Source organism: Vreelandella nigrificans (assembly GCF_002374315.1).
In the GTDB taxonomy this organism is placed as follows: Bacteria; Pseudomonadota; Gammaproteobacteria; order Pseudomonadales; family Halomonadaceae; genus Vreelandella; species Vreelandella nigrificans.
This window is the reverse complement of record NZ_NWUX01000013.1, coordinates 1-115343: the sequence shown is the minus strand read 5'-3', so window position 1 is coordinate 115343 and position 115343 is coordinate 1. Positions and strand designations below refer to the sequence as shown.

Below are 115343 nucleotides of genomic sequence, written 5' to 3'. Positions count from 1 at the left end.
CTCCAACCAGCTCGACTTCGACGATGAAGTCGCTTTCCGCGCTAAGCGCTTTCTTTACGATTATGCCCGCAATGGCGAGCAGCGCCCCTTCTGCCTGACTGTTTCAATGACGCACCCACACGACCCTTACACCATCCCTCAGGAGTACTGGGACCGCTACCAGCACGACGCCATCGATATGCCACGGGTGCCCTATTCGAGAGAGCTGATGGACCCACACTCAAAGCGGCTGCGTCATGTTTACCAGTGCGATGAGGGCACCATCAACGATGAGCAGATCCGTAACGCGCGCCATGCTTATTATGGGGCGCTAAGCTATGTCGACGATCAAATCGGTGACGTGCTTAAAGCGTTGAAAGAGACTGGCCTCGCTGAAAACACCATCATTGTTTTCTCCGGCGATCACGGTGATATGCTCGGCGAGCGCGGCCTGTGGTACAAGATGAGCTGGTTCGAGGGCTCGGCACGCGTGCCGATGATTATCCATGCGCCACAACGCTTTACTCCAGGCAGGGTTCGTGAGTCGGTGTCGACCATGGATCTGCTGCCGACGTTTGCCGAACTAGCCCACGGTGGAAGTGCACCGGAGTATGCCGTGCCGATTGATGGTCGCAGCCTCTTGCCGCACCTGACGGGTAACGGTGGTCACGACGAGGTAATAGGCGAGTATCTTGGCGAAGGGGCTATTGCACCGCTACTAATGATTCGTCGCGGTCGTTACAAATTCGTCCACACTGCACCAGATCCAGATCAGTTGTTCGATCTCGAAGCTGATCCGCTAGAACTCAATAATCTCGCCGAAAGCCCTGCTTATCAGGAATTATGTAAGGAGTTTCGCAATGAGGTCGCCAGTCGCTGGGACTATGAGCGAATGCATAATGAGGTGATTGCCAGTCAACGGCGCCGCAAACTGGTTTCGCGGGCCCTTAAACAAGGCAAAGTTACGCCATGGGATTATCAGCCTACTTTCGATGCTAGTACCCAGTATATGCGTAACAACATCGACTTGGACGACCTAGAGCGTCGAGCACGTTTATCAGCAGCCGCCTCCGTAACAAACAACCGTTGATTCATCATTTAACCACTACCACCCTAAAATAAAGATGATAAGACGGCGGATGCGCCCATTATTAATAATAAGGGAAACTCTATTATGAGCACTAAAAGCGACCCTGAGTCGCCGCCTATGGCTAGTGATATGCAAACCGACTACGTGGTCGGGCAGGATAATATCGAGGGGAGCTTTGGCCCCATCGGATTTGATATCCATAATCGCGTTTTTGCTGTATCCGCCCTTGCTTCGATCGTGTTTATTATCCTTACGCTGCTATTTCCTGAACGCGCAGGGAGCATTTTTCAGTCGATCGTCGCTTTTTCCACGGGAACCCTGGACTGGTATTTCATGATCCTGGTGGATTTCTTTATTCTGTTTTGCTTGGCACTAGTGGTCTTGCCTTATGGATCAGTCAGGCTAGGGGGGCCTGACGCTCGCCCAGATCATAGCTATCTTTCTTGGTTTGCAATGCTGTTCACTGCAGGCATTGGCATCGGCTTACTGTTTTTTGGCGTTCTAGAGCCGGTTTATCACGCCAATGTTTCGCTGCCTTTAGGTATTACGTCTCCCTTCGGAAGTGACGGAACACTGAACCCAGACGCTATTGCTGATGCTAGTGCCATGGGGCTTGCGGGCACTTATCTTCACTGGGGGCTGCATGGCTGGGCAGTGTATGTTGTGATGGCCCTTGCACTGGGCATTTTTACTTATAACAAAGGCCTGCCATTTTCGATACGTTCAGCTTTTTTTCCAATTCTGGGCGAACGCGTCTGGGGCTGGTGGGGTCATGCCATCGATATTCTGGCAGTGTTTGCCACCCTCTTCGGACTGGCCACATCTCTTGGGCTTGGCGCACAACAAGCGAATGCGGGAATGAACTTCGTCTTTGGCATGGAGGTAAACACCACCACCCAGGTGATCGTCATCGTGCTCGTAACGGCAGTCGCGCTAGTGTCAGTATGGCGCGGACTAGAGGGCGGCTTAAAGAAGCTTTCTGAGTTCAATATGATCCTGGCTGTATTGTTTTTCTTCTTTGTATTGTTTGCTGGCCCAACATTGATTGCGCTAAGCGGCTTCATGTCAGGGCTTGCCACCTATGTTACCGACTTTCTACCGTTATCGGCTCCTTTCGGCCGTGATGATGACACCTACCGTCAATCCTGGACTATTTTCTATTGGGCCTGGTGGATCAGTTGGGCACCTTTCGTCGGCATGTTTATCGCACGCGTGTCACGAGGCCGTACAGTGCGAGAGTTCGTGCTCTGTGTACTTCTAGTTCCCAGCCTGTTTATCTTTATTTGGATGGGCGTCTTTGGTGCTACCGCATTGGATCAGCTCTACGCAGACCCTGCCAATAGCCTGGTTAAAGAGTATGTCATCGACAACTACAGACCGGAACTGTCGCTATTTGGCATGCTTAATGAGCTGCCTCTAACAGGCATTATGTCTACCTTAGGCATCGTGTTAGCACTGATATTCTTTGTTACCTCGTCGGACTCAGGGTCTTTGGTTATCGACACTATCACTGCTGGCGGAAAAATTGACGCTCCCCGCCCACAGCGCATGTTTTGGGCAATTGTTGAGGGGCTTATCGCTATCGTACTGCTGATTGGTGGCGGCTTATCAGCGCTTCAGGCAGGCGTGACAGCAACGGCTATTCCATTCTCAATTGTTATGCTGCTGATGTGCTACTCAATTATTAAAGCGCTTAATGGCGAGTTAAAGCATATGCGCCGCTAACGAGGACATTAGGACGATAGTAAAGAGCCTCTGCTAACATCAGCAGAGGCTCTTTACTTATCAGTACGACATGACGCTAACGCTTCAAGCCAAACGCTGTTCAGTCTCGGCATCAAACAGCACGGCGCGGGCCATATCGACGCGTAGCGACAAGCGTTCGCCGGGTGCAATTGCGCACTTGGGCCCTACCCTAGCGGTGATTTCCTGCTCTCCCAGCGGCAGGCGTAGCAGAATATCAGCGCCGGTCGGCTCAACGACGCTTACCTTGGCCTCCATTAATGTCCCTTCCGCCTGCTCGCTCAGCCGAACATCCTCCTCGCTGAAGTGTTCTGGTCGCAGACCTAGAATAATCGGTTTGTCCAATTGCTCCACGAGCCCCGCTACGTTGCGCTCAGAGGGCCATGGCAGCAAGACATCATCTTCGCCAGGGGTGGCAATACGTAGTACATAGCCATCGCCAGCCGCTTCAAGCGTCGCGCGAATAAAGTTCATCGACGGCGAGCCCATAAAGCCTGCCACAAACATATCCACCGGGTTGTTGTAGACCTCATCCGGCGTTCCCAACTGCAGGATATTACCGTCGCGCATCACTGCAATGCAGTCTGCCAGGGTCATGGCTTCCACTTGGTCGTGGGTCACGTAAACAATGGTGGTGCCCAGACGCTGGTGGAGCTTTTTGATCTCGGTGCGCATATCCACGCGCAGCTTGGCATCCAGGTTGGAGAGTGGCTCGTCGAACAGGTATACCTTGGGCTCACGGGCCAACGCCCGGCCCATAGCCACCCGCTGGCGCTGCCCGCCGGAAAGCTGAGCTGGCTTACGCTCCAATAAATGGGTGATTTGCAGCAGATCCGCCACCCGCTCAACCGCTTGCTCGCGCTCAGCTTTAGGCACCTTGCGCATCTCCAGGCCAAAGCTAATGTTTTGGCGCACGGTCATGCTTGGGTAGAGGGCGTAGGACTGGAATACCATGGCAATATCGCGATCCGCCGGAGTTCGCCAAGTGACATCCTCCCCATCGATATAGATATTGCCTGACGTTACCGGCTCAAGCCCGGCAATGGCATTCATCAGCGTGGACTTACCGCAGCCGGATGGCCCCACCAGAATCAAAAACTCGCCGGAATCGATCGAGATGCTGACATTCTTAAGTACCTGCTCACTGCCAAATTCTTTGCGCACGTTGTGGATTTCTAACGCTGCCATAATGAAAATTCCTGTTGTTATTAGCCTTTAACAGAACCAGCGGTTAGCCCGCGTACAAAATATTTACCGGCCAGTACGTAAACCACCAGGGTGGGCAGCGCGGCAATCATTGCCGCCGCCATATCCACGTTGTACTCGCGTACGCCGGTGGAGGTATTGACCAGGTTGTTAAGCGCCACGGTTACCGGCTGGGTGTTGTGGGCCGAAAACGCCACCCCAAACAGGAAGTCGTTCCAGATCTGGGTAAACTGCCAGATCACCGAGACCACGATAATCGGTGCGGAAACCGGCAGCAGGATGCGCCAAAAAATACGAAAGAAACCTGCGCCATCCAACTTTGCTGCCGACACTAACTCATTGGGGATGCCCACATAGAAGTTGCGGAAAAACAGCGTGGTAAAGGCGATACCAAACACCACATGAACCAAGATCAAACCGGCACGAGAGCTGGAAATACCCAACCAGCCAAGGGTTTGCGCCATGGGCAGCAGCACCACCTGGAAAGGAATAAAACAGCCAAACAGCATTAGTGCGAAGACTAACTCTGAGCCTTTAAAGCGCCATTTAGTCAGCGCATAGCCATTGAGCGCGCCGATGGTGGTGGAAATCAGCACAGCAGGAATCACAATCGCAAAGGAGTTCCAGAAATAGCCACCAATGCCATCGCAGCGCATGCCAGTGCAGGCTTCACCCCAGGCTTTTGCCCAAGGTTCCAAGGTCGGGTTTTGCGGCAGAGAAAGTAGCGTACCGGCGCTGATTTCACTCAGTGGTTTTACCGAGGTCATCAACATCACCACTAGCGGTAGGATATAAAACAGCGCAGCGAGTATGAGCACGCCATATAAAAGACCACGGCCCAAGCGCGCAGCGGGCGTTTGACGACGAATCACGTTAGCCATGCTTGCGGCTCCTTAATTCGGAGTAGAGATAGGGGATCAAAATCGCCAGCACGCCGCCCAACATCAGCATGGCACTAGCAGACCCCAAACCAATCTGCGCCCGAGTAAAGGCATGGGCATACATAAAGGTGGCGGGCAAGTCGGTGGCGTAGCCAGGCCCGCCGCCGGTTAATGCGACGACCAAGTCAAAGCTCTTGATAGCAATATGGGCCAAAATCATGACTGCGCTAAACACCACCGGTCGCAAGCACGGCATTACTACACGCCAATAGATCCGTGGCAGACTGGCGCCGTCCAACTGAGCGGCTTTGACAATGCTGTCGTCAATGCCCCGCAGTCCAGCTAAAAATAGTGCCATGACAAAGCCTGAGGCCTGCCACACGGCGGCAATAACCAGGGTGTAAATGGCCATATCTGGATCGACAATCCAGTCAAAGCGAAACGACTCAAAGCCCCAGCTTTGCACCATGGCCTGAATGCCCAGCTGCGGGTTAAGCAGCCACTTCCATACCACACCGGTCACGATAAACGACAGCGCCATGGGATAGAGGTAAATGGTGCGCAGCGCGCCTTCCTGACGAATTTTTTGATCAAGCAGGATCGCCAGAAAAGCGCCAATGACCAGGCAAATGAGTACGAATAGCACGCCAAAAATCATCAGGTTGGTCGAGGCAACCCACCAGCGTTCGTTAGCCATTAAGCGCGCATATTGACCAAAACCGACAAAGTCATAGCTAGGCAGCATGCGCGAACTGGTTAGTGAGAGCACAAAGGTCCACAGCATAAAGCCGTAAACAAAAAACAGCGAAATCGCTACCGACGGCGCCAGCACCAAGCGCGGCAGCCAAGCCTGCAAGCTGCCGGATGGCACCCGCTTAGCGCCAAGCCCTAAGGGTGTTGCAGAGGTATTTTTCATGGGGAGGGTATCTCTCATGAAGGGGTGTCCTTGCCAGGAATCTTTGCCAGGAATCTTTACCAGGAAATATGGGCACCGCCGTTGCGACGGTGCCTGGGAACGTTAGACGTGTAAAACGTTACCCGCGCCGCGTTAGAAAGCAGCAGCTTGCGCTGCCCTTACCATACGTTGCGCCGCTTCTTCCGCTGGCATATTGGCGTCGTTGAAGTAGTTCGTCACTACGTCAAAAATGGCACCCTGGACATCCGCACGTACGGCCATGCCGTGAGCCATGCTGGGCACTAAACCACCCTCTTCTGCGGTGCGTTGGAAATCAGCCAAGGATTGCTGAGCGCAGCTATCAAACTCGCTCATGTCTAAATCAGGCCGCGCCGGAATGGAGCCTTTAGCGAGGTTAAACGCCTCTTGAAAGGTTGGTTCAAGCACTAGACGAGCAAGCACTTGCTGAGCCTCTCGCTCGTTATCACTAGCGACCCGGAACATTGCCAGGCTATCGATATTGAAGGTAAACGCATCTTCAGTGCCCGGCGCCGCTGCACACAGGTAGTCTTCCCCGGCGGTTAATCCTGCAGCGGTAAATTCCCCTTTTGCCCAGTCCCCCATCAACTGCATGCCTGCGGTGCCTTCAATCACCATGGCAGTGGCAATATTCCAGTCGCGACCAGACATACCCTCATCCATTAGCTCCCGCGTGCGCTTGAAATCTTCAAGGGCGGCGACCATCTGTTCGCCACCCAACGCTTCAGGATCCAACTCCACCAACGCCTGCTGATAAAATTCGCTGCCTTGGCCGCCCAGTACAACACTTTCAAACACAGTAGCGTCTTGCCAAGCCTGGCCACCGTGAGCCAGCGGTACGTAACCTGCTTCACGAATAGCCTCGCCTGCGGCGAAAAACTCATCTAGTGTGGTGGGCATTTCAACGCCTGCCGCTTCCAGCACTGCTGGGTTAGCCCATAGCCAATTTACCCGGTGTACGTTAACAGGCACCGCTACGTACTGATCGTCATAGCGCATGATGTCGGCCACTACCTCTGGTAGCAGCTCATCCCAACTTTCTGCATCCGCTACCTCATTCAAGTCGCCCAGCAAACCCAGCTCACCCCACTCCTGAATCTCAGGGCCTTTGATTTGCGCTGCTGAGGGAGGGTTGCCAGACATAGCGCGGGATTTCAGCACTGTCATGGCGGTTTCACCACCGCCACCTGCCACGGCGAAGTCCTGCCAGCCGTAACCTTCCGCTTCCATTAACTCTTTAAGTACGTTGGCAGCCCGGGCTTCACCACCGGAAGTCCACCAGTGGAGCACTTCCACTTCATTAGCGTGAGCAGCAGTGGCGAGGGTAGCACCTGCCAGAGCAAGCGCGAGCGTCGTCTTCTTAAATGTCAACATGGCGTAAACCCTTATATTGTTATTGTCCTTCCGGACCTTTGACTTTTAGAAGACTACTCCAAGGCGAGCACGAAGGTGAGTTACCGAGTCCTGCATAGTGTTGGGGGTTTATTACAAGTCTGTAATAGTTTCCTGGCGAGGTAGCGTGAGGGTGACAAGCAGGCCCTTTTCAGCATGGTTGGCGAGCGTAATATCTCCGCCGTGGGCGCGGGCAATGTGCCGGGCAATCCCCAGCCCCAGGCCACTACCACCGGTATAGCGACTGCGCGAAGGCTCCAGGCGGACAAAAGGTGAAAACACCCGCCCTAACTGCTCTTCAGGAATGCCGGGGCCATGGTCGCGAATACACAGGGTGACCACGGCACCTTGCTCAAGTAACTGGACATCAGCCTGCTGGCCGTAGAACACCGCATTCTCAAGCAGGTTAGTAAGGCAGCGCTTAAGCGCCAGTGGCTTGGCAATAAGCGGGGCAATGGGTTGTCTGGTTTTCTCAATAGTCACCTGTGCGCCCTGCAGACTCAGCTCTTCAGCCAACTCTTCCAGCAAGGATTCCAGTACGACGGGGGTTGGTTCCTCGTGTAGGTCTAGCCCTTTCACCGATGCTAAAGCACCTTTCACCAAACTATCCAGCTCATCCAATGAGGCGCAAAAGCGCTCGCGCTGGTAGTCATCATCAAGCATTTCGGCACGTAGCCGCATACGAGTTAGGGGTGTTTTTAAGTCATGGGAAATCGCCGAAAAGAGCCGCTCGCGCTCTTCAATCTGCTCACGAATACGCCGCTGCATACGATTGAACGCCGCCGCAGTGGCAGCAACTTCTTTCGGGCCGTTCTCTTTTAGTGGCGGCATATCCAGGTCATCGCCTAGCTGATTCGCCGCCCTTGAAAGACGCGCCAGCGGCCGGGTCACACTGGTAATTCCCAACAACGAAAGTGCCAGCACACTCAGCAGCACTAGTAGACCCACCAACAAACGTTCCTCAGACAGCCAGCGATAGCCGCTGAAAATATCCGGCACGCCCAGCAGCGTGGCCACGTAGAGCCATGTGTCTGGAGCAAGCTCTAACTGAACGACTAAAATCGGCGGGGAAAGAGGTTCCATCATCAGGCTGTGCTGCCCCCAGCGCGGCGGCAGGTCATAGAGCAGTACTTCGTTATTCAGCACACGAAGGTTTTCCGGGCGGGAGAATTCAACAATTACATCATCAATATTGAGTTGCTGGGTAAGCACCGTGCGTACATTATTCACCACCACCTCTTTTTCCGGCCCCGAGCCAATATCATCGATGGCGAGCCTGCGCTCATTAACGCTAACAAAAAAGCGTGTACCGCCCATATTGCGCAGCTGATCGAGCACGATATGGCGATATTCAACCGGTAGCGAGCGGAAAAACCTCATGGTGGAGGCAATGCTAAACGCCATGTTGGTCGACAGCTCATCAAGCTGTGCCAAGTGGCTAGAGCGCACTTGAGACGTCCATAGCGCATAGCTGGCACCTTGGGCGACCAATACACCGGCGATCATAATGATCACAAAACGCCCACGCAGCGATGCCGGTAGCCAGCGTGCGATTCGTCTGGATAAGCGTCGCCTAGCATTAGCCCATTTAGCGTATCTCACGTTAATGCATCTACCTGGGCGGTCAACACATAGCCCGCTCCACGCACCGTGCGAATTAGCTGCGAATGCTGAGCATCTTCACCCAAGCGTTGGCGCAAGCGGCAAACATGAACGTCAATAGAGCGATCCAACGGCGGCGCGTCCCGTCCACGGGTTAGCACATAAAGATCATCGCGAGTAATCACTGTGGCGGGGCGCTCTAAAAACACCTGCAGTAGCTGAAAATCTGCTCCCGAAAGCGCGGTGCGCTCGCCCTGTAAATCGATCAATTCGCGGGTCATACGGTCGAGCTGCCAATGGCCAAAACTGACCCAGCGGGCCTGCCCAGGTGGAAGTGCAGGTGGCGCACAACGGGTACGCCGTAATACCGCTTTGATACGCGCCAGCAATTCACGGGGATTAAAGGGCTTGCCGATATAGTCATCTGCCCCCAACTCTAACCCCAATATACGGTCAGTATCATCGGCACTGGCGGTGAGCATAATGATGGGTGTTTCGCTGGTTTTGCGCAACTCACGGCAGACAGTAAAGCCATCATCCCCCGGCATCATCACATCGACAATTAATAGGTCCGGCGTGTGATCAGCCAACAGAAGATATAGCGAGTCGGCACCATCAGCAGTCAGTACCTGGTAACCGTGACGCCCCAAATAGTCGGCCAGCAACTCACGGATTTCCGGGTCATCATCGACGACCATTAAGGTAGCAGGCGTGGTTGTCATGGTAGCAAAGTACCCCTAAGTTATGATCACTCGTTATTATCATTTTAGGGGCTAGATGATGGTGGAGTGGCCACCCTATCGCAAGCGGCCATAGACCAAGGTTGCAACTGCGTTAGTACAAAATAGTTTGCATCACGAAGCGTTTGTTACAGCGCGAAGCGTTTTGCTAGCCACTCAGCAACGGCAGCTTCACCATGGTGGCCGATACGCTCTGCGCCCTTTACACGATCAAATAGAGCGGGATGAGCATTAGCCATCACCTGGGCCTCCCCTGCCAAGTCGAGCATTTCGGTATCGTTAAGATTATCACCGAATGCTAAGCAATCTGCGGGCGTTAAGCTCAACCGTTCCAGTAGCGATGACAGCGCTACGCCTTTATTAACGCCTCCTGCCATGATTTCCAGCGAATCAATCGTTGAGTAAGTAATATGCAGCCCTTCGCCGTGGGCCTCTTGGGCCTGGATTTCCAGCTGTTTCAGTGCATCCGGATCACCCAAATAGAGTACTTTTCCCACCCCACTGGGATCCATCTGCGCCGAGGGCACTACTTCATAACTAAACCCGGTGGAGGCATGCAGGGAGAGTAACTGAGGAGCCTCTGCATCAATATGCCAGCCGCTCTCGCGGTATAGATTAAGCCGCACCTGAGGCGGTCGTGGCAGATCTATCAGCGTCTTTGCATATTCAGGGTCAACGTGAGAAGCGGCCAGCAAGATATCTTTCGGGTCATGAACATAGGCGCCGTTGGTACTGATCAAATGCGCGGGGATATCCAACTGATCGCGAAACACCTTCATATCATGATAGTGGCGACCAGAAGCAAGTGCGACATGATGGCCTTGCTTTACGAGAGCCCGTAGTACCTCAATAGTACTTTCGTGCAGCCGGTGGTCGCTGCCAAGCAGCGTACCGTCAAGATCGGAAACGATAAGGCGTGAGGTCATACTGAACTCCCTTGGTCAGCAGCTGCCCGACAACGACCGGGCAGCTGTTATACATTGCTAGCGTTGCGTTCCTAGCGACTGTGCAACGCTAGCCGCATGGACACCCACAATCAGATGCCAAACATTACCACTCAACGCCTGGATGCCTCTACATCCCAGTTGATCCAGCGCAGCGTTGTCGAGGCGAGCGCCATCGACCAGTTCCACACGCAAGCGTGTTTGCGCCTGGACTTCCAACTGTTGCACGTTGGCATCTCCCCCTAAGGCCACCAGCCAGCGCTGTACAATCTCGGCTGGCAAGGCCGCCATCTGAGATGTTGAAGGAACTGCAGTGTGCTGCGCAGGGGTGGTACTAACATCACCGAGCGCCGCTCCCTCCTGCTTAAGCGCCTGACGAATTTCATCCGCCACACCATCGGCGATTGGCCCCATAATTACCTGGAGGCCGCCGCCCTGAAGACGCATGATCCCCCGAGAGCCCAACGACTTCAGGGCCGACTCATCGACCGCCTCAGGATTTTCCAACACCAAGCGCAACCTTGTGGTGCAGGCACCTACGCTCTGTAGGTTGCTCGCTCCCCCTAGAGCAGTAATAAACGCAGAGCCACGCTCGCCTAGTGGCGCTGGGGCTGCTGCGGGTGCTGTATTTTCCGGCTCGCGTCCTGGGGTAGGTAAATTAAAGCGGACGATGGCCCAGCGGAATACCGTGTAATAGAGAACAAAATAGGCCAAGCCAACCGGCAGCATCAGCCAGCCATTGGTGGAGAGCCCATAAGAGAGCGCGAAGTCAAAGGCCCCTGCGGAGAAGGTGAAGCCAAGCTTCACATCCAACCAGTGCAGCAGTGCCATGGAAACGCCCGTCAATACCGCGTGCATGCCATAGAGCAGCGGCGCCAGAAACATAAATGTGAATTCAATGGGTTCGGTAACGCCGGTGAGGAAAGCCGTCAACGCCAGTGACAGTAACAAGCCTCCTACCTGAGCACGACGCCCCTTGGGGGCAGCGTGGTACATCGCCAATGCAGCCGCTGGCAAACCAAACATCATCACCGGGAAGAAGCCCGCCATAAAACGCCCTGCTGCAGGATCACCGGCAAAGAAACGATTAAGGTCTCCATTGGCCACTACCCCGGAGGCTGTCTCGAAACTGCCGAAAACGAACCACACTAGGCTATTCAGCACGTGATGCAGACCCGTCACAATCAACAAACGATTAATTGTTCCGTACACGAAAAGCCCCAGCTCACCGGCGCCGATCAGCCAGTGACCAAGTGCATCAATTCCATGTTGGATGGGCGGCCAAATCATCCCAAAAACAACCCCCATTGCCACCGCAGCTAGGCCAGTGGCAATAGGCACAAAGCGTCGCCCACCAAAAAAGGCAAGATAGTCAGGGAGTTGAATCGACTTATAGCGATTATAAAGCAGACCTGCCACGCTACCGGCAATAATCCCTGCCAGCACCCCCATATCGATCTCAGGGTTAAGAGCAGTCAGCACCGCATCTAGCACCAGATAGCCAATCACACCGGCTAGGCCGGCAGCGCCGTTACTATCATCCGCGAAGCCTACGGCTAGGCCGATAGCAAAAATCAGTGCTAGGTTGGCGAAAATAGCCTCGCCAGCGCCAGCAATGAAGGCAATATCCAGCAAATCAGGTTGGCCAAGACGCAGTAATAGGCCTGCGATAGGCAATACCGCGATGGGTAGCATCAGAGAGCGGCCAAGCCGCTGAAGTCCGCCCATCAGACGGGAACCGAGGGTCGTGGAAGACATTTCAGCACCTCTCCAGAGTCGTTGTTGTTATGTCGGTATGATTGGTTTGGGCCAACCACGCGCTTAAGTGCTGGCGTACAGCAGCAGCATCGTCTAGGGCCAGTAGCTCGGGAATCTCATCTGCCAGCGCGGTAGCATTCAGGCAACGAAGGGCGGCTTTCACAGCAGGCACACGTGCTGGCTCCACAGAGAGTTCGTCGACACCCAGCGCGACAAGCAGGAGCGCGACCAGCTCATCACCAGCAGCGGCACCGCACACTCCCACGGGGCAGTGCCCCTGCGCACCGTCTACCGTCGCCTGAATCAACCGCAATACCGCGGGATGCAATACATCAGCTCGTGCAGTGAGCGTCGGGTCCTCACGATCCATCGCCAGGGTGTACTGGGTTAGATCGTTGGTACCGATTGAGAGAAAATCCGCCTCAACAGCGAGGCTTCTTGCGCACAGAGCGGCACTAGGCACCTCGATCATGGCACCGAGGCGCGGCCGTGCGTCGAGCCCCATTTCACAAGCCAGCACTTCCAGGCGCCGACGAACTTCGCGTAGCTCGCCAACCTCGCTGACCATGGGCAGCATGATGTGCAATGTTTCCAACGGAGTGACGCCGAGCAACGCCCTAAGCTGGGTCTCCAGCAGTTCAGGGTGGCTGGCCCACAAACGAGCACCGCGTACGCCCAGCGCGGGGTTAGGAACTGAAGGTAACCGCAGGTAAGGCAACTGCTTGTCAGCACCGATATCCAGAGTGCGAATAATCACAGGCTTACCGCCTAGGGCTTCCAGAGCAGCCTGATATTCGTCACATTGAGTGATCTCGCTGGGGGCACTATCACGTTCCAGGAAAAGGAATTCGCTGCGCAGTAAACCCACGCCATCAGCACCTGAATCCGCTGCCAGACGTGCCTCTGCGGCACCACCGATATTGGCGCATACCTCAATCTTTCGCCCATCCAGAGTGATCGCTGGCTCATGCGCTAACGCCTTCGCCCTCTCAGCCTCATGCAGGCGGGTATCAATGCGCTCTGCCACTTCCGCCCGCTGAGTGGGGCTAGGCGTCAGCGCCAAGCGCCCGTTTTCTGCATCTAGAATGACACTCTCGCCTGTGGCGCGATGCGCTGCATCGATCAGGCTTGCTCCCATGGCCACTAAGCAGGGAATACCCCTGGCGCGGGCTAAAATAGCTACATGGGAAGTAGTGCCACCACCAGCGAGACAAAGCCCTGCCGGACGCTGGGAGGCAACAGCTACCAGCTCCGAAGGTGTCAGTTCCTCAGCCACAACGATGGCGTTCTTTGGCAGTTCAGGAAGTGCCTCTTGCTGATCATCGCTTAACTCAGCCATCACACGACGCTGTAAGTCGCGCAGATCAGCAACTCTAGCGGCAAGCAGCATATTTCCACTCGCCGCGAGCCGTACGGCTTCGGCGTCCAATGCTTCTCGCCAAGCGTGACCAGCACTGTGCCCTTCACCTATATGATCCCCTGCCGCTGCTACCAAATCGGGATCTTCTAGCCAGGCACGATGGGCAGCAAAAATTTCCGCCTCGGCGCTCTGCCCCTGACGCGTCGCTTGCACTTCAGCTTGAGCTAGCGCCTCGCCGACGCGTAACAGCGCCTCTTCCAAGCGAGCCATCTCAACAGCTTCGCCCTCACCCACCAGGGGCACAGCGGGTAGCGATAACTGGTATGAGACAAGCGGGCCGATGGCCAAACCAGGGCTAGCCACTAAGCCAGCCAGTTCCCCCTTGTTAAGTACCGCAGCAGTTAACGTAGCTGACGGAGGTGCGCTGTGCTCCTCCACCTCGGGAGTTGTCAACAGCCGCTCGGCAGCATCTAGCGCTGCCTCAGCAGCCTCTCCTTGGGCAGTCAGCCTTAACGTTGCACCTTCGACCAAGCCCAAGTTCATTAATGCACTAAGGCTATCGGCATTAGCACTGTCGATATTGCCGGTTGAACACTCATGTTGCACCGTTAGGCTAACGCTGTGCTCCCGAGCAATAGCACGAAGTCGTGCGGCGGGACGGGCATGCAGGCCCGATGCTAAAGCCAGGGTTACAGGGCGCTCAGCTAACGGCCCATCAGCTCGTCGATTGGATTGTTCAACGGCGGTACGGGTTAACACCAGTAAGGGTTCACCCAGTGAAACACGCTCCCCCTCGCGGTGCTTAGACGGCAGCAATTGCCAGCCAGCCGCCTCGGTAATCACCAATGGGGTAATCAGCGCACTCGCGCCCCGCGCTAATGCGTCGGCATCGAAACGACACAACGGATCTCCTGCGCGCACCTGATCACCTACGGAGACCAAAGGCTCTATACCTTTCCCGTTTAACTCAACCGTATCCAGGCCTAGGTGGAGCAGTAACTCAACACCTGCCTTGGTTTTTAGGGTAAATGCATGATGGGTACGCGCACACTGCACCACTTCACCATCACAGGGAGCATGTAGACACTCGCCCAACGGATCGAGAGCAATACCCTCTCCCAAGGTTAGACTGGCGAAAACAGGGTCAGGCACCGCGATAAGAGGCACCACAACCCCCGAAATCGGGGCCTGCAGTGTTAGGGATTGATTAGAGTCTGACATGGGAGTACTCCCAATATTGTTGTTATGCGTTACAGGGTGCAGGTGACTTTATTGAGGTGCCGAGGGCGATCTGGATCGCTTCCTCGAGCCGCCGCAAGACCAGCCACCATTTGATAAAAACTCTGGATCACCGACAGTGGCTGCAGGTCCTCATGGCCAGCATCTACCAAGGTCAAATTGCGCTGTACTACGCCCTTGTCCGCGGCCAGTATTACTCGAGCACCAACACTTTTGAGCCATTCAGCCAACTCCAACAAACCGCTCTGTTCAGGCCCCGCTGGAGCAAATACCAGCACTGGATAATCAGGGCCAATCAGCGCCATCGGGCCATGGCGAACTTCTGCACCGCTAAAGGGTTCAGCTTGAATGGCACAGGTTTCTTTAAATTTGAGAGCCGCTTCCTGGGCAACAGCAAGACCCGCACCACGGCCAATCACCATCATCTTGTCGGCATGCAACAGCGCCTCGATGGCTGGCGACCAGTCTGTCGCCAGGGCCTCAGTTAAGCGCCCAGGCAATTCATCCAGAGCGGTGAGTAGCAAGCGATCTTCCTGCCAGTGGCCGATGAGTTGTGCCATAGCGGAAAGCGTGGCCAAGTAGCTTTTGGTGGCGGCGACACTCTTCTCCTCCCCAGCATAAAGGGGAACCTCACTATCACTGGCCGCCCCCAGAGGCGATTGCTGGGTATTAACCAACGCCACGGTACGCGCGCCAGCGGCGGCTAGTGCCTGTTGAGTAGCCACTAGATCGGGGCTCTGGCCAGACTGAGAAACCGCCAAGGCCAACTGCCCCGTCAGACGCCAAGGCGCCTTAGCCAGAGTGGTCAGGGAAGGAGGTAGCGAGGCCACCGGAATGCCTTTACGCTTCATGCATTGGTAAGCAAAGTAGCTGGCAGCATGGTCGGAGCTTCCCCGGGCCACGGTAACCGCCGCGACAGGCTCGGCAAGGCGCAAGCGCTCGCCTAGTGCAGCGAGCAGCGACGCATTACGTTGCAGTTGGCCGCGAATACGCTCAGGGGCGTTGCGGGTTTCTTCTAGCATCAGAGACATTGTGAGGCTCCTTGGACATTTCCACAGACATGGTGGCCTTCGACATAGACCGCTTGGAGTTTAAGTTGAGGGTCAAGGACGACTAGATCCGCTAACGCGCCCTCTTGCAGGCGGCCGATATCGTCGATACCTAAAAAGTCGGCGGGAAAACGTGACAGGCGATCCGAGGCATCCGCCAAGGTAAGACCGAGACTAACGAAGTTACGTAACGCTTGATCCATCGTCAGCGTGCTGCCCGCCAGGGTGCCATCAGCCAAACGCACGCCACCCAGGCATTTGGTGACGGTCTGCTCACCTAGTCGGTAATCACCGTCAGGCATGCCTGCTGCAGCGGTGGAGTCGGTCACGGCGTAGAGGTTAGGGATGCAACGTAAGGCAGTACGGATGGCTCCAGGATGCACATGTAGCAAGTCTGGGATCAGTTCGGCGTACTGCGCATGGGCAAGCGCTGCGCCGACCATGCCAGGTTTGCGGTGGTGCAAGCCGGTCATGGCATTGAACAGATGAGTAAACCCGCAGGCGCCATGAGCCATTGCCTCAACGCCTTCTTCATAGCTGCCAAGCGTATGCCCTAGCTGAACCCGCACCCCTCGCTCACTGAGATGACGAATTAACGCATAGTGCCCGGCTAACTCTGGGGCAAGCGTCAGCAAGCGGATGGGGGCCAACGCACAGAGTTCGTCAACCTCCTCAATCACACCATTACGCGCATGGGCGGGTTGAGCGCCCAGCTTGCCGGGGTTGATATAGGGGCCTTCCAAATGAACGCCCAATACCCTGGCTGCATTCGGCTCCTGCGCTTCCATGTAGTTGGAGATATCACATAGCACTTGACGAATCTGCGCGTCTGGCGCCGTCATGGTGGTAGCAAGCAAACGAGTGGTTCCAAAACGCACGTGAGTTCGCGCTAGCGTGGCAAGCGCCCTGCCACCTTCCATGGTGTCGGCACCACCCCCACCATGGACATGCAAATCTATAAAGCCGGGAACAATACGTAGCTGGTCGTTGGTGTCAGGATCTACCGGGTCGCCATCAATACGCTTGATACGCCCCTCTTCCCAATGGATCTCTCCTAGGCGCCAGCCCTCGGAGGTGAGGATATTGCCAAACAGCATAAAACCTCCTAGCGGGTCAGCTCGACCATAAAGTCGTAATAATCAGTTCGGCAGTAGGTAATGGTGAGTTCCGCCGGCGTGCCATCGGAGAGGTAGCCCAGTCGCGTCACTTTGAGTAGCGCCTGGCCTTCTGGCACCTCAGCGAGCAGCGCTAACTCAGCATCTGCATTGATAGCAGTGACATGCTGTAGGGCGCGAGCTATGCCCTTACCGCTGGCCTCCAACACCGCATAAAGCGACGTATTCACCGTTAGCGGATCGGGCAGTACCGAGATGGGTAGGCAGCTTTCCTCTACCGCCATTACCACCTCATCGGCTAAGCGCAGGCGCTTGAGACGTGCAACTTGGACATCAGCCCCCAGACCAAGGCGCATGCTTTCTTCCACACTGGGGTTGGCTAGCTTGCGCTCCAACCAGTGGGAGCTAGGTGTAAAACCGCGCTGGGTCAGTAGCTCGGTGAAGCTGGACAGCCGAGATAGGGACTGGTTGAGGCGGGGAGTGATAAAGGTGCCAGAGCCACGGCTACGACGAATGAGCCCCAGCTCTGCTAGCCGATCCAACGCCTTACGCGCAGTAATTCGCGAAACGGCCAAGCTCTCGGCTAGGTTGCGCTCCGACGGCAGTGCCTCCCCGGCTTGCCACGCACCAGTCTCAATAGCCTGCTCTAGCTGACGAGCCAGCTGCTGATAAAGCGGTGTTGCTCCTTGAGGATCAAGGTGTAGCTGAGTAAAGCGTGAATCCATGAGTATCTTCCAGTAAAGGCCATACCAATTAGATACCACTATAGACCCAATGAGATACCAATCAAATACCAATTAGCTACAACTATGGTTGAATATCGGGGTTGAATAGCGGGGTTGAATAGTGAGGTTGAAATAGCGAGGTTCGTTTGCCCAACAAGGCGATAACTCACACACAAGAGTGAACGCAGATCGTTGATAGTTCAGGGCCGAAGCGAACTTCAGGGCAAGCACGATTGGCGCAGCCTTTGGGAATCCGTATAGTGGCAGGCTACCCTCGCCAACTGATTGAACACATGCTGCAAAACAACTCCCTGCTTGCCCAGCTCAAGCAACAGATTCGTCAAACCACCCCACGCGCTGAAGGGGTGATCAAAGCCACCGAAAAAGGTTTTGGTTTTCTAGAAACCGATAGCGGTGAATCCTACTTTGTGCCGCCACCCGCTATGAAGCAGGTCCTGCATGGTGACCGCGTTGAAGCGGTGATTCATGAAAACGGCGACAAGAAGTCCGTTGAACCCGAAAAGCTAATTGAAGCGGGGCTTGACCGCTTTGTTGCACGGGTGCAAAAGCGCGAAGACCGCCTCGCAGTAGTGCCGGACCACCCCTCCATTCGTAACGTGCTTAAGGCGCGCATTAAGAACAGCCTAGATGAAGCCACCATTGCGGATGGCGACTGGGTTGTTGCACGACTGGTGCGCCACCCGCTCAAAGAGAACGACCGTGGCTTCTTCACTCAGATTGATGAGTTGGTCGCTAAAGCCGATAACCCTGCCGTGCCATGGCGCGTTACCCTAGCCCGCCATGCGCTTGAGCAAGATTGCCCAGAGGCAGGCAACGAATGGCCATTAATCGATGAAGGGCTTCCGCGGGAGGACCTTACAGCACTCCCCTTCTTCACCATTGATGGTGAAAAAACGCGTGATATGGATGACGCTCTGCATATTGCCACTCGCGCCGAAGGTGGCTGGCAGATGAGCGTTGCCATTGCCGACCCTACTGCTTATGTCATGGAGGGCCACGCGGCCGATCTGGAAGCGCGTACCCGCGCCTTTACCGTTTACTTGCCAGGCCAAAACGTCACCATGTTGCCTGAGCAGTTGGCCGATGACCTTTGCTCGCTCTGGGAAGGCCAAGAGCGCCCAGCGTTAGCCTGCACGCTGAATATTAATGCCGACGGCAGCCTAGGCGATTACCGTTTCTTTGCCGCGAACGTAAAATCTCACGCTAAGCTCGTTTATGACAGCGTATCTGATTGGATCGAAGGTCAAGGAGATTGGGCGCCAGCAGATGATATTGCTGAGCAACTTACCGCCCTACGAGATTTGACCGAGGCGCGTACCGCTTGGCGTAATGAACACGCACTGGTGTTCAAAGACCGTCCAGACTACGTCTTCGACTTGGACGATGCGGGTAACGTGCTGGGTATTCGCACAGAAGATCGGCGCATTGCCAACCGTATGATTGAAGAGTCGATGATTGCTGCTAATGCTTGCTGTGCCGACTTCCTCGCCCAGCATATTGGTCACGGCATCTTCAACGTACACCGCGCCTTTGAGCCAGACAAAGCCGAAGCAGCTCAAGAGTTCCTGGCTGGTCAGCAGATTGAAGTCGCGCAGGAAGCATTGACTGAACTGGCCCACTACAAAGAGCTGAAACGCGCCTTAGAGAGCCGCGATGATGCCTGGCTGGATGCACGACTACGCCGCTTCCAGGGCTTCACTAGTATGTCAGCACAGCCCGGCCCACACTTTGGACTAGGGTTACCGGCTTACGCCACTTGGACGTCGCCGATTCGTAAGTATGGCGATATGGTCAACCACCGTTTGATTAAGCGCGTACTGAAGGGTGAGCAGGCTCCAGCGGAAGCTAGCCAGCAACTCACCGAGCAACTTACCGAACGCCGTCGCCTAAACCGCATGGCTGAGCGCGACGTAAAAGACTGGCTCTATGTGCGCTATCTGACTCCCGCGGCTCAAAATCAGGATACCTTTGAGGCAGAAATCATGGCGATTAATCGCGGTGGTATGCGGGTACGCCTGATCGACAATGGCGCAACAGCCTTTGTACCAGCGCCTTTAATGCACAGCGACCGCGACAAAGTGGTCATTGATGACAAAGAGGGCCGCATTCAGATTGAAGGCGAAGAGCGCTACAAACTGGGCGATAGCCTACGCGTAGCACTCACTGAAGCCCGCGAGGAGACCCGCTCGCTGGTGGCTCGCCCCGCTGCCTAGCAGCTAGACGGTCTAACTAACGCGGCGCTTATTCAAGCGCCGCGTTTTTTATGCGCTTCATTTACTTATGCCCAATGAAAAGAGCACCCGAAGGTGCTCTTAAAGGCCGTGCTGGACTGGATGGGTAAGCAAACGCTTACCAGCCAGTTACTTCTTTCAGCGCGTCACCGATTTGTGCCAAAGAGCGCACGGTTTTAACACCGGCGTCTTCAAGGGCTGCAAACTTCTCGTCAGCGGTGCCTTTACCGCCAGAGATGATCGCGCCCGCATGGCCCATACGCTTGCCAGGAGGTGCAGTCACACCAGCAATGTAAGAAACCACCGGCTTAGAAATGTTGGCTTTGATGTACGCTGCTGCTTCTTCTTCAGCGGTACCACCGATCTCGCCAATCATAACGATCGCTTCGGTTTTCGGATCCTTCTCGAACATCTCCAGGATGTCGATGAAGTTAGAGCCTGGGATCGGATCACCACCGATGCCAACACAGGTAGACTGACCGAAACCGTGGTCAGTGGTCTGCTTAACAGCTTCGTAAGTCAGGGTGCCTGAACGAGACACGATACCGACTTTACCCGGCTGGTGAATGTGGCCCGGCATGATGCCGATTTTGCATTCGCCTGGAGTGATAACACCTGGGCAGTTCGGACCAATCAGGCGTACACCCAGCTCGTCGCATTTTACTTTTGCTTCGAGCATGTCCAGTGTTGCGATGCCTTCGGTGATACACACGATCAGCTTGATGCCAGCGTTAGCGGCTTCAAGAATCGAGTCTTTACAGAACGGTGCCGGAACGTAGATCACGCTGGCTTCCGCGCCGGTTTTCTCGACCGCTTCTTTCACGGTGTTGAATACGGGCAGACCCAGGTGCGTTTGGCCGCCTTTGCCCGGTGTAACACCACCGACCATTTGCGTGCCATAGGCAATCGCCTGTTCGGAGTGGAACGTGCCCTGGCCACCAGTGAAACCTTGGCAGATGACCTTGGTGTTCTTATCGATCAGGATGCTCATTACTTGCCCTCCGCCGCTTTAACGACCTGCTGTGCCGCGTCGGTCAGACTGGTAGCAGCGATGATGTTCAGACCGCTAGACGCTAGTTTTTCAGTGCCCAGCTCGGCGTTGTTACCTTCCAGACGTACCACAACTGGTACGTTAACACCGACTTGCTCAACAGCGCCGATGATGCCTTCAGCAATCATGTCGCAGCGAACAATACCGCCGAAGATGTTAACTAGAACGGCTTTGACGTTGTCGTCAGACAGGATGATCTTGAACGCTTCTGCTACGCGCTCTTTAGTCGCGCCGCCGCCTACATCCAGGAAGTTAGCGGGCTTGCCGCCACTCAGGTTGACGATGTCCATGGTGCCCATGGCCAGGCCAGCACCGTTAACCATGCAGCCGATGTTGCCATCTAGCGCTACGTAGTTAAGCTCCCACTTCGCTGCATCAGCTTCGCGAGAATCTTCTTGGGAAGGATCGCGCATTGCTTGCAGGTCTGGGTGACGGTACAGCGCATTGCTGTCTAGACCCAGTTTGGCGTCGAGGCAGTGCAGATTGCCTTCGTCAGTAACAACCAGTGGGTTGATTTCCAGCAGGGCCAAGTCTTTCTCATGGAAAAGCTTGGAGAGGCCCAGGAAGATCTTGGTGAACTGTTTGATCTGGTCGCCTTTTAGGCCCAGAGCAAAAGCCAGCTCACGCGCTTGGTAGGGCTGCGCGCCAACCAGCGGGTCGATCTCTGCTTTAAGAATTTTTTCCGGCGTCTCTTCAGCAACCGTCTCGATTTCTACACCGCCTTCGGTAGAGGCCATAAAGACCACGCGGCGGGTAGTACGGTCTACCACTGCGCCCAAATAGAGCTCGTCAGCGATGTTAGTGCAGGTCTCGACCAAAATCTTGGCAACCGGCTGACCTTTTTCGTCAGTCTGGAAGGTAACCAAGTTCTTGCCTAGCCACTGCTCAGCAAATGCCTTCGCTTCAGCGGGATCTTTAATCAGCTTAACGCCACCCGCTTTACCACGGCCACCCGCGTGAACCTGGGCTTTAACCACCCACATATCACCGCCGATTTTTTTACAAGCTTCTTCCGCTTCTTCGGGAGTGTCCACGGCAAAGCCTTTGGACACTGGCAGACCATAATCAGCAAACAGCTGTTTGCCTTGATACTCGTGAAGATTCATCGATTCATGCCATTGGTTGCATGTGACTCGAACGATGATCAGTTGCTTTAAAAGAACTGTCTTACAACAATGTTCTTAAAAGAGCTGGTCATCCCCGTTCTTTCGATCTTTGTGGATTAAGACAAAGCCGAAAGCGTTGCGCCACCTGACGGTGGCGCTTGGTTGTTGCTTAGCGAATTACTTACGCTTCTTACGGTTAGCCATGTGAATGGCATGGCCTTCTACCGCAAGTGCTGCTTCATGCACAGCTTCCGACATGGTCGGGTGTGCATAGCAGGTTAAGGCCAGGTCTTCGGCGCTAGAGCCAAATTCCATGGCAATCACGCCTTGGGCAATCATTTCGCCCGCGTGCTGACCAACGATATGCATGCCAAGGATACGGTCAGTTTCCGCATCAGCGATAATCTTGGCACTACCTTCGGTGGCATTGTTAGCCATCGCACGGCCGCTAGCCGCAAAGGGGAAGCTGCCGGTTTTAACTTCGATACCTTTCGCTTTAGCGTCCTGCTCGGTCATACCTACCCATGCTACTTCTGGGAAGGTGTAGATAACGCTGGGGATAGTATCGTAGTTCATTTCAGCTTTGTGGCCGGCAATAATATCAGCCACCATAATGCCTTCTTCAGAGGCTTTATGGGCAAGCATTGGACCACGTACACAGTCACCAATGGCGTAAACGCCTGGCACATTGGTGCGGCACTGGTCGTCGACGAAGATAAAACCACGCTCATCGAGTTCAACACCAACGCCATCTGCAATGACGCCTTTGGTGTAAGGACGGCGACCAACGCAAACGATCAGCTTGTCGAAGGTCATTTCTTGCTCACCGCTGCCGTCAGTATATTTGACGACGACTTCTTCGCCCTTAACTTCCGAACCGGTAACACGAGCGCCCAGTTTAATATCCAGGCCCTGCTTTTTGAGTAACTTTTGAGTCTCTTTGGCGATGGTGGTATCAACCATCGGCAGAAACGCATCCATCGCTTCCAAAACAGTGACTTCAGAGCCTAAGCGATTCCACACGCTGCCCAGCTCAAGACCGATAACACCAGCACCGATAACACCAAGACGCTTCGGCGTTTCCTGGAATTCAAGCGCACCAGTGGAGTCAACAATCAAACCTTCGGTCATCGGCGTCGGCGGAATTTCAACCGGCACGGAGCCTGCAGCAATGACAATATTATCAGCGTCGTACTTAGTGGCCTTGCCTTCGAGGTCAGTAACTTCAACCTGCTTACCAGAAACTACTTTACCAGTACCTTCAATGGCAGTAACGCCATTGGCCTTGAACAGGCCAGAGATGCCGCCGGTCAAGTTCTTAACGATCTTGTCCTTGCGGGCCATCATTTTTTTGACGTCCATGGAGACGTCACCTGCCTGAATACCCATATCGTCGAAATCGTGCTTAGCTTCAACAAATTTGTGCGAGGCTTCAAGCAATGCTTTAGACGGGATACAGCCTACGTTTAAGCAGGTGCCGCCGTGCACCACGTTGCCTTCTTTACCAATCCATTTCTCAACACAGGCAACTTTCAGGCCCATTTGCGCAGCACGAATGGCGGCAACGTAGCCACCAGGGCCTGCACCAATAACGATCACGTCAAACTTATCAGCCATGTTGGCTCCTTTAGCTTGGTTGCCTCCGCCCGTTTAATCTAAATCGGGCAAGAGGCAGTGTGCGATTGCATAAGAACGCTAGTTAAATCGGAGGCGTATCAACGCGCTCCGTTATACATCCAGCAACAGGCGTGCAGGGTCTTCCAGCAACTCTTTGATAGTTACCAGGAAGCGAACTGCGTCTTTACCGTCAATCATGCGGTGGTCATAAGAGAGCGCCAGGTACATCATCGGGCGAATCTCGACCTTACCATTAACGGCCATGGGACGATCCTGGATCTTATGCATGCCCAGAATAGCGGTTTGCGGCGGGTTGATGATCGGCGTCGACATCAAGGAGCCAAAAGTACCGCCATTGGTGATGGTAAAGGTGCCGCCGATCATGTCATCCATGCCCAGCTTACCGTCACGACCACGCTTACCGAAGTCCACAATTGCACGCTCAACGTCGGCAATTTTCATGCTGTCGGTATCGCGTAGCACCGGCACCACTAAGCCACGATCGGTAGATACCGCTACACCGATATCCTGATAGCCGTGGTAGACAATGTCAGTACCGTCGATAGAGGCGTTGACATCCGGGAAGCGCTTGAGCGCTTCAGACGCTGCTTTAACAAAGAAGCCCATAAAGCCCAGCTTAATATCGTGAGCTTTTTGGAAGGTGTCTTTGTACTGTGCACGCAGGGCCATGATCTCACTCATGTCCACTTCGTTGTAAGTCGTCAACATCGCAGCCGTTTGCTGAGCTTGAACCAAACGCTTGGCAATGGTTTGACGCAGACGGCTCATAGGCACGCGTTTCTCGATACGCTCGCCTTCTACCGCAGGGGCTGCAGCTGCTTTTGCCGGAGCAGAGGCGCTCGCTTTCTTAGCAGAGCCATCTTTGACTGCTTTCTGAACGTCTTCTTTCAAGATACGGCCGCCTTTGCCGGTACCGTCAATCTTTGCAACATCCAGATCGTGCTCAGCAACCATTTTACGGGCAGCTGGCGCGAGAATTTTATCACCAATTTTCTCATCGCCTGAGCCATCGTCCGCAGAAGCCGCAGGCGTCTTATCAGCGATGGTGGCGCTCTCGTCACCCGCACCTTCTGCAAAAATAGCCAGGACCGCTTCAGATTCTACCTGGCTACCTTCTTCGGCTTTAATCTCTGCCAGGGCGCCATCAGCGGGAGCAACTACTTCCAGTACGACCTTGTCAGTTTCGATGTCGGCCAGCACTTCGTCGCGCTTAACCGCTTCACCTACTTTCTTGTGCCAGGTAGCCACGGTGCCTTCCTGGATCGACTCAGGGAAGCTAGGCGCTTTCACATCGTGCTTTTTACCAGAGCCATTACCGGCGCTGGCTTTCTTCTCTTCGCTTTTCTCAGCAGGCTTTTTAGCACTAGCATCATCAGAAGATTTGTCTTCTTTACCACTTGCTGCGCTGGCTTCGCCAATTTTACCCAACACCTGCTCAGACTCGACGGTCTCGCCCTCTTCGGCCATCACATCGGTCAAGGTACCCGCTTCCGGTGCGACGACTTCAAGCACCACTTTGTCGGTTTCGATTTCAACAATCAGCTCGTCACGCTCAACGCTATCACCCGGCTTTTTATGCCACGCGGCGACAGTGCCTTCGGCAACGGATTCCGGAAAGGTTGGCGCTTTGATATCAATAGCCATGTCGTTTCCCTTATATGTTCTCTAAATCTAGTGGGCGCTTATAGGTTAAAAGCGTCTTCCACCAGCTGGCGCTGCTGTTCAGTGTGGACGGACATGTAGCCCGCTGCCGGAGCAGCCGAGGCGGGACGTCCTGCAAATTTCAATTCACGCCCAAAGCCATCTTTCAAAATATCGGCAACGGCACGCATGTGGTGCTGGCTGGAGTACCAGGCGCCTTGGTTAAGCGGCTCTTCCTGACACCACACAATGTCTTCCACATTGGCATACGCCTGGAGCACATCTAGAAGCTCTTCTTTCGGGAAGGGATAGAGCTGCTCAAGACGGATGATCGCCGTGTCATTACGCTCGTTTTCGGCGCGCCAATTAGCTAAATCGTAGTACACCTTACCGGCACACATAATCACACGCGTTACTTGCTCAGCCACAAGTTCTGCCTGATCTGGCAATACCATGTGGAACTTGCCATGGGCAAGATCTTCCAGGCTAGACACCGCTTCTTTGTGGCGTAACAGTGACTTAGGCGACATAACTACCAACGGCTTGCGCAACGGACGGATTACCTGACGACGCAGCAGATGGTAGATTTGGGCTGGAGTGGTGGGCACACATACTTGCATATTGTGCTCAGCACATAGCTGTAAGAAACGCTCTAAACGCGCTGAAGAGTGCTCAGGACCCTGGCCTTCGTAGCCATGGGGTAGCAGCATGGTTAAACCACACAGTCGGCCCCATTTGGTTTCACCAGAAGAGATAAACTGGTCAACAACAACCTGCGCACCATTAAAGAAGTCACCAAACTGGGCTTCCCAAATGATGAGGTCATTTGGCGCAGTGGTGGAATAGCCATACTCAAAGGCCAACACGGCTTCTTCAGAAAGGAAGGAGTCGTGAATAGTGAAGCGTGGCTGGCTGTCGGCCATGTTCTGCAGCGGTACATAGGTAGAACCATCTTTCTGGTTATGTATCACTGCATGGCGGTGAGAGAAGGTACCGCGACCTACGTCCTGGCCCGTAATACGAATCGGATGGCCTTGGTCGAGCAACGTGGCGTAAGCAAGGGTTTCAGCGAAGCCCCAGTTAAGCCCCAAGCCACCCGCCTGCATTTTACGGCGGTCTTCATAAATTTTGGCAACTTGGCGCTGCACGTCCACCCCATCGGGGATGTCGCACATTTTCGCTGCAAGCTGCTGCAAACGCTTCATATCGAAGGTTGTGTCTGCGTCACCAGTCCACTCGTGGCCCAGATACGGCGCCCAGTTGACAAACAGAGAAGCATTTGGCTCTTGCACTAATGCATTAGCAACGTGATTACCCGCCACTAAGTCATTGCGATAGGTTTCAACCATCGCCTTGGCATCATCTTCAGAGAGCACCCCCTGCCCAACCAAACGCTGGGCATACAGCGTACGCGAGGAGGGATGATCTTTGATTTTGGAGTACATCATCGGTTGGGTGCCTGACGGCTCGTCGGCTTCGTTATGTCCGCGACGGCGGTAGCACACCAAGTCAATCACCACGTCTTTCTTGAACTGCTGACGATAATCCAGTGCCACCTGGGTAGCATGAATTACCGCATCAGGGTCATCGCCGTTAACGTGAAAAATCGGCGCCTGAACCATTTTGGCAATATCAGTACAGTATTCGGTTGAACGCGCATCCAGGGGGTTCGACGTAGTAAAGCCGACCTGGTTGTTGATCACGATATGTATCGTGCCGCCGGTTTTATAGGCACGGGTTTGAGACATCTGGAATGTCTCCATCACCACACCCTGGCCAGCAAAGGCAGCATCACCATGGACGTTGATTGGCAGTACTTTGCTGCCCTCTTCATCATTACGGCGATCTTGGCGTGCGCGTACAGAGCCTTCAACCACCGGCGCCACGATTTCAAGGTGCGAGGGGTTGAACGACATGGCCAAGTGGACTTCACCACCAGGCGACATGACGTTAGAGCTAAAGCCCTGGTGATATTTGACGTCGCCAGAACCACGCTCAATCACTTTTTTGCCGTCAAACTCATCAATCAAGTCAGCAGGGTTTTTACCCAGAATATTAACCAACAGATTGAGACGGCCACGGTGAGCCATACCAATAACGACTTCTTTAGTGCCATAACCGCCAGCACGCTGGATTAGTTCGTCCATCATTGGTACAAACGATTCGCCGCCTTCCAAACCGAAGCGTTTGGTGCCTGGGTACTTAGACGCCAGGTAATTTTCCAAACCTTCAGCAGCGGTTAAGCGCTCAAGAATATGCTTGCGCACGTCATCGCTGAATTTGGGGGCACTACGAACCGACTCAAAGCGACGCTGCAGCCAGCGTTTCTCTTCGGTATCAACGATGTGCATGATCTCACAGCCGATGGAGCGGCAATAAGTCTGCTCCAGCGCATCAACGATTTCACGCAGCGGCGCTTTATCAATACCTAAGAAAAACGAACCGGTCTGGAACTCGGTGTCAAGATCAGCTTTTGAAAGCTGATGAAACGACAGGTCGAGGTCGGGGACGGGGGTGGGATTACGCAGTCCCAGCGGGTCGATATTGGCCTTCTGATGACCACGGAAGCGGTATGCGTTGATCAGCTGCAGGACTTTAACCTGTTTTTTATTCTCACCACTATCAACAGCGGCGACTACCTGGCCTGGACGACTTTCTCGACCTAGCTGGTAGAACTGATCACGGATGGGGCTTAGTGGAACATCGTGGGAGGCACTGCCCTCGGGACGCGGCAGCTGGTCAAAATAGCTGCGCCATTCGTCAGGGACAGAATCGGGATCGGCGAGGTACTGCTCGTAAAGCGCTTCCACGTAGTGGACATTGCCGCCACTAACGTGAGAGGAACGCCACATCAACTCCATTATGCCTTGTTGCATCTCTCGGTCACCCTGCACTGATGGGGTGGTATCGGTATCGCTGCACTAACGCAACGACATCGCTATTGCCCTGCCGGCGGGGCGGGACGTTTGCCGGCGGCGCCGACCGGAAGCCGGAAGCCCTATTCATCGTACGTGTTTCTTGACGCGTTTTTTCTTCATCAGTTCATGCTCAAAAGCCGGCACTCTCAGCACCGGCTTTTAACTTGACTATACATGGGGTGCGACGCGTCGTCGCACAACATGACAGTCCCTATGATAACAAGCGAAGCGCCACGATTTAAGTAGCTTTGTTGCACAACTTAGGTGACGCCCACTTTTTTCTCATATTTTTAGCATTTACGTTGCATCAGCGAGCAACATTTCACGGATTTTACCAATTGCGCGAGTAGGATTCAGCCCTTTTGGACAAACCGCTACACAATTCATAATTCCACGGCAGCGAAATACCGAGAACGGGTCTTCCAAGCTGGTAAGACGCTCACGTGTTGCCGTATCCCGCGAATCCGCCAAGAAGCGATAAGACTGCAATAAACCAGCCGGGCCAACAAACTTGTCGGGGTTCCACCAGAAGGATGGGCACGATGTAGAACAGCAGGCACAGAGAATACACTCGTACAAACCATCCAATTTATCGCGCTCTTCCGGTGACTGCAGACGCTCAATAGCCGGTGCGGGGGTATCGTTCTGCAGGTACGGCTGAATACGCTCGTACTGTTTATAGAACAAGCCCATATCGACAACCATATCGCGAATAACCGGCAGACCCGGCAGCGGCCGCAAGATTAGCTTATTATTTTTGACAACGTCAGACAGTGGCGTGATACACGCCAGACCGTTCTTACCGTTCATGTTCATGCCGTCCGAGCCACAAACACCTTCGCGGCAGCTGCGGCGGTAGGCCAAACCACTATCTTGCTCTTTCATCAGGTGCAGAACATCCAGCACCATCAGATCGCGCCCCTTGGTATCGACCTGAAACTCCTGCATATAGGGTGCGGAGTCGGTTTCCGGGTTATAGCGATACACGGATACCTGAAGATTTGACATGGTGACTCCCTCTCGTCGATGCGGAGATTAGTAGGTACGAACCTTAGGCTCGAAGGTATCAACAGTTTTCGGCTTGAAGTTAACGTCGCGCTGTTTCAGCTCTTTGGTTGCCGGGAAGTAGAGCGAGTGTTTCAGCCAGTTGACGTCATCACGGTCAGGATAGTCGTAGCGCGAGTGAGCACCACGGCTCTCTTTACGCTCAAGGGCAGCAATCGCCGTTGCTTCTGCCACTTCCATCAAGTTATCCAGCTCCAGCGCTTCAACTCGAGCGGTGTTAAATGCGTTGGATTTATCAGGCAAGTGAGCATTTGCGATACGGCCACGCAGCGCTTCCAGCTTTTTGACACCTTCCTGCATGTTCTTCTCTTCACGGAATACACCGAAAGAGGTCTGCATGATGTCTTGTAGCTCAGCTTTCAACTCAGGAATGCTTTCGCCACCTTCTGATTCATTCCAGCGAGTGATGCGTTTCATTGCTGAATCGATGTCAGACTCAGAGGCATCCAGGTATTCAATACCTTCGTTCAAAGCGCCTTCAATAAACATACCTGCTGCACGTCCAAAGACGACCAGGTCAAGCAGCGAGTTACCGCCCAGGCGGTTAGCACCGTGAACAGATACACATGCCGCTTCACCACATGCGAACAAGCCGTTGACGATATGGTCTTTGCCGTTTTCGTCTTGGGTAATCGCCTGGCCATGAATATTGGTCGGAATACCGCCCATCATGTAGTGGCAGGTCGGCACGACCGGAATCGGGTCTTTAGCCGGATCAACGTGGGCGAAAGTTTTGGATAGTTCAACAATGCCAGGCAGGCGCTTACCAAGCACCTCTTCACCCAAGTGATCAAGTTTCAAGAAGACGTGATCACCTTTCTCGCCACAGCCGCGACCTTCCAGGATCTCCATGACCATTGAGCGCGCAACTACGTCACGACCCGCAAGATCTTTGGCATTCGGCGCGTAACGCTCCATGAAGCGCTCGCCATCTTTATTGATTAGGTAGCCACCTTCACCACGGCAACCTTCCGTGACCAGCGTACCTGCACCGTAAATACCGGTTGGGTGGAACTGCCACATTTCCATATCTTGCATCGGGAAGCCAGCACGTAGCGCCATACCGATACCGTCACCGGTATTGATCAACGCATTGGTGGTCGATGCATAAATACGGCCTGCGCCACCGGTGGCTAGCACCGTGGCTTTCGATTTAACGTGTACTACTTCGCCAGTCTCGATGCACATGGCAATACAACCAACCACGTCACCGTTAGCATTCTTCACCAGATCAACCGCATACCATTCGTTTAAGAAGGTTGTGTTGTTCTTCAAGTTGTTCTGGTAAAGAGTATGCAGTAACGCGTGGCCGGTACGGTCAGCCGCCGCACAGGTACGCGCCGCTTGGCCGCCTTCGCCGAAATTCTTCGACTGGCCGCCAAACGGGCGCTGATAGATACGGCCATTATCGAAGCGCGAGAATGGTAAGCCCATGTGCTCAAGCTCAAATACCGCCTTGGGACCTTCCGAGCACATATACTCTGCCGCATCCTGATCAGCGATATAGTCGCCACCTTTAACGGTGTCATACATGTGCCAGCGCCAATCATCATTCGGATCGGAGGAAGCGATCGCACAGGTAATACCACCCTGGGCAGAGACAGTGTGAGAACGCGTCGGGAACACTTTAGACAGTACCGCTGTCTTTTTACCGGACTTAGCCAGCTCTAGAGCAGCACGCAGGCCAGAGCCACCGCCACCAACAATGATAGCGTCAAACGTCAGGCTACGAAGGTTAGACATGTATCAAGCTCCCCACAGAATTTGAATGCCCCACACCAGGTATACAAAGATGGCCAGAATAATTAGCGTCTGGGCACCTACACGCAGGCGAGTGGACTTGAGATAATCGGTGGTGACAGTCCACAAACCGATCCAGGCATGCGCTGCAATAGAGATGAATGCTAGCAGCGAAAAGATACGCATCCAGGTTTGGCTAAATAGTCCGCTCCAGGCGTAATAATCAAGGCTCGGATTAAATAGCAGGTAAGCGACTATAAATACCGTATAAAAGGCCAGAATCACTGCAGAAACGCGCTGCATCAGCCAGTCGGAAAGCCCGCTGCGGCCAAAACTAGTGATGTTAGTTACCATACCCAAACTCCTGCCAAAATGATCAGAACCGCACTGACCACGACAGTGATCTGTGCTTTTTTCACGCCACCTTCAAGGGTCACACCAATATCAGCATCCATCAGTAGGTGCTTGATGCCTGCAACAAAGTGGAATGCTAAAGCAGACAACAAACCCCAAGCTATGAACTTGGCGAAAAAGTTGTTAGCTAACGCGTTGCTGACAGCATCAAAGCCAGCCGGAGATGACAGGGATTTACCCAGCGCCCAAAAAGCGAAAATCAGGCCAACGAACAGGATGACACCCGTAATACGGTGTGTAATCGACGTTAGCGCCGGCAGTGGGAAATGTATCGTAGTAAGGTCTAGGTTTACGGGTCGTTTGCTATTCACGGCGTTATACACACTCTCTTGGCCCGCTCTGCGACAGGTCGGGCATGGCCCGAGCGGGCAGTGGTTGCTGGAAGGGGCTCGGCCGTTGCCAAGTCGAGCACGACCACCTACCTGCCGGTCGCGCGCCGTGGATTATAAGAACCTTCGCCCCCGCTGACAAACTGAACACAAGGTTAACTCGACTATGGTGCAAGATAATTGCCACTATTGCGGGTCGATTTTGCGCTGCAGCATAGTTATAGTGACAGCTGATTGATGGATTGATAAGCCCTCAAGCATACCGTCAATCTGATTAACACTTATTAATTTCCTAATATTTAGCTACTATAAACTCCACTCCACCATATACAAAAACAAACCACAACAACAACTCTTGTACAAGCATACTTGGCGCATCGGCTAATTGACAAAATGTCGCACGCTTCTATAGTGGGCAAGCCTTTTCGCCGGCGCGGTATGCGAAACAACGACTTTACGTCCCAAACCGAATTCGAAAGGAGGCCAGCATGGCTGACAGGAAAGCGACATTGACGGTAGACGGTCTTGATAAACCGATCGAGCTACCCATGTATTCCGGCACACTTGGCCCCGACGTCATTGACGTTCGCGGCCTAGGTGCTGAAGGCCTGTTTACCTACGACCCCGGCTTTATGGCCACCTCTTCCTGCCAGTCCGCCATCACCTATATTGATGGCGGCAAGGGCGTATTGCTGCACCGCGGCTACCCCATTGACCAGCTGGCCAAAGAGTCGAACTTTGTCGAAATGTGCTACACCTTACTTTTTGGTGAGCTACCCAACGAAGAGCAGTACGCTGATTTCGAATCACGCATTCGCAATCACACCATGGTGCACGACCAGATCAACAACTTCTTCAAAGGGTTCCGCCGTGATGCGCACCCGATGTCCATTCTATGTGGTGTTGTTGGCGGCTTAGCAGCCTTCTACCACGACCATATGGACATCACTCAGGAAGAAGATCGCATAATCAGCGCCATCCGCCTGATTGCCAAAATGCCAACACTGGCAGCGATGTCGCATAAGTATAATGTTGGACAACCGTTCAACTATCCGCGCAATGACCTGAGCTATGCAGAGAACTTCCTCTACATGATGTTCAGCAACCCGTGCGAAGAGTACAAAATCAATCCAGTATACGCGAAAGCTATGGATCGCATCTTTATGCTGCATGCGGACCATGAGCAAAATGCCTCTACCTCAACCGTTCGCCTAGCTGGCTCAACCGGCGCCAATCCGTTTGCCTGTATTAGTGCTGGCATCGCTGCGCTATGGGGCCCAGCCCACGGTGGCGCCAACGAAGCCGTGCTGAATATGCTGGATGAGATCGGCGATGACTCAGAAGAGAATATTCAGCGCTTTGTTGATAAAGCGAAGGATAAAGATGACCCCTTCAAGCTAATGGGTTTCGGTCACCGCGTTTATCGCAACTTTGACCCGCGTGCCAAGGTGATGAAAGAGACCTGCGACGAGGTACTGGCAGAGCTAGGCATGGCCGACGACCCGCAGCTCAAAATCGCTAAGCGCCTTGAACAGATTGCCCTGGAAGACGAATACTTCATTGAGCGCAAGCTCTATCCGAACGTCGACTTCTACTCTGGCATTATTCTTAAGGCAATGGGAATTCCCACCAACATGTTCACCGTTATTTTTGCGGTGTCCCGCACTATTGGTTGGATTTCTCACTGGCATGAAATGCTGAGTGAAAGCTACAAAATTGGTCGCCCACGCCAGCTTTATATTGGTCATGCACAGCGTGACTATCCTAAAAAATAAATCAGTAGCAGTCATACGGATTTATAGGATGAAAAAAGGCCACCTTCGGGTGGCCTTTTGCGTATTCTCCACCACCCAATCTCTCCACCACCCAATGCTTGCAAAAGCACTCTAGGAAAACCATAAACATCGCAGGCTTAATTAGCCTAACCATGATGGGCTACCCTAAAGGATCATCTTGCCAAATTAAGCGGGTGCACAATCGTACGAGAGCAAAACACGGTTTGTGCACAGTACAGCGTGAACAACCCTACCTACACTACACCACTGACACACCGCAGCTTCCACAGAAACAGCCCTAGAAGCTTGATACCACCTATCATGAACAGTGGATCACCTTTCTTGTCGCTCACGCCACTGGTGAGCAGCAAGACGCTTAACAGGCAAACTTTGCTCATCCGCATGGGCACTCCCCCCGCCTTCTTAAGCACCACACATGCCGGAATAACGCTTGACTTTTAGCTATCCTTAATCGAAAAAGGGTTTTCCACACTATCTGTGGATAACCCTGTTCACAACCGCTAGAAAACGTCCCACAATCGCCATGAACAGTGAGCTAGCCTTAAATTGGTCATTTTTTAACCTAACGTAACTCATTGTTTTAAAAGAACTTAATCTAAATGTCTGATTTTTTAGGCAAACAACAGGGGGTTGTGCACAACCCTTTCATCAGAATATAAAACGTGGACAAGTCAAGCATAAAATCACCCAAAAAGTGATCTTATTGAGAGGAGTTTTCAAATGCAGGATGCAAAGAAACATCAATCAGCTCATAATCGCCAATTGATTGGAATGCGGGTAAGAAATAGTAGTGATGGCGTCCCATAGGGGGTTCGAACCCCTGTTCCCGCCGTGAAAGGGCGGTGTCCTAGACCACTAGACGAATGGGACGTGTTTTGATCTTGAAGATACAACAACGAATTACTCGTTATTGGTGGAGCCTAGCGGGATCGAACCGCTGACCTCAACACTGCCAGTGTTGCGCTCTCCCAGCTGAGCTAAGGCCCCACATGTCGTTAAGACGAGGCATATAATACTGATTACATCTCACTTCGTCAACCCTGATAGTCTCAGGAAAGCGCCAGAATTAACAATAGACTACTCTGGCGCTTCCTGGCTAACTTAAAGCTCTCGGTACTCTTTTTCGAAACGTTTTGCTTGCTTCTTGGACACGCCACCTAGAACTTCAATGGCATTTCGAAGCCGCGCCCGGGTAACATCGGAACCAAGGATTGCCATACCATCCATCACCGACGCGCTTGCCGTGCTGCCAGTAATAGCAATAAAGACAGGCGCCAAAAAAGCCTTCATCTTTAACTCAAAGTGTTCTGCAAGCATTTTAACTTCAGCTAATAGTGCTTCTTTATGCCATGCAGGGACATTTTCAAAGCGCCATACCAAGAACTGCAGTAACTTCACCAGTTCTTCTTTGTCGAGCTTGATGCTATCAAAGTCATCTTCTACAAGGGCTGGCAAGCCAGAGAAGAAGTGGCCTGCGAGCGGTACGACTTGGGATAACGTTTCAACCCTTGGACGCACCTGGGGCAGAATTTGCTTTATATAAGCGTCATTAAAGGCCCACTCACGCAAGGCTTGAAGCAGCGCATCGTCATCAAGGTCCTCACGAATGTACACGCCGTTCAGCCACGTCAACTTTTCCAAGTCAAATACCGGCCCGCCCAGCGATACCCGCTGAATATCGAACTCAGCCATCATTTCAGGCAAGCTGAACTTCTCTCTTTCGTCAGGCATCGACCACCCCATACGGCCCAAGTAGTTGGTCACTGCCTGAGGAAGGAAGCCCATGCGGCGGTAGTAGTTAATCGACGTTGGGTTTTTGCGCTTCGAGAGCTTGGATTTATCTGGATTACGCAACAGCGGCATGTGGCAGAGCTGCGGCATTTCCCAGCCAAAGTACTCATATAATAGCTGGTGTTTCGGTGCCGAGTTAATCCACTCTTCACCACGCAGCACGTGGGTAATGCCCATTAAGTGATCATCTACCACGTTGGCGAGGTGGTAGGTGGGCATACCATCTGATTTCAACAAAATTTGCGCGTCTACCTGCGCCCACTCAACTTCTATCGTGCCCCGCAACATATCACGGACCACGCACACACCTGAGTTCGGTACGTTCATACGCACCACATGCGGCCACCCTTCTCGCTCACGACGGGCCTGTTCGGCATCATCTAACGCCAAATCCGCTGGTTTCAGGGCAAGCTGCATGCCAGCAGCTTTACGCGCTTCGCGCAGCTCATCCAGCTCCTCACTCGTGCGGTAACATTTAAAAGCATGACCTGCGTCCAATAGCTGCTGAGCATACTGGGCATAAATATCTCCCCGCTCGCTTTGGCGATAAGGGCCATGAGGACCACCAACATCAGGCCCTTCATCCCAATCAAGCCCCAGCCAACGTAGAGAGTCTAAAATCATCTGCTCGGACTCAGGGGTAGAGCGCACCCGATCAGTATCCTCAATACGTAAAATAAACTGACCACCGTGCTGGCGCGCAAAGCAGAGATTAAACAGCGCAATGTAGGCGGTCCCAACGTGTGGATCCCCCGTAGGAGAAGGCGCAATACGCGTACGTACGGTCATTAAACTATCCTTTTTGCAATTAAGCGTGGCGCCATTATACGCACCCTTGGGCTAACCAACAGTAGCGATCAGGGAACGAGTTTGTATTAAAAGCGTCGAACTGGATGTTAAAGGGGCACATGCGAGATGCGCGTTAATGCACAATCGCTTAGTATGACGCGGCACTTATGGTGAGTGCTTATGCAAGAAAATATGCTGTATAGGTTAGCGTACTATTTTCTGCATACCCCATGACCAAAGCGCCACCTCAAATGGTGGAGGAATATCTAACGAGCTTTTATAGCTCACCAACAGGAAGATGAAATGGAATCGCTAGGCTCACGTATCAAGCAACTGCGGCTGAGGGCCAAGCTCAACAAAGCTGCCCTTGCACGTAAAGTTGGCGTGTCAGATGTCACTATTTCTTATTGGGAATCTGGAGCGATCAAACAAATCGGCCATGAGCGTTTAGTTGCGCTTGCCGATGCGCTTGACTGCTCATTAGCTACTCTTTTAGAAGGCGACAGCGCGCCCCAACTGCTCACACTGACTCATACTGGCCCACTTCCCTGGGAGCAGGTCCAGGCAACGACCATTATGGTGCCGACCCACCTGTCGCTGAATATCGATTGGAAAGCACCCTGCGTGATGGCGACTCCCGCTAGCGATACGGATTTTTCTCCGATTACTGCTGGCGACCTGCTGCTATTAGGCCCAACACACGTGTTCCATAAAGCTGGGCATTACCTTATCCAGCGTGAAGAGCGTTTTGTCATCGAGCACTTCTCGAAAGCGCCCACTGACACTACTATTCACGCGGTACTGCTAGCCCATTGGTGTCCTGCCTAAAGCATCTTATATTTCCTAGTCCCCTATTGCTTTAATCATCCTCAACAACATCCACCTGGTCACGCGTGCGTCTTGGCTCACTCCCCACCAAGAAGCGGCGTGAGTAGGTGGCTACTTGCCCTAACCCATGGCGGGACTGACTCACGAGTTCTCCCGCTAAGTGCTCTCCCTGGGCGCCAATGCGCGCTTGAACGTCTCTCGGTTGCACACTAGCTTCTGAAAGTTGAACTCGGACAATGTACCCGCCATCAGGTAACCCACTCCCTGACCCAAAAGGGCCGGTGCTGAACTGCCCATCGACCACAGTTGTGCGAGACTGCCAACGCACTCGGCTGAGTTCCCGCTCAACAATCACTTGCACGAGAGCACCATCAGGAAGGTTAGCCTCACCTTCAATCATTAAACGCCGATCAGGAAGAAGCGAAGCTCTTGTTGAAATAGCCACCTCTAAAGGGTCAACCGGCTCTTCAACCGCTACAGGCTCCTGCGGCGAGGTCTCTTCATTAACCTCTTCAGACTGCACAGCCGCCTGCTCATCCTCTTGGTTACCACAACCTGCCAGCAGCAAGGCACTCATTAACACTATACTGATACCACCTAGTGTCTTATGCATAGAGACTCCTCAAACAGCGAAACTCAAGCTTACCACCGCATAGCATTAACCACAGCGATTTAGACCGCAAAACATGCAAAGTGCTGCAGGGCTTTCTTACAAAAGGATTATTTCGGTGGCAAATACCATACACAGCCTACATATCAGCGACTTATCGCCCCCACAACAGGGCTCTGATCAAGTAGTATTACTCAGGCAGTAGAGCCAATTAAACCTAGGCCGCTTACATCAATTAACACCTGTTCAGCTCTCGGCATCACAACCTTAATTAAAACTAGCCAAAAATTACTATTAACACCACTTCGCGAATACCTCTTAGTAACGTAGCTTTTGGTCACATAGCTTTTATTTCCAGGAAGCACTCCACTCGCCCCTATCCATGGGCAATAGGGCATAATGACTGTCTACTCATTCTTGCGTACAATTCGAGCCCACCACTTCTGACAGGTCATTTCATTATGCTAGCCCATAGTATTTCGATGAGCTTAGCGAATAGGCACTATCAGAGGGCAACGGATTGGTATAATTATTACCGCACACTCAGTGTGCAAGTGGTTGATATGAAGAAAGAAAAACCAGCAGACATAGCCCGCCTATTTTCTGTGGCACCAATGATGGATTGGACTACCCGCGACTATCGTGCGTTTGCCCGCACGTTAACCAAGCGGGCGCTGCTGTATACTGAGATGGTGACGACCGGTGCGATTCTGCATGGATCGCCCCGTGAGCGCTTTTTGGGCTATAGCGAGGTTGAGCACCCTATTGCTTTGCAACTGGGCGGTAGCAATGCGGGAGAGCTTGCGGAGTGCGCGGCGATTGCCGAGGCGTGGGGCTATGATGAAGTTAACCTGAACGTTGGCTGCCCCAGCGATCGTGTGCAGAACAATATGATTGGTGCCTGCTTAATGGGCCACCCTGAAAAAGTGGCGGATGCTGTACGCTCCATGCAGGCGGCCGTGTCGATTCCGATCACGGTGAAGTGCCGTATTGGTATTGATGACCAGGATGAAGATGCTGATCTGGCGCGCTTTATCAATATCGTCGCGGATGCTGGATGCCAAGTGTTTACTGTGCATGCGCGCAAGGCTTGGCTGCAGGGTTTGTCGCCTAAGCAAAACCGTGATGTGCCACCGCTTAACTACCCTCGCGTTCACCGCCTAAAACAGAGCCATCCTGGGCTACATATCGGTATCAACGGTGGTATTAAAACCCTCGCCGAGTGCCAATCACAGCTGCAACACGTAGATAGCGTCATGGTAGGACGAGAAGCATATCAAAACCCGTGGCTACTTGCCGGGGTCGATGAGCAGCTATTTGGAGAATCAGGGCCAGCACAAACACGCCTTGATGCGGCAATGGCGTTTCGCCCCTACATTCAGCAGCGGTTAGATGAAGGTGCCAAACTAAATCACATTACCCGCCATTTGCTTGGGCTGTTTCAGGGCTGCTCAGGCGGCAGACGCTTTCGCCGTCACCTTTCTGAAAATGCCCATAAAGAGGGTGTGGGTTTGCGTGTGTATGACGAGGCGCTCAACTTAGTGCGTGAGCCACTTACATCCGAGCAGTCTGAGCCAGCGCAGCCTGCCACGCTGTAACATGGCAGGCTGGAGCAAAGGAGTAAGTTGCTAGTCAATTGGCTAGCTTAACTTATGGCTAGGGCTTAGGAGTTAGTCCCCCGCACACCTTGCTCAATGCGCTCCCCGACCTGCTGATCAATATTGCGCCAATATTCAAAGGCGCGCTCCAACACGGGCTCAGTGACACCGCCAGATAAGTGGCCCACGACGTTGGATACCAAACGGTCTCGCTGACTGTCATCCATTACTTGGCGAACCAGCGTATGCGCCTGACTCCAGTCATCGTCATCAGGGCGCAGCGTATAGGCGGCACGTACCAACTGGCCATCGGTAGACCATACCGCATCCTCTGGGTAGCGCTGTGAATCCGCTTCTGCGCCCCCCTTACTATTGGGGGTATATACTGGATCAGTGGAGTGCCGAATACGCATCGTGCCGCCCTGGCTATAACTATGCACTGGGCATTTAGGCGAATTGACCGGAATATGTTTGTAATTAACTCCCAAGCGAGCACGATGCGCGTCCGCATAGGAAATCACCCGAGCTAGCAGCATCTTATCGGGCGAGAACCCTGTCCCCGGCACCGAGTTATTAGGCTCGAAGGCAGCTTGTTCAATCTCGCTATGAAAATCGGTCGGATTACGGTTCAGGGTTAACTTGCCCACTTCCACCAGCGGGTAGTCATCGTGGGGCCATACCTTGGTTAAGTCGAAAGGATTGATACGATAGGTTTTGGCATCTTCAAACGGCATAATCTGCATGTGCAGGGTCCAAGATGGATAATCCCCCCGTTTAATAGCCTCAAACAGGTCACGGCGATGGTAGTCAGCATCGCTACCCGCCATTTGGTCGGCCTGCTCCTGAGTCATACACTTGATGCCTTGATCAGTTTTGAAGTGATATTTCACCCAGAACCGCTCGCCTTCAGTGTTAACCCACATATAGGTATGGCTGGAGTATCCGTTCATATGCCGCCACGTAGCTGGGACCCCTCTATCCCCCATTAGCCAGGCAACCTGATGAGCTGACTCAGGTGCCAGGGTCCAGAAATCCCACTGCATATCATGGTCACGCAGGCCATTATCAGCACGGCGTTTTTGAGAGTGAATAAAGTGCTGAAATTTCATTGGGTCACGGACGAAAAACACGGGGGTATTGTTACCCACCATGTCGAAGTTGCCTTCCTCGGTATAAAACTTGATCGAGAATCCTCGTGGGTCACGCCATGTATCTGGACTTCCGCTCTCCCCTGCAACCGTTGAAAAACGGATCAGTACATCGGTCTTGGTACCTGGCTGAAGAAACTTCGCTTTAGTGTACTTACTCACATCGTTGGTAACTTCAAAATGACCAAAAGCACCGCTACCTTTTGCGTGAGGCTGACGATCAGGGATCATCTCACGGTTAAAGGCCGCCATCTGCTCCATGAGGTAGTGGTCATGCATAACAATGGGGCCATCGGGGCCAACGGAAAGAGAGTGTTCGTTGCTGGAAACCGGAATACCGGCATCGGTGGTGGTGTTTTTGCCACTGCTATTCGTCATTACAGTTCCTCCATGTCGCGGTCGACGTGGTACCTAAGCACCACTGGAATTCGTAAAGCCGTATTATGTGTCTGTTCTAGGTTGGGCTAACTCCCCCCAACAGGTATAGACAATGGGAAGGGATAACGCCATCCATGGCAACTATTCATAGGCCATCGCTTCCATACACCACCACGTTGCAATCACTGCTATTGCCATGAAGCCTTAAAGCATGGTGCTGTAAAATTTCAAAACATGGCATCGGGTGGCGGCGTGAGGCTCGACTGAAAGCTCTCAATGGCAGTTTCCGCTTCTTCAATTTCATCAAATCGAGCGATGTGGTAGAGAGCCTCACCTTCATTTGCTAAGGGAAGCCGGCTCATACCAATCACGATACCATCAGCCATCGAGCGCACCTCGTACTCATCGTTACCGAAAGGATCAGCTACTTTGCCCAGCACTTCGCCTTTGGCAACCCGGGCACCTAAACGTATTTTAGGTCGTAAGATACCGTCAATAGGTGCCCTCGCCCAACTAGAACCATTGGCCAGCTCAGCAGGCGCAGGAGAGCGTTGCCGTTGGGCACCGGCCAACATATCTAGTCGACGCATCACCCGCAAAATACCCCGTACGCCTGGCGCAATGGCCCATTCATCAAAGCGTAACGCTTCACCAGCTTCGTAGGTGAGCACTGGAATACCCTGGGTTTGGGCGTAATGTCGCAGACTACCTTCACGCAGCTCCGCATTTAGAATAACTGGGGCTCCAAAAGCATCAGCCATACGCGCGGTTTCACTGCCTTCATGTAGCTGGGCACGAATTTGCGGAAGATTGGTGCGGTGTATGGCGCCGGTATGTAGATCAATTATATGTGTTGCATGATCGACTATTTCCTCACGAAATAGCGCAGCAATACGACCACCTAAAGAGCCTTTATCGCTGCCCGGAAAACAACGATTTAGATCTCGCCGATCAGGTAGGTAACGGGTCTGTTGCAAAAACCCAAAGACATTTACGACAGGCACAGCAATCAGCGTTCCACGTAGGCTATTAATTGCTTTAGAACGCAATAACCGGCGCACAATCTCTACGCCATTAATTTCATCACCATGTATCCCACCGCATACCAGCATCACAGGCCCCGCCTTACGACCATGCACCACTTCAACCGGAATATGCAACGGCGTATGGGTATATAAACGCGCCACTGGCATATCAATTTGCAAACGCTGTCCGGGCTGAATGGTATATCCAGCTAACTCAAAGGGGGAACGTGCCATGCTGTCATTCCTATAACGTGCATTGATACAAGGCGCATACGCCATTTGCATTGCAGATTAGCAAAACACATTTGAAAACGGCGTTTTTAAACTAACTCTTTATATCGCCTTATACACTTATTAGCTACAGATAACGAATTTGTTAACCCACGCTATGATGTCACACGACCAACCATACAGTTTTGTATGTAAAAACCTGCCGTAATCAGATAAAATGTGCACGTCCGTATCGATTAATGAGGTTACGTTTCCATGGCAAGAAAAACCAAAGCAGAAGCCGCCGCTACTCGTGAAGCGCTGCTGAATGCTGCTGAAGAGGTGTTTTTCGAAAAAGGCGTAGCCCGTACATCACTTGAACAGATTGCACGCCATGCAGGCCTCACCCGTGGTGCTGTTTACTGGCATTTTAAAAATAAAGCTGACCTTTTCATGGCACTGGTTGAGCGTGTTCGTATGCCGTTCGAGTCATTGGTGGAAGAGGTCAACAATGCTGATACCGATATCTCACCACTTGAGGCTATACGCTTGGCCTGCCATGCGGGGCTTAATCACTTAGAACAACCTTCCCGTCAACGTATTCTCTCCATTCTGCTTCACCGCTGTGAATTCTTTAGCGACATCAACCCAATTGAAATGCAGGAGAAATTTGGTGAAGAGTGTCTTGATGGGATGCTAGCTGTGTTCCAACTTGCCCATGACCAGGGGCTGCTACGCGAGGGTTTAAGTGCCGAACTAGCAGCACGCCTGATGCAATCGACACTAGGTGGATTATTTCACGATTGGCTGCGCACGCCAGAAGCGTTTTCAATTCGTGAGCGTGGTGGCGAAATGATCGATACATTGATTTATTTAATGCAGCGCTAATACACAACTTAGCTGCAACGCAGCAATACTCCTATACTGATAGCATCATACGCCTAGGAGTAATCTATGGACGCTTTAGAGTTTGTACGCGTTCGCGAGCTGGATATTGCTGTGCGCATTTGGAATCCCACGGCTTCACGCACTTTGGTGGCATGGCATGGCCTTGCTCGCCATGGCGGCGACTTTTCAGCACTAGCCCAACAGTTGGGCCGCGAATGGCGTATTATTGCCCCGGATACTCCAGGCAGAGGCCTTTCAAGCTGGTCTTTGTTTCCTGCCCATGACTACCTCTATAGCCATTACATAACGGTAGCACTTGCCATCTTGGACCACTACGAAGTGCAACAGGCCAATTGGTTAGGCACGTCAATGGGTGGACTATTAGGCATGTTATTAGCGGCCGACCCGCAACACAGTCAACGCATAGATCGACTTATTCTCAACGATGTTGGGCCAGAGCTTAACAAGCAGGGCTTGATTGCGCTATCCAGTTATTTCAGCGTTGCCCACCGTTTTAGCAGTTTTCCTGACCTACAATCAGAGCTAAAGCAGCATTATGCAAGCTTTGGAATTACCCAGGAAAAGGAGTGGCAAGAGCTGGCACTTAATAGCGCTAGGCGCCTACCAGATGGTAGCTGGACCTATCATTTTGACCCACGTATCGGTGAGCAATTTATCCACGACACGCCACGTGATACTTGGGCAGCCTGGAAGAATATTCGCTGCCCGGTGATGGTAATCCGCGGCGCAGAGTCTACCCTGCTAGATGCCGAAACATTACCACGCATGGCCGAAGTCCAGCCTTCACTTAAGGTGCTGACTGTACCCAATTGCGGCCACGCACCAATGCTGAACCAAGCGGAACAAGTAATCCCTATTCGTCAGTTTCTCGACACCTCACTTCACTCGTATAACTCTCCAGATCGCGCTGCCACTGCTGCATCACCAATATATTGGTTAATGAAGCAGTGGCGGCGGTTCTTTAGTCAGTAAGCACACCTCATCGGTTACTTGATAGTGCCAGCGTAGCTATGTGGAATAGCCGTTCGACCGATGCTTACGGTGTAGGCGTAACTTACTTAAGCGTACTCGGGTATCTAAGTACTGCTGCTCTACTACACTGCGGTAAGCGCCTTCTTTAGCCAAGTATTTAACTAATACTCGCCGCTCGCCTGCCTGAGGAGTTTCGTCGGTTTTATAGTGCAGCCTAACCACACTACCTGGCTCATTTACCAACTCCGCGAGTGCATACTCGCTATCCTGCCGCTCAGCCACTATTACAGTGGCGCCCAATAAACAGCGGCGTTTGAAAGGCTGGTAGCGATGTAGGGCGCGCTGCAGCCCGTGACACACTGCTGCTGCAATGGGAGACGCAACAGAGAACGATACCCATAGCAGCAATACACCCACTGGCACTCTTAGCATGCCCAGCGAGAGCCAACGAAGCACTATTATTTCAGCAGCTAACGCTATAGCCCCGGCAAATAGCACTAGAAAACTCAGCGCCAGCGTCGCAGGCACACCAGCAAAGCCTAATGAAACCAATGTACTCGCCATATGGTCGTCACGCAGGCTATCGCGCTCAAATAGCTCAAGAGGCGCCAACCTGACAAGCACAAGCAGCCAATAAAGCGCGACTAGAGCCAGTAAGAATGTCAAAACAACTGTAGGAAATTGCAGAGCAGCAGACGTTAATGTTTGCATGGCATGTCCTCCTCCAGACAATGAGCCTGGTGATGTTTTCACTTGGGTTTATCTTTATTAGTGCAAGCTGAAAACAGTGGTCTCTTTTAGCGTAGACCACATTACGCTTCTGTGTGGCATGCTGCCTTGCCCTATATCATGCGGGCATAAAAAAACGGGCACCACGCTCATGGTGCCCGCTTATAGCCTACTTATGGTTACTGCGCGTCGTGCTCTAGCGCAGGCGGTTCGGCCTGATGGTCAGGGTGCCGCTTACGATAGAGCCAGTCAGACACTGAGGCGATCATGGCATAGAAGCTCGGGATGAAAAGGCTACCCAGTATCGCCACCGAAGCCATCCCCATCGCAACGGTCGTACCGATATGATGGCTACTGACATCGCTGGCACCGGTGGCCAACGCCAAGGGTAAGGTACCAAAGATAAAGGCCAAGGATGTCATAACGATCGGACGAAAGCGCAGTTCAGCCGCAGTGATGGCAGCCTCACGAATAGATTTCCCCAGTTCCTTTCGCTGCAACTCGGCGAACTCAACAATCAAGATAGCATTCTTGGCAGCCAAACCAACAACCACCAGCATACCAATCTGGACGTAAACACTGGTATCAAGTCCCCGCAGTGCAATCCCCCCGATGCCACCCAAGAAGGCAAAAGGTGTAGCGGTGAGTACCGCTAAAGGCAGCGACCAGCTTTCATATTGAGCCGCTAGAATCAAGAAGACCATCATAATACCGAAGACAATCGCCAACATCGCGGTATTGCCTAGGTTTGCTTCTTGATAAGCCGTACCTGTCCACCCCATCCCCCAGTTAGGGCCAAGGGTCTCCAAAACCACTTCATCCATCGCTTCAATAGCCTGTGCAGAGCTATATCCTGGTGCAGCGCCACCTTGGAATTGCGCTCCCGCGTAAACCCCAAATCGCGAAACTACAGAAGGACCCACTTGCCGCTCAAGGGTAACGAATTCAGAGAGCGGTATGCGTTCACCATTACCTCCCCGCACATATACATTATTAATGTCTTCAGGCGTCTTGCGGAATTCATCCTCGTTCTGCAAATAAACCTGGAAGTTACGGTTTTGGTAGCTAAAGAAGTTAACGAAGCCATTACCAAAAGTATTGGAGAGTGCTGATGATATGTTTTCCAGCGCTACGCCATAGCTAAGTGCTTTCTGCTGATCAATTTCAGCGCGGAAAGAAGGCACGTTGACATTGAAGGTTGTGAATACTTGGTTCAATGCCGGATGCTGATTAGCGGCCCCCATAATTTGCAGCGAGGCTTCATAAAGTTCTCGCGGCGAAGCACCATCAAAGGATTGTAGATAGCCGGTAAAACCACCGGTTGTCGACAGTCCCATTATTGGCGGTACGTTAAACGCCATGGCAGAGCCACCATCAATACTCGCGCCCAACTCCATAATATGCCCCACCAATTCGTTGGCAGTGAGATCGCGCTCAGCCCATGGGTGCATATTCACAAATATAATGCCACGCGCTGTATTCACCGCACTCGACAAAATGTCATAGCCTGCCACTGCCGATGAGTACTGAACCCCTGGGATATCTTCAATAGCAGCGCTCAGGTCAGCCATGTAGTCTTGGGTACGGTCAAGCGACGCAGCATCTGGCAGAGATACGCTCACTAGCACAATACCCTGGTCGGTTTCAGGTACTAGCGTTGATGGAGTATTGGCATACAGCCAGTAGGAACCGATACCCGTTGCGACAGTAAGAGCGAGCGCCAAGACCCAAAACCGCACCAACTTTTTCACAAACCACATATATACCGCGGTGAATCCTGCAAAAAAACGATCAAACAGACGTAGCGGCGTGGTGATTGCGCGCTTAAACGCAGACTGCTTGGTCTTATGCAGATTGTGCTTAATGAAAATTGCTGAAAGCGCTGGTGTAAACGTCAGTGCCATTAACGCAGAGAGCGCTACTGAGATTGCCACCGTAATCGCAAACTGCTGATAAATTTGCCCCGTAAAGCCCCCCATGAAAGCTACTGGCACGAACACTGCCGCCATAATGAGCGATGTGGCAATAACAGGGCCGCCCACCTCTTTCATAGCGCGAATAGTAGCATCACGGACACTAATATCCTCGTCTTCACTAAGTACACGCTCAACGTTTTCAACCACCAGGATAGCATCGTCTACCACTATCCCGATCGACAACACGAGGGCAAACAGCGTTAGCAAGTTGATCGAGAAGTCAAAAAGGTAGAAGCCTGCAAACGTACCGATGACCGACACTGGCACCACCGACATGGCAATCACTGTAAAACGCCAGTTTTGCAGGAAAATAAACAGAATAACGATAACGATTAAGAAGGCTTCGATAAAGGTCTTGAGTACCGTTTCCACCGAAGCATCGATAAACAGCGTTGTATCGTAGGGTGTCACATACTCAAGCCCTGGCGGAAAGCGCACCGCCAATTCTTCCATCGTAGAACGCACTGCCTCTGCCGTTGCAAGAGCGTTAGCTCCCGGCTGCTGGTTGATAATAATCGGCGTCATCGTAGCGCCGTTTAACCGAGCATCAATGCCGTAGAACGAGGCGCCTAGTTCAATGCGCGCAACATCCTCCAAGCGCAGTGAGGAGCCATCTGGATTGGTACGCAGGTAGATATTACGGAAGTCAGCAGTATCAGATAAGCGCCCACCAGCAGTAATAGTGTAGGTATAAGCGCGTGGGTCGCTTTGCGGTGTAGCGGCTAAATTCCCTGCTGGAATTTCTGTATTTTGTGCGCGGATAGCACTGGCTACCTCACTAGGCGTTAGATCGTACTGAGCCAGTTTGTCAGGGTCCATCCAGATGCGCATGGCGAACTCACCACCACCTAATACCTCAGCATTACCAACGCCTGGCACTTGGCGTAGCTCATCAAGAATATTAAGAGTGGCATAGTTCTGCATGTAAACGTTGTTGTAGTCACCGCTTGGCGACGTCAACGCAACTAGCATCAGAATGGAGTCAGAGCGCAATTCAACTCTTACCCCTTGAGCTTGCACCGCTTCAGGCAGTCGTGAAAGTGCGCCTTGAACCCGATTGTTCACATTGATGGTATTAATATCGCCGTCAGTACCGATATTAAACGCTACGCTCAAGCTCATAATGCCATTATCGGCACTGTTTGAGGTCATATACAGCATGTCCTCAACACCGTTAATCGCCTCAGCCAGAGGTGCTGCTACCGTTTGTGCCACGGTTTCAGCATCAGCCCCTGGGAACTGAGCTTGCACTGAGACCGTGGGAGGCACAACGCTGGGATACTGCTCAATGGGCAGTATCCGCATCGCCATAGTGCCTACCAGTGTCAGAATAATCGCCAATACTGTGGCGAAAATCGGACGACTGATAAAGAAGTTGGAAAAATTCATTATTGCGCGCCCTCTTCCCCTTCATCTGCTGACATATCGCCAGCATCTTCGGTCATCGCAGCGGCAGCCTCGGCCTGCGCTTGCTGCTCCTGGGTTTCGGCTTGCTCAACGCTTTCCACCAGTTGCTCTGCATTGCCGTCAAAGCGCTTGGGCTCAATAATCCGACCAGGTTCGACACCTGCTGGGTCACCCACAACCACACGCTCACCCTCTTCAAGACCATCGACAATGATTTGCCACGGACCTGCTACATCACCTAACTGAACAGTACGCTCACGAGCTTTGCTCTCTTCGTCCAGTACAAATACACGTGGCCCCATAAGCCCCTGAGTGACAGCAATTTCTGGCACAGCAATGACGTTAAAACGCTTCAGACCCTCAAGACGTACACGTACAAACTGACCAGGTAAAACAGCACCATCAGGGTTAGCAAAGCTGGCAGACGCCTGAACGGTACTGGTGCCAGCATCCACTCGTGAACCGAGGAAGTTTAATTGCCCTACAAGCTCCGAGCCGCTACTTCCACTTAATCCTGGGATGGTAAGATTAGCGGAAATATCAGAAGCATTGCCCCCCTCACCAAGCTGGCGACGAAGCTCAAATGCATCCCGTTGGGGCAGTTGAAAGCGCACTTCAAGGGGATCTAATGGCGTAATAGTGGCAAGCTCCGACCCAGGGCTCACCAAGTTACCAACATTAATTTGGCTTAAGCTGATCATCCCTGATACTGGAGCTGTAACATTGGCATAGCCCAAATCGAGGTTAGCACTGGTGAGAGCGGCTTCCGCCTGGGCAACACTCGCCTGGGCAACGCGCTGCTCCGCCAGGGCTTGGTCATACTGCTGGCGGCTAACTGAGTTTTGGCTCAACAACTGTTCAAAACGCTGCGCATCACGCTGGGCACGGGCTTGCTCTGCGCGTGCGCTTTGCAGATCGGCCTCACGCTGATTAACGGTAGCCTGATAGAGATCAGGCTCAATAGTGTAAAGCCGGTCACCCTGCTCCACTAACTGGCCAGCTTCAAAGTGTCTCTCCTCTAGGAAGCCGCTCACCCGCGCCACCAGCGTTACCTCACTATCGCTACGCAATAGTGACGGGTAAGACTTATTCAGCGGTATATCCTGGCGGACCACCTCTGCGACTTCTACAGCATGAGGCGGTGCCTCCTGTTGCTGTGCCGGGGCTCCTTGAGTCTGATCTTGCCCGCAGGCGGCAAGTGCCAGTGCAGCTATCAGCGTCACTAGACTCGCTCTAGTCGAGTGAATCATTTTCTTCATACGTCGAATTCCCATGCATCTTTTTGAACATTGACGGATAGCAACACAGCGCTCATTTAGCCTAGCGCTAAGTAGGTATTTTGGCGTTAAGCGCAGTCCTCTAGGACCTGTAGCCCTAGAGAATCGCTGGCACTATAAAAAGCTAAGCGTCCGGAGTAGGCGGGGCACCGATATCCATTGCCCTCTGATAGGCATCCACATCACCGCTGTCAGGAAGCGTAAAACTCACCTGATCACCGGTTAACCACGCATTCACCTCTTCAATAGCAGCAACATCTAATAGGCCTGACTGTTGGCGCAGTGCCAGTAAGTTCACCACATAGTCGTAGCGAGCCTCAGCAAAATTGGCGATAGCGTTATAGAGGTTTTGTTCTGCATTCAGTACATCTACGATGTTTCGTGTGCCAACTTCATAGCCTGCGCGGGTAGCCTCTAGTGCACTACGATTAGAAACAATCGCCTGCTGCCGTGCTTCAACAGTTTCGACGTTATTGCTCACCTGGGTATACAGTGACCGAACCTGCTGAATTGTAGTACGGCGCTGCGACTCAAAATCATACTGGCTACGCTCAAGCTGGAAGGTACCTTGGCGTATACTCGCACTCGTGCTGCCGCCGGTATAAATGGGGAGATTAGCCGTTACGCCCACTTGGCTTGAGGAGTCGTGACCACTTACCACACTGCTGTCGCTATCCGCATACCGATAATTGGCAAACGCCTGGACACTGGGAAGGCGCCCTGCCCGGGCAACCTCAACACCAGCCCTGGAGAGTTCAATACCTGCACGCTGCGCCAGCACCTGAGGGTTGCGCTCAATTGCCTGTTCTACCCAGTAATCGCGGCTACTCGGTGAAGGCAGAGCAACCGGCATATCCCCTAAAGCATCAATAGTGGCGTAACGACGACCGGTGAGCTGTTCAAGTAGCTCAAATGCCACCTGTAGATTACTTTCAGCAGCAATGCGATCAGCCCGGGACTGGTCAAAACTTGCCCGCGCTTCTTCCACTTCAGTAATCGCAATTAACCCTACTTCAAACTGCTCGCGGGCTTGCTCCAACTGGCGGCCAATCGCACGCTCTTGAGCAAAACGAGCATCTAAAATCTCGTGAGCACGAAGAATATCAAAGTAGGCGCCAACCACATCAATCAACAATTGTTGCTCGGTGGCCGCCAATAAATACAGCTGCTGATCGATTTGGCGTTCAGACTGGTTCACTTCCTGACGAGTAACTGCATTAAACAGCGCTTGTGTGGCTTCCAGTGACAATGATGCTGTATTGAAGCTGTCATCACTGATCCCGCCAACCGGCGCTTCTGACCCTGGAACAGTAGCGCCTCCCCTAGCAGCAGCTTGGCTTTCATACTGGCGGTTGTGAACAACATTACCCGAGGCATTAACCTGCGGCAGCAGTCCTCCGCGAACTACATCTCGAGCAGCCTCAACACCGGAAAACTCAGCACGCGCCGAGGCTAACGCAGCGTTATTGCTCAGCGCATCTCGCGTGATAGTAACTAAGTCTGCCGCCTGAGCAGGCAGTATGAAAGAAGATGTAAGCACTGCTAACAGCAGGGGACGAAAAGGGGCATTGACTGCCCAATGTGCCAGTCGCATGGAATTGCCTCTAGGTATCAGCGCAGGATGGCGCAACAGGTATGCCATTCAGAAGGAAGGCATTATAGTTACATTCATGTATGTATGCCAGACTTGAACTTCGTTAATTTATGTGGACAGCCCACTTGTCAAGTCAACACTTCCTTACTTTAGCCCAAAGCATAGTGAGCAGGCACTTTTTTCATTTCTCTCACTAGCTTCTCACCTTAGCCCACAGCACCGACTAGCCTCAGCAAGGCAAGAGCAATATCGAGCTAGTGGTGATAATTGAATGAGTGGTGATGCGGTGGGGCCGAGAAGCGCAGAGCCATTCGTTAATGAGGAGCTGGGCCAAGATGTGTGCCCACCACATGCTGATGCTCCCTATTACTGAATACTGTCTAGGACTAAGTACTGTCTAGGACTACGCACTTTCTATGATTGAGTACTGCCTATGATTGAGTACTGACTATGATTGAGTACTGACTATGATTGAGTACTGACTATGATTGAATACTGACTATGGCTGCATACTATGACGCTGAGCTAGAGCCTCGCGATAGCGCTGATAAACCACCTGATAGGCATCAACATGCTCAGAATCAGGGTCAGTTAGGGATCCTGTATCCAAATGTACCAAGCGGGAACAAAGTAACTCAAGCGTGACACCTTGCGTGTTCAAATCACACCAAGCTGCCTGAATTGCAGCACCTAAGGCAGCGGCATCGGTAACGGTTGGGCAAATAACCTGAGTATTGGTAATATCCGCCACCATTTGCCGCCACACTGAACTTTTTGCCCCGCCACCAATCAGCCGAATTTGACTTGCCCCCGCGGTTAAATCACCTAATAACTCCAGGCCGTAACGCAGGCCAAAGGTGGCGCCTTCCATCACTCCACGGCAAAGGTTTGCCTGGGTCATATTAAGGCTGGACAAACCAAGAAAATCACCCTTGGCCTCGGGCAGCATCGGCACACGCTCGCCATTAAAAAACGGCAGCACTGTTACACCTTCTGAACCAACTGGTGCTTTCGCCACTTGCTTACCAAACTCTGCCAAATCCAACCCAAACAGGTCTCGGACTCGACTGGTGGCCGACGTCACGTTCATGGTGCAAATAAGCGGCAACCACCCCCCGTGGCTAGCACAAAAATTGGCCACCATGGCACTGTCACACACTACGGGGTTGGGTGAGTATGCACATACGGTGCCGGAGGTTCCCAAGCTCAACGTAACAAGCCCACGAATGATATTACCAGTACCAATCGCCCCCATCATGTTGTCACCGCCGCCGGATGACACCATCACGTCATCACCTAGCCCAAGCTCCTGGGCGACTACTGGGCGCACCAGACCAGCCGGCTCATGAGCTTCCAGTAGCCGAGGTAGCACCCTGTCTGGGTCTAATTCAGGGGCAATTTCAGCGAATACCTCGCGCTGCCAGCATCTTTGTCGCGTATCGAAGTAGCCCGTACCTGAGGCATCTCCCGCTTCGGTGACTCGCTCACCAGTCAGCCAGAAATTGAGATAGTCATGGGGTAGCAGCAGCGTCGCGATGCGCTGATAAGCATTAGGATGGCGCTCTCGAAGCCAAGCTACTTTGGAAGCGGTATAGCCAGTTTGCAGCACAAGACCCAATTTTTCTAAACAGCCAGCCTCTCCGCCTAAGCGGGCCACTAAGTCACTATTGTGTGCACTGGTTTCGGTATCGCACCACAACTTGGCAGGGTAGACCGGGTCACCATGTGCATCCAGCGCCACCATACCGTGTTGCTGGCCAGATACGCCGATACCACGCACCTGCTTCGCATTGATACCCGCTCGCTCGATAGCTTGGGAGAAAGCACTTTTTAGCGCTACCAGCCACTCGGCCGGCGCTTGTTCCCGACGACCATTCTCAGCCTCATCCAAATGATGCGGGTGGCTGGCGTCGCCAAGAATAGTACCGCGCTCCACGTCAACCACGACCACTTTGGTACTCTGAGTACCGCAATCTACCCCGATATACATCACACCGTTCCTTTGGACGAGACCAGAGCTTCAAGGGTAGCGCGTGCGCCATGTTCGTGCAGAGAGCTCAATGCCGAGAGGTAGGCATTTAAAAAGCGTGGCTGGTCGGCTAAATCGCCAAATAGCTCACGATTCTCTATAAACGCAGCAGGGCGAACTCGATTCTTGGCGGCAATCGCTATCAGCGAGTCACGCAGGCGATCGACAATTTCAATGGCTTCCCCCTGCTCATCGACACCTTCGGCATAGCGCGCCCAACTGGCCACGACAGCAGCACTGCGCTCAATCTCCCCTCCTTGAGCTAGCTGTTGACGAATTACGGGCAACAGCCACTTGGGGATACGATCCGAGCTTTCGGCGCACAGTCTTGCCAAGGTGTCTTTAATTTGCGGATTGGCAAAACGTTCAATCAAGGTAAGCTGATACGTTTCCAAGTCGACCCCCGGCACTGGCGCCAGGGTTGGAGCCCCCTCTTCCCGCATGTACCCCAGCAAAAACTCTACAAATAGTGGGTCTTGGCATACCTCATGGGCATAGCGATAGCCAGCTAGGTAGCCAAAATACGTCAGCGCTTGATGACTGGCATTCAATAGCCGTAACTTCATCAACTCATAAGGTTCAACATCGTCAACCAGTTGCACGCCAACCTTTGCTAACGCGGGGCGACCTAAAGGGAAGTGATCTTCCACTACCCACTGAGTAAACGGTTCACAGACTACCGGCCAGGCATCGTCAAGACCAAATCGCTGCGCAAGTTCTTCAATATCGACAGCCGAGGTAACCGGTGTAATACGGTCAACCATGGCATTAGGGAAAGCAACGTTGTCACTCAACCATTTGCCCAATGCAGGGCTGCGAGCATGAGCGTAGGCGCTAAACATCTGTTTGGCGACATCACCATTGCTCTGAATATTATCGCAGGACATCACCGTAAAAGGGGCAATGCCTCGTGAGCGGCGACGTACCAATGCTTCGACTACTAACCCAAAACTTGTTGAAGGAGTATCTGGATGCGCAAGATCCCCTTGTACCTGCGGGTCAGCTAGATTGAACTCCCCTGTCACGGGATGAACGTTATAACCGCCCTCGGTCACCGTGAGCGAAACAATCTTAATAGACGGGTCCGCCATTTTTTCGATAACGACATTACAGTCATCCGGGGCAAACAGATAATCGACCATGCTGCCAATAACCCTGGGCTGATAATCACCATTGGGGTGCTTTACGATCAGTGTGTAAAGGCAGTCTTGAGTAGTCAGCACCTGCTGCATGCGTTTATCGCTGGGCATTACACCGACACCGACAATACCCCACTCAAGCGCTTCGCCCTGATTCATCAGCGCATCCAAATACATCGCTTGGTGCGCGCGATGAAAGCCCCCTACTCCAATATGTACAATACCCGCTGTGACGGCCTGCCGATCATAACGGGGTGTTTCGATCGCCGCGCTGAGGTTGCCCACATTGTGGTTATTAAGCTGGGTCATCATCAATCTCCGTGGCTTGTGTTGGATGAAGCGCGCCTAAAGCCAACGCTGGTCGGGTGGCAAGCTGTAGGTTTTCACTAGCTGTGCGTTAAGCATGTCTTTGTGGTGGGTACGCTCTAACGCACCGGCATGGTCTTTCCCCATGCACAGCCAGCGATTGATTAACCGCTCAATCAGCACGCTATCGTCAACATCGATAAATAGCGTCCAATCAAATAGGGGGAGAAGCGCGCACCAAGGCGCTTGGTCAAGTAGCAAGTAGTTACCTTCAACAATCACGATGCGATGGGCAGGTGTAATCAACCGCCCACCCGCCCTGGCAAGATCAAGAGGCCGGTCAAACACGGGGACTGCAACAGCTTTCTCTCCGTCACGAATGCGTAGCAAATCATGGCGTAAGCTGTCGACATCAAAGGTATGCGGCGCCCCTTTTACCGGTAATTGCTCTCTCCCTAGCACAGCGTTGTCGAAGTGATAACCATCCATGGGCACTACGACAGCTTGTCCAGGCAAGTGCTGGTTTATGGCATCGCATAGCAGTGCACTGCGATAGGACTTACCTGCCCCGGGAGGGCCTGCTAATGCCACTAGGTAACGCGATTTACCATCAGCTGCTTGGATTAGCTGACAGCTTAATGTCGCAAGATCAGGGATCATGTGGGTATCAACTCATCCAGTTGCCGCCGTCGACGTTCAGCGTCTGGGCGACCACGTAGTCGCTATCTTGGCTGGCAAGAAACACCGCCGCCCCGGTATGGTCTTCAGGCAGCCCCATACGGCCAAATGGAACGGCCTCGCCAACCAAGCGCTTTTTCTCGCCCAACGGGCGATTTTCATAGCGAGCAAACAATGCGTCGACCTCAGCCCACATGGGCGTATCCACCACTCCCGGCGCGATACCATTGACGTTAATGCCATGCTTGATCAGGTCCAACCCGCAAGACTGAGTAAGGCTAATCACAGCGGCTTTAGTGGCACAGTAAACACTGACCAATGGCTCACCCCGCCGCCCGGCCTGAGAAGACATATTGATTATTTTGCCCCCCTGCCCCTGGTTGACCATGGCGCGGGCAACCGTTTGCAAGGTAAAAAACAGGCCTTTGGTATTCACAGCAAATTGTTTGTCGAAACTTTCCTCATTGACGTCTAGCACAGGAGCCATATCAAATACTGCCGCGTTATTGACCAGAATATCGATACCACCAAATCGCTGAGTCACCTGCTCCACCATGGTGCTAATAGAGTTGCGGTCACATACATTGAGCACAATGCCCATTACCCGCTCGGCATCTGCGGCCTGCTGCAGCGTCGCAACGGCCTCGTCAATGGCAGCAGTATCGATATCAGCCACAGCAACACAGGCACCTTCTGCCAAGTAGCGCTGGGCAATGGCTAGCCCTATACCGCGTGCGCCACCGGTGATCACTGCACGCTTATTGAACAGTTTCATCATCACCTCTATCTATCGTTATTTTGCTTAGGATCGCTTTGCTTAGGATTGCTTGTGCAGGAAGCTGTTAAGGCTCAGCAGATAGACTGGCTTGCCACTCACTTACCAGGGCATTGAGGCCCTGCATGTGGGGCAGCACTCGCCAGGCACCGGCATCTATTAGTCGCGAAGCTTGTTGGCCATCAAGATGGCTCGCCCCGATAAAGCCAATCACACACATACCTGCGGCGTGAGCGGCAGTAACCCCCGCGACACTATCTTCCACGACCAAACACCGACGAGGCGCGCACCCCAACGTGGTGGCTGCTAGCTGATAGATGGCGGGGTCTGGTTTTGGGTTGGCCACTTGCTCGGCGGTAAAAATAGGCGCATCACTTAGCACCTCTGCTAACTGAGTACTGGCTAGCGATGCCAGTACGCGGCTACGGCGACTATTGGAAACAACCGCTTTAGGCAGGTGGATAGCACTTATTGCTGCCTGTACGCCGTCAATTGCTTTCAGTTCCTGCGCAAGGCGCGCTTCAATAGCTGTATCTATTTGCTCGGCAGCATCAGGCTGCAGCTGGTAAGCGCTGCGCTGTGCTAGGTAACGCAATATATTGGCCGTCGTCATCCCTAGTGCCTGGCCCAGTAAGGTAGGAATATCCAGGTCTGGCAACCATTGGCTTAGGTACACCTCCAAGGTCTCTTCGGCCAGGGCTTCGCTGTCCACCAACACGCCGTCACAATCAAAGATAAGCGCCTTCATACTTGCTCACCTGGGGAGACAGCGCCATGTACAGCGGCCTGACCAGGGGCACGGTTATCGTGCCGGGTGAGCCCTGCAAGCGGATGCTGTGTAAGGCTCTCTAACGCTATCCCCTGCGCATCAAATAAGTGGGCACGCTCAGGTGAAAAACCAAACCGCACAGTATCGTTGACCCGATACGCCACATCACCATCCGCCATAATTGTGATCAACAATTCGTCCATTTGGACATATAGCGAGGTTTGTCCGCCCAGGCGCTCCAGCACTTTGATCTGCCCGCTAAGTGGGCCGTTTTCATCCAGCAGCAGGTGCTCAGGGCGGATGCCTAGTTCAAGTTCTTCAGCGTCGGCCAGCTGCTGCCCATCTACGGGCACCGTGCAAGATCGCCCGCCAGGGAGACGAACCACAACGCCGTCTGAAGAAACAGCAAGCTGCTCCACCGCAAAGAAATTCATTTTTGGTGAACCAATAAAGCCCGCTACAAAGCGATTACGGGGATGATGATAGAGCGCCATGGGTGAGCCGACCTGCTCAACCACTCCATCGTGAAGTACCACGATTTTATCTGCCATGGTCATGGCTTCTATCTGATCGTGGGTAACGTAAATCATAGTGGCATCCAGCTCTTCATGGAGCCGCGCCAGCTCAATACGCATCTGCACCCGCAGTGCTGCATCCAGATTAGAAAGCGGCTCATCAAATAGAAAGATGCTTGGGTTACGCACGATCGCACGACCAATCGCCACCCGCTGGCGCTGCCCACCCGAAAGTGCTTTGGGCTTACGGTCCAGCAGCGGCTCCAACTGCAAAATTTTAGCGGCTTCCAGCACCTTGGCACGACGCTCCTCTTTGGGTACTCCCGCCAGGCGCATACTGAAGCCCATGTTGCCTTCCACCGTCATATGGGGGTACAGCGCATAGCTTTGAAACACCATTGCCAAACCACGGTCAGCTGGTCCCACATCGTTCATACGCTGACCATCGATCACAATATCGCCCTCGCTTGCGCTCTCTAAGCCGGCGATCATGCGCATTAACGTAGACTTACCGCAGCCAGAGGGGCCAACAAAGACAACAAACTCACGATCATTGACCTCTAGGTCAATCCCTTTGATGACCTCGGTGTCGCCAAACCGTTTGGTAATATTACTCAGTTGTAAGGTTGCCATTAGGAACTCCTTTACTTGACAGCGCCAAAGGTCAGGCCGCGCACCATTTGCTTTTGGGTCATCCAGCCGAGGATTAAAATAGGAGCAATTGCCATCGTTGAGGCCGCCGACAGTTTGGCCCAGAACAGCCCTTCAGGGCTTGAGAAGGAAGCAATATAGGCCGTTAGCGGCGCCGCTTTGGAGGAGGTGAGATTGAGGCTCCAGAAAGCTTCATTCCAGCTCAGGATCACCGACAGCAGCCCCGTTGAGGCAATGCCTGGTAAAGTTAACGGCAGCAGTAGGAAGAACACCTCCTGAAACGTTGATGCACCATCCATTCGTCCCGCTTCCAGAATGTCTTTAGGCATATCTTTAAAGAAGGTGTAGAGCATCCATACCACGATGGGCAGATTCATCAGGGTGTAAATAATGATCAGTCCGGTGCGGGTATCCAGTAGCCCCACATCACGAAAAATCAGGTAAATCGGCACCAACACCCCAACCGGCGGCAGCATCTTTGTCGACAGCATCCACAACAACGTGCCCTTAGTACGCTTAGTGGGTAAAAATGCCATGGCATAGGCAGAAGGAATCGCAATCAGTAGCGCTAGAAAAGTCGAACCAAACGCAACCACTACGCTGTTCATCGCAAACCGGGCATAGCCAGAACGGGCCTGCACCGCTTGATAGCTCTCAAGCGTGGGCGAGAAAATAAAACTGGGGTCAGCAATCGCCGCTGTTTCTGTTTTAAAACCTGTCAGCACCATCCATAGAATAGGAAAAAAGATAATCAGCGCTATCGACCATCCCACCAATGTCAGCAGCAGCTGCTTAACGGGTAGAGAGCGTACTGCCGGTGGCGCACTGCTAGTACGTTGAGTTGTCATTGAAATGCTCCCAAGACCCCCAAATATCGGGTTAGTCTTCTAAGTTCTTAGCGACCATGCGGACAAGGAAAATGGCAACGATATTGGCGAGAATAATCGCAATCACGCCACCCGCTGAGGCAATTCCCACATCAAAATCAAGCAATGCGCGGATATAAATGAGGTAGGCCAAGTTGGTTGTAGCAAGCCCAGGCCCACCGGATGTGGTAACAAAAATCTCCGCAAAAATGGTCAGCAAGAAGATCATCTCAATCATGATCACCACACTAATCGCCCGTTTCAGATGCGGCAGCGTGATAAAAAAGAAGATAGCGATAGGCCCAGCGCCATCCATCCGCGCTGCTTCGACTTGATCTTCATCTAATGACTGCATGGCAGTCAGTAGAATAAGCAGCGCAAATGGCAGCCACTGCCATGACACGATGATGATGATTGAGGTCAGCGGCAACGAAGAGAACCAGTCCAGCGCTGGTAGGCCTAACGACTCAGCCAACCACGCCAACACCCCGTTGGAAGGGTGCATCATCATATTTTTCCATACCAAGGCGCTGACGGTTGGCATGACGAAAAAAGGCGAAATCGCTAATACACGGGCAATGCCACGCCCTGCAAACTCTTGCTGAAACAACACCGCTAATAGCGTGCCACCCACTACGGTAATTGCTAACACCCAGCCAACCAGTAGTAGCGTTGTACCCATAGCAGACCAAAGGGCTGGATCAGTTAACAAATATTCGTAGTTTTCTAATCCGGCAAAACCGGTCATATCAGGCATTAGTAGGTTATAGCGCTGAAAAGAGAACCAGATGGTCATGCCCAGTGGCACTATCATCCAGAGCATCAGCAGCGTTACCGCGGGTGCTTGAAGCGTGAGCGTTCGTAGCCCGCCAACTGTGCGGCCAGAAGCACGTGTTTTATTCATGGGAGTACCTGCAAAAAAAGCCGACCTGCCAGGGAACATTAATAAAACGCCTGCCTTGTCAATAAGCAGGCGTTGGCTGGCTTTATCGTTCGATATAGCCAGCCCGTTGCATAGTACGTTCGGTAGCACGCTGAGCACCTTCTAGCGCCTGCGTTACGGTACTGCTACCTGTTAACGCAGCAGCAATAGACTGCCCCACTTGCGTACCAATCGATTGGAACTCAGGAATACCCACAAACTGCACTCCAATGTAAGGGTTTGGTTCTAGCGTCGAGTCAGTCGGGTCTGCTTTCTGAATAGCATCAAGCACGAAGTCCGCAAAAGGCGCTGCTTCCGAATACTGTTCGTTGGCATAAGTAGATTCGCGGGTACCCGGCGGTACGTTCGTCCAGCCATTGGTCTCACCGACAAGCTCTATATACTCCTGTGACGTTGCCCAAGTAATGAACTCACGGGCAGCCTCTTTGTGCTCGGAAGACTCCGGAATCGCTAGCGCCCAGGACCATAGCCAGTGCGAACCTTTAGGGGTTTCAGCAACAGGTGCTGGCGCAAAGCCCAGGTTAGTTGCTACATCAGACTCACTCTCATCATAAAGCTTGCCAGCCGCTGACGTAGCGTCTACCCACATCGCGCAGTTACCACGCGAGAATAGTGCGAGGTTTTCATTGAAACCGTTGGAGCTTGCCCCTGGCGGTCCATAGTTACCCAGCAAATCGACGTAGAACTGAACGGCATTTACCCAGGCATCGGAATTGAGCTCAGGCTTCCACTGCTCATCAAACCATCGGCCACCAAAGGTGTTAACTAGCGTAGAGACGAACGCCATGTTTTCGCCCCAGCCTGGCTTACCCCGCAAGCAAATGCCCGCCACTCCCTCTTCTGAGCCATGGAGCTGTTCGGCCCAATCGCGTACCTGGTCCCAGGTTGGCTGCTCCGGCATCTCAATACCCGCTTGCTCAAACAGATCTCTGCGGTAATACATCATTGAGCTTTCGGCGTAGAACGGCAGTGCGTGAAGCGTGCCATCTAAGCTGAGGCCATCTCGTACGGAAGCCAGTAAATCGACTACAGCATAGTCATTCGGCAAGCCATCCAGCGGTTCCAGCCAACCGCGTTCTGCCCAAATCGGCACTTCGTACGTGCCAATGGTCATCACATCAAACTGACCACCGCTCGTGGCAATATCGGTGGTCATACGCTGACGAAGCACGTTTTCTTCTAATACCACCCAGTTGAGAGTGATATCAGGATGTGCTTCTTCAAACACGCTGGTAAGACTCTGCATAATCACCATGTCATTGTTATTGACCGTTGCAACGGTGATTTCAGTTTGGGCGTGCGCGTTTCCGACCACAGCAATCGCAGCCGCTAGCGTAGTAACAGGAAAATGGCGGGCGAGACGCATAAAGCATTCCTCATTGGCAAATATTGGCATTATTGTCGCCTTTGATCATATTGATCATCTATCGAACAAATGATCGTACGGAAGGCAAAAAAAAGCAAAGCCTCAAGCTTTAGACTTTACGCTAATTCATTCAATAACTTGCATATTGCATCGCAGTATGCAGGTTATTTAGAGATGATCTCAACAATCTGCCTTGCTGCAATTTCATCGGTGACCAACCCCTTTAACCATCCACCTCGTAATGCAGCTAAAATCGCTGGCGCTTTATCGCGCCCCCCCGCTATTGCCACCATAAGATGCTTTCCAAACCTCTCCAGAGGCAGGCTAGTCACCCGCCGCGTAATAGAGCAATCGATCACCTCACCACGGCTATTCAGCGGCCAACCCAACAGCTCACCAACGGCTTCAAGGCTTAGTAGTTCATCTAGTTCGTTTTCGCTGATGAAGTGGTCTTGGAAGAGTGTGGCTTGGCGATCTATGCGCCCCACACCAATAAAAGCCGCTTCAGATTCTCGTGCCACATCAGCAATGGCTTTGAATAGACGCTGTTTCAGCATGGCCTCTTTCTCGACTAACGACTCCGCTACCACAGGCGCGGGAAGTAGAAAGCGTTCACCACCTGTTTTGTCTGCCAGCAGCATGACTGCGTCATAGCGATTAGCAGAGCCATCCCTTGCCACATTCCCCACCAGAGACACAAAGCGATGCTGAGGCCGCTCGATACGGCTAAGTGCTTCTACTGCGGCCCGTACCGAGCGCCCGGTGCCGAGAGACAGGGTCAATGGGTCGCTGCGTTCCACTAACCGAGCCATCCGCTCGGCCCCTGCAACAGCTAGGTAATACGCTGCACTTTCAGGTGTTTGGCCATCAGCGGGTACAACATCACAATACGCCAACCCAAAATAGTCGCGAAGTGCGCTGCCTAATGCCATACAGGTAGAGATAGGGTGGTCGATATGGACTTTTACCAGACCTTCTTGCCTGGCAAGCGCTAAAAGGCGCTGAACACCTGGCCGAGAAACCCCTAGTTGGCTGGCAATTTCATCCTGAGTCATGCCGCCAACATACGACATCCAGGCAGCTCTAGCCGCCTGATCAAGCTTCACTTCGAACTTATCCATGGACTAACTCACTACCTGATCATTTGAAATGTTATCGCACAAAACCGCCACTAAGCCCCACCGCTATCTATCCGATACGATAGAATTATTCCGCTGTCGCTATAGTTTATTAATTACGAGGTAGATTGATATGTACAAACTTGCTTTTTTTGTTCCCATAGAAGATGCCGAAAACGTCAAACAAGCCGTATTTGAAGCTGGCTCTGGGCGTATCGGTGCATATGAAAATGTTTGCTTTCAAACCCGTGGCACAGGGCAGTTTCGCCCGATGGAAGGCGCTCACCCGCATATCGGCTCGGTCGGAAAATTAGAAAGGGTGGAAGAGTTCAAGGTCGAGTTATTGTGCGATGAAGCACATATTCACGGCGCCATTGCAGCCTTAAAACTTGCCCACCCCTACGAGGAAGTCGCCTATGACGTTTGGCAACTTGCTGATCTTTAAAACGTCTAAGCACTGCCGAAGTAGCGTTCTCGGTCGTCGGGGGTAATTTTACTGATGTGTAGCGGGTAGCTAGCACCTTTAGGCCCAGCACCGCTTTGACGATCCCTATAATAATGACGGAGAGTGCGCTCAATGGTGGGAAATGCCAAGGCGTCCCAGGGGATTTCGTGCTCTTCAAATAGAGCGACCTCTAAGCTTTCTGGGCCTGCACTAAAACCGCCTACCAAATCAGCTAGAAAAATCATATACACTTGATTGATATGTGGCAGATCAATCAATGTGTATAGCTCCCCCAACGTGACCTCAGCGAAGGCTTCTTCCCAGGTTTCTCGCATGGCTGCCTGCTGAGTGGTTTCGGCATTTTCCATATAGCCAGCAGGCAGCGTCCAGTAACCTTTACGTGGGGCAATCGCTCGCTTGCACAGCAGTACTTTAGAACCACTGATAGGCAGAGTACCTGCCACAATGCGCGGATTTTGGTAGTGAATGGTACCGCAGCTATCGCATAGGTAGCGGGGGCGGTCGTCACCTTCAGGAACAGCAAAACGGACTTTTTCACCGCACTGACTACAAAAGTTCATCGCGTTTTCTCTAACGGCTGTGGGAATAGGCTTCAACACGCTTGACGTTGATCACCGCGGCTGGGTAAAAGGGAACAAAGCAAATGGAACCTCTATGTTAGAGACTCTACGTAAACAGCTGCAACAGCACACGCCTCAACGGTTAGACCACGTTACGCTGCCAGAAGCGGCGGTGTTACTGCCGATTGTCGAGCGCCCAGCACCAACATTACTGTTTACCCGTCGGGCAAGCCACCTAACAACTCACAGTGGCCAAGTAGCATTTCCAGGCGGTAAACGTGAAGCTGGCGACACCGATCTTTATGCTACTGCGCTGCGGGAAGCAGAGGAAGAGATTGCGTTAGCACCTGCGCTAGTGCAACCCCTGGGCCGGTTATCCGATGTAATTTCACTTCACGGCATCCGTGTTACCCCTTGGGTCGGCATCATTCCACCGGATTTACCCTTAGTGGCAGACCCATCTGAAATAGATGCTATTTTCGAGGTTCCCTTAAGCCACTTTTTAGCGGATAAGCGCAACCATACCGATGTAATCACAGTAGATGGCGTTGCCCACTATGTGCCCAGCTATAATATCGATGGTCATGTGATTTGGGGGCTTTCTGCCATGATGCTAGTAGAGCTGCTCGCAAGCGGCCTTGGCATGCCTATCGACCTCTATCAACGTCCTCCTGGAGCGTTACGCTACTTTCCTGAAAGGAGCAGCCGTCTGCCAAAGTCAGCTCGCGCGCCTATTACGAGACCACCCAAATGATCGCCTCACCTGCCCACAGCTCCCCCATTTTTGAACCTGCTGCGCACACTGCGTTGGTAGAAGCGCTTGTCGAACAAGGCTGGTATGTAGGCGCAAATGTTATCGACCCTGCACTTTGCCACGCACTGCATGGTGAATTACTGCATATGGCGGAACATGATGTGCTGAGTGAAGCAGGCATTGGTCGTGGCCAGCAGCACCTTCTTCGCAAAGATATTCGGGGGGATGCTATCCATTGGCTGGATAGAGAGAGTGAAGCACAGCGCCGCTATCTCAACGCGATGAGCGAGCTTCAGCACTCCCTTAACCAAGCGCTGTTTTTGGGCCTGTTTGAATACGAAGCGCATTTTGCCCACTACCCATCTGGTGCTTTCTACCAACGCCACCTGGATAGTTTTCGTGGTCGTGCCAATCGGGTTATTTCAACCGTTAGCTACTTAAATCCTAACTGGCCTACCGATGGCGGCGGCGAAATGATCATTTACCACCCTGACAGTCCTGAACAGGAGGTTGCACGCGTAGTACCAGAGGCAGGCACCTTCGCCTGTTTTTTATCTGAAACTATTCCCCACGAAGTGTTACCCACCCAGCAGCCCCGTGCCAGTATCGCAGGCTGGTTCAGACGTAACGCCTCGATGGGTGGTGTCTTAGACCCGGCGCGCTAATGACTATGACAGCTGATGACAACGCGGCCTTGCGCGCTAAGATTGCCATGCTCACCGCGCGGAATGCCGCACTTGAAGAAGAAAAACGCCACTACCAATGGCTAGCGGAAAGCACGACGGATTTAATTTCCCGTCACGCCCGTGATGGTACCTTCTTATACGCCTCTCAAGCGGCACGAGACTTATTGGGCTACGAGCCTGACGAGTTGATAGGCGTTTCCGCGTATCAGCTCTTTCATCCTGCCGATTTAAACGACCTGTTAAACAAGTCTCCCCAGGTCTACTATAACGACGGTTTCTATCAGCAGACGTATAGGTTTCGTGCCAAAGCAGGCCATTACGTATGGTTTGAAACTACCAGCCGAACGCGCCGGGATGCTTCCACGGGTGAACTAATCGATATTTTATGCGTTTCACGGGATGTCGGACGACGTATTCATGCCGAGGCAACCCGGGAGAGGTTGGCACAGGTTGTGGAATCCACCACGGATTACGTGCTTTTTTTAGGCCCCAATCAGCACGTATTTAGCGCGAATGAGGCCGCCCGCCGCTGCTTCTCATTACCTAAAGATGCTATGCAGGTAGCACTCAACCGCTTATATCAAGCGAGCTCTCTTACTCTACTCAAGGACGTGGTTTTCCCCGCAGTAGAGCGCTATGGCTCTTGGAGCGGCGAACTGGAAATGCGTGGCTCAAGCGCCTCAGTCCCCGTGTTAAGCGTGGTGCTTGCCCACCGTAGCCGAGGAGCAGAGCCAGGGCACTTTGCGCTAATCAACCGTGATATTAGTGCACGTAAAGCAGCCGAAGCACAGGCACGGCGCCACCAGGAACAAATCGCTCATGCTAACCGCCTAGCAGCTGCAGGTGAGCTAGCTTCTAACATTGCCCACGAAATAAACCAGCCCCTAGGCGCCATTGCTAACTATACCAGTGGGGCACTTTTCATGTGCCAGCAAACCCCAGAGTTGCCTGCCAAGGCGTTACAGCTGCCGTTATCACGTATTAATGAGCAGGTGCAGCGTCTAGCTCAGCGACTACGTCATATGCGCAGCTTTGTTCGCAAGCGCAGCCACCGCGTGCGCCCTATTGCGCTAGATGATGTGGTAATAGCGGCTTGCCAACTATGTGACTGGCAATATAAACAGGCGGCTATACAGCTACTTCAGCAGCTGCCTCATGGACTACCGCGTATTTACGCCGACCCTATTGCCCTTGAGCAGGTTATCGTCAACCTGCTCCTCAATGCACTGACAGCCAGTCGAGAGTACCCTGGAGCAAACCAAGTAGTGCTCCATGCCCATAAGAGCAATAGCCGTCAAGTGACACTAACGGTAGAAGATCAAGGCCCTGGCATCCCCCCTGAACATCGAAATATCATTTTCGATGCTTTTTTTACGACTCGAGATGAGGGCTTAGGGATGGGACTAGCCATCAGCCACTCACTAATGGAGAGTATGGGCGGAGCGCTCACTCTGAATCCAAAAGGCACATTCAGCGGCGCGTCCTTTGATATTATCTTACGCGCCGAGGCTTCTCGAGGTAGTGACCCATATGCTCCAGCAGGGACTTGACCCTCTACTTATTTTAAGGATTCATCCGTGCCTAGCAATATTACTAAACCGGCTGCTGCTTCTATTTCAACTACTAGCTCAACCGCTACCTCAACAGCTATCTCAACCACCTCCCCTTCTCTTCCCATTGCCGTTGTCGATGACGACCAGGCACTTCGGGAATCACTCGTCTGGCTATTAGAATCGGTGGGCCTCGCTACCCACTCGTTTGGCAACGGCGAGTTGTTTCTATCCACAAATAGCAGCGAATATGGTGCGCTACTGTTGGATGTACGCATGCCAGGAATGAGCGGCCTACAAGTGCAGCAGCAGTTGGTTGACCAGCACGCAGCCCTTCCGATAATTATGATGACAGGGCACGGCGATGTGCCCATGGCAGTAGCTGCCTTGAAAAATGGCGCTTTTGATTTTATCGAAAAACCGTTTAATCACCAGCAACTTATCGACGTAGTACAGCAGGCGCTTGGCAGTGCTGCTCTACACCGCCAATCACGTGAGCAGCGCATAATGTTACAAGAACGCTACCAAGCACTGCGCCCAAAAGAGCAGCGCATTGTCGCCCACGTGGCCGAAGGGATGACCAGTAAGGAAATTGCGAAGCATATGCAGATTAGCGGCAAAACTGTCGAGGTATATCGGCTGCGAGCTATGAAAGCCATGGGTGCCGCCAACTTGGCAGAACTAGTGCGTCAAGCAGTGGCGCTGGAACTGGTTCCACCCCTCACTGCTGACGAATAAACTAATTACAAATAAACCAGCTCAAATAAACTAACTAAATAGCCAACTCAGTACAGTATGTCTGATCAACTTAGCGGTACAATCTGACCATTGGCCTCCTCTAGTACGTTGCGCACCTGCTCATAGTCGACACCTGCCTCCTTATGCTCCTCAAGCAAGCTGACGACATTTAACAGTGTTTCCATACCAAATGCTTTCTCGTCGGTGGCCGTAAAAGCTTGCACATAAGCATCGCCACTTGCCCCCCAGCCTACCTTTATGGGTGCGTCGATAATGTTGACCTGCGTTCCCACTGGCACACGCCAAAATACTGATTCGATATCCTCAGAATGCATACGGATACAGCCGCGGCTAGCACGCATACCAATACCATCTGGCTGATTTGTGCCATGAATCAAATATCCTGGTATGTCCAACAAAATAGCGTACTGACCTAGTGGGTTATCTGGACCTGGCGGTACAACCGCAGGCGGCGGATCACCCCGCTCGGCAGCTTCACGACGGATAGAAGCCGGTGGATACCATGCCGGATTTTCAAGACGCATAGTGGTTTTGGTAATGCCTAACGGCGTATTGTAAGCATCACTGCCAATTCCAATGGGATAGGTTTCTACCCTAGGCGCTTCGCCATCGCTCACTTTTGGGTAGTAATAGAGCCGCAACTCTGCCACGTTGATCACAATACCGGTACGTGGCTCATCAGGTAAGATGAACTGACCTGGAATGGTGACTTCCGTGCCTTCACCGGGTATCCAGATGCTTACATCGGGGTTCGCCATACGTATTTCTTCGTAGCCAACATTATGCGCCCTAGCAATATCAAGCAGAGTATCCTCATTGCCAGCGGTCACTGTATACACTTGGCCAACCATATTGCCCTCTTCAGGCAGCGTAAAATGGCCTTTGGGTGAGCTATCATCATTAGCCGCAGTAGTGCTCGCTAGGAGCCAAGCACCTAACGCAATGCTAGTGACACATAGCTGCTTGATGCGCTGGAAAGGCTGGTATCGCGTCATTTTCGTCATGGGTTCTCCTTTTTATGCGGCCTTACGGCATTGCCAACCGGCCATTTGGCAATGAATATGCCTATTGGCATGGGGTAGGTCAATTCGGCAGACTGTCGCAGTCTACTGGCAGCTGCTTCTATTTTAACTAATCTAACTGCTTTATTTGCTAACTCCCTGCTTTCGATAGATATAAAAACTACTTCTCCTTATTATCAATACAAAAACATTGCAATTACCTTTTCAAAAGCAAATACAACGTCTACCTTAATAAGTGTCTGGACGCAGTGAAGCGCTAGGCAGGGATAACTACCCCCGTAGTTTTTCCCAACAACTTAGCCGCATGGCTATAGGTATAGTAACTAGGAGTAATAACGATCTAGTCGGCGCAGTATGGAAAATGCGCAAAAGGTATTCAAGGAGGAGTTCAAACTACCTATCACTAGTCATCGTTATTAATTTGTGAAGACATTTACGTAGATTCGTATGTCTTGATACAAGCGCAAGGAGCAAGAGCAATGAAAATGATCAAACCTGCTTTTCTAGGTACCCTGATGGTACCGGCATTCATTTTTGCAGCAACGGCGATCAATGCTGATGAGCATGCCGCGACGGCAGAAAGCACCATGCCGATGGAAGCAACGTACCTAACTTCCCAGCCAGAAGGTACTTTCCACGCTGATTCTTTGACCGGCAACCAAGTAAAAAGCTCGGTAGAAGATGATGACGACATCGGTACCATTTCTGATCTAATTATCGGTGAAGACGGACAAATTCAAGCGGTAGTTGTTGGTGTTGGTGGCTTCCTTGGAATGGGCGAAAAAGACGTTGCCATTGAGTGGGACTCCCTTGAGCTCACTCAAGACGAAGATGGCGATGACTACGTTATTCGCGTTAATGCCTCACAAGATGCTCTTGAAGAAGCAGAAGAGTATGAGCGCAACTAATCTTCTTTGACCCCCCATTTTTAAAGGCCTTGGCATTCGCCAAGGCCTTTTTTATTTTCACAGCAGCTATATTTTTTTAAAAAAAAGAACCAGCTTAAAACCAACAAGCATTTCACAAACAATATTTAAAACTATCGATTATAATACAATGACGCACTAACCAATAAAAAGCACCACATAAAATGCGGTGCCATAACATAGGTTAACAAGTCAAAAAAATAACTAACCTTTAAGCTTAGCGGTCATAGTGATTTCTGCATTCAGCACTTTAGAAACTGGGCAATTAGTTTTTGCCATTTCAGCGGCTTCCTTGAATACGGCATCATCAGCATCACGGATAGAAGCTTCTACCTCCAGATGGATTTTAGAGATATCAAAACCAGAAGCCCCTTGGGAAAGCGTAACCTTCGCCTGGGTGTCGATCGACTCAGCCGTGTAGCCCTTCTCACCTAAAATCATTGAAAGAGCCATTGAAAAGCAACTTGCATGAGCTGCGCCAATTAGCTCTTCCGGATTGGTACCCTGCTCGTCCTCAAAGCGCTTTTTGAAGGAGTAGCTGGCGTCTAAAGCGCCACTTTCAGTGGAAACGGAGCCTTTACCATCCTTTAGCCCACCTTCCCAGTGCGCGCTAGCTTTACGATCCATTCTGTTCTCCTTTCCTATGGAAGTTGATTCAGGAAATTGATTCATCGCACGAGTGACCACAACCTACGGCCACTCCACCCTCAGCGTAGCTGATACTACCGACTATGCCGAATTACCGAGCCAACAAACGTTGCGAGATTCAAAAATATTTCTAAAAATATATAAAATACAACCATATAGATCACCAAAGAAGTCCTCTTTGTTAGCGTCAACGCTAAATCAGTTACAGAACAAAGATTGGCACTGCTCTACGTTGGCAACTTACGAAAAATGATACGGAACAGTAGGTAGTATTCGCTTTGGGCCGCATTGTCGCTAAGCTGATGACTTCACCAACAAGTATCAACCACCACCGCTACTAACGTAAGGACACGCCATGTCGTCGGCTGATACGCTTCGCCTGCTGCTGCTATCTTCTTTATGGGGGCTTTCATTTATTTTTATGCGTGTTGCAGCGCCAGAGTTTGGTCCCGTGCCGCTGGTGCTAGTACGCATGGGAGTTGGGGCGCTCTTGTTGGTGCCCCTGCTATTGAGCTTGCGCTATTTACAGCTTATTTGGCGGCATAAAGGCTCCCTGCTACTCCTGGGTATCATCAATCACGTACTGCCTTTTTCGCTGTTAGCCCTTGCCACCACCCGGCTTGAAGCAGGCTTCACCTCTCTGATTAACGCCACTACACCGATTTTTACCGCGCTCTTAGGTGCAGCTTTTTTCGCAACACCGGTGCAGCGCCAGCAATATATAGGGTTGGCGCTGGCCCTGCTGGGAGTCTATGTACTTTCCGCTAATCGATTAGATTTTACGCTTGGCGGCGACGGTTGGTTTATTGTCGCGGTATTAGGCGCTACTTTTTGTTACGGCGTTGCTGGTAACTACTCGAAAACTCGCTTGGGCCACTTACCTACCCGCGTTCTAGCAGCAGGTAGCAGCGCAATGTCAGCCCTGGTGCTACTGATACCCGGCCTGCTGCTTTGGCCAAGCGAGCCAGTGAGTACACTTGCCTGGGGTAATGCTCTAGCGCTGGCGGTATTAAGCACAACGTTAGCTTTCCTGCTCTACTTTGGGCTACTTGCTAGCGCCGGTGCTACCGCGACTTCCACAGTGACTTTTTTAGTGCCTGTTAGCGCGTTATTGTGGGGCTACTTGCTACTCGACGAAACACTCAGCTTTCAGGTGTTGGCTGGCATGGTGATCACCCTGCTAGGCACCGCAATTGCCACCAAGCTCCTAAGGTTTAAGCCTCACGGGACGTTGACACCACCTCATCCCCCACGCGAATAGTGCCGCCTTGCCCAGAGGTTAACGTAGCATTCTGGCCAAAGTGCGCACCTTTCAGATGGGGCTGGGTATTTAATGCGAGTAGTGTTTTCAGCGGCTCCCCTGGTACGGGAATCGCTGCCGTCTGCTGATCAACCGTGGTGATTTTGCAACGTTGGCAAGGTTTGCGTAACGTTAGTTCATAACCGCCTTGGTGTGCTGTCAGGGCCTTCCAGCGATTTTCCGCCCAGGCATCATCGCACTCCACCACAATATTGGGCCGGAAGCGGTTCATGGGGATGGGCGAGTGCCCTCCAGCGACAAGAGCTTGATTTAAGGCATCCAACGAGCCAGTGGTGGTTATCAGAAAGGGATAACCATCAGAAAAATAAGTATGCGCTTCTCCCCCTGCGAGAAAATCCTCCTCAACCGCCCGGGGAAACTCGGTGGCAAAGCGCACTAAGCTGATTCCTTGTGCCTGCTCACCCAATGCAGCCACAAGCCAGTGCGATACTTCCTCACTTTCTGGCAGTGCTTTACAGTGGTCTGCCCACACTTTTACGAGATGGAGATTACCTTGAGGCTCCTCCAAAGGAATCGCTATCGGGTCAACATTAGGGTGAGATAGCACTAACGCTTGATCCGTTAATGCAACTGCAATGGTGGCAAGTTCAGGCAACTGGCGCTGGGTAACAAAGCGCTGCTGAGCATCAACCAGCATCCAACGGCGATCCCACGCCAATCCATGAGCTTGGATGTTACTTTGGGTGATGCTAATGCCCTTCAGCGATTTAACCGGATAGACAATGAGTTGAGTAATTTTCACGGCGGCCTCGTGCTCTGTACTGCGATTCTTTTAATGAGTTGCTTTTTTTGAACAGAATAGACTATCGAAACAGCTGTCTCGCTACTCAATGATGCTACAGCGTTTTACCCACCTCGATATGATAGCCCAAGTCTATCACCGACTGTTCCAGTACTTCGCCACGGATACGCGACAACAGCGCTTTAGCGGCTGCTTCTCCGATAGCTTGCCGAGGGGTAATCACGCTGGCGAGGCGTGGCGCCATCGCCTGCCCAACATCGTGGCCATGAAACCCTGCAATCGCCATCTTTTCAGGCACGTTCACACCATGGCGCAAACATTCAAAGTAAGCCCCAACGGCAACATCATCGTTGGTGCAAAAAATGCCATCGGTAGCGGGGTAGTGTCGCTGAATTTCCTGCATCAGTGCCGCTCCAACGCTGTAAGAAGAGCGTTGACTGCTTTGCAGCGTTACTGGCAGTAAGCCATGCTCCTCCATCGCCTGACGGTAGCCCTGCTCACGCTGGCGTGTACGCTCATCCAGGCGCACGGCGAGATAAATCACTTGGCGCCTGCCACGGCGGATCATCTCGCTAACCATGTCGTAAGCGGCCTGCACGTTATCGTAGCCAACCGCCTGCTCCAAGGGCGGACGATGGGTATCCATAATCTCAACAATAGGAATGCCCGCTGTTTCTAGCATACGCAGACTACGTGGTGTGTGGTCACGGTCTGAAAGGATGACGCCGTCCACGTTATAAGAGAGTAACGACGCTAGGCTGCGCTCTTCCAGCTCCTGGCTATAGCCATAATGAGAGAGCATCAAATGGTACCCTGCAGGCTCGGTATACGCTTCAATGCCGACAATAACATCAGCAAATACTTGGTTGGTCAGCGATGGCACCAACACTCCGATAGAGTGACTGGTGGCACGGGAAAGCAGGTCAGGCGCCCGATTAGGTATGTAGCCAAGCTGTTCAGCGACAGTAAAAATACGTTCACGAAGACCCTCCGAGACTGTATCAGGATCTCTCAAACAGCGGCTGACCGTCATTTTAGTTGCATCAACTCGGTCAGCAATATCTTGTAATGTCGGGCGTTTTTTCTTCAATGGCGTCACTGCCTTGTAATGTTGAATATGCAGGGGCCATACCATAGCGAATAGTAAGGCCCTCCGCCTATCCCATCCTTTAGCCTAATGAACGACGCTGCGTGAGCGCGAGTGTCGCAATAAAGCGTTCAACAATAGCACTAGGCGGTAGCGTAACCGATACGATGACCGCTTCATCACTGGCTGGAGGCTCCAAATCTGCCAGCTGGCTGGCTAACATACTGTCGCCTTTAAAGAAATGCCCTGCCCGGCTCTCTAGCCGCTCGCGTAGCAGTGCATGGGATCCCTCCAAATATAAAACGCGCAATGCAGGATCCCCTTCTCGCAGACGGTCCCGATAGCGCTTTTTAAGGCCGGAACAAGCAATAACGACAGACTCCTTGTTGGCTTTATACGCAGCAAATAGTCCACTAAGGGTTGCCAACCAGTCATGTCGATCATCATCGTCCAACGGTATACCGCTAGCCATTTTAGCAACATTGGCTGGCGAGTGATGATCATCCCCGTCAATAAACGTCGCTCCTAACACTGCCGCTAGCTGCTGGCCAACATGGGATTTTCCTGATCCAGAGACCCCCATGACAAGAATACGATGTGATGGATTATTCACTCGATGCTCCTATCAATTGCCGCGCACAGCGGTGAGGTCAGGCAACCAAGTGACAATGCCTGGGAACGCAATCAGTACTACCAACACGACGACCAGAGCAGCGTAGTAAGGCAGCATGGCTTTTACCAGCGACTCCATAGAGACTTTACCAACACCACAGCCGACATATAAGCAGGTGCCCACGGGTGGGGTTAATAGCCCAATACCTAAAATAAATGCCATTAGAACACCGAAATAAGCAGCATCCACACCTACAGAGGTCACAATCGGTGCAAGCATCGGCGCCATAATCACCATGGCAGGTGTTAAGTCCATTACGAAGCCCACCAGCAGTAGCAGCCCCGCAACAATCAGCAGCAGCAAAAACGGTTCTTGGGTAATTGCTTGCACTTGACGCACCAAGGTTTGCGGCACCATGTTGATAGTTAAAAACCAAGCAATGACCGTGGCAAACGCAAGTAACATCATCACCATACCAGTGAGTCTTGCAGTACGAATCAGCATACCGCCCAGCTCGCTGAGCTTAAACTCACGGTATACCAGCAGAGAGATAGCCAGCGAATAGAGCAGTGCAGCAACGGCCGCTTCGGTGGCAGTAAACACCCCCCCAATAATTCCGCCAATAACGATCACAGGCAGCACCAGCGCCAGCCAGGCGTCTTTAAAGGCTTTCCACAACCGATCCCAGCGGAATTGGCGAACGCCTCCACCCTGCTTGCTCGCCAGAATAAAGGTAGTCACCATCAGTGCGGCGCCAATTAACAGGCCCGGCACAATCCCTGCAATGAACAGCCGGCTGATCGATGTTTCAGTTACGATGCCATATAAAATGAGTGGGATTGAGGGAGGAATGATAATCCCAATCACCGATGACACGGTGTTAATCGCCGTGGCGTTAGCCGCTGTATAGCCTTGCTGCTTCATGGATGGAATCATCATTGAGCCAGTGGCTGCAGTATCCGCCACCGCTGAGCCGCTAATCCCACCAAAAAACATCGATCCGGTGATCGCCACCTGACCAAGTCCGCCGCGCATAAAACCGACCAGCGCACCCGCAAGTTCCATTAAACGACGTGCAATGCCACCATTACTCATTACCTCACCGACTAAAATAAAAAATGGAATCGCTAGCAGCGGAAAGCTATTCACGCCCCTAATCGACTGCTCAATCATGATTGACAATGGAATGTCAGAGAGCACCGCCATCACCAGTGCAGCAACACCCAGGCCAAATGCAATTGGCAAACCAATTACTATGGACGCTAATAAAATGGCGAGAAAAATCCACAGCATGATTAACGCTCCCCTGGCAAGCCAGTCGATTGGTGACACGATTGGCGAATCACACCCACGCTAATCCACATGCGCCAGAGCGATACCGCAGCAATAAAAATGACACATAGCACAAGTGACAGGCTGACTAGACTAAGTGGAACGCCCATGATGGCGGAGCGACCGCTTGAGCGTGTTAATACTTGGTAGCCACCCCAAATCATCACCACCATTAACCCAGTGATAATCAGGTGCTGTAGGAAATAGAGCATATGAGCAAAGCGCAGTGGCAAACGCCTTACCAGCGCATCAACGGCGATATGCTCATAGCGTGCAAATGCGGCGGCAGCACCAATAAACACCAGCCAAATAAATAGCATGCGCGCCAACTCATCGACCCAGGGTAGCGAGTGATTAAATACAGAACGCCCAACAACATTGCTTGAAACCGCCACAATCAGGGCTACTAAAATTGCGCCTATCAAATACTCCATAGCGAGTGTTAACCAACGAAACAACGCGGGGCCTTGGCGTATCTCGGTATTAATCTCAAGCAGCTTGCGATTTGGGTCATCCAAATAAACCGACGGGTCCTCCAATGTTGATGCCCCTGGAGATGGCACTTCGCTAGGAGGAATAGAGGAGGTAGTCATAAGAACTCCGAAGGACACTGACAAGTCGGGCAGGCGCAATGGCCTGCCCGCTAGCACGTTTACTGAACCAAATTAGTGGCTGCTGTTTTCGACAATTTGCTGAATTTCAGCGATCAGATCTTCGCCGATACGCGGTGCCCACTTGTCATAAACAGGCTGCACTGCTTCTTGGAAGGCAGCCAACTGCTCATCATCTAGACGAGTGATTTGCATACCGCGCTCTTCAAGCTGATCGCGAGACCAATCGTCATACTCTGCAGAGAGCTGGATTTCATACTCAGCAGACTGTCGAGCAGCTTCAAGTACCAGCTCTTGATACTCTGGAGCCATACGGTTCCAGGTGCGCTCAGAAAGCATCATGATAAAGGGCGTGTATACATGGCGCGTTTCAGTGCCGTAATCTTGCACTTCATTAAAGTTAGAGGTCAGGATAGTACTCCAGGGGTTTTCCTGACCATCCACAACACCTTGCTCCATGGCAGAGAACAGCTCACCAAACGCCATCGGTGTCGGGTTAGCGCCTAACGCCTCCCAAACGTCCAAGTGCACGGGGTTTTCCATTGTACGAACGCTGAGACCGCGTACGCCTAGACCAGCGACGTCTTCTGGTGATTCAACCGGGCGTGCGCTGTTGGAAAGCTGGCGATAGCCATTTTCCGAGAAGGTAAGCGCCTTAAGCCCAGTACCCTCAAATGCATCTAGCATTTGCTGAGCAACATCACTCTGCATAACTGCAATCGCAGCATCACGACTAGGTAACAAGAACGGTAAATCAAAAACTGATAGTGCTTGAACATAGCCGGTGGTGGCCGAGCTTGATGGGTATGTCATATCTAATGTGCCGGTCTGCAGCATTTCCATCATTTGCACATCATCGCCCAACTGACTATTGGGAAACACATTGACCTTTATGCGTCCATCGGTGCGCTGCTCAAGAATTTCACCAAAGTACCGGCTTGAGAGAAACTGAGGAGAGTTTTCGGACAAACCAATGCCCATTCGTAAGGTGTGTCTTCCATGATCAGCTACCACCTCGCCTTCTATGGCAGGAGGATCAGAAAGTTCGGGGCTTTGTGCATAGGCCATGCTAAGGCTCAGGGTGGTTGCACCAACCAGAGTGAGCGTGCTGCGCCAAATCGCTGTCATGACGTTATCTCCAAGGTATTCATTGTTGTTAGTGGCTAACTGTTTAGTGGCTACTTACTGGTTACTTATTGCTGGTTGTCGGTGCAACCTGCTCGGGGCTAACGGCGGTAGTACTTTTGATCGCCATTAAATTTATAACCACATATTGCTATCGAATCGTTGGGCTTTCTGCTTGACCACATTGTTACCGGTAACATTCGATAAAAGAAGGCTAGCGATCACTCTACTCAGTGTCAAAACATAATTGCTAACTTACGACCAACGTCTAGGGATAGCCTCTTCCTGTGTTGCACGCTACATTACATGCTATGCACCCTGTCTCGGAGACAACATGCCAGCGCAAGACCCCTGTAGTGAACTAGAGCTCGACCACCAGCTCTGCTTTGCGCTCTATTCAACATCTCTCATGATGACTAAAATTTATAAACCCTTGCTTAAAGAGCTAAGGCTCACTTACCCGCAATATCTAGCTATGCTGGTATTGTGGCAAGAAGATGGCATTACAGTGAGCGCATTAAGCAAACGCCTGCTCACCGATCCTGGCTCGTTAACGCCGCTGCTCAAAAGGCTTGAAAATGATCAGCTGTTACACCGTAGGCGGAGCACACGAGATGAGCGTGTGGTGGAGCTCTTTCTGACAGATAAAGGTCGGTCGTTGCGTGAGCAGGCGCGCCATATTCCTAGCTGCATAGTCACTGCCAGTGACACGTCTGTAGAAACACTGACTCGGCTGAAGGAAGAGCTCGTCCAGTTGCGAGAGAGCCTGCAGAACGCTAAATAATGCGTGGCAAGCTATTTGCTGTAGAAACTCTACCATTTAGCTTGCGCACAAGATAAAGCTGCACTAAATTAAAACAGCACTTTCCAGTCACACACAAAAGCCATGCAGCATTAACGCTATTAACAGGAGACTCACCATGTCTATCGAAACAGTCGCTTACCGCGCCCACGCCCATGCAACCGGTGGCCGCGAAGGTCACGCTAAATCTTCTGACGGTGCGCTAGACGTAAAACTCAGTACACCTAAAGAGTTGGGTGGTGCTGGCGGCGATGGCACCAACCCAGAGCAGCTGTTCGCGGCAGGCTACTCAGCGTGCTTCTTAGGCGCGTTAAAGCATGTAGCGAGCCAGGAAAAAGTTAAGCTGCCCGAAGACACCCAGATTGACGGCAGTGTTGGCATTGGCGCCATTCCTACCGGCTTCGGTATTGAAGTTGAGCTAAAAATCAGCTTGCCAGGCCTGGAAAAAGACGTTGCTCAAACGTTGGTCGACAAAGCCCATATCGTTTGCCCCTACTCCAACGCTACCCGTGGCAATATCGACGTCACACTAACACTGGTTTAATCACCCAGTGCCCAAGCCACCGCTTTGCTAACGTGCAGAGCGGTGGTGTCGTAAAGTGGTACCGCTGTGTCCTGCTGATCAATCAAAAGCGCTATTTCTGTACAGCCAAGAATCACCGCCTGCGCGCCCTGCTGATAAAGCGACGCAATAATCTTCAAATACCGCTGACGCGATGACTCCTTAATCTGACCATGGCATAGCTCATCGAAAATAATCTGATGCACTGCTTGGCGATCTTCATGGTTGGGAATAAGTACATCAACCCCGAAGCACTCTTTTAAACGGGCCTTATAAAAGTCCTGCTCCATAGTAAAACGAGTGCCTAATAGCCCGACCTGTGTAACGCCATCTTGCTGACATTTTTCCCCCGTAGCATCGGTAATATGTAAAAAAGGGATCTGAATGGCGGCTTCAATTGCAGGCGCCACTTTGTGCATAGTATTGGTGGCCAACAGCAAGCACTCTGCTCCAGCTTTTTCAATACGCTTAGAGGCACTTGCGAGTAACTCACCAGCCGTATCCCAATCGCCCGTTTTTTGCAGCGTTTCGATCTCGGCAAAATCGATACTTACCATCACAATCTGCGCCGAATGAAACCCACCGAGCGCCTGATTAATCTCTTGGTTCAGTGCCTGATAATAGCTTTGCGTCGACTCCCAGCTCATACCACCCAGCACGCCAATAACACGCATAGTGCTTCTCCTTGATAGCTAACGACTAATTAACATGCTAAAAATTATAGACCCTGTACCAGCGCTATACGGCCTGATTAAGTTTGAGCGGCCAAATCTCTTCGGGTGAGTCGCTGTACCGCCCTTTTATTCACCTGGTAAAGAGCGAGGAAAGCATGAGCGATAACACGACGTATACCCCACCGACAGTATGGAAGTGGGAACCCGGTAACGGTGGTAAATTTGCTAATATCAATCGCCCTGTCGCGGGCGCCACTCACGATAAAGCATTACCGGTGGGCAAACATCCGCTGCAACTCTACTCGTTGGCTACCCCAAATGGCGTGAAAGTCACGGTAATGCTGGAAGAGCTGCTAGAAAACGGCTTTGAAGGTGCGGAATATGATGCCCACCTGATACAGATTGGTGAAGGGGACCAGTTCAGCAGTGGTTTTGTTGAGGTGAACCCAAACTCTAAAATTCCTGCGCTAATGGATAACAGCGTTAACCCACCCCAGCGCGTGTTTGAGTCAGGGGCCATTCTGCTGTATCTGGCGGAAAAATTTAATGCGTTTATACCTACAGACCCAACCAAGCGCACCGAGTGCCTTTCCTGGCTATTTTGGCAAATGGGTAGCGCGCCCATGCTCGGCGGTGGCTTTGGTCATTTTTATGCTTATGCACCGGAAAAGTATCAGTATCCGATTGACCGCTACACGATGGAAGTGAAGCGCCAACTTGACGTGTTGGACCGGCACTTAGCCAAGAACCGTTTTATGGCAGGCGACGAGTACACTATTGCTGATATGGCGATCCACCCCTGGTACGGCGCACTGGTAAAAAATCGTGTTTACGAAGCCGCCGACTTCTTAGAAGCCCACACTTACCTACACGTTATACGCTGGACCGAAGAAATTGATGCGCGCCCTGCCGTTCAACGGGGCCGTATGGTCAACCGCACCTGGGGCGAGCCAAATGAACAACTCCACGAGCGTCACGATGCCAGTGACTTTAGCCATAAAACCCAGGATAAAAGCTGACCTTGCCGAAGGTGCTGCTTGTACTTTCCATCCGCGTAAACTTGTATAGTGGCGCGACCTGAGTCATTACATCTACGTGTTTAGAGCTTTCCCCCACTAACTGGTATATGCACTATTGTGGGGGAAAACTTCCCTCTTCATCGGCAAACCACCAAACGTTTTAAAAACGTTTAGTTAGCGTCACTGCACCAAATTTATCTCGCTCGTCCTGCCCATCAAACTCTCGGGTCCTCTGAACAGCTGCATACGTTATTTGCCAATCTTCCCATGCTATTGCAAGCCCAGCAGAGACGTCAGCCACCCACTCTTTACGATCGACCGAGTGGCTATTAGAGAAGGTATTACCGTCCAGTGTGAGATTTTGGGCCATGTAGTAGCCTTCCACATTAGCAAATAGATACCACTGCCAACCGCGGCTACCGCTCATAAGATGGCGGCTACCTGGGTTAGGCGTCAATGTGGGCACTCCTTCAGCATCGTCTCCCCAGCGAACGCTATACCCCGCGCTGGCGTAGGTATACAAATTGCCAAGCGCCACGCCAGCACTGGGGCCATGAGAGAATTGCTTACCCGCTAACGGTACGTCGTGCCACCACTGGCGACGCAGCGTTAGGTTGACCAGTGGCTCATCACTTAGCTGGTTACCCCAACCACTCGGACGATTGCTACCTGTTACGCGATGAACCTCCCGTTGAATACTGTCTGCAAGAGAAGATGGCCCTACCAAACCAATATCAAAATGCAGGTCTGTTGCCTGAACCCAACGGCCAACAGGCTGGTCTTCATAAAGCGACAAGCCTGCGTAAACCAGTCCTGCGTACGGACGATCATCTTCGATTAAGCTCCGTTGCTCAATCTCGTTTGGCGTATAAATCTGGTGCACTAGGCGATATGACGCCCTATCCGCTTGACCGATTAGCGAGTCAGGTAGCGCTACCGCCAACTGTTGCAACCAGTGCTGTGCACCCGGTTTAAAAGTCCAATTAAGCTCAAAACCACTGGTAAAATGGCCGTCATCACTACTGGCAAGGCTATCGTTTTCAAACTTTAACGATAGTGAACGATCATCCGCTGCCACGACGCCGGGCAATAGGCTTAGCGGCAAAATAATAGGTAACACCGTTCTACACACAGTAGAAGAGAGATTCATAGCTCATTCCTTGAGTTATAAAGAGAAGGCATAGTGATCGGGCGATTTATAAATGTTTTTATAAATCGCTGTGTAATAAATACCTTTGATAACAACCGTTCACCTGTATGAGCAGCAAAACGCCCAACAAACATTCCTCATTGTATGTAATTTGACAAAAAGATAGCAAGCGTACTTTCTAGACGTGCCGCAATTTCCCAGCGCCAAGCTCTGCTTTGCGCCTGCTACGCAAAAGGGTGGCTGATCGCCACCCTTTTATTACCGGAGGTTCACTAATTGACCAGCACTACCTTTCCCGCAATAACCACTGAGGAGTAATTTCGTGCTGCCCATTCTCATCAGTAATAAATAGCGAGCCATCGCTGACCATTACCGCCCAGTTAATAGCGCGCGGCAAATCTGCCGCGATAGTAGAGAGTGCCTCCTGGGGTAGCCCCGCCACGTGGACATTTTTCAGCGCAGCAACAGCAGGTAACACTTTGCTTTCCCAAAGGTCTACACGTCCGTAGGCCAGCAGAGAGACTCGCTCGGCACGACGCGAGCACCAGGTAAGACGCTCGGCATCCGGCAGCCCAACTTCTACCCAATGCAGCACTCGGCCATCTAAGCTTTTTTCCCATAAAGCAGGCTCGTCCACATCGGAAAGCCCACGGCCAAAAGCTAGCGCTTCGCTGTACCACAATATGTAAGCAATCAAGCGGGCGCACATTCGATCTTCAGTTTCAGAAGGATGACGCGCCACCGTGAACCTCAGCGTCTCATAAACATTACGATCTAGATCGGTCAGATTGACATCAACTTTATAGGGGGTAGCACTCAACGCCATAGGGAAATATCCATCTAAATTTTGCGTCAGTGTAGCGGATTTATCGAAACACAGGGGGAGAGTACGCTACACCGCTCGGTAATCGTTTAATAAGGTGGCGTTTTTCAAAGCATCTTGTTCGTGCATAGGCTCACGCCATGTTTCGGCCAGCGCTGCTTGATACCACTCCTCCATGGCAGGCTCTTCGAGTAGATGCTGAACATAGCCCAGTGATGCTTCGCTAAGTGGCAAATTAAACGTCTGCACTCGAAACGCAACAGGAGCATAAAACGCATCCACAGCAGTAAACTGCTTACCTGCCAAGAAGGGGCCACCGAAACGTTCAAGTCCCTCCTGCCATAGCGCATCAAGACGAGCCAGATTGTTTTTCAGCCCATCAGAAAGCGTATTAAGCGCTACGCGAACCCCGCAGTTCATTGAGCACTCATCGCGCAATACACTGAAGCCACTGTGCATCTCTGCACTCGCACATCGAGCCCAGGCCCTCGCCATTCTCTCTTGAGGCCATACTTCGGGATACAATTCAGCCAGATACTCAACGATCGCCAACGAGTCCCACACTGCCACCTCGCTACCGGCATCGCCCTTCGAATCTACCAAACACGGCACTAAGCCCGAAGGTGAAAACCGCGTAAAGGTGGCGTAGCTTTCCCCCAACCCACCTTCAAACGGCATAAGGTGCTCGTTAAACGGAATCTCTAGTGCTTTCAACAATACCCAAGGGCGCAACGACCAAGAGGAGTAGTTCTTGTTGGCAATATATAGATCAAACATAAACGCACCTTTTGAACGCTGACGGCTTAAGCCTTGAGTATCGAGCATAAAAGAGGGGTGGCGTCGCCGCCACCCCTTATGTAAGCAAAACATGAGTTAAGTAAAAACTGACAAACCAAGGCTAGAAGTTAGGTTTGCGCTTCTCAACAAAGGCGCTCATGCCCTCTTGTTGCTCCTGCCCTGCAAAACAGAGTGCAAACAGGCTGGTCTCCAGCGCCAAAGCACTACCGAGGTCTTGATCCAACCCATCGTGGACGGCTTGCTTAGCGCCGCGCACCGACTGTGGGCCATTACCCTTAAGCTGTTTGGTTAACTCTTCCACATAGCTCTCAAGCTCAGCCTGGGGCATAACACGATTGACCAACCCAATACGCAGTGCTTCTTGCGCATCGATTTTGCGGCCGGTGGTTACCAGGTCAATCGCCATGGCAGGCCCTACGCGGCGCGGCAGACGCTGGGTGCCACCAAAGCCTGGAATAACACCTAGCAGCACTTCAGGCTGCCCAAAAATAGCGTTGTCGCTGGCTACTGCCCAGTCGCAGGCCAGTGCCAATTCGCAGCCGCCGCCAAGGCAAAACCCGTTCACTAGCGCGACCACCGGCACGGGCAATGTTTCTAAGCGCTTCATAGTACGCAGTGCCTTAGTAGCGAAAGCACGCGCCTCCTCCGGGGTTTTATCGCGCATTTCAGTTATATCTGCACCTGCGACAAAGGATTTCTCACCGGCACCGGTAATCAGCACAGCGCGCAAATTAGGATGTGCCTCCAGCTCAACAAGATGCGCTTCCAGCGCACTCAATACCTCGCTATTCAAGGCATTTAGTGCCTTGGGGCGATTAATTGTCAGGCGTACTACGCCATCGTTATCTACTTTTTCAATGACTGCGTCGCTCATGCTGGCTCCTTAATTGTTATTACGCATTAAAGTGAATACCCAATAACCCTAGCGAACGCTTGGTTGGGTGGCAATCACTTCTTTTGTCGAGCCTAGCTACCATGATGAGCTTACTCGTATATATGGAAGCCGCGACCGCTTTTGCGACCCAAATAGCCCGCTGCAACCATGCGCTTCAGCAGTGGGCAGGGGCGGTATTTGGAATCGCCAAAACCTTCCTGCAACACATTCATGATCGCCAAACAAACATCAAGACCAATTAAGTCCGCAAGCGCCAACGGCCCCATTGGGTGAGCAGCGCCTAGTTTCATTGCCTCATCAATCGCCTCGGGCGTTGCCGTCCCCTCTTGAACAATAAAGGCGGCTTCGTTAATCATCGGCACCAACAAGCGATTAACCGCAAAGCCCGGTGCATCACCAATCGGCACCGCCGTTTTACCCAGCGCTTTCGCCAGCGCCTCTATGCGCTCAACAGTGGTATCAGAAGTTTGCTCAGCACGAATCACTTCCACTAACTTGAGCACTGGCACTGGGTTGAAAAAATGCATGCCGACGACCCGCTCAGGTCGCTCGCATACAGCTGCTAAACGTGTGAGCGAAAGCGAAGAAGTATTGGAAGCTAAGATAGCATCGTGGCTTAAGTGGCTAAGGTCACGAAACAACTTTTCCTTAAGTGCAGGTTGTTCCGGGGCAGCTTCAATAATAATGCTGCAGTCGCTGAGCGCCTCAAGGGCGGTGGTAGTGGAAAGCCGTGCAAGCGCATCACGCTGGTCTGTTTCGCTGATCGCCTCTTTAGTGACCAGTTTACCAAGCCCCTTATCAATAGCAGCCTGTGCACGCGTTAGTTGCTCGTCTGCCACATCGTAAAGGCGCACCGTGAACCCACTGGCAACCACTACCTGGGCAATCCCCTGCCCCATAGTACCGGCGCCTACCACGCCAATTAGTCGTTCATTCATGGCTCTGTTTCCTTAATTAGTGCTGCTTGGCTTCTTCGCGTAATACAAATTTCTGGATTTTACCGGTGGAAGTCTTGGGCAGCTCGCTGAAGATGACGGTCTTCGGCACTTTATAGCCCGCCAGATGCTCACGGCAGTGGGCGATGATATCGGCTTCCGTCACCTCTCCATAACCAACTTTCAGTTTCACAAAGGCACACGGTGTCTCGCCCCACTTCTCGTCAGGCTTGGCTACAACAGCGGCTTCTTCAACGGCAGGATGACTGTAAATGGCATCCTCCACTTCAATAGTCGAGATATTTTCACCGCCAGAGATGATGATATCTTTAGAGCGGTCTTTGATCTCGATATAGCCATCAGCATGCCACACTGCTAAATCGCCCGTGTGGTACCACCCCCCTTCCAGTGCACTGGCTGTAGCCTCAGGGTTTTTCAGATAGCCTTTCATGACGTTATTACCGCGCATCAGAATTTCACCGACGGTCTGGCCATCTTTTGCGACCGGCTCAAGAGTGACTGGGTCGGCAACGCAGAGTGCTTCAAGCATGTGGTAGCGCACCCCTTGGCGAGCCTTAAGCTTCGCTCGGGACTCCAGCGGTAACTCATTCCACTCTTCGCGCCAAGCACATACCGTCACAGGGCCGTATACTTCCGTAAGGCCATACACATGAGTTACTTCAATACCGAGCTTTTCAACCCCGGCAATCACTGACGCAGGCGGTGCGGCGCCCGCAGTGGTGACCTTTACTGGGTGGTCGAATGCGCGCTTTTGGTCATCCGCAAGGTTGACCAGACCATTTAGCACAATCGGGGCGCCGCTAAAGTGCGTGACTTTCTCATCCACGATGAGATCGTTGATCCGCTTTGGATCTACTTTGCGTAGACACACGCTGACACCCGCATTGGCAGCAATAGTCCAGGGAAAACACCAGCCATTGCAGTGGAACATCGGCAGTGTCCAGAGGTAGACCGGGTGATGGGGCATGGCCCACTCTAAAATATTGCTGACCGCATTTAAGTAAGCACCACGGTGGTGGTAAACCACCCCTTTGGGCTTACCGGTGGTGCCGGAGGTGTAATTAAGCGAAATCGCTTGCCACTCGTCATCAGGCAATTGGTAGGCATACTCAGGGTCGCCTTCGGCGAGCAAGGCTTCATACTCCACCTCACCTATGCCTTGGGTTTCGCCTAGAAACTCTATATCAGCAACGTCAATAATCAGCGGCTTATCATCTAGTCGTGCCACAGCATCGTTTATCACGCTGGCAAACTCAGGATCAACCAGAATGGCTTTTGCTTCCCCATGAGCCAGCATATAGCTGATAGCTTCAGCATCCAGGCGAATATTCAGTGTATTAAGTACACAACCTGCTAGTGGTACGCCGAAATGAGCTTCAAACATGGCAGGAATGTTCGGCAGCATGGCCGCTACCGTTTGCCCAGGCTGAAGACCTCGCTTTTCAAGAGCAGAGGCCAATTGGCGGCAGCGGGTCCAGGTTTCTGCCCAGGTTCGACGCGTAGCGCCATGTACCACCGCCGGAAAATCAGGGTAAACAGTCGCTGAGCGCTCAATAAAGGTCAGCGGGGAAAGAGGTACATGATTAGCGGCAGTGGGTGATAAGCCTTGATCAAAAATAGAAGCGTTCATAAATCACCTTGTGTATTAACGGTTAAGTACGTGATGCGTTTTTTATAATTTAGCGCTGATCGTGTTCTTCAGTTTCTTTCTCAGCCTTGGTCTCACGCCCAAATAAGTTTTTCTTTTGGACGAGCATGTACAACACTACGCCTGTCGCTAACCCCCAGCCTGCGCCATAAACAGCCAACACAACGGCCATTGTGCCCGCCACGCCGCGCTCAGCAGTGGTTTTAGTCTGCTCAATCCCTACCATTAAGCAAATATAGCCCGTGAGTAGCAGAGTAAGCGAAAGGGCAATAGGCAGCACTGGCTGAAACATGCTGACTAACGGCAACGTAAATAGCGCAATGAAACCCGTAATCCAGAAAGTGCCACCGCCGCTATAGATAGACTCCATGGCATTACGGCCATTTTTATAGCGCTCGGCCATGGTGGCTGTAACAGCAGTCCAGATGGGGCCTGCTAAGCCAGGATAAGGTGCAAAGAAGGCATGCATGCCATTACGAATAGCCGTGACATGGTGGATACGGTCGGTGCTGTAGTCGATTTTTTCATCAGTGCGAATATGGTCAACACGGGACATCAAGGTGCGGCCCACGACAATATCGCCAAACGCGATGACGTAAGCAATGATCGCGGTAGGTACTGCCAATATGAAGACATCAACACCTGGGAAGCCAACCGTGAAGGGTAAGTAGTTCCACATCTCGGTAAAGTTCGGCTGGGTAATCCCCCACTCGATAGTAGGACGTGGATACTCGCCAATGGCCCAAGCCACCAGGATCGCAATAATCATCCCCGGCACCATGCCGTAGTTGGCTATTTTGCGCATGATAGAGTGATCTTCTACCCAGCGTTTAAAGGCCAGCGAAAACAACATAAATATAGCGATTAACATACCGGCAATTAATGAGATTGGGGTCTCAGCCAAGCGCCCCCCTTGCTGTATTTCACCGGTAATCGCCGCAATGCCCGCCCCAATAATGATGCCGGCCTGAAGCGAGTTGGGTACCAAATGGACCAGCTTGCGGCCCAATCCCGTCACCCCTAAGATTAAGAAAATTAAAAAGACCAAGAACTGAAGTGCGAAGAGTGCCTGAATCGCTTCAGGCCCCGGCTCAAAATCACCTAGGAATGCCAAGACCACAGGCACTGCCGGAGTGATCCAGCCAGGCACCATTGGCACGCCTAACAGTGCAGGAAGCATAAACCCGATGCCGCATACCACCACATACGCCAGAGCGACATCGTAGGGAAGGCCCAGGTACTGCTCTAAAAGGGGAATCATTGCCAGGCTGACTACAAACATAATCAGCCCTTGAATCATCTCCGCCATTTCCCAGCGGTAATGGATAAGCGGGAGACGAATTTTAAACGGCCCCGCAGGCCAGTAGGGCTGCTCTTCACCGTGTTGCCGATGCTTTAACTGCATGAAATACTCCTTGGGTTTGAGCCATTGTTAATTTGTTTTTCCCCACTGAATTCGTGCCCTCAATGACACACTTACCCTGTCGGCGCGCTTTTAAACGACCGTTTCATTATGTATTAACGTAAGCCGCCGACCTTTTAAGGTCGGCGGATAGAGGGCGTTAGGGAGTAGTAATTTGCTGATATACGGCTATACAGTTGTGTCGAAGTCACTCAGGCACTGCATACCTGCCTCAATGACCGCACGCTGGGCGCGACCTACCGGTAGCCACTGGCTGATGGCGAAGTTAGCGCTGCACAGCTTGGTGGCATAGAACGGCTCATCGTTGCCATCTTCAATCGCTTTGCTGGCTTTAAGAGCAGCCAGCCCCATTTGCCAAGCACATAGCACGTGGCCTGCTAGATTAAGGAAAGGAGTGGCATAGGCTTGCACGGCATCGGGGCCACTTTCGGGGTCACTACCCTGCTCAAGCACAATTGCCATCGCTGCACGCAGGTCGTCGGCACCTGCCGCTAGTGTGTTACCCAACGCAACTAAGGATGGTGCAGCACGTAGTAAGTCCGCTGTCTGTAGCACGTCTTCTATCAGCGCTGACAGCGCTGCGCCACCGTCGCGTTGCAGCTTACGACCCGCTAAATCGAGCGCCTGAATGCCGTTAGTGCCTTCGTAAATGGGCGCAATTCTGGCATCGCGCAATAGCTGGGCGGCGCCAGTTTCTTCCACATACCCCATCCCTCCATGCACCTGCACCCCCATCGAAGCAATATCCACCGCTTGGTCGGTCGAAAAGCTCTTCACAATCGGGATCAGCACATCGGCACAGGCCTGGGCAGTTTGGCGTTCGGCTTCGTTTTCGCCGTGGCGGGCAAGGTCTAGCTGGCCTGCACAGTAAAGCGCCAAGGCACGTAGTGCATCGGTGCGGGCGCGCATGGAGAGCAACATGCGACGCACATCTAAGTGATCACGAATCGCGCACTCACTACCACCGCGTGACTTAGGCGAGCGGCCCTGTGTACGCTCCTGGGCATAGGCAAATGCATGCTGGCAGGCACGTTCAGCGACACCGATACCTTGAATACCGACCTTGTGGCGTGCTTCGTTCATCATCGTGAACATATGATTTAGCCCACGCCCCTCTTCGCCCACGAGGTAGCCAATGGCACCATCGTTTTCACCAAAGTTTAAGGTGCAGGTAGGTGAGCCATGAATGCCAAGCTTGTGCTCGATAGATGCGCAGGTAACGTCGTTACGCTCACCAAGGGAGCCATCCTCGTTAACCAGAAACTTGGGAACCAAGAAGAGTGAAATACCTTTATTACCCTCAGGTGCATCAGGCTTACGCGCCAGTACCAGGTGGATAATGTTTTCAGCCGCGTCGTGCTCACCCCAGGTGATATAGATTTTTTGGCCGCTGATACGGTAGTGGTCACCTTCAGGAACGGCCTTAGTGCGAACTTTAGATAAATCTGACCCTGCCTGGGATTCGGTCAGGTTCATGGTACCCGTCCAGGTACCTTCGACTAACTTGGGGAGATAGACCGTTTTTAGTGCTTCACTGCCATGATGAGCCAAGGCTTCAATAGCCCCCGCAGTGAGCATTGGGCAAAGGCCCAGCGCCATATTGGCTCCATGGAGCATTTCCTGAACGGAACTTGCTACCACTTCAGGTAGGTTTTGGCCTCCCAGCGCCTCAGAGACACCAATGCCGTTCCAACCGCCTTCTACGTAGGCATGATAGGCCGCAGCAAACCCTTCTGGCGTGGTCACGCTGCCATCTGTATGGCGTTTAGCTCCTAACTGATCACCAACGCTATTCAGTGGCCCCCACACATCGCTGGCGAGTTTTGCCGCCTCTTCCAACACCGCCTCGACAAGATCAGGGGAGGCCTCTTCAAAGCCAGGCAGCGCAAGCGAGCGATGCGCCAGCATCTCTTCAAGTACAAAGCGTAGGTCGCGTACCGGCGCAGCATAATAATTCATGGCAAAACCTCAGGCAAAGACGGTGATAATAGACTATTAGCAAAAACACTACATGGAATAGTAGTTTCACTACTTTTATCACGCCATTAGCCCAAGGTCTCACCTAGGCAAATAATCTCCGCTATTTATTTGCGCACTCCCACCTGTTCAACGTCATCGTAGTATGCAATATGGGTTTCATCTTCAGCAGGAGGCCCAACAACTGGTTCAGCGACATCTACCTCAGGCACAACGTCCGAAAGGTCTTCTAAGTGTTCGTGTTCAAGAGCCCCCTGCATCAATTCCTCAGTGACCACCAGCTCAGCACCCGCATTTGACATGGGCGTGGTCGGTGTAAAAGGCGCCACCGGCACCGGAGCAGGACGGACACTACGACGCCAGCTGAAAAACAGTAAGAAAAACAAGCTAAGCGAGCCAAACGCCCAAAACAGCCCTGCATCGCCCATGGCGGTCATCACCGGAGAGATCATTAGCGGGCTGATGGTTGCGCCGATGGAGTTAATCAATAAAAGCCCCTGGCTCATACGCACCAGTGCGCCTGCCGGCGCACGGTCAGCCGCATGACTCACTGCCACTGGGTACAGCGCAAACACCCCACCGCCGAGCAAAAACAACAATGCCGCCAGCAATGGCGTCGTAAGCGGCAGCCACAGCATAGCGGCTGAAATCACCACACAAAAAGCGCTGATACCGATCAACACCATCTGACGATCGTGGCGGTCTGACCAACGTCCAATTGGGTACTGCAACAACATGGCGCCCAAAATGACCACTGCCATCATTTGGCCTACCTGGTTAACGCTCATGCCATTGCGTTGTAAGTAAAGCGGCAACAACGTATAGGCCGCCGCTACGACCATGCCCGAACCTAAGCTTCCCATTACGCCAGTGGGCGTCATAGTAATCAGGCGGAGGGGCGGCAGCGGCTCAGCATGTTCGATCAGTGGCGAAACACGCGGAATCATCGCCATGGGCAGCACAGATAAAGAGGCTAGCAAGCCAATCACCATAAAGGGGGCGGTGTCCCCCATGGCACTTGTCACCCCCAGCAACAGCTGTCCCACCACACCTGCGGCGTAGAGCGAAATCATATACAGCGCCAGCAGACGGCCACGCACTTTTTGATCCCCCGAGGTAAGCAACCAGCTTTCAATGACCAGGTAGACACCCACAGTGGCCCAGCCACCTATTAGACGCAGGGCAAACCAAGCCCATGGATCAAAGAAAAGCCCCTGCAACAACACGGTGACCGCCACAAGAGAAGCAAAGCTGCCGTAGGCTCGGATATGGCCAATGCGTAGTAGCAAGCGGTCATTGAACATGGCACCCAGAGCCAAGCCAATGAAATAGGCTGACGAGACAATCCCGATTACCGTGGCAGACTCGCCTGCAGCGTCGAGCCGCACAGTAATCAAGGTAGCAAGAAAGCCATTGCCAATCCCAAGAATAAACAGCCCTAAAAGGGGTGCTAGCGCCATGGCTAGAAGTTGCCGCGACATATCGCTCTCTTGCCTCGCAGAATAAAAGCCCCACCTAAGGGACTATATATGGTTAGAGATAACTCCAACCGTAGAATCGGGCGGCGAATCTACACCTGTTAGGTAGGTTTCGCCAGGCTTTTTCGCTACTTACCACCAGCGTAATCGGTGATAGCAAGAAACGCACTTACAACTCACTGATAAGGGGCCGGTATTGGTAATCGCCAACTAGTCGTTAGCTATCCTGTCTTACATCAATAAACGCTAAGATGAACAATGCCATACTCGCCTACTCCCTAGGCTCGGACCCCCAAATTGTATCGACTCGACATGGTTCCGATCCCCCTTGTACTCGATATGGCCAACCTGATGCTCAATACGCTCGCCTTTTTACCTGCGTTTGCTCAATTAAGAGATCGGCACGTTCCCACAGGGAGAAGTAAATCAGCGCTTCTTACGGTAGCACTACTAGCCCTAGGCCTCTCTGGTTGCGCCTCACTGGCTCCTCCCCATTCCACACCAGACCTGGCGCTGCCTAAAGCCTATCCGAGTGAGGCCACCACAGTACCAACAACAACAGCTGACATCGCTTGGCGTAGCTACTTTACTGACATCAGATTACAAACGTTGATCGACCAAGCGCTTACCACCAATCACGACCTCCGCAGCGCTCTGCTGCGTGTCGAACAAGCACGTGCCACCTACGGCATTCAACGAGCCGACCTATTGCCTACCCTCGGCGCAGAAGCCTTCGGTGAACGTTCACGCGTACCCGCCGACCTGAGCCCCAGCGGCCAAGCACGGACTGGCAACCAGTTCCAGGCCGGTGTCGGCTTCAGCACCTGGGAACTAGATTTCTGGGGGCGGATACGCAGTCTTAATGAAGCGGCCCTGGAACAATACCTAGCTACCGACGAGGCACGTCACGCAACCGAGCTCAGCCTTATCGCCCAGGTCGCGGATGGCTATTTTCGCCTCCAGGAACTTGACGAACGCTTGGACTTAGCACGTCGAACAATCGATAGCCGGCAAGAGTCACTGCGGATATTTACCCGACGTGTAGAGGTAGGAGCAACATCACCACTGGAACTCACCCAGGTTGAAATACTGCTACAGCAAGCGAAGGCGCTGGGTGCGCAGTTGGAGCAGGCGCGTGCCCAGCAAGCGAACGCTCTGGCATTACTAGTAGGCACACCGATCGAAACGGCGCCGAATGACAGCCACTTAATCGCTGTGGAGAGCCTGACACCGCTTGCTCCGGGGCTGCCTTCTGAGCTGCTGGTTCGCCGTCCGGACATTCGTGCGGCCGAGCACCTCCTACGCTCAGCCAATGCCAATATTGGAGCAGCACGGGCAGCTTTCTTTCCGCGTATAGCTCTCACCGGCAGCCTTGGAACGGCCAGCGCCGACCTGGACGGCCTGCTCAGCTCCGGAAGCCAAACATGGAATTTCTCACCCACGCTGTCGCTCCCTATTTTTGATAGTGGACGTCGGCGTGCCAGCCTGACACTGGCCGAGCTACGCCGTGAACAAGCAGTGGTGGAGTATGAGCAAGCCATTCAACAGGCCTTTCGTGATGTTGCCGATGCCCTGGCAGCTAACCATTGGTTAGCTGAGCAAGTGGAAATTTCCAATACCATGCTCGCGGTACAACGTGAACGTGCACGCTTGGCAGCACTCCGCTATGACAATGGCGCGGTGCCCTACCTAGAAGTGCTGGATGCCCAACGCGACCTGCTTTCATCCGAACAACAGAGAGTCGAGAGGCACCGCCAGCTACTGTCAGCGAGGGTGGCCTTATATACCGCCTTAGGCGGCGGGCCAATCACCGTTACGAGCACATCAGCTCTCACCCCATCTCACGCTGAATGACATTAGGGCCTAGCCATATGCATTTTCCGCTCAAGAAACTGATCCTTGCCGCCGGGGTACTCCTTATCGCTGCCGGAGGCTATTACTACTGGACCGAGCTGCGTGAAGAAGGCTTGGGAGAAGGCTTTGCTAGTGGCAATGGACGCATTGAAGCCACTGAAATTGACATCGCCACCAAGCTTCCTGGGCGTGTTGACGCGGTGCTGGTCGACGAAGGAGAGTTTGTCACTGCTGGCCAGCCCTTGGCACGTATGCAGATCCAAGTGCTGGAAGCGCAACGTGACGAGGCGGCAGCCCACCATCAGCAGGCACTCAATGCTGTACTCAGCGCCGAGGCGCAAGTTGCCCTGCGCCAAAGCGACCACCTCGCCGCCAAGGCTGTAGTCACCCAGCGTGAGAGCGAGCTAGACGCCGCTCAACGCCGCCTGGCCCGCTCAGAAACCCTATCGCGAGAAGGTGCTGCCTCGGCCCAAGAGCTCGATGATGATCGTGCTAGGGTCAATAGCGCGCGTGCTGCCGTTGCCGCTGCCAATGCACAGGTTGATGCCGCACAGTCCGCTATAGAAGCGGCACGCGCCCAGGTAACTGGTGCCAACTCGGCGGTTACCGCTGCCGAAGCCACGATTGCGCGGATAGCCGCCGACATCACCGATAGCCAATTGATCGCACCACGTGCAGGACGCGTGCAATTTCGCATTGCCCAGCCAGGCGAAGTACTCCCAAGTGGAGGGCGAGTACTAAACTTAGTCGACCTCAGTGATGTACACATGACGTTCTTCCTGCCTGCTGAGCAAGCGGGTCGCGTGGCCCTTGGCAGTGAGGCACGCATCATTCTAGATGCCGCACCAGACCTGGTCATACCAGCGCGTATCTCGTTTGTTGCCAGCACGGCACAGTTCACTCCCAAAACAGTGGAAACAGCATCAGAACGCCAAAAGCTGATGTTTCGAGTAAAGGCACAAATCGACCGTGACCTGTTGCAGCGCCACCTTGAACAGGTCAAGACCGGCGTACCTGGCGAAGCTTGGGTCAAGCTCGACCCAGATGCAGAGTGGCCCGCTGAGCTCACCATTCGGGTACCGCAATGACCGAAGTGCCTCTCTCTTCGTCTGCTCTACCAACAGTAGTAAAGCTAGCAGGGATCCAGCTGCATTATGGCAAGCAAGTCGCCCTTGCTGGTATCGACCTGGAGATACCAGCTGGCTGTATGGTCGGCTTGATAGGGCCGGACGGAGTCGGAAAATCAAGTCTATTGGCGCTGGTTGCCGGGGCTCGCGCCATTCAGAAAGGATGCCTTGAAGTACTCGGTGGCGATATGTCATGCAAGCGTCATCGCGACAGCATCTGCCCACGCATCGCCTACATGCCTCAAGGGCTGGGAAAGAATCTTTACCCGACCCTTTCCGTAGAGGAAAACCTGCAGTTCTTTGCCCGCCTTTTTGGCCACGGGCATAGCGAGCGGCGGCGGCGCATTGACGACCTGACCCGTAGTACCGGGCTGCATGGGTTCTTAGACCGTCCCGCTGGTAAACTTTCCGGTGGTATGAAGCAGAAACTTGGCCTGTGCTGCTCGCTAATCCATGACCCGGATTTACTGATCCTCGATGAGCCAACCACCGGCGTCGACCCACTGGCTCGCGCTCAGTTCTGGGAGCTAATCGCACGTATACGCCGCCAGAGGCCACAAATGAGCGTGGTGGTAGCAACCGCCTACATGGATGAAGCCCAGCGTTTCGACTGGCTAGTGGCTATGGATGATGGCGCTCTTCTTGCCACCGGAACACCGAAGGAGTTGCTAGAGCGTACCGATAGCGACTCCCTGGAAAGTGCATTTATCGCCTTACTGCCGGAAGAAAAGAAACACGGCTATGCACCTGTAACTATCCCGCCGCTAGCCCAGGACGACGATGAAGTGGCCATCGAAGCACAAGGCCTCACCATGCGCTTTGGCGACTTCATCGCCGTCAACCACGTGAGTTTTCGCATCCGGCGCGGCGAAATTTTCGGTTTCCTAGGCTCTAACGGTTGTGGCAAGTCAACTACCATGAAGATGCTCACCGGCTTACTTCCGGCCAGTGAAGGTCAAGCATGGTTATTCGGCAAACTGGTCGATCCTCGTGATATCGATACCCGTCGCCGCGTAGGCTATATGTCTCAGGCGTTTTCGCTGTACGGCGAACTGACCGTGGAGCAGAATCTGGTATTGCATGCCCGTCTCTTCCAAGTGCCGGAAGCCGAGATCGCCGCTCGCGTAGATGAGATGGTCAGCCGCTTCACTCTGCAGGGCGTGCGTAGCAGCCTACCGGAAAGCTTGCCGCTGGGTATCCGTCAACGTCTTTCCCTGGCGGTGGCAATGGTCCACAAGCCCGAACTACTGATCCTGGACGAACCCACTTCGGGGGTCGATCCCATTGCACGCGACAATTTCTGGCGGCTCATGATCGAGCTGGCCCGACGAGACCGGGTAACCATTTTCATTTCTACCCATTTCATGAACGAAGCCGAGCGTTGCGATCGTATGTCGATGATGCATGCTGGCCGAGTGCTCGATAGTGACTCTCCTGCAGCACTGGTGGAAAAACGCGGGGCGTCGACACTGGAAGAAGCTTTCATCGGCTATCTCACCGAAGCAGGTGCCGACGAGCAGGGCCAAGTTACCGAAACGCCCTCAGCTTCGGCTACGACGGTCCCCCATAGCGCCGTCAAGTACCGCGCCTTCAGTATCCAGCGACTGCTGAGCTACACATGGCGAGAGGCACTGGAGCTTCGCCGCGACCCAGTGCGCGGTACACTTGCTCTGCTCGGCTCGCTGATCCTGATGCTGGTTATGGGCTACGGCATCAGTCTGGATGTGGAGGATCTCAGTTATGCCGTCCTCGACCGTGACCAGACCACTCTGAGCAATAGTTACGCTTTGAATCTGTCAGGCTCCCGCTACTTCATTGAGCAATCGCCATTGACCGGCTACACCGATATGGACCAGCGCATGCGTAGTGGTGACATCGCCCTAGCTATTGAAATCCCTCCCGGCTTTGGTCGTGATGTGAAGCGTGGTAGCCAGGTGGAAATCGGTGCCTGGATCGACGGCGCGATGCCCCAGCGTGCTGAGACCATACGTGGTTACATGCAGGGCATCCACCGACAGTGGTTAGCTGAACAGGCTGGTCAGGCCACAACACCAGGCGGCTCGGCCGCTGCCAGTGTAGAGACACGCTTTCGCTACAACCCCGACGTGCAGAGCCTGCCAGCAATGGTCCCTGCAGTGATTCCGTTACTATTGATGATGCTGCCTGCGATGCTGACTGCACTGGCTGTGGTGCGGGAAAAGGAGCTCGGGTCAATTATCAATCTCTACGTCACACCGGTAACCCGTAGCGAGTTCTTGATCGGCAAACAGCTTCCCTATATTGCGCTTGCGGTACTTAACTTCCTGCTAATGGCGCTACTCTCTGTCACCCTATTCGGCGTCCCCATTACAGGCAGTTTTCTGACGCTACTACTAGCAGTGGTGATCTACAGTATTATCGCTACAGGTATGGGGCTGCTCGCCTCGACCCTGACCCGTAGCCAGATTGCAGCGATGTTTTTCGCCATGATCGGCACGTTGATTCCCGCAGTTCAGTTCTCAGGGATGATCGACCCTGTCAGCTCACTGGAAGGGACTGGACGCTTCATCGGCACCATCTATCCCACTTCCTATATGCTCACTATCACCCGTGGTGTGTTTAGCAAAGCTCTGAATCTTGGCGATCTTTACCCCCTGTTCGTACCGCTGTTGATCGCGGTGCCAACGATAATGGGGCTTTCCATATTCTTGCTGAAAAACCAGGAGCGCTGAGATGCATAGTGTCCTGACTATCTACCGATTGGGTGTTAAAGAGCTATGGAGCCTAATCCGGGATCCAGTCATGCTGGTACTGATCGTCTATGTATGTAGCATTTCAGTCTACACTAAGGCTACCGCCTTGCCTGAAAGCCTGCACATGGCTCCCATCGCCGTCGTCGATGAAGATAACTCGCCACTGTCGGGCCGCATCAGCACCGCCTTCTATCCTCCCCAGTTCGCCACCCCAGACCTGATCTCACTTACCGAGGTTGATCCTGGTCTCGACGCTGGCCACTATACTTTCGTACTTAACATCCCGCCCAATTTCCAGCGTGATGTGCTGGCTGGCCTGGCCCCTCAGGTCCAACTCAACATAGATGCTACTCGCATGAGCCAGGCCTTTACCGGCAATGGGTATATCCAGCAGATCGTCATGGATGAGATAAACGAGTTCACTCAACGGTACCGTAGCAACAGTGCACCGCCGGTCGATCTGGCATTGCGGGTAAGCTTCAATCCGGGCCTCGAAAAAGCTTGGTTCGGTTCGCTGATGTCGATCATCGATAACATCACGATGCTCTCTATCATCCTTACCGGCGCAGCATTGATACGCGAACGCGAGCACGGCACCATAGAGCACCTGCTGGCAATGCCGGTGACACCGACGGAAATTATGCTGGCCAAGGTCTGGTCGATGGGCCTAGTGGTTTTGGTCTCTGCACTACTGTCACTCTACTTGGTAGTGAGCTGGGCCTTGCAAGTACCAATAGCAGGCTCAGTGGCACTGTTCACCGTGGGGGCAGCGCTGCATCTCTTCGCCACCACCTCCATGGGTATATTCCTAGCCACTCTGTCGCGCAACATGCCGCAATTCGGCATGCTAATGGTACTGGTGCTACTGCCACTGCAACTACTCTCAGGCGGCGCCACACCTCGCGAGAGCATGCCGGAAGTCGTCCAACATATCATGCTGCTAGCACCTACTACCCACTTCGTCGAACTGGGTCAGGCTATCCTATATCGCGGTGCTGGAATCGACGTGGTGTGGACACAATTTCTGTTCCTGATACTGATCGGTAGCACCCTGTTCGCTTTTTCTCTATCTCGCTTTCGTAAAGCCATCGGCCAAATGGCGTAAAAGATGCTGCCCCATAACTGTTGTTCCTGATGTGAGCCAAATCCTACCGGTAGCACAGCAGTACTACATCTGCCGCTGGGAATTCCACCTCCATGCCCAAGTGCTGCCCTATCCAGTAAAACGTCGCCTCGCTAAAAAAGCATACATGTGTCGGGTCGTTAATATAGTGCCAACGACTAAAAGCCTCCTGGGTAGTCACTCGTTTCGTCATTAGTCCAAGGTAGCCACCCGGTGCAAGTTTTGCGGCTAGCTTTGAAAGCACTACGCCAGGCGCGGAGAGATGCTCAATCACTTCGGTGGCGGTAATAAAATCATAGTGGCGATTTAGCACTTCCTCGTTGGGTGCGTAGTAAATATCATAAACGTCCATGGCATGTCCGGCCTCTTCAAACATCACCGAAAGTGTCGGACCTGGGCCTGAGCCAAAGTCCAGCCCACGGGCGCCTGACGACAGCTTCGCCACTAGTGGGTCAAATAAACGCCCCAGAAAATGCCGATATCCCGTATCATGCGGCGAATTCTGGTGCTGGTCGTACTCGTTTTTTTCTTCTGCTGCCGTTAAATGCTGCTCAGTAGGCACAAACACCAGCACACACGTGGCACACTGGTAATAATCACGACGACAGTCTTGGTGATAAAGCGCAGGGTCAGACGTACTGCATAACGGGCAACGTCGCATTATCGTATTCTCTTGTCTTACGTTTGTATTAAGGAAGGTGGCATGCTCACAGGTTTAGATCATCTTGTGGTTACAGTGACCGATATGGGTCGTGCAGTAGATTTTTACTCCCGCGTGCTGGGGCTGGATGTGCGTTACAGGGATGCCCAGCGGGTAGATTTGATGCTTGGCGATACCGCCCTACGGCTGCACCAAACAGATACCGACATCGCTCCCGTGTCAGCCACGCCAACACCTGGCAGCCTCGACTTATGCCTACGCTGCCAATTGCCATTGGATGAGTTTAAGCACCACCTAGATGCCTTGGCGATTGATGTCGAGCTGGGTCCGGTGGCACGCCAGGGCGCCAATGGCCCCATTGAGTCAATTTATCTACGCGACCCGGATGGCAACTTACTGGAAATTTGCCGCCCTTCCGTCCGCGAGCAGCCAACTAGCGTCTATTAATGCGATGCTCCGTTTACCACGCTATCATAGGGTGCTTAAACGGCGCCCGTAAGGCGCTATGTTGTACAACAGCTTGTTATATCGAATACAGATAAGGATTGGTCATGCGCGACAACGCAAATGATGCGCCAATTGAGGGCGAAGTAATTAGCAGTAAAACCAGTGCAGGCCAAACGTCTCACGAACAGCCAGCCAATGAAGTGTCACCACAGCCTGATACCACAATGGCCATGGTTATTTACGCTCTCTACTTAGCCAGCTTCGTGGTGGGGTTTACCGCGATTATCGGTGTCATTATTGCTTATGTGTACCGCGGTAAAGGCCCTGCTTGGCTGGATGAGCACTACCGCTATCAGGTACGTACTTTTTGGATCGGCCTGCTTTACGGTAGCGTGGCCACGATACTGACACTCATACTGATAGGCTTCCCACTACTGCTAGCACTAGCGGTATGGTTTATCGTGCGCTGTGTAAAAGGCTTTAAAGGTCTGCAGGAAAAACGCGCGCCCTCCAATGTGGACAGCTGGCTGCTTTAAGGTATGACCCAAGAAGCTCCCCCCTCGCGCAAGCGTGTTTCTCGGGCAAGCGCTATCGCCTGGCTTTGGAAATCACTCTCCCATTGGCCGATCGCCAGGCTGTGGCGGTTCGCTGCCCTGCTGGGCCCGCTTGTGTATTACTTTAGTAAACGAGAACGCCAGATAACCAACATCAACCTTGGCGTTGTTTACCCAAATGCCACTAAAAGCGAACGTAACGCACTCGCCAAACAGAGTTTAAAACACTCAGCAGCGACTATGCTGGAGCTAGGCCATGCCTGGATGGCCGCGCCAGAAAAGGTTCAAGCGAGCATACTGTCGGTTCATGGTCGTGACAAACTGGATAGTGCCCGGGCGGAAGGCCGCGGTGTTATTGTTCTGGCCCCACACTTTGGCAACTGGGAAGTGCTTAATTTCTGGCTATCAAGCCACTTTCCTTTCACCGCCATGTACGAGCCGCCAAAAATTGCTGATTTAGAGTCGGTCACCCGCCATGGCCGTGAACGCATGGGGGCCAGCCTAGTGCCTACCAACCCCCGGGGTGTGGCTGCGCTACTAAAAGCCCTTAAGCGAAGCGAAGCAATTGGTATCCTACCTGACCAGGAACCGGCCTGGGGCAGTGGTGTATTTGCGCCTTTTTTTGGACGTGAGGCTTATACCGCGACCCTACTACCCAAGTTGGTGGCCCGCACCCAGGCGAGGGTAGTAACAGGGGTGGCGTTACGGGTCCCTGGAAAGGGGTTTGAAATTCACTTTCTCGATGCTGATGAGCGCGTGTACAGCGCTGATGACGTAATCTCTGCCACCGGTGTAAACGCAAGTGTAGAAGCATCGATTGCTCTGGAACCAGCCCAATATCAGTGGGAATACAAGCGCTATCGCAAGGTAATAGAAGAGCAGCAAGGACTTGCTAACGCCAACGACTTCCGGCTCTACTGAATGTTAACGAGGTAATCTATGACCCAGCGCTATATCCCTAAAGAGGATACTCGGCCACCGCAAATTATTTATGCGCTCTACTTAGCGGGCTTGGTTACCGCCAATATCACCATGCTGATTGGCATTATAATCGCCTATGTCTACCGTAAAGAAGCCGCCCCTTGGCTACAGCCCCACTACCGCTATCTAATTCGCACCTTTTGGATTGGCAGTCTCTACTTTATTGTCACATTCACCCTTAGCCTGATGTTAGTAGGCACCTTGCTGTGGCCGCTTTTGGTAGTCTGGCTGGGCGTACGCTGCATCCTTGGCTGGCTAGCCGTGCGCAAAGGTGAACCACCAGCTCGCCCTGGTAGCTGGCTCTGGTAGCTAGCACCTGGTGAAATAGCACGCGAAAAAGCACGAGTAGTACAAGAGAAAAACATAAATAGCGGTAGAGAATAGGGTGGGTTATTTCACCCTATTCATTACTGTGTCGGGCATATACGTCGTCCAGGCGCTCGATGTCATCCTCCCCTAAATAGCTACCCGACTGCACTTCGATCAGTTCCAAAGGGATCTTTCCGAGGTTTTCTAAGCGATGCGGCACACCAATGGGAATATAAGTGGACTGGTTCTCACTGACTAAGAAGGTGCGCTCATGGATGGTGACTTGTGCCGTGCCGCTCACTACTATCCAGTGCTCGGCTCGATGGTGATGACGCTGTAGTGACAGCCGCCCGCCAGGTTTCACAGTGATATGCTTTACCTGATAGCGCTCACCACTATCCATGGCTTGGAAGCTACCCCATGGGCGGTGTACCTGTACCGCCGTATTAACCTCACCACGACCGGCTTCTGACAGAGTTGCCACTAGATGCTTTACCTGCTGGGCATAATCACGGTGTGCGACCAGTACGCTGTCAGGGGTTTCAACCACCACTAAATCTTCCACGCCAAGGGTCGCCACTAAACGGTGCTCGGCTATCACTAAGGAGCGGTGGGTATCACGTAGTACACCATCCCCCTGCACAACGTTGCCAGCAGCATCGGTGGGCAGGGTCGCCCACAGTGCATCAAAACTCCCAATATCGCTCCACTGCGCATCCAATGGCACAACCGCCGCATGCTCGCAGTGCTCCATTACAGCGTAATCAATCGATTCACTTGAACAGCTAAGAAAGGCCTCTTCACTCAAACGTAAAAAATCCAAATCACGATGAGACTGCAGAACAGCCGCCTCACAGGCACTCAACATAGCTGGCTGCAATGCCTCAAGCTGTTCAAGATAGCTAGAAGCCCGCAGTAAAAACATACCGCTATTCCACAAGGTATTGCCTGCCTCAAGCATCTTCCGCGCACGTTCAGCACAGGGTTTTTCAATAAACGATGCTATATGGTGCCCTCCACCTAACGTGCTACCGCAGGCGATATAGCCATAGCCTGTTTCCGGGTAGCTAGGCACAACCCCAAAGGTGACCAGATAACCTGCCTCTGCAAGAGGGACCGCATTGTGAACACTGCTGTGAAAGGCGTTAAGATCTCCAATAACATGATCAGCAGGAAGTACTAGAAGTAGCGGATCATCTCCCGTTTGGCGTGCGATTAGTGCAGCACAAGCAATCGCTGGGGCGGTATTGCGCCCTTCAGGCTCAAGCACAAGCAAGCCTGCATAGCCGCTTTCCCGTAGTTGCTCTGCCATTAAAAAACGGTGGGCATGGTGCCCCATCAAAATAGGCGGTAACGACTCCAAACCTTCCAAACGGGCCAATGTTTGCTGTAGCAAGCTCTGCGAGGAGGTTAAGCGCAAAAACTGTTTGGGCATCTGCTCCCGGGAGAGCGGCCATAGCCGTGTACCACTCCCACCGCTGAGAATAACCGGCTGGATCATGGTGCCATCCTTGTGTGTGTGGCCAAAGGGCCAAAATCTTCCTGTAACCAGTGGCGCAGCTGGCTCATTTTTGAAACGCGCTCAGCATTATCCAAGGCAGGCAGCATGCCATCAATAAAACCACGCGCACGAAACGGCGCTACTAGTGCCGGATCTCCACTAATAATATGTACGGGTACCGCAGCACTGGCATTTTCGCCGGTAATCAACGGTGCGGCCTGGTGGTCACCCAGCGCAATCAGCAGAGTATTATCATCCACAACCCTCTCGGCCCAGCGACCAGTAACTTTTACAGCGTAGTCTACCGACCAGACGTAATGGTCACGAATACGCTCTATATCTCGCCAAACAACCTCTGGCGGATCGCCTGCATGCTCCCAAGGGGCAAAAATGCGACCATCCCCTATCATCGCCCAATTTTCCAATACCGGTAGAATAGGCGTCCAGGGAGCATGGCTTGAAATGAGTGCTAGCTGAGCGAACACAGGGCTTTCCCTCAGAAGATGCCGCTGGGTGTAGTCGAGGGTAAATTGATCCGGCATAGTCACCCAGTGAAGTGGCGGCCCCGCATAAGGAATATCCTTCGCAGCCGCTATTTTATCAAAACCATAGGCCTCACCTTCAGGCCATGCCAACGTAATCGCAGGCATCACACTGAGTGTGTGCTGTCCCGTCGCACGAAAATCATCAACCAGAGTGGAATGACCACTCTCCAGCATGAGCCGATACCACAGTTGGTTATCAATCCAGCGCCCGCTGAGTACCGTCCCATGTGCCAGCCACGACTGACCACCACGTATAGGAGCCTCCAACAACCCCGATACAACGTGGAGATCACGGTCGACCAACCGATGTTCTATCTCCTTAAGTGTTGGCAACATCTGTCCGCTATAGCGAGGATTATCAATCGCCGAGATACCGTAAGACTCGATAAAAGTTAAAAGAACATTACGCCCTTCAAGGCCAGGTAGTGGTTTTGCGCTAATGGGAGAGGTTTCGAGCTGCTCACTAAACGCCTGACGCGCATAGTGGGCAGCCACAACCTGCTCCCACTGAAAGCGTGTAGTGTTCACCGCAGGGAGCGTTGACTGAGGCACCAGCCGGCTGCCATGCACTTCAAGCAGAGTGAAAAGCATTGCCGCGCCAAGAAGCAGTATCGCCACACTACCTTGAGGGCTCCTTAACGATAAATGCACAGCCGGTAACAGCAACTTCACAAGCCCCCATAGGGTGGCCAGTGCCAACAAAACAGCTAATAGCATCAGGAAAACCGCTGCCAGTTGGCCTACATTACCTACCAGCAGGTGGTAAACAGCGCGCACCAGCGGCAGATCTAAATAGAGGTTCAACGATCGACCAAAAGCCGCATGGGTAGCAGCATCGCCAAGATTGGCAGCCGTTACCAATAACAGCCATAAAATAACCATCACTGTTAGCAAGCGACGTGGGGGACTTGGCGGAATAAGCCGCATAGCGGCTGCAATTACCCACGCTTCCCAGGCAATGAGTGGCGAGCCTATCTCGCCAAAACGCCACCACAACGGCACCACAAGCAGACAATTAAGGGCAAAGGCAGTAAACAAAAGACGAAGCATTGGCACCTCAATCGCCCAAAAAGCGTTATCGCCTAACCAAAAAAGCACGGTAGGACACGGAAATAATGTAGTGCTGAATTGGGCTGACACCCCATCGAGCCTATGACTATTTTAACTTTTATGCTGAGTTAAACATCAAAATAGTAACAAGCATATATACCAACCAACACAAATGTATAACTTTTGTTGAGATATTTCATATACTGTTGCTATTGACTCGATTTTTCCGTCACCGAAAGGAACTCGCTCATGGGTGCTTGTCCGGCTACAAGGTGGATATTGTCATTAAGCTGCTTAATCACTTTTCATGCCACTGCCAATGATGATGTGTTCAACCAAGTCATCAAGCGCGCTCAATCATTAGCCGCGGCACCCTACCAGGCACCTGACGTTTCGCTGCCAAACACGCTCCTAGGATTGAGCTACGATGACTACCGGCAAATTCGCTTTAACCCTGAGCGGGCATACTGGCAGGATGAAAGCCCTTTCTCTCTCCAGCTTTTCCATAGCGGTTTTCTATTCCAAACACCTGTCAAAATTAACATTATTGATAGCAGCAACATTTCTGCCCTGCCCTTTTCAAGCGATGACTTTAACTACGATGGCGAAGCCAGTAGCCTGCTTGAACACGATCTAACCGGCAGCGGCCATGCGGGCTTCCGCTTGCACTACCCAATTAATACTGACCAGTATGCTGACGAATTCGCCGTTTTTTTGGGTGCTAGCTACTTTCGCTTGATTGGCAGTGAACAGGTCTACGGTGTATCCACCCGTGGACTAGCGATTGATACCGCTTCTCCAAAGGGCGAGGAGTTTCCCTTCTTCCGTGAGTTTTGGCTCTACAAGCCGCACAAAGAGAGCAGCACGTTCACGCTGCTCGCACTGATGGATAGCCCTTCACTCAGCGGTGCCTACCGGTTTGTCATCCAGCCCGGTGAAAACACCCACGCCGAGATAGAGGCAATGCTGTTTGCGCGGAAAGACATCGACAAGCTCGGCATTGCACCCTTAACCAGCATGTTTACCTTCGGTGAAATTAGCCCTGAACGGCCAGATGACTTTCGTTCCCAGGTTCATGACTCCGATGGGCTGCTGATCCACACAGGCGCCGACGAATGGATCTGGCGGCCACTTAGCAACCCATCTGAGGTGCATATTTCAGCTTTCTTGGATAATGCCCCTAATGGATTTGGCTTAATGCAGCGAGAGAGGGATTTCAGCCGCTACCTGGATTTAGAAGCTCACTACCACCGCCGCCCAAGCCAGTGGGTAGAACCACTTGAAAGCTGGGGCGCGGGCCATGTGGAGCTGGTAGAAATACCAACCCCAGATGAAACCCATGACAACATTGTGGCGTATTGGGTAGCAGAGGATACCTTACGCGCTGGCGAATCACGTCGCCTGCACTACCGCACTTATACACTGAACACTCAGCCTGATGAACACTCGCTGGGTCAAGTGATTCGCACCCGCCATGGCAATGCGTCCGTTCCAGGGCAGCAGGGCTCCTCTTATGCTGACCAGCGCCAGTTTATTGTCGATTTCCAAGGTGGTGTGCTTAAAGACATCGCTCCTGATCAAGCGGTTGAGCTCGATATCAGCTCACTGTCCGGAGAGGTACTGCTCCCCCAGGTAACCACGCTACCCGAAGGTGGCTGGCGCGCCCGTTTCAGGATCCCCGCTGATAGCGCACCGAATGATATTCGGCTGCGGCTGCAGCTGAATAACGAGCCTGTCAGCGAAACCTGGAACTACGTATGGTATCCCGATGCCTGAAAACCGCGAGGGAACTTACTCCATACCTTGGCTACAGTGCCGCCGTCTTGTTTTTGCGGTGGTGGTAGTGGGTAGCAGCATTGCAGGCTGCACAGCCATGGCGCAGGTGGTAACTCACTTACCTCTGGGTTGGCAGGTCGCGATGCTTACGTTATTTGCGCTCACTTTTAGCTGGATCGCCCTAGCTTTCTGGGGTGCTGTCTGTGGCTTTGCGCTCTGCGCCCTGCGCCGTGACCCGCTATGCCTACGCCGCCAGTCCCTATATCCCGCGAGTATTAATCAGCTAGCCAGCCGAACAGCGCTGGTTATGCCAATCTATGCAGAGCCCCCCGTCCCCACCATTGCCGGTTTAGAAGCTACTTGCCGTTCGCTGCTAAAAAAGGCTGATAACCTAGGAGCAGCTTCTGCTATCCGCAACCACATTGAGGTATTTATTCTCAGTGACACCCAGAATATGGCCCAAGTGCAGGAAGAGGCCAACCACGTGGCTGCCTTGCAGCAGCGCCTCTCAGGGCGGATAAATGTTTACTATCGCCGACGTCCAAATAATCATGGCCGTAAAGCAGGCAATATTGCTGAGTTTTGCCGCCGCTGGGGCCGTCGTTACGACTTCCTAGTGGTGCTGGATGCCGACAGTTTGATGAGCGGTACAACACTTTTACACTTAATTAACCGTATGCAGCACCAGCCAAGGGTTGGCCTCATTCAAACCGTACCGATGCCAGTGGGACAGCGCACTCTATTTGGTCGTTTTAGCCAATTGGCATCAGCACTTTATAGCCCGATGCTAGCGGCAGGACAAAGCTTTTGGCAGGGCGACGCCGCTAACTATTGGGGGCATAATGCAATTATTCGTACCCGTGCCTTTATGGCCCATGCCGGTCTACCCACCCTTTCAGGTAAGCCGCCTTTAGGTGGCGAACTGCTCAGCCATGATTTTGTAGAGGCAGCGCTGCTTAAGCGTGGTGGCTGGCAAGTACTGCTGGATACGGCAGCCACCACTTCCATAGCACATCCCCCTTACGTTAGCGCATCCCATCATAGCTTTGAGGCAATGCCCAGCAACCTACTCGACTTTGCTAAGCGCGACCGCCGCTGGCTCCAGGGCAACCTACAGCATCTACGGCTACTGACAGGCGCTGGATTTCACCCGATTAGCCGTTTGCACTTCTTTTTGGGTGCCTTCGCTTTTCTCTCATCACTCGTGTGGCTAGGACTTTTGCTCTGCACCAGTATCCTGGTGGGGTATCAGGCACTAGACTCTCAACCTAGCCATTACTTGCCTCATGCGCTCTCCCTTGGGCTGCTAAGTGTGACGTTGGGAATGCTGGTAGCTCCCAAGCTACTGAGCCTTTTACTAGCCTGCTGGCAGTGCCCTCACAGCTTTGGCGGGCGCCTGCGACTTATTACCAGCACGCTGTTAGAGATTCTATTTGCTGCTTTGATAGCCCCGTTAATGATGGCCTGGCATAGCCTTTTTATCGTGAACGTACTCATAGGGCGAGCAATTGATTGGCAAACTCAGCACCGCGGCGAGCGTTCGCTAAGCTGGCAAGAGTGCTGGCACCACGCTGGCTGGATGACCCTCGCCGGAGCTGCCTGGGCTGGCATGCTGGTGCTTTTTTCACCTTCCGCGTTTGGCTGGCTCACGCCTGCCTGGTTAGGGCTCATCGCTGCAGTGCCAATCGTCAAATATACCAGCAGCACTACCTGGGGCAGCGCGATTAGTCATAAAGAAGGATTACTCCGCACACCCAGTACTGTAATAAGGCCAGCTCTCCTAACAGACTTTTCGGCCCTCAGCCACCAGCCACTTAGCGAGCGCCTCTGTCATAAGAGCGTACTAAAACCACCGCCTGGCGAGCTACCTGGCGACATGCCATGTCAGTCATTTCGCCAGTACTCCTCCCAGCCCGCTAAAACTGGCTCTCCATCGGCTAAGGAGCCTAACTAATGCTTGCTGCTTTTTTGCAACAACTGCGCAGTGCCAGTGGTATGACACGTTCGCTATTTATCTACTGGCGCCCAGGACGACAGCAGGGCCTGAAACGTTTATATCGCCCGTTTATTCAACCCGGTGATGTCGCCTTTGATATAGGGGCCCATTTAGGTGACCGCAGCGCAGCCTTTCACGCATTGGGCGCCCGAGTCGTGGCGTTAGAGCCACAGCCATCCCTGGTCAAGTGGTTTAAACGGCTGCTTAATCGCCCAGGCATCACACTTTTACCGTTAGCCGCTGGGCCACAGCCCGGCTTTGCAGATATCGCTATTAGCGTTGCTAACCCTACCCTCTCGACCCTTGCCAGCGAGTGGCGCAGCCGAATAGGTGCACGTAACCCTGGCTTTCGCCAAGTACAGTGGGAAGAGCAATTACGGGTAGAAGTCACCACACTGGATCAACTCATCGCCACTTACGGTGAGCCTAGCTTTATTAAGATTGACGTTGAGGGCTTTGAAGCAGAAGTGCTGATGGGACTTAACCATCCAGTTGCCGCACTTTCGGTGGAGTTTGTCGCTGGCATGTTAGAAGTTAGCCACGCTTGCGTTGCACAACTATCACGCCTAGGCGACTACCGCTTCAATGCCATTGCCGGTGAACAACGCAGGTTTCGCTGGAAACATTGGCAATCACCCGAAGCGCTCATTAAGTGGCTGGGCGATGGCGCTGATGGGCTGGCTTCTGGGGACATTTACGCCTGCCGAAGCGACCACCACTTGCTTAACACACCCGACTCGCATCTCTAACCATGGGTAACATCACACATGATTTATCACTGGAAAACCCTAACCTCCCCCCGGCTGGCGGCTATCGCCCACGGCGACCCCGTGGCAATCATTACTCTCGGTGCTATCGAGCAGCACGGTACGCACCTACCGCTGGGTACAGATCTCATCATTGGAGAAGGCTTGCAGACCGCTATGCTGAGTATGATCAACCCCAGCATTGATGTGCTTTGCCTACCAGCTATTGCCGTAGGTGCTAGCGATGAACATGCTGGTTTTGCAGGAACGCTCAGTCTACCTGCCCCACTCGCCATCGCCACGCTAGAAGCTTACGGAGAAAGTATTGCCCGCTCAGGTATAAAAAAACTGGTGCTCATTAACAGCCACGGAGGCAATAAAGCGGTGATGGATTTGGCAGCACTAACTCTTCGACAGCGCTATGCCATGCGCGTTGTGAAAGCCACTTATACACGGCTGCCCGCGCTTGAAGGCGCCATTGATGCGGCTGAGCTGCGCTACGGCTTGCATGGTGGGCTGCTAGAAACCGCAATGATGCACTATTTAGCCCCCTCGCTGGTCACACTGGATGGCTATCAACCTACGCCACCGGCAGCGCCTGAGAACGGTACACTTGTCAGCCCCGAAGGCAGCGCTGCTTTTGCTTGGTTAGCGGAGGATTTAAGTGCCCAGGGCGTTTCAGGAGATGCTACTGGTGCCAGCGCCTCACTAGGTGAGCGGCTGGTGAAGCACTATGCTGCGCAGCTGGCCCAAGTGGTGGCCGAAACAGCCCGCTTGCCACCACTGTCAGTCAGCCGCTAAATGCGCGACCGCCCACGACCTTCAAGCACATCATCCAAAAAGTGCCCTGCTCGGTTGGCTTTAGCGCTTAAATAACGGTGGTTATGGTCGGTCACACTGCCATACAACGCCTGGCGGGACACTACTTCAATGCCACCTTCACGTAACGCTGCCATTTTCAGTGGATTGTTGGTTAGTAACTGTACTTTATTGATATTCAAAGCATTAAGCATATCTACCGCAACCGCATACTGCCGCTCATCATCGCCAAAACCGAGCACTTGGTCAGCATCCACGGTGTCCAAGCCATCATCTTGCAGGGTATAAGCACGCAACTTGTTGGCTAAGCCGATACCCCGCCCCTCCTGGGCTAAATAAAGCAGTACGCCACCACCCATGGCTTGAATATCGGCTACGGCGTTACGTAGCTGCTCTCCGCAATCACAGCGCAAACTGCCAAATAGATCGCCGGTTAAACAAGCTGAGTGCATACGCAGTGGCACTGCACCAGGGAGGCTGTCGAGCTGTCCAATGACGACGGCTACGTGCTCACGCAGTCCATCTGGCTCACGAAACAGCACAAAGCGGCTTTCTGCTGCACTCTCCAAAGGAATACGTGCCTCACTCACCCGCTTCAACATGCCGGGGGCGCCCGCTAAGCACTTCTCTGCATCCTGGGCATTTACCTCCAACAATTCACCACTCGCCAGTTGCTGAGCAATACGCACAGCTGCTGGTTCACTTATTTCGGCACACAACGCAGCGGGAATTAATAGTGCACGGCGCATTAATGCCACGGCGCCTCGCTCACCAACGCCTGCTGGCTGCAGCCCATCCAACAGTGTAGGAGGGAGTGGTGTGTTCTCTCGGGATATCGCCAAACGGTGTAGGTCAGCTTCACTAAAGTGCTTTGTTAACGGTAAACAGGCCGCATCGGCTGTTAGCGCTACTCCCATGGCGTCAAGCCGGTGGCGTGTTAGTACCAAGGCTGGGCGCGAACCGGATAACTCAGCCAAGTTATCAACCGATGCACAGCCTTCTAACGCTTGCACCAGTAAGCGCTGATCGCCGGTGTGTAGTACCACCGGAAGACCACGACGAATATCGAAGATAGCGCGTTCAATGTGATACATGTAGGCCTCCAGGTTGCCTTATGTAATGGGCAAGGTGCGCTTGCGTTGGGCAACACGGCCCCGCATGATGAAGTAATTCAGTTTGTGTGGAAGCGTTATGCCCGACTCCAATGGTGTTAAAACGTCTGCGCATGCAGAGGGCAGCATGATTGACTGTGCTACTGCGTGGCGTTGGCTGACGGCTATACGCCAGGGTATGCCCAGTAGCGTTAGCATCACCCTTAGCGGCAAACAAAAGTGGCACAGCCAGATCACGGTGACAGATGCCGCCCGTGACCTGCTGGACTGTATGACACCGCTGGCAGCCCAGTCGCACTGGACCATTGCTCAGTTGGGGCAAAGCCTTGATGGGCGCATTGCCACGCAAAGCGGCCACTCTCACTACATCAACGGCTTTGAAAGCCTGGTACATTTGCACCGCCTGCGGGCGCTGGCCGATGCAGTGGTAATCGGCGCGGGCACTGCTGCCGCTGATAACCCCCAACTGACCGTACGTCACGTTTCCGGCACGCACCCTGTACGGGTTGTTATTGACCCACGGGGTAGGGTTCCTGCCGAGCTGTCGGTGTTTACCTCTGCTACTGCGCCTACCCTGCATATCACTGGACCAAGCGTTAACACCGCCCCAAGCACTGCCGAGCACTGCGTGCTGCCACTTAATACTCATGGGCAGTTCAACCCGCACGATGTCATCACGCTGCTGGCTGAACGCGGCTTGACTCGAATACTGGTGGAAGGGGGTGGCATCACTGTGTCGCAATTTATTGAAGCAGGCGCGGTAGATCGCTTGCACCTGCTGGTCGCGCCACTGCTGATTGGCTCCGGCAGGCCTGGTCTGCAAATGACGCCTATTGATACCTTGGAGAGCGCCTTGCGCCCGGCGATGCGTACTTTCCGGTGTGGAGAGGACACGCTGTTTGATGTTCAACTGCGTGGCAGTACCTGAAGAGTCGGAAGCGGGAGCAGCCGACGTGGAAGCATCAGGAGGTAGCAAGGATGACGGCGTCGCCTTAGAGCGCTTGGCAAGCGCCACCCAGAGACCAGGCAAGCTAGAGAGTAGAACAATCACCCCATAAGCCAGCGAAACCGCTACTCCTTGCGCGGAGGGCAAACCAACAAATACCCAAATGCCCGCAGCAGCACCTTCACGTAGCCCCCAGCCAGCTATCGATAGCGGCACCAGCATCGCCAACAACAATACCGGTGCCAACGCGAGAATATTCACCGCAGCAAGTTCAATACCAATGGCTCGTGCGGCGCATACCATCACCAACCCATAGCTAAACACAATGGCTAGCGATGAGAGCAGTTGCCAAGGCCATACACGACGCTGAAATAATCCACGTCGCATATCCCGCCCTAAAGCAATGCTCCACGCAGGCAGTTGAATAAGAGCAGTACGCCGATGCCAGACAACTCCACTCCCCGCCACGACAACTAACAACAGCACAACCAACACTAGACAGAGCAGCACCGTCGTGCCTAACGCCGCTTGCCATAGAGGCGATGACAACAGGGCCGCTAAGGTTAATAGCGCAACAGCCACTTGGCCTGAGGCGCGCTCAATCACAACTGCCCGCCAAGCGCTCCCCCTGGAGGCCACTTGCCCTGCATGGCGATAGGCACGCCCGGCATCCCCCAAGACACCACCCGGTAACAGTTGATTAACCAGCAGTGCCAAGTAGTATTCCCGCAAGGCATAACCGTAGCGCAGCGGCACATCAACAAGCCCTGCCGTAAACTTCCAACGCCAAGCGCTCAGCATTATCTGCAGTACGCTAATCGCCAGCGCAAGCACTAACCAGCCAGCAGAGAAGCGCTGCACCTCGGCGATCACTGCTCCTGGCTCTACCCAGAGCGCTACAGCCGCCAACAACCCTAAGCTAACCAGCCCTCGCTGCACCCAGGGGTAGCGTAAATAGCGCCCAGCTTTCATGGGTTATGCCTCAACTGCTGGCAGCGCCAGCAGATCCCGGTGGCCAACCCAAATACCCACGCAGCCCTCATTAACAGACCGCAGCCGGCTACCCCGCCACTGGTCAATGCGAGTAGCAGCTCCTGGGGCTTGTTCAGCCGCCGCGTCTGCCCACCCGCTAATCAGTGCATGCATTAATGGCCGCATCGTTGGATCGCTTGCCTTAAGCTGCCACGGTGTATCTGCCTCGCTCACCCGATAGCCTTGCTGCTTGAAGGCATGAGCCAGCTCGCCATGGGCATCTCCCCCCAAAGCATTTCCAAGGCCTTTATCACGCTGTTGATGGGTCTTAAACAGGTCAAGCAACCAACGGTCTTCATCATTGTCCAGTGGCCCAAACTGCAGATCGGTGAAGCACCATTCGCCAGTAATACTCATGGCCATCAGCAGCCCTTGTCGGTGTTTAGCACAGTTGCTCACCAGTGCGTCTATCCACTCACGAGAGACAAGATCCAATAATGCTGAAGCAGTGACCAAGTGGGCATTATCCAGCGCCGGGTGCATCAGTGTCGCCAGCGATACACAATGGCTTTCCGCTGAAATAGGCTGCCCCCTGGCATCGCGCAGCTTCAATACACGCTGACGTGCCTCACTTAGTAAGCCAGCATCGTGGTCAAACAGCATCCAGTGCTGTTTGCCAGAAAACCGGGGGGCCAAAAACTGCATATTACTGCCACGCCCACAGCCCAAATCTGCGATATAGGCAGTACCCTCCTCCTTGCTGTTGCTGTTGCTGTTGCTGTTGCTGTTGCTGTTGCTGTTGCTGTTGCTGTTGCTGTTGCTGCGTGTAGCAAGCCACGCAGCCGCAGCTTGAGCGAGTTTCTGGCTACGCCCAGCAGCGTCAACGCTTTCGCGCAACGCTAACCAATCTGCCTCAAACTGGCTACCCGCGGCCAGCTCTTGCGCCAACGCTGGAGGGAGCGGCGTCAACGCCTCCGCAAATGCCACCCCAGCAGCCTGCCAATCGTTCAAGCTGCCCCGTGCTACGGCAGCACCAGTACGAAGTTCGGAGCGCAGCTCAGTGCAGCGACAAAAGCGTTGTAACGCCGCCTGCAGCGCTTCAATATCCCCAGGTGCAACACTCAAGCCTGCTCCGCTGGGCAGCGTATCCCTCAATGCGCCCCCGGTAGTGGTAATCACCGGCAAACCATGGGCCAAGGCTTCAGTCACTACCATGCCATAGCCTTCATACCAGGAGGGCAAAACCAATGCGTGAGCGCGTTGATATGCTGCTTCAAGTGTGGCCGCATCGCACTCGCCATGGAGTGCTACTCGACCTGAAAGCCCGTATTCATCAATAAGTTGCTGAACTCTAAGGGTAAACTCTGCGTCACGGGCACCACCATAGCAATCGCACTGCCAGTTACTTGCGCTACCCCCCGCCAGGGCCTTTACCAGAATGTCCTGCCCTTTACGTGGGGTCAGGGTTGCGACACATAGCAGTCGTATCGGCTCATTGGGCTCTGCCGCCGGGCTAACTGGTGCAGCCACAACCCCAGGCTCTACGACACTAATCGGTGCGCTAATGGGGCGCCCATACTGCTTGGCCAGCTCGTTTAGACGTCGTGCAGTAAACCGACTGGTGACGATCACCCTGGCCACGCTTGCCAAACCAGCTAACTCACTGCGATGAAAATACTGCTGCTCCTCGCTAGTTAGTCCCTGCTCATCTCCCAATGGGTGGTGAAGCAGCGCAGTAATATCGAGCCGGTGGCCATGGTCACCAACCACCTCTGGTAGCGCCCCCATCGCAAGGCCATCAATAATCACCCGCGCGCCTTCAGATAAGGACTCGAGTGTTGCAACAAGCGCCTGAGCGGCAGTGTCATCTGCATCAGGAAAACGTCCAGGCAGACCTACAACATTCATGCTATAGCCCTGCTCACGTAGTGCGGTGACTATCTGCGCATCATAGATATAGCCACCGGTGCGCTGGTCTGGCTCACCGGCCACGATTAGCGTGAACCGCCGGTTCATAGTGCGCCTTCGTAGCTTGCCCATGCCACGTGGGACTCATGCAGCTTGATCTCCATGTGAGTTAGCCCTTGGGCAGTAACCCCCATCCGACCCGCTTTAATAGCAGCAGCCAGTTGATCAAAAATCACCTTTGCCATAAATTCCGTTGTGGTGTTACGCCCCTTAAACTCACTCACTTCATCCAGGTTTTGGAAGTTATAGCCCGCCAACACCTCTTTGACTGTTTCGCTAGCGAGGCCGATATCAATCACGAGTCCATCCTGATCCAACTCAGGGCGCTGAAACACCACATCAACCACATAGGTGGCACCATGAGTACGCTGGGCAGGGCCAAAAATTTCACCTTTAAAGCTGTGGGCGATCATAAAGTGATCACGGACGCATAAACGATACATAGACACTCCTGTTATCAGAAAAACGCTTGTGGATAGCGAATGCGGTGGCAAAGTACGGTGCTGTCAGGGCCAAATAGCTGCGGTGCTATGGCAGGAAAATCAGCGAAATTACTTTCACCGCTAATCAGCGCATCCAGCCGTTGATCGGTGAGTAAATTTAAAGCCAGGGTTAAGCGGCGGCGATAATCCCAACGGGGCTGTAAAGTCGCGGGTAGTTGCCCAACCTGACTAGCTCTAAGCGTCAGTCGTTGGGAATGGAAAGCACCACCTAACGGTAAAGCAACATCCCCCTTGCCAAACCAGCTCATTTCAATCACGCGCCCTTCGTTACCCACTAGCCCAAGCCCTAGGCGCAGGCCATCTGGATGGCCGCTGGCATGAATCACGCAGTCTTGATCAGTGGGAGCTTGCTCGGGCGTACAAAAAGCCACACCCAGCTGAGCAGCAAGTGCCGCACGGGCTGGGTTAATATCGATTAAATAGACCTCTACGCCAGGAATCTGAGCGCATAAATAGGCGACTAACGCTCCGACAACCCCAGCCCCCACAACACAAATCCGCTCGCCCAGCATGGGATTTGCATCCCACACACCGTTAATCGCGGTTTCCATATTGGCCGCCAGCACAGCGCGGTCAGCGGGCAGCTTTTCAGGCAATGGCAACACCGCATCAGCAGGTACCACGTAGTGGTCTTGGTGTGGGTAAAGGCAAAAAACTGTTTTGTGAAGAAGCTCACCTGGGCCTTGTACTACGCGCCCTACGCTGCAGTAGCCATACTTAATGGGGGCAGGAAAGTCACCTGCTTGGTAGGGCGCACGCATGCGTAAAAACTCGCTTTCAGGCACTCGAGCATTAAATACTAACGACTCTGTGCCTCGGCTAACGCCGCTATAAAGCGCATTAACCAGCACCTCGTGCTCACCTGGAGCCGTTAATGTTTCACACTTTAGCTCGCCAAAGGCGGGACGAGTTATCCAAAAAGCCGTAGCAGTAGTAGCCGTATCAGGCGCTGACATGACATTTCCTTATGGCTGAAACACTTCTTCCATCCTGCAACCCTAGCGCTATAAAGCGCTGACGCTGCTGCATACCACTGAACTGGTCTAATTGGAGCGGACACCCCGGTAAGCCTCATACTGGAGGCATTGGAGGTGTTCATGACCAAGAAAAC

General features: G+C 52.9%; 97 protein-coding genes, 2 tRNA genes and 1 pseudogene (1 of these 100 running past the window's edge). 31 read left to right on the top strand and 69 right to left on the bottom strand.

Features of this window, described 5'->3' with window-relative positions; all coding sequences use genetic code 11:
• Together betC and CPA45_RS14470 are read left to right on the top strand one after the other, a co-directional pair.
• Positions 1 to 1069 carry the 3' portion of a choline-sulfatase gene (gene betC, locus CPA45_RS14475; RefSeq protein ID WP_096652620.1) on the top strand. The gene continues 470 nt to the left of window position 1, outside the view, so only the last 1069 of its 1539 coding nucleotides appear in the window; its start codon lies beyond the left edge, outside the window; the stop codon is at positions 1067 to 1069.
• A gap of 84 nt (positions 1070 to 1153) precedes the next feature.
• Positions 1154 to 2794 (top strand): BCCT family transporter, encoded by a 1641-nt coding sequence (locus CPA45_RS14470; protein WP_096652618.1) that lies wholly within the window; start codon positions 1154 to 1156, stop codon positions 2792 to 2794.
• 84 nt (positions 2795 to 2878) lie between these two features.
• Here CPA45_RS14470 and CPA45_RS14465 read toward each other — a convergent pair whose 3' ends face one another.
• From CPA45_RS14465 to CPA45_RS14410, 12 genes are all read right to left on the bottom strand, one after another.
• Positions 2879 to 4000: an ABC transporter ATP-binding protein gene (locus CPA45_RS14465; RefSeq protein ID WP_096652616.1), complete on the bottom strand. Its 1122-nt coding sequence runs from the start codon at positions 3998 to 4000 to the stop codon at positions 2879 to 2881.
• Between the two features lie 20 nt (positions 4001 to 4020).
• Entirely contained in the window at positions 4021 to 4899 is an 879-nt protein-coding gene (locus CPA45_RS14460; RefSeq protein WP_078086868.1) for a carbohydrate ABC transporter permease, read from the bottom strand.
• On the bottom strand, positions 4892 to 5815 hold the full coding sequence (locus CPA45_RS14455) for a carbohydrate ABC transporter permease (protein WP_096652662.1): 924 nt from the start codon (positions 5813 to 5815) through the stop codon (positions 4892 to 4894). The genes CPA45_RS14460 and CPA45_RS14455 overlap by 8 nt, the downstream gene beginning before the upstream one ends.
• 132 nt (positions 5816 to 5947) lie before the next feature.
• Positions 5948 to 7207 (bottom strand): ABC transporter substrate-binding protein, encoded by a 1260-nt coding sequence (locus CPA45_RS14450; RefSeq protein WP_096652614.1) that lies wholly within the window; start codon positions 7205 to 7207, stop codon positions 5948 to 5950.
• Positions 7208 to 7318: 111 nt separating this feature from the next.
• Positions 7319 to 8731 carry an ATP-binding protein gene (locus tag CPA45_RS14445; protein WP_244287618.1) on the bottom strand — a complete coding sequence of 471 codons (1413 nt, stop codon included), beginning with the start codon at positions 8729 to 8731 and terminating at the stop codon, positions 7319 to 7321.
• Positions 8732 to 8823: 92 nt separating this feature from the next.
• On the bottom strand, positions 8824 to 9549 hold the full coding sequence (locus CPA45_RS14440; protein ID WP_096652610.1) for a response regulator: 726 nt from the start codon (positions 9547 to 9549) through the stop codon (positions 8824 to 8826).
• Positions 9550 to 9695: 146 nt separating this feature from the next.
• Positions 9696 to 10493 (bottom strand): HAD family hydrolase, encoded by a 798-nt coding sequence (locus CPA45_RS14435; protein ID WP_096652608.1) that lies wholly within the window; start codon positions 10491 to 10493, stop codon positions 9696 to 9698.
• Between the two features lie 57 nt (positions 10494 to 10550).
• On the bottom strand, positions 10551 to 12269 hold the full coding sequence (gene nagE / locus CPA45_RS14430) for an N-acetylglucosamine-specific PTS transporter subunit IIBC (protein ID WP_096652606.1): 1719 nt from the start codon (positions 12267 to 12269) through the stop codon (positions 10551 to 10553).
• Position 12270: 1 nt separating this feature from the next.
• Positions 12271 to 14850, bottom strand: coding sequence for a phosphoenolpyruvate--protein phosphotransferase (ptsP, locus tag CPA45_RS14425; RefSeq protein WP_096652604.1), 2580 nt, complete (start codon positions 14848 to 14850; stop codon positions 12271 to 12273).
• A 29-nt stretch (positions 14851 to 14879) separates the two neighbouring features.
• The gene (locus CPA45_RS14420; RefSeq protein ID WP_096652602.1) at positions 14880 to 15899 is read right to left on the bottom strand and encodes an SIS domain-containing protein; all 1020 of its coding nucleotides are present in this window, start codon (positions 15897 to 15899) and stop codon (positions 14880 to 14882) included.
• Positions 15890 to 17014, bottom strand: a complete 1125-nt coding sequence (gene nagA / locus CPA45_RS14415; protein WP_096652600.1) for an N-acetylglucosamine-6-phosphate deacetylase — start codon at positions 17012 to 17014, stop codon at positions 15890 to 15892. The genes CPA45_RS14420 and nagA overlap by 10 nt, the downstream gene beginning before the upstream one ends.
• Positions 17015 to 17022: 8 nt before the next feature.
• Positions 17023 to 17757, bottom strand: coding sequence for a GntR family transcriptional regulator (locus CPA45_RS14410; protein ID WP_096652598.1), 735 nt, complete (start codon positions 17755 to 17757; stop codon positions 17023 to 17025).
• Between the two features lie 293 nt (positions 17758 to 18050).
• Here CPA45_RS14410 and CPA45_RS14405 point away from each other — a divergent pair, with 293 nt between their 5' ends.
• Positions 18051 to 19991, top strand: a complete 1941-nt coding sequence (locus CPA45_RS14405; protein WP_096652660.1) for an exoribonuclease II — start codon at positions 18051 to 18053, stop codon at positions 19989 to 19991.
• A gap of 136 nt (positions 19992 to 20127) precedes the next feature.
• Here the strand turns inward: CPA45_RS14405 and sucD are convergent, their stop codons facing one another.
• From sucD to sdhC, 9 genes are all read right to left on the bottom strand, one after another.
• Entirely contained in the window at positions 20128 to 21000 is an 873-nt protein-coding gene (sucD, locus tag CPA45_RS14400) for a succinate--CoA ligase subunit alpha (protein ID WP_078086857.1), read from the bottom strand.
• Complete coding sequence (gene sucC, locus CPA45_RS14395) at positions 21000 to 22166, bottom strand: ADP-forming succinate--CoA ligase subunit beta (RefSeq protein WP_078086856.1); 1167 nt, start codon at positions 22164 to 22166, stop codon at positions 21000 to 21002. Before sucC ends, sucD begins: the two co-directional genes overlap by 1 nt.
• Before the next feature lie 177 nt (positions 22167 to 22343).
• Positions 22344 to 23783, bottom strand: a complete 1440-nt coding sequence (gene lpdA, locus CPA45_RS14390) for a dihydrolipoyl dehydrogenase (protein ID WP_096652596.1) — start codon at positions 23781 to 23783, stop codon at positions 22344 to 22346.
• Between the two features lie 111 nt (positions 23784 to 23894).
• On the bottom strand, positions 23895 to 25448 hold the full coding sequence (gene odhB, locus CPA45_RS14385) for a 2-oxoglutarate dehydrogenase complex dihydrolipoyllysine-residue succinyltransferase (protein WP_096652594.1): 1554 nt from the start codon (positions 25446 to 25448) through the stop codon (positions 23895 to 23897).
• Between the two features lie 38 nt (positions 25449 to 25486).
• The gene (locus CPA45_RS14380) at positions 25487 to 28321 is read right to left on the bottom strand and encodes a 2-oxoglutarate dehydrogenase E1 component (RefSeq protein ID WP_096652592.1); all 2835 of its coding nucleotides are present in this window, start codon (positions 28319 to 28321) and stop codon (positions 25487 to 25489) included.
• A gap of 339 nt (positions 28322 to 28660) precedes the next feature.
• On the bottom strand, positions 28661 to 29371 hold the full coding sequence (locus tag CPA45_RS14375) for a succinate dehydrogenase iron-sulfur subunit (RefSeq protein WP_096652590.1): 711 nt from the start codon (positions 29369 to 29371) through the stop codon (positions 28661 to 28663).
• 27 nt (positions 29372 to 29398) lie between these two features.
• Positions 29399 to 31171 carry a succinate dehydrogenase flavoprotein subunit gene (gene sdhA / locus CPA45_RS14370; protein WP_096652588.1) on the bottom strand — a complete coding sequence of 591 codons (1773 nt, stop codon included), beginning with the start codon at positions 31169 to 31171 and terminating at the stop codon, positions 29399 to 29401.
• Positions 31172 to 31174: 3 nt separating this feature from the next.
• A complete protein-coding gene (gene sdhD, locus CPA45_RS14365) occupies positions 31175 to 31522 on the bottom strand; it encodes a succinate dehydrogenase, hydrophobic membrane anchor protein (RefSeq protein WP_096652586.1) in 348 nt (115 codons plus the stop codon).
• Positions 31516 to 31893: a succinate dehydrogenase, cytochrome b556 subunit gene (sdhC, locus tag CPA45_RS14360; RefSeq protein ID WP_208858518.1), complete on the bottom strand. Its 378-nt coding sequence runs from the start codon at positions 31891 to 31893 to the stop codon at positions 31516 to 31518. Before sdhC ends, sdhD begins: the two co-directional genes overlap by 7 nt.
• 506 nt (positions 31894 to 32399) lie before the next feature.
• On the opposite strand from sdhC, the gene gltA reads away from it, so the two are divergent.
• Positions 32400 to 33686 (top strand): citrate synthase, encoded by a 1287-nt coding sequence (gene gltA / locus CPA45_RS14355; protein WP_096652582.1) that lies wholly within the window; start codon positions 32400 to 32402, stop codon positions 33684 to 33686.
• Positions 33687 to 33940: 254 nt separating this feature from the next.
• Here the strand turns inward: gltA and CPA45_RS22865 are convergent, their stop codons facing one another.
• The 4 genes from CPA45_RS22865 to gltX all read right to left on the bottom strand — a co-directional run bounded on the left by CPA45_RS22865 (position 33941) and on the right by gltX (position 36287).
• Positions 33941 to 34090, bottom strand: coding sequence for a hypothetical protein (locus CPA45_RS22865; RefSeq protein WP_165771566.1), 150 nt, complete (start codon positions 34088 to 34090; stop codon positions 33941 to 33943).
• A gap of 411 nt (positions 34091 to 34501) precedes the next feature.
• A tRNA-Glu gene (locus CPA45_RS14350) sits at positions 34502 to 34577 on the bottom strand.
• Between the two features lie 41 nt (positions 34578 to 34618).
• A tRNA-Ala gene (locus tag CPA45_RS14345) sits at positions 34619 to 34694 on the bottom strand.
• A gap of 114 nt (positions 34695 to 34808) precedes the next feature.
• The gene (gene gltX, locus CPA45_RS14340) at positions 34809 to 36287 is read right to left on the bottom strand and encodes a glutamate--tRNA ligase (RefSeq protein ID WP_096652580.1); all 1479 of its coding nucleotides are present in this window, start codon (positions 36285 to 36287) and stop codon (positions 34809 to 34811) included.
• A gap of 303 nt (positions 36288 to 36590) precedes the next feature.
• On the opposite strand from gltX, the gene CPA45_RS14335 reads away from it, so the two are divergent.
• Positions 36591 to 37115: a helix-turn-helix domain-containing protein gene (locus tag CPA45_RS14335; RefSeq protein WP_096652578.1), complete on the top strand. Its 525-nt coding sequence runs from the start codon at positions 36591 to 36593 to the stop codon at positions 37113 to 37115.
• A gap of 31 nt (positions 37116 to 37146) precedes the next feature.
• Here CPA45_RS14335 and CPA45_RS14330 read toward each other — a convergent pair whose 3' ends face one another.
• On the bottom strand, positions 37147 to 37728 hold the full coding sequence (locus CPA45_RS14330; RefSeq protein WP_096652576.1) for a hypothetical protein: 582 nt from the start codon (positions 37726 to 37728) through the stop codon (positions 37147 to 37149).
• Positions 37729 to 38288: 560 nt separating this feature from the next.
• Between CPA45_RS14330 and dusA the strand changes: the two genes are divergently transcribed.
• A complete protein-coding gene (gene dusA, locus CPA45_RS14325) occupies positions 38289 to 39323 on the top strand; it encodes a tRNA dihydrouridine(20/20a) synthase DusA (RefSeq protein WP_096652574.1) in 1035 nt (344 codons plus the stop codon).
• A 65-nt stretch (positions 39324 to 39388) separates the two neighbouring features.
• Here the strand turns inward: dusA and CPA45_RS14320 are convergent, their stop codons facing one another.
• On the bottom strand, positions 39389 to 40849 hold the full coding sequence (locus CPA45_RS14320; RefSeq protein ID WP_096652572.1) for a catalase: 1461 nt from the start codon (positions 40847 to 40849) through the stop codon (positions 39389 to 39391).
• Positions 40850 to 41076: 227 nt separating this feature from the next.
• The gene (locus tag CPA45_RS14315) at positions 41077 to 42108 is read right to left on the bottom strand and encodes a succinylglutamate desuccinylase/aspartoacylase family protein (RefSeq protein WP_078086842.1); all 1032 of its coding nucleotides are present in this window, start codon (positions 42106 to 42108) and stop codon (positions 41077 to 41079) included.
• A 252-nt stretch (positions 42109 to 42360) separates the two neighbouring features.
• Between CPA45_RS14315 and CPA45_RS14310 the strand changes: the two genes are divergently transcribed.
• Positions 42361 to 42972 carry a TetR family transcriptional regulator gene (locus CPA45_RS14310; RefSeq protein ID WP_096652570.1) on the top strand — a complete coding sequence of 204 codons (612 nt, stop codon included), beginning with the start codon at positions 42361 to 42363 and terminating at the stop codon, positions 42970 to 42972.
• 66 nt (positions 42973 to 43038) lie between these two features.
• On the top strand, positions 43039 to 43965 hold the full coding sequence (locus CPA45_RS14305) for an alpha/beta fold hydrolase (RefSeq protein ID WP_096652568.1): 927 nt from the start codon (positions 43039 to 43041) through the stop codon (positions 43963 to 43965).
• A 36-nt stretch (positions 43966 to 44001) separates the two neighbouring features.
• Here the strand turns inward: CPA45_RS14305 and CPA45_RS14300 are convergent, their stop codons facing one another.
• From CPA45_RS14300 to CPA45_RS14235, 14 genes are all read right to left on the bottom strand, one after another.
• A complete protein-coding gene (locus CPA45_RS14300; RefSeq protein WP_096652566.1) occupies positions 44002 to 44676 on the bottom strand; it encodes a hypothetical protein in 675 nt (224 codons plus the stop codon).
• Between the two features lie 197 nt (positions 44677 to 44873).
• The gene (locus CPA45_RS14295) at positions 44874 to 48059 is read right to left on the bottom strand and encodes an efflux RND transporter permease subunit (RefSeq protein WP_096652564.1); all 3186 of its coding nucleotides are present in this window, start codon (positions 48057 to 48059) and stop codon (positions 44874 to 44876) included.
• Positions 48059 to 49336, bottom strand: coding sequence for an efflux RND transporter periplasmic adaptor subunit (locus CPA45_RS14290; protein ID WP_096652562.1), 1278 nt, complete (start codon positions 49334 to 49336; stop codon positions 48059 to 48061). The genes CPA45_RS14295 and CPA45_RS14290 overlap by 1 nt, the downstream gene beginning before the upstream one ends.
• Positions 49337 to 49478: 142 nt before the next feature.
• Positions 49479 to 50948 carry a TolC family outer membrane protein gene (locus CPA45_RS14285; RefSeq protein ID WP_096652560.1) on the bottom strand — a complete coding sequence of 490 codons (1470 nt, stop codon included), beginning with the start codon at positions 50946 to 50948 and terminating at the stop codon, positions 49479 to 49481.
• Positions 50949 to 51447: 499 nt separating this feature from the next.
• Complete coding sequence (gene xylB, locus CPA45_RS14280) at positions 51448 to 52938, bottom strand: xylulokinase (RefSeq protein ID WP_096652558.1); 1491 nt, start codon at positions 52936 to 52938, stop codon at positions 51448 to 51450.
• Positions 52938 to 54425 carry a mannitol dehydrogenase family protein gene (locus CPA45_RS14275; RefSeq protein ID WP_096652556.1) on the bottom strand — a complete coding sequence of 496 codons (1488 nt, stop codon included), beginning with the start codon at positions 54423 to 54425 and terminating at the stop codon, positions 52938 to 52940. The genes xylB and CPA45_RS14275 overlap by 1 nt, the downstream gene beginning before the upstream one ends.
• A 36-nt stretch (positions 54426 to 54461) precedes the next feature.
• A complete protein-coding gene (locus CPA45_RS14270) occupies positions 54462 to 55082 on the bottom strand; it encodes a nucleoside/nucleotide kinase family protein (protein WP_096652554.1) in 621 nt (206 codons plus the stop codon).
• Between the two features lie 7 nt (positions 55083 to 55089).
• Positions 55090 to 55875 carry an L-iditol 2-dehydrogenase gene (locus tag CPA45_RS14265; protein WP_096652552.1) on the bottom strand — a complete coding sequence of 262 codons (786 nt, stop codon included), beginning with the start codon at positions 55873 to 55875 and terminating at the stop codon, positions 55090 to 55092.
• A 67-nt stretch (positions 55876 to 55942) separates the two neighbouring features.
• The gene (locus CPA45_RS14260) at positions 55943 to 56623 is read right to left on the bottom strand and encodes an HAD family hydrolase (RefSeq protein ID WP_096652550.1); all 681 of its coding nucleotides are present in this window, start codon (positions 56621 to 56623) and stop codon (positions 55943 to 55945) included.
• Positions 56620 to 57792, bottom strand: coding sequence for an ABC transporter ATP-binding protein (locus CPA45_RS14255; RefSeq protein WP_096652548.1), 1173 nt, complete (start codon positions 57790 to 57792; stop codon positions 56620 to 56622). Before CPA45_RS14255 ends, CPA45_RS14260 begins: the two co-directional genes overlap by 4 nt.
• Before the next feature lie 11 nt (positions 57793 to 57803).
• On the bottom strand, positions 57804 to 58658 hold the full coding sequence (locus CPA45_RS14250) for a carbohydrate ABC transporter permease (RefSeq protein WP_096652546.1): 855 nt from the start codon (positions 58656 to 58658) through the stop codon (positions 57804 to 57806).
• Between the two features lie 31 nt (positions 58659 to 58689).
• On the bottom strand, positions 58690 to 59580 hold the full coding sequence (locus CPA45_RS14245) for a carbohydrate ABC transporter permease (RefSeq protein WP_096652658.1): 891 nt from the start codon (positions 59578 to 59580) through the stop codon (positions 58690 to 58692).
• Positions 59581 to 59662: 82 nt separating this feature from the next.
• Entirely contained in the window at positions 59663 to 60985 is a 1323-nt protein-coding gene (locus CPA45_RS14240; protein WP_096652656.1) for an ABC transporter substrate-binding protein, read from the bottom strand.
• A gap of 164 nt (positions 60986 to 61149) precedes the next feature.
• Positions 61150 to 62106 carry a sugar-binding transcriptional regulator gene (locus CPA45_RS14235; RefSeq protein ID WP_096652544.1) on the bottom strand — a complete coding sequence of 319 codons (957 nt, stop codon included), beginning with the start codon at positions 62104 to 62106 and terminating at the stop codon, positions 61150 to 61152.
• Between the two features lie 130 nt (positions 62107 to 62236).
• Between CPA45_RS14235 and CPA45_RS14230 the strand changes: the two genes are divergently transcribed.
• Positions 62237 to 62548, top strand: coding sequence for a YqfO family protein (locus CPA45_RS14230; RefSeq protein WP_096652542.1), 312 nt, complete (start codon positions 62237 to 62239; stop codon positions 62546 to 62548).
• 5 nt (positions 62549 to 62553) lie between these two features.
• On the opposite strand, the gene CPA45_RS14225 is transcribed toward CPA45_RS14230, so the two are convergent.
• Positions 62554 to 63129, bottom strand: a complete 576-nt coding sequence (locus CPA45_RS14225) for an NUDIX hydrolase (protein WP_096652540.1) — start codon at positions 63127 to 63129, stop codon at positions 62554 to 62556.
• 94 nt (positions 63130 to 63223) lie between these two features.
• On the opposite strand from CPA45_RS14225, the gene CPA45_RS14220 reads away from it, so the two are divergent.
• From CPA45_RS14220 to CPA45_RS14205, 4 genes are read left to right on the top strand one after another with little or no spacing between them, the layout of a single operon-like run.
• Complete coding sequence (locus CPA45_RS14220) at positions 63224 to 63883, top strand: CoA pyrophosphatase (protein WP_208858517.1); 660 nt, start codon at positions 63224 to 63226, stop codon at positions 63881 to 63883.
• Positions 63880 to 64548, top strand: coding sequence for a 2OG-Fe(II) oxygenase (locus CPA45_RS14215; RefSeq protein ID WP_096652536.1), 669 nt, complete (start codon positions 63880 to 63882; stop codon positions 64546 to 64548). The genes CPA45_RS14220 and CPA45_RS14215 overlap by 4 nt, the downstream gene beginning before the upstream one ends.
• Positions 64548 to 66119, top strand: coding sequence for a PAS domain-containing sensor histidine kinase (locus CPA45_RS14210; protein WP_244287613.1), 1572 nt, complete (start codon positions 64548 to 64550; stop codon positions 66117 to 66119). The genes CPA45_RS14215 and CPA45_RS14210 overlap by 1 nt, the downstream gene beginning before the upstream one ends.
• 27 nt (positions 66120 to 66146) lie before the next feature.
• Positions 66147 to 66857, top strand: a complete 711-nt coding sequence (locus CPA45_RS14205) for a response regulator transcription factor (RefSeq protein WP_244287612.1) — start codon at positions 66147 to 66149, stop codon at positions 66855 to 66857.
• Between the two features lie 65 nt (positions 66858 to 66922).
• Here the strand turns inward: CPA45_RS14205 and CPA45_RS14200 are convergent, their stop codons facing one another.
• Positions 66923 to 67873 (bottom strand): L,D-transpeptidase family protein, encoded by a 951-nt coding sequence (locus CPA45_RS14200; protein WP_422822038.1) that lies wholly within the window; start codon positions 67871 to 67873, stop codon positions 66923 to 66925.
• Between the two features lie 506 nt (positions 67874 to 68379).
• Here CPA45_RS14200 and CPA45_RS14195 point away from each other — a divergent pair.
• Positions 68380 to 68808: a PRC-barrel domain-containing protein gene (locus CPA45_RS14195; protein ID WP_096652532.1), complete on the top strand. Its 429-nt coding sequence runs from the start codon at positions 68380 to 68382 to the stop codon at positions 68806 to 68808.
• Positions 68809 to 69030: 222 nt separating this feature from the next.
• Here the strand turns inward: CPA45_RS14195 and CPA45_RS14190 are convergent, their stop codons facing one another.
• Positions 69031 to 69453, bottom strand: coding sequence for an OsmC family protein (locus CPA45_RS14190; protein ID WP_096652531.1), 423 nt, complete (start codon positions 69451 to 69453; stop codon positions 69031 to 69033).
• Positions 69454 to 69829: 376 nt separating this feature from the next.
• Here CPA45_RS14190 and CPA45_RS14185 point away from each other — a divergent pair, with 376 nt between their 5' ends.
• Positions 69830 to 70735: a DMT family transporter gene (locus CPA45_RS14185; protein ID WP_096652529.1), complete on the top strand. Its 906-nt coding sequence runs from the start codon at positions 69830 to 69832 to the stop codon at positions 70733 to 70735.
• Here the strand turns inward: CPA45_RS14185 and CPA45_RS14180 are convergent.
• The 6 genes from CPA45_RS14180 to CPA45_RS14155 all read right to left on the bottom strand — a co-directional run bounded on the left by CPA45_RS14180 (position 70689) and on the right by CPA45_RS14155 (position 76308).
• Complete coding sequence (locus CPA45_RS14180; RefSeq protein WP_096652527.1) at positions 70689 to 71537, bottom strand: MOSC domain-containing protein; 849 nt, start codon at positions 71535 to 71537, stop codon at positions 70689 to 70691. The genes CPA45_RS14185 and CPA45_RS14180 overlap by 47 nt on opposite strands.
• A gap of 94 nt (positions 71538 to 71631) precedes the next feature.
• Entirely contained in the window at positions 71632 to 72627 is a 996-nt protein-coding gene (gene gntR / locus CPA45_RS14175) for a gluconate operon transcriptional repressor GntR (RefSeq protein WP_096652650.1), read from the bottom strand.
• 79 nt (positions 72628 to 72706) lie between these two features.
• Complete coding sequence (locus tag CPA45_RS14170; protein ID WP_096652525.1) at positions 72707 to 73237, bottom strand: gluconokinase; 531 nt, start codon at positions 73235 to 73237, stop codon at positions 72707 to 72709.
• A 12-nt stretch (positions 73238 to 73249) separates the two neighbouring features.
• Positions 73250 to 74530 carry a TRAP transporter large permease gene (locus CPA45_RS14165; protein ID WP_096652523.1) on the bottom strand — a complete coding sequence of 427 codons (1281 nt, stop codon included), beginning with the start codon at positions 74528 to 74530 and terminating at the stop codon, positions 73250 to 73252.
• Between the two features lie 2 nt (positions 74531 to 74532).
• Positions 74533 to 75162, bottom strand: coding sequence for a TRAP transporter small permease (locus CPA45_RS14160; protein ID WP_096652521.1), 630 nt, complete (start codon positions 75160 to 75162; stop codon positions 74533 to 74535).
• 72 nt (positions 75163 to 75234) lie between these two features.
• On the bottom strand, positions 75235 to 76308 hold the full coding sequence (locus tag CPA45_RS14155) for a TRAP transporter substrate-binding protein (RefSeq protein WP_096652520.1): 1074 nt from the start codon (positions 76306 to 76308) through the stop codon (positions 75235 to 75237).
• A gap of 331 nt (positions 76309 to 76639) precedes the next feature.
• On the opposite strand from CPA45_RS14155, the gene CPA45_RS14150 reads away from it, so the two are divergent.
• A complete protein-coding gene (locus tag CPA45_RS14150; RefSeq protein WP_096652518.1) occupies positions 76640 to 77089 on the top strand; it encodes a MarR family winged helix-turn-helix transcriptional regulator in 450 nt (149 codons plus the stop codon).
• A 136-nt stretch (positions 77090 to 77225) separates the two neighbouring features.
• Positions 77226 to 77651, top strand: a complete 426-nt coding sequence (locus CPA45_RS14145) for an organic hydroperoxide resistance protein (protein ID WP_096652516.1) — start codon at positions 77226 to 77228, stop codon at positions 77649 to 77651.
• Here the strand turns inward: CPA45_RS14145 and CPA45_RS14140 are convergent.
• A complete protein-coding gene (locus tag CPA45_RS14140; protein ID WP_096652514.1) occupies positions 77648 to 78343 on the bottom strand; it encodes an aspartate/glutamate racemase family protein in 696 nt (231 codons plus the stop codon). The genes CPA45_RS14145 and CPA45_RS14140 overlap by 4 nt on opposite strands.
• A 155-nt stretch (positions 78344 to 78498) precedes the next feature.
• Between CPA45_RS14140 and yghU the strand changes: the two genes are divergently transcribed.
• The gene (yghU, locus tag CPA45_RS14135; protein WP_096652512.1) at positions 78499 to 79362 is read left to right on the top strand and encodes a glutathione-dependent disulfide-bond oxidoreductase; all 864 of its coding nucleotides are present in this window, start codon (positions 78499 to 78501) and stop codon (positions 79360 to 79362) included.
• 160 nt (positions 79363 to 79522) lie between these two features.
• Here yghU and CPA45_RS14130 read toward each other — a convergent pair whose 3' ends face one another.
• The 9 genes from CPA45_RS14130 to CPA45_RS14090 all read right to left on the bottom strand — a co-directional run bounded on the left by CPA45_RS14130 (position 79523) and on the right by CPA45_RS14090 (position 90513).
• Entirely contained in the window at positions 79523 to 80512 is a 990-nt protein-coding gene (locus CPA45_RS14130; RefSeq protein ID WP_096652510.1) for a lipid A deacylase LpxR family protein, read from the bottom strand.
• A gap of 286 nt (positions 80513 to 80798) precedes the next feature.
• Positions 80799 to 81338: a YaeQ family protein gene (locus CPA45_RS14125; protein WP_078086808.1), complete on the bottom strand. Its 540-nt coding sequence runs from the start codon at positions 81336 to 81338 to the stop codon at positions 80799 to 80801.
• Between the two features lie 66 nt (positions 81339 to 81404).
• Positions 81405 to 82112 carry a glutathione S-transferase family protein gene (locus CPA45_RS14120; RefSeq protein WP_096652648.1) on the bottom strand — a complete coding sequence of 236 codons (708 nt, stop codon included), beginning with the start codon at positions 82110 to 82112 and terminating at the stop codon, positions 81405 to 81407.
• A gap of 121 nt (positions 82113 to 82233) precedes the next feature.
• Positions 82234 to 83007, bottom strand: a complete 774-nt coding sequence (locus tag CPA45_RS14115) for an enoyl-CoA hydratase/isomerase family protein (protein ID WP_096652508.1) — start codon at positions 83005 to 83007, stop codon at positions 82234 to 82236.
• 110 nt (positions 83008 to 83117) lie between these two features.
• Entirely contained in the window at positions 83118 to 83966 is an 849-nt protein-coding gene (locus CPA45_RS14110; protein ID WP_096652506.1) for a 3-hydroxybutyryl-CoA dehydrogenase, read from the bottom strand.
• A 16-nt stretch (positions 83967 to 83982) separates the two neighbouring features.
• On the bottom strand, positions 83983 to 85614 hold the full coding sequence (locus tag CPA45_RS14105; RefSeq protein WP_096652504.1) for an acyl-CoA synthetase: 1632 nt from the start codon (positions 85612 to 85614) through the stop codon (positions 83983 to 83985).
• Positions 85615 to 85663: 49 nt separating this feature from the next.
• Entirely contained in the window at positions 85664 to 87037 is a 1374-nt protein-coding gene (locus CPA45_RS14100) for a solute carrier family 23 protein (RefSeq protein WP_096652502.1), read from the bottom strand.
• Between the two features lie 186 nt (positions 87038 to 87223).
• Positions 87224 to 89014 (bottom strand): acyl-CoA dehydrogenase, encoded by a 1791-nt coding sequence (locus CPA45_RS14095; RefSeq protein WP_096652500.1) that lies wholly within the window; start codon positions 89012 to 89014, stop codon positions 87224 to 87226.
• A 125-nt stretch (positions 89015 to 89139) separates the two neighbouring features.
• Complete coding sequence (locus CPA45_RS14090; protein ID WP_096652498.1) at positions 89140 to 90513, bottom strand: MFS transporter; 1374 nt, start codon at positions 90511 to 90513, stop codon at positions 89140 to 89142.
• Between the two features lie 309 nt (positions 90514 to 90822).
• On the opposite strand from CPA45_RS14090, the gene CPA45_RS14085 reads away from it, so the two are divergent.
• Genes CPA45_RS14085 through CPA45_RS14070 form a run of 4 tightly spaced genes read left to right on the top strand, consistent with a single transcriptional unit; the run spans position 90823 to position 97328 of the window.
• Complete coding sequence (locus CPA45_RS14085; protein ID WP_244287611.1) at positions 90823 to 92364, top strand: efflux transporter outer membrane subunit; 1542 nt, start codon at positions 90823 to 90825, stop codon at positions 92362 to 92364.
• 17 nt (positions 92365 to 92381) lie between these two features.
• On the top strand, positions 92382 to 93452 hold the full coding sequence (locus CPA45_RS14080; protein ID WP_165771565.1) for an HlyD family secretion protein: 1071 nt from the start codon (positions 92382 to 92384) through the stop codon (positions 93450 to 93452).
• On the top strand, positions 93449 to 96202 hold the full coding sequence (gene rbbA, locus CPA45_RS14075; protein WP_096652494.1) for a ribosome-associated ATPase/putative transporter RbbA: 2754 nt from the start codon (positions 93449 to 93451) through the stop codon (positions 96200 to 96202). The genes CPA45_RS14080 and rbbA overlap by 4 nt, the downstream gene beginning before the upstream one ends.
• A gap of 1 nt (position 96203) precedes the next feature.
• Positions 96204 to 97328: an ABC transporter permease gene (locus CPA45_RS14070; RefSeq protein ID WP_096652492.1), complete on the top strand. Its 1125-nt coding sequence runs from the start codon at positions 96204 to 96206 to the stop codon at positions 97326 to 97328.
• A 43-nt stretch (positions 97329 to 97371) separates the two neighbouring features.
• Here CPA45_RS14070 and CPA45_RS14065 read toward each other — a convergent pair whose 3' ends face one another.
• On the bottom strand, positions 97372 to 98010 hold the full coding sequence (locus tag CPA45_RS14065; protein WP_096652490.1) for a class I SAM-dependent methyltransferase: 639 nt from the start codon (positions 98008 to 98010) through the stop codon (positions 97372 to 97374).
• Between the two features lie 39 nt (positions 98011 to 98049).
• Here CPA45_RS14065 and CPA45_RS14060 point away from each other — a divergent pair, with 39 nt between their 5' ends.
• From CPA45_RS14060 to CPA45_RS14045, 4 genes are all read left to right on the top strand, one after another.
• Positions 98050 to 98454: a VOC family protein gene (locus CPA45_RS14060; RefSeq protein WP_078086799.1), complete on the top strand. Its 405-nt coding sequence runs from the start codon at positions 98050 to 98052 to the stop codon at positions 98452 to 98454.
• Positions 98455 to 98558: 104 nt separating this feature from the next.
• Positions 98559 to 98990: a DUF4870 family protein gene (locus CPA45_RS14055; RefSeq protein ID WP_096652488.1), complete on the top strand. Its 432-nt coding sequence runs from the start codon at positions 98559 to 98561 to the stop codon at positions 98988 to 98990.
• Positions 98991 to 98993: 3 nt separating this feature from the next.
• Positions 98994 to 99929, top strand: coding sequence for a lysophospholipid acyltransferase family protein (locus CPA45_RS14050; RefSeq protein WP_096652486.1), 936 nt, complete (start codon positions 98994 to 98996; stop codon positions 99927 to 99929).
• An 18-nt stretch (positions 99930 to 99947) separates the two neighbouring features.
• A complete protein-coding gene (locus tag CPA45_RS14045) occupies positions 99948 to 100298 on the top strand; it encodes a DUF4870 family protein (protein ID WP_078086796.1) in 351 nt (116 codons plus the stop codon).
• A gap of 91 nt (positions 100299 to 100389) precedes the next feature.
• Here CPA45_RS14045 and CPA45_RS14040 read toward each other — a convergent pair whose 3' ends face one another.
• Positions 100390 to 101799, bottom strand: coding sequence for a mannose-1-phosphate guanylyltransferase/mannose-6-phosphate isomerase (locus CPA45_RS14040; RefSeq protein WP_096652484.1), 1410 nt, complete (start codon positions 101797 to 101799; stop codon positions 100390 to 100392).
• Entirely contained in the window at positions 101796 to 103394 is a 1599-nt protein-coding gene (locus CPA45_RS14035; protein WP_096652482.1) for an alkaline phosphatase family protein, read from the bottom strand. The genes CPA45_RS14040 and CPA45_RS14035 overlap by 4 nt, the downstream gene beginning before the upstream one ends.
• A 249-nt stretch (positions 103395 to 103643) precedes the next feature.
• On the opposite strand from CPA45_RS14035, the gene CPA45_RS14030 reads away from it, so the two are divergent.
• Genes CPA45_RS14030 through CPA45_RS14015 form a run of 4 tightly spaced genes read left to right on the top strand, consistent with a single transcriptional unit; the run spans position 103644 to position 108713 of the window.
• On the top strand, positions 103644 to 105170 hold the full coding sequence (locus CPA45_RS14030) for an OpgD/OpgG family glucan biosynthesis protein (protein ID WP_096652480.1): 1527 nt from the start codon (positions 103644 to 103646) through the stop codon (positions 105168 to 105170).
• Positions 105163 to 107124 (top strand): glucans biosynthesis glucosyltransferase MdoH, encoded by a 1962-nt coding sequence (gene mdoH / locus CPA45_RS14025; RefSeq protein ID WP_096652478.1) that lies wholly within the window; start codon positions 105163 to 105165, stop codon positions 107122 to 107124. The genes CPA45_RS14030 and mdoH overlap by 8 nt, the downstream gene beginning before the upstream one ends.
• Positions 107124 to 107915, top strand: a complete 792-nt coding sequence (locus CPA45_RS14020; protein WP_096652476.1) for an FkbM family methyltransferase — start codon at positions 107124 to 107126, stop codon at positions 107913 to 107915. Before mdoH ends, CPA45_RS14020 begins: the two co-directional genes overlap by 1 nt.
• A gap of 18 nt (positions 107916 to 107933) precedes the next feature.
• Complete coding sequence (locus CPA45_RS14015; RefSeq protein ID WP_096652474.1) at positions 107934 to 108713, top strand: creatininase family protein; 780 nt, start codon at positions 107934 to 107936, stop codon at positions 108711 to 108713.
• Here the strand turns inward: CPA45_RS14015 and ribA are convergent.
• Complete coding sequence (ribA, locus tag CPA45_RS14010; protein WP_096652472.1) at positions 108710 to 109825, bottom strand: GTP cyclohydrolase II RibA; 1116 nt, start codon at positions 109823 to 109825, stop codon at positions 108710 to 108712. The two genes, CPA45_RS14015 and ribA, sit on opposite strands and share 4 nt — an antisense overlap.
• A 97-nt stretch (positions 109826 to 109922) precedes the next feature.
• On the opposite strand from ribA, the gene CPA45_RS23100 reads away from it, so the two are divergent.
• The gene (locus CPA45_RS23100) at positions 109923 to 110771 is read left to right on the top strand and encodes a RibD family protein (RefSeq protein WP_340640378.1); all 849 of its coding nucleotides are present in this window, start codon (positions 109923 to 109925) and stop codon (positions 110769 to 110771) included.
• Between the two features lie 114 nt (positions 110772 to 110885).
• Here CPA45_RS23100 and CPA45_RS23095 read toward each other — a convergent pair.
• The 4 genes and pseudogenes from CPA45_RS23095 to CPA45_RS13985 all read right to left on the bottom strand — a co-directional run.
• A pseudogene (locus CPA45_RS23095) lies at positions 110886 to 111761 on the bottom strand (lysylphosphatidylglycerol synthase transmembrane domain-containing protein); the annotation flags it as partial.
• 3 nt (positions 111762 to 111764) lie between these two features.
• The gene (locus tag CPA45_RS13995) at positions 111765 to 113777 is read right to left on the bottom strand and encodes a glycosyltransferase (protein WP_096652470.1); all 2013 of its coding nucleotides are present in this window, start codon (positions 113775 to 113777) and stop codon (positions 111765 to 111767) included.
• Complete coding sequence (locus CPA45_RS13990) at positions 113774 to 114172, bottom strand: 6-pyruvoyl trahydropterin synthase family protein (protein ID WP_096652468.1); 399 nt, start codon at positions 114170 to 114172, stop codon at positions 113774 to 113776. The genes CPA45_RS13995 and CPA45_RS13990 overlap by 4 nt, the downstream gene beginning before the upstream one ends.
• A gap of 14 nt (positions 114173 to 114186) precedes the next feature.
• Positions 114187 to 115188 (bottom strand): zinc-dependent alcohol dehydrogenase, encoded by a 1002-nt coding sequence (locus tag CPA45_RS13985; RefSeq protein ID WP_096652466.1) that lies wholly within the window; start codon positions 115186 to 115188, stop codon positions 114187 to 114189.
• Between the last annotated feature and the right edge of the window lie 155 nt (positions 115189 to 115343).

Excerpts from the sequence above, each read along its gene's own strand:
- CPA45_RS14470 (WP_096652618.1), top strand. The coding sequence starts at position 1,154 with ATGAGCACTAAAAGCGACCCTGAGTCGCCGCCTATGGCTAGTGATATG.
- CPA45_RS14465 (WP_096652616.1), bottom strand. The coding sequence starts at position 4,000 with ATGGCAGCGTTAGAAATCCACAACGTGCGCAAAGAATTTGGCAGTGAG.
- CPA45_RS14460 (WP_078086868.1), bottom strand. The coding sequence starts at position 4,899 with ATGGCTAACGTGATTCGTCGTCAAACGCCCGCTGCGCGCTTGGGCCGT.
- CPA45_RS14455 (WP_096652662.1), bottom strand. The coding sequence starts at position 5,815 with ATGAAAAATACCTCTGCAACACCCTTAGGGCTTGGCGCTAAGCGGGTG.
- CPA45_RS14450 (WP_096652614.1), bottom strand. The coding sequence starts at position 7,207 with ATGTTGACATTTAAGAAGACGACGCTCGCGCTTGCTCTGGCAGGTGCT.
- CPA45_RS14445 (WP_244287618.1), bottom strand. The coding sequence starts at position 8,731 with ATGATCGCCGGTGTATTGGTCGCCCAAGGTGCCAGCTATGCGCTATGG.
- CPA45_RS14440 (WP_096652610.1), bottom strand. The coding sequence starts at position 9,549 with ATGACAACCACGCCTGCTACCTTAATGGTCGTCGATGATGACCCGGAA.
- CPA45_RS14435 (WP_096652608.1), bottom strand. The coding sequence starts at position 10,493 with ATGACCTCACGCCTTATCGTTTCCGATCTTGACGGTACGCTGCTTGGC.
- nagE (WP_096652606.1), bottom strand. The coding sequence starts at position 12,269 with ATGTCTTCCACGACCCTCGGTTCCCGTCTGATGGGCGGACTTCAGCGG.
- ptsP (WP_096652604.1), bottom strand. The coding sequence starts at position 14,850 with ATGTCAGACTCTAATCAATCCCTAACACTGCAGGCCCCGATTTCGGGG.
- CPA45_RS14420 (WP_096652602.1), bottom strand. The coding sequence starts at position 15,899 with ATGTCTCTGATGCTAGAAGAAACCCGCAACGCCCCTGAGCGTATTCGC.
- nagA (WP_096652600.1), bottom strand. The coding sequence starts at position 17,014 with ATGCTGTTTGGCAATATCCTCACCTCCGAGGGCTGGCGCCTAGGAGAG.
- CPA45_RS14410 (WP_096652598.1), bottom strand. The coding sequence starts at position 17,757 with ATGGATTCACGCTTTACTCAGCTACACCTTGATCCTCAAGGAGCAACA.
- CPA45_RS14405 (WP_096652660.1), top strand. The coding sequence starts at position 18,051 with ATGCTGCAAAACAACTCCCTGCTTGCCCAGCTCAAGCAACAGATTCGT.
- sucD (WP_078086857.1), bottom strand. The coding sequence starts at position 21,000 with ATGAGCATCCTGATCGATAAGAACACCAAGGTCATCTGCCAAGGTTTC.
- sucC (WP_078086856.1), bottom strand. The coding sequence starts at position 22,166 with ATGAATCTTCACGAGTATCAAGGCAAACAGCTGTTTGCTGATTATGGT.
- lpdA (WP_096652596.1), bottom strand. The coding sequence starts at position 23,783 with ATGGCTGATAAGTTTGACGTGATCGTTATTGGTGCAGGCCCTGGTGGC.
- odhB (WP_096652594.1), bottom strand. The coding sequence starts at position 25,448 with ATGGCTATTGATATCAAAGCGCCAACCTTTCCGGAATCCGTTGCCGAA.
- CPA45_RS14380 (WP_096652592.1), bottom strand. The coding sequence starts at position 28,321 with ATGCAACAAGGCATAATGGAGTTGATGTGGCGTTCCTCTCACGTTAGT.
- CPA45_RS14375 (WP_096652590.1), bottom strand. The coding sequence starts at position 29,371 with ATGTCAAATCTTCAGGTATCCGTGTATCGCTATAACCCGGAAACCGAC.
- sdhA (WP_096652588.1), bottom strand. The coding sequence starts at position 31,171 with ATGTCTAACCTTCGTAGCCTGACGTTTGACGCTATCATTGTTGGTGGC.
- sdhD (WP_096652586.1), bottom strand. The coding sequence starts at position 31,522 with ATGGTAACTAACATCACTAGTTTTGGCCGCAGCGGGCTTTCCGACTGG.
- gltA (WP_096652582.1), top strand. The coding sequence starts at position 32,400 with ATGGCTGACAGGAAAGCGACATTGACGGTAGACGGTCTTGATAAACCG.
- CPA45_RS22865 (WP_165771566.1), bottom strand. The coding sequence starts at position 34,090 with ATGCGGATGAGCAAAGTTTGCCTGTTAAGCGTCTTGCTGCTCACCAGT.
- gltX (WP_096652580.1), bottom strand. The coding sequence starts at position 36,287 with ATGACCGTACGTACGCGTATTGCGCCTTCTCCTACGGGGGATCCACAC.
- CPA45_RS14335 (WP_096652578.1), top strand. The coding sequence starts at position 36,591 with ATGGAATCGCTAGGCTCACGTATCAAGCAACTGCGGCTGAGGGCCAAG.
- CPA45_RS14330 (WP_096652576.1), bottom strand. The coding sequence starts at position 37,728 with ATGCATAAGACACTAGGTGGTATCAGTATAGTGTTAATGAGTGCCTTG.
- dusA (WP_096652574.1), top strand. The coding sequence starts at position 38,289 with ATGAAGAAAGAAAAACCAGCAGACATAGCCCGCCTATTTTCTGTGGCA.
- CPA45_RS14320 (WP_096652572.1), bottom strand. The coding sequence starts at position 40,849 with ATGACGAATAGCAGTGGCAAAAACACCACCACCGATGCCGGTATTCCG.
- CPA45_RS14315 (WP_078086842.1), bottom strand. The coding sequence starts at position 42,108 with ATGGCACGTTCCCCCTTTGAGTTAGCTGGATATACCATTCAGCCCGGA.
- CPA45_RS14310 (WP_096652570.1), top strand. The coding sequence starts at position 42,361 with ATGGCAAGAAAAACCAAAGCAGAAGCCGCCGCTACTCGTGAAGCGCTG.
- CPA45_RS14305 (WP_096652568.1), top strand. The coding sequence starts at position 43,039 with ATGGACGCTTTAGAGTTTGTACGCGTTCGCGAGCTGGATATTGCTGTG.
- CPA45_RS14300 (WP_096652566.1), bottom strand. The coding sequence starts at position 44,676 with ATGCAAACATTAACGTCTGCTGCTCTGCAATTTCCTACAGTTGTTTTG.
- CPA45_RS14295 (WP_096652564.1), bottom strand. The coding sequence starts at position 48,059 with ATGAATTTTTCCAACTTCTTTATCAGTCGTCCGATTTTCGCCACAGTA.
- CPA45_RS14290 (WP_096652562.1), bottom strand. The coding sequence starts at position 49,336 with ATGAAGAAAATGATTCACTCGACTAGAGCGAGTCTAGTGACGCTGATA.
- CPA45_RS14285 (WP_096652560.1), bottom strand. The coding sequence starts at position 50,948 with ATGCGACTGGCACATTGGGCAGTCAATGCCCCTTTTCGTCCCCTGCTG.
- xylB (WP_096652558.1), bottom strand. The coding sequence starts at position 52,938 with ATGTATATCGGGGTAGATTGCGGTACTCAGAGTACCAAAGTGGTCGTG.
- CPA45_RS14275 (WP_096652556.1), bottom strand. The coding sequence starts at position 54,425 with ATGACCCAGCTTAATAACCACAATGTGGGCAACCTCAGCGCGGCGATC.
- CPA45_RS14270 (WP_096652554.1), bottom strand. The coding sequence starts at position 55,082 with ATGATCCCTGATCTTGCGACATTAAGCTGTCAGCTAATCCAAGCAGCT.
- CPA45_RS14265 (WP_096652552.1), bottom strand. The coding sequence starts at position 55,875 with ATGAAACTGTTCAATAAGCGTGCAGTGATCACCGGTGGCGCACGCGGT.
- CPA45_RS14260 (WP_096652550.1), bottom strand. The coding sequence starts at position 56,623 with ATGAAGGCGCTTATCTTTGATTGTGACGGCGTGTTGGTGGACAGCGAA.
- CPA45_RS14255 (WP_096652548.1), bottom strand. The coding sequence starts at position 57,792 with ATGGCAACCTTACAACTGAGTAATATTACCAAACGGTTTGGCGACACC.
- CPA45_RS14250 (WP_096652546.1), bottom strand. The coding sequence starts at position 58,658 with ATGACAACTCAACGTACTAGCAGTGCGCCACCGGCAGTACGCTCTCTA.
- CPA45_RS14245 (WP_096652658.1), bottom strand. The coding sequence starts at position 59,580 with ATGAATAAAACACGTGCTTCTGGCCGCACAGTTGGCGGGCTACGAACG.
- CPA45_RS14240 (WP_096652656.1), bottom strand. The coding sequence starts at position 60,985 with ATGCGTCTCGCCCGCCATTTTCCTGTTACTACGCTAGCGGCTGCGATT.
- CPA45_RS14235 (WP_096652544.1), bottom strand. The coding sequence starts at position 62,106 with ATGGATAAGTTCGAAGTGAAGCTTGATCAGGCGGCTAGAGCTGCCTGG.
- CPA45_RS14230 (WP_096652542.1), top strand. The coding sequence starts at position 62,237 with ATGTACAAACTTGCTTTTTTTGTTCCCATAGAAGATGCCGAAAACGTC.
- CPA45_RS14225 (WP_096652540.1), bottom strand. The coding sequence starts at position 63,129 with ATGAACTTTTGTAGTCAGTGCGGTGAAAAAGTCCGTTTTGCTGTTCCT.
- CPA45_RS14220 (WP_208858517.1), top strand. The coding sequence starts at position 63,224 with ATGTTAGAGACTCTACGTAAACAGCTGCAACAGCACACGCCTCAACGG.
- CPA45_RS14215 (WP_096652536.1), top strand. The coding sequence starts at position 63,880 with ATGATCGCCTCACCTGCCCACAGCTCCCCCATTTTTGAACCTGCTGCG.
- CPA45_RS14210 (WP_244287613.1), top strand. The coding sequence starts at position 64,548 with ATGACTATGACAGCTGATGACAACGCGGCCTTGCGCGCTAAGATTGCC.
- CPA45_RS14200 (WP_422822038.1), bottom strand. The coding sequence starts at position 67,873 with ATGACGCGATACCAGCCTTTCCAGCGCATCAAGCAGCTATGTGTCACT.
- CPA45_RS14195 (WP_096652532.1), top strand. The coding sequence starts at position 68,380 with ATGAAAATGATCAAACCTGCTTTTCTAGGTACCCTGATGGTACCGGCA.
- CPA45_RS14190 (WP_096652531.1), bottom strand. The coding sequence starts at position 69,453 with ATGGATCGTAAAGCTAGCGCGCACTGGGAAGGTGGGCTAAAGGATGGT.
- CPA45_RS14185 (WP_096652529.1), top strand. The coding sequence starts at position 69,830 with ATGTCGTCGGCTGATACGCTTCGCCTGCTGCTGCTATCTTCTTTATGG.
- CPA45_RS14165 (WP_096652523.1), bottom strand. The coding sequence starts at position 74,530 with ATGCTGTGGATTTTTCTCGCCATTTTATTAGCGTCCATAGTAATTGGT.
- CPA45_RS14160 (WP_096652521.1), bottom strand. The coding sequence starts at position 75,162 with ATGACTACCTCCTCTATTCCTCCTAGCGAAGTGCCATCTCCAGGGGCA.
- CPA45_RS14155 (WP_096652520.1), bottom strand. The coding sequence starts at position 76,308 with ATGACAGCGATTTGGCGCAGCACGCTCACTCTGGTTGGTGCAACCACC.
- CPA45_RS14150 (WP_096652518.1), top strand. The coding sequence starts at position 76,640 with ATGCCAGCGCAAGACCCCTGTAGTGAACTAGAGCTCGACCACCAGCTC.
- CPA45_RS14145 (WP_096652516.1), top strand. The coding sequence starts at position 77,226 with ATGTCTATCGAAACAGTCGCTTACCGCGCCCACGCCCATGCAACCGGT.
- CPA45_RS14140 (WP_096652514.1), bottom strand. The coding sequence starts at position 78,343 with ATGCGTGTTATTGGCGTGCTGGGTGGTATGAGCTGGGAGTCGACGCAA.
- yghU (WP_096652512.1), top strand. The coding sequence starts at position 78,499 with ATGAGCGATAACACGACGTATACCCCACCGACAGTATGGAAGTGGGAA.
- CPA45_RS14130 (WP_096652510.1), bottom strand. The coding sequence starts at position 80,512 with ATGAATCTCTCTTCTACTGTGTGTAGAACGGTGTTACCTATTATTTTG.
- CPA45_RS14125 (WP_078086808.1), bottom strand. The coding sequence starts at position 81,338 with ATGGCGTTGAGTGCTACCCCCTATAAAGTTGATGTCAATCTGACCGAT.
- CPA45_RS14120 (WP_096652648.1), bottom strand. The coding sequence starts at position 82,112 with ATGTTTGATCTATATATTGCCAACAAGAACTACTCCTCTTGGTCGTTG.
- CPA45_RS14115 (WP_096652508.1), bottom strand. The coding sequence starts at position 83,007 with ATGAGCGACGCAGTCATTGAAAAAGTAGATAACGATGGCGTAGTACGC.
- CPA45_RS14110 (WP_096652506.1), bottom strand. The coding sequence starts at position 83,966 with ATGAATGAACGACTAATTGGCGTGGTAGGCGCCGGTACTATGGGGCAG.
- CPA45_RS14105 (WP_096652504.1), bottom strand. The coding sequence starts at position 85,614 with ATGAACGCTTCTATTTTTGATCAAGGCTTATCACCCACTGCCGCTAAT.
- CPA45_RS14100 (WP_096652502.1), bottom strand. The coding sequence starts at position 87,037 with ATGCAGTTAAAGCATCGGCAACACGGTGAAGAGCAGCCCTACTGGCCT.
- CPA45_RS14095 (WP_096652500.1), bottom strand. The coding sequence starts at position 89,014 with ATGAATTATTATGCTGCGCCGGTACGCGACCTACGCTTTGTACTTGAA.
- CPA45_RS14090 (WP_096652498.1), bottom strand. The coding sequence starts at position 90,513 with ATGTCGCGGCAACTTCTAGCCATGGCGCTAGCACCCCTTTTAGGGCTG.
- CPA45_RS14085 (WP_244287611.1), top strand. The coding sequence starts at position 90,823 with ATGGTTCCGATCCCCCTTGTACTCGATATGGCCAACCTGATGCTCAAT.
- CPA45_RS14080 (WP_165771565.1), top strand. The coding sequence starts at position 92,382 with ATGCATTTTCCGCTCAAGAAACTGATCCTTGCCGCCGGGGTACTCCTT.
- rbbA (WP_096652494.1), top strand. The coding sequence starts at position 93,449 with ATGACCGAAGTGCCTCTCTCTTCGTCTGCTCTACCAACAGTAGTAAAG.
- CPA45_RS14070 (WP_096652492.1), top strand. The coding sequence starts at position 96,204 with ATGCATAGTGTCCTGACTATCTACCGATTGGGTGTTAAAGAGCTATGG.
- CPA45_RS14060 (WP_078086799.1), top strand. The coding sequence starts at position 98,050 with ATGCTCACAGGTTTAGATCATCTTGTGGTTACAGTGACCGATATGGGT.
- CPA45_RS14055 (WP_096652488.1), top strand. The coding sequence starts at position 98,559 with ATGCGCGACAACGCAAATGATGCGCCAATTGAGGGCGAAGTAATTAGC.
- CPA45_RS14050 (WP_096652486.1), top strand. The coding sequence starts at position 98,994 with ATGACCCAAGAAGCTCCCCCCTCGCGCAAGCGTGTTTCTCGGGCAAGC.
- CPA45_RS14045 (WP_078086796.1), top strand. The coding sequence starts at position 99,948 with ATGACCCAGCGCTATATCCCTAAAGAGGATACTCGGCCACCGCAAATT.
- CPA45_RS14040 (WP_096652484.1), bottom strand. The coding sequence starts at position 101,799 with ATGATCCAGCCGGTTATTCTCAGCGGTGGGAGTGGTACACGGCTATGG.
- CPA45_RS14035 (WP_096652482.1), bottom strand. The coding sequence starts at position 103,394 with ATGCTTCGTCTTTTGTTTACTGCCTTTGCCCTTAATTGTCTGCTTGTG.
- CPA45_RS14030 (WP_096652480.1), top strand. The coding sequence starts at position 103,644 with ATGGGTGCTTGTCCGGCTACAAGGTGGATATTGTCATTAAGCTGCTTA.
- mdoH (WP_096652478.1), top strand. The coding sequence starts at position 105,163 with ATGCCTGAAAACCGCGAGGGAACTTACTCCATACCTTGGCTACAGTGC.
- CPA45_RS14020 (WP_096652476.1), top strand. The coding sequence starts at position 107,124 with ATGCTTGCTGCTTTTTTGCAACAACTGCGCAGTGCCAGTGGTATGACA.
- CPA45_RS14015 (WP_096652474.1), top strand. The coding sequence starts at position 107,934 with ATGATTTATCACTGGAAAACCCTAACCTCCCCCCGGCTGGCGGCTATC.
- ribA (WP_096652472.1), bottom strand. The coding sequence starts at position 109,825 with ATGTATCACATTGAACGCGCTATCTTCGATATTCGTCGTGGTCTTCCG.
- CPA45_RS23100 (WP_340640378.1), top strand. The coding sequence starts at position 109,923 with ATGCCCGACTCCAATGGTGTTAAAACGTCTGCGCATGCAGAGGGCAGC.
- CPA45_RS13995 (WP_096652470.1), bottom strand. The coding sequence starts at position 113,777 with ATGAACCGGCGGTTCACGCTAATCGTGGCCGGTGAGCCAGACCAGCGC.
- CPA45_RS13990 (WP_096652468.1), bottom strand. The coding sequence starts at position 114,172 with ATGTATCGTTTATGCGTCCGTGATCACTTTATGATCGCCCACAGCTTT.
- CPA45_RS13985 (WP_096652466.1), bottom strand. The coding sequence starts at position 115,188 with ATGTCAGCGCCTGATACGGCTACTACTGCTACGGCTTTTTGGATAACT.